The following is a 114,616-nucleotide window of genomic DNA, read 5'->3' as shown; positions in this document are numbered from 1 at the left end:
CTCAAGGCGGCGGACGGCGCCACTATGCCGCCATACGCACAGGCCGGGCAATAAATAAAAGGTATGGGGCGAGCCGTCTATTGCATTACAACGCCGCGGCGCCTGGTGACATGCTTTTCGCACTCTAAGAGGAGCCACTCACCATGTCGCAACAACAAAAAACCGCCCTCGTCGTCAGCGCACATTCGGCCGATTTCGTCTGGCGTGCCGGCGGCGCCATCGCCAAGCACGTCCAGCAAGGCTATGCCATGCACATCGTTTGCCTGTCCTTCGGCGAGCGGGGCGAATCCGCCAAGCTGTGGCGCAAGGGCGAGATGACCGAAGAGAAGGTCAAGACGGCCCGTCGCCAGGAAGCCCAAGCCGCTGCTGACATTCTGGGTGCCAGCGTTGAGTTCTTCGACATCGGCGACTACCCGATGCGCGCCGACACCGACGTGCTGTTCCGCCTGGCCGATGTGTTCCGCCGCGTACAGCCGGAATTCGTCCTCAGCCACTCGATGAAGGACCCCTACAACTACGACCATCCGCTGGCCATGAACCTGACGCAGGAGGCCCGCATCATCGCCCAAGCCGAAGGCTACAAGCCGGGCGAGAAGATCGTCGCCGCGCCGCCGGTCTATGCATTCGAGCCGCATCAGCCCGAGCAGTGCGAGTGGCGCCCGGACACCTTCCTCGACATCACCGACGTCTGGGACAAGAAGTACGCCGCCATCCAGTGCATGGCCGGCCAGGAGCACCTCTGGGAGTACTACACCCGCGTCGCCCTGCAGCGCGGCGTGCAGGCCAAGCGCAACATCGGCATCACCGCCAGCAAGAACATCATCTATGCGGAAGGCTTCCAGAGCGTCTTCCCACGCGTCACGGAGAACCTGGCATGAGCGGGCTGATCGGCAAAACCGGCGTGGTGGTACGCAACATCGAGCGCGCCGAGCGTAATCTGATCGACGAGCTGGGGCGCTACGGCGTCGCCACCGTACACGAGGCTCAAGGCCGCAAGGGTCTGCTCGCGTCGAACATCCGCCCGATCCAGCAGAGCGTCTCGCTGGCCGGCTCGGCCATCACCGTGCTGGTTGCGCCCGGCGACAACTGGATGTTCCACGTCGCGGTCGAACAGTGCCGCCCCGGCGATCTGCTGGTCGTTGCGCCGAGCTCGCCTTGCACTGACGGCTATTTCGGCGACTTGCTCGCCACCTCGCTCAAGGCCCGTGCCGTTCGCGCGCTGGTGATCGATGCGGGCGTGCGCGACACCCACACGCTGCGTGAGATGGGCTTCCCGGTGTGGTCCGCGGCGGTCAATGCCCAAGGCACCGTGAAGGAAACCCTCGGCTCGGTGAACCTGCCGCTGATCTGCGGTGGGCAATTGATTAACCCGGGCGATGTGGTCGTTGCCGACGATGATGGCGTGGTCGTGGTACGCCGTGGCGAAGTCGCCCAGGTGGTTGACGCCACGCGCAAGCGCGCCGACGCCGAGGAAGCCAAGCGCATTCGCCTGTCCAAGGGTGAACTGGGCCTGGACATCTACAACATGCGCCCGCGCTTGGCGGAAAAGGGCCTGCGCTACGTCGACCACCTCGACGAGCTGGAAAGCTGATATGCGCCAGACCCGCATCCCCTGTTTGCAGATGCGGGGAGGCACCTCCAAGGGTGCCTATTTCCTCGCATCGGATCTGCCGGACGACCCGGTCCAGCGTGATGCCGTGCTGCTCGCCGTCATGGGCTCGCCCGATGCGCGGCAGATTGACGGCATTGGCGGTGCCGACTCGCTGACCAGCAAGGTCGCCATCATCCGCCCGTCCAGGCGTGACGATGCCGACGTCGACTACCTGTTCGCCCAGGTGGTAGTCGCCGAGCCGCGCGTGGACTACGGCCAGAACTGCGGCAATATCCTCGCCGGTGTCGGCCCCTTTGCCATCGAGCGCGGCTTGGTGGCGGTGCGCGGCGACGAGACGCCCGTGCGCATTTTCATGGAAAACACCGGCCAGATCGCCGTGGCGCACGTGCCGACACCGAATGGTGCCGTCCGCTATGACGGCGACACCCTCATCGACGGCGTACCGGGCGGCGCCGCACCGCTGGTGATCGAGTTCGAGGACGTCGCCGGCTCCAGCTGCGGCGCCCTGCTGCCGACTGGCAATCCGTCCGACACCTTCGATGGCGTCGAGGTGACCTGCATCGATAACGGCATGCCGGTAGTACTGCTGCGCGCTGAGGATCTCGGCATCAGCGGCTATGAGGCGCCCGACGCGCTGAACGCGAACGCCGAGCTCAAGGCACGCGTGGAATCGATCCGCCTGCAGGCCGGCCCACGGATGAACCTGGGCGACGTCAGCACGCGCACTGTACCGAAGATGTGCCTGGTCGCGCCGCCGCGTGAGGGCGGCGCCATCAGTACCCGCACCTTCATCCCGCACCGCTGCCACGCGTCGATCGGCGTGTTCGGCGCGGTGAGTGCGGCCAGCGCTTGCCTGGTCGAAGGGTCAGTAGCCGCCGCGATTGCCCAGGCCGGCTCAGGCAGCCGCAGGCGGCTGTCTGTCGAACACCCCACCGGGGAATTCACTGTCGAGCTGCGTCTGCTGAATGGTCAATTGGCTGGCTGCGGCTTGGTGCGCACGGCGCGACTGTTATTCGACGGCGTAGTCTGCGTCCCTGGCAGGGTGTGGTCGGGCCACGTTCGGTCAAGCAGTGAACCGTCGGACCGCGACCAAACGAACTGAGGAGGTCATCGCATGAAGCTCAACGCCATCGGGCTGATCGGTTTCGGCGAAGCCGGCGGCATTCTCGCGCAGGATCTAGCCAAGCTAGGCCTTGCAGTTCAGGTCTACGACCGTCTTCTGGACGATCCGTCCGCCCGAGACGAACTGGTCGCCAAGGCCGAACGGCTCGGCGTCAGATTGTGTGATAGCGCCGCCGAGGCAGTGAGCGGCGTGCCGCTGGTGATCAGCGCAGTCACCGCCGGCAATGCGCTGGCCGTGGCGACAACCGCTGCAGCGGCACTGCAGCCAGGCCAGCTTTTCATGGACATCAATTCGGTCGCGCCGGCCACCAAGCAGGCTGCCGCTGAAGGCATTGAGGCCGGCGGCGCCGGGTACATTGACGCCGCGGTCATGGCGCCCGTGCCGCCGCAACGGTTGAAAACACCCATCCTGCTTGGTGGCGCCGCGGCGGTCGAACTCTCGGCTGAACTCAACGCGCTCGGTTTCGCTACCCGCGTGGTGTCTGAGCAGGTCGGCGTCGCCTCGGCGATCAAGATGTGCCGCAGTGTGATGATCAAGGGTCTCGAGGCCCTGACCACCGAAAGCCTGCGCACCGCTCGCCACTACGGCGCGGAGTCCGAAGTCCTGGCCTCGCTGCACAAGAGCTTTCCCTCGATGGGCTGGGACGGCGACCTGCCGCACTATCTCATTAGCCGGGTTGCCGAACACGGCCGCCGGCGCGCCGAGGAAATGGAGGAAGTTGCCGAGACCGTGCGTGCCGCCGGGCTCGAACCTCACATGAGCGAGGCCATCGTGCAGACCCAGCGCGGACTGGTCGAGGCGATCGCCGCGCTAGGGTTGCGCTACGCAGACCTCGAACCGTTCGACTGGACCGAGCTCGACGCCAGGCTGCATGACGGCTAAAGCAGCCTGCCGACGTGCATAAACAGAAAGCATGGCCGCTCCGCTGTTATGAATTGTTCGACGATAAAGGCTGCGTGACACCATCGGAACCGAACACTTAGCGGTACTGCAGGGCTGCGCATCGCGCCGTCCCGCAGGGCCGGGTCTGAACGACGGGCGAGGCCCGCATCGGGAAGATTCAAAAACAACAACAAAAGGAAATCGCAATGTCCAACTGGTCCAAGAGATTGCTTGCGCTCGTCGTTGCCACCACCATCGGCCAAGCCGCCCAGGCGGCCGACCCGGAAGTGACGCTGAAGATCCATCACCAACTGCCCGCCCACTCCGTCACCCAGGCGAACCTGCTGGAACCGTGGGCAAAGAAGATCACCGAGGAGTCGGACGGTCGAATCCAGTTCCAGTTCTATCCGTCGATGCAGCTCGGCGGGACCCCACCGCAACTGGTCGACCAGGTGCGTGACGGCGTCGCCGACATCATCTGGGCGCTGCCTGGCTACAACAGTGGCCGCTTCCCGCTGATTTCCGCCTTCGAACAGCCGTTCATGAGCCGCTCCGCCGAAGCCAGCAGCCAGGCGATGTGGGAGTTCGTGCAGAAGCACGGGCAGAAGGAATTCGAGGGCATGCACCTGCTGGCCACGCACGTGACCGATGGCGCGCTGATCCACACCACCAGCAAGCCGATCAAGAAGATGGCGGACTTCCGCGGCAAGAAGATCCGCGCCGCCAACCGCACCTCGACCAAGCTGATCGCGTTGCTCGGCGGCACCCCGGTGGCCATGCCGGTGCCACAGATTCCTGAAGCCCTGTCAAAGGGCGTGGTCGATGGCGCCATCGTGCCGTGGGACGTAGTCCCCGCACTCAAGTTACACGAGCTGGTGAACTACCACACCGAGATGGCCGCTGATCAGCCGGCGCTGATGTACACCACCATCATTATTGCGATGAACCCAGCGGTGTACGACAAGCTTCCTGACGACCTGAAAAAGATCATCGACGACAACAGCGGGCTGGCCTTGTCCCGCCAGGCGGGTCGCCTGTTCGACACCCAGGTGGTCGAGACCGGCCATGCCCTGGCCAAGAAGCAAGGCAACGAAATCTACGTGCTGCCCGCTGACGAGCAGCAAAAGTGGATGAAGGTTGCCGAGCGACTGGACAAGGACTGGATCGAGGAAGTCGAGGGCAAGGGCTACGACAACGGTGCCGCCCTGCTCCAGGACGCCCGCGACTTGGTCAAGAAGTACAGCCAGTAATCTATCGAGGCCGCGCCGGGTTCTCCGGCGCGCAGCCCTGCGGAGATCCCCATGAGTGAACCCGTACTCCAGGCGCCTGCCTTGCCTGAAGGTGCGTTCGGCCGCCTGCTCGACCTGTTGTCGCGCCTGTTGGCCTTCGTCGGTGGCCTGTTGCTGGTTGCCATGACGCTAATGGCCACCTACAGCATCGCCATGCGCGCCTTGTTCGATGAGCCGCTGCTTGGCGATGTCGAGCTGGTGCAGATGGGCTGCGGCATCGCCATCGTCTTCTTCCTGCCGCTGTGCCAGTTGCGCCGCGGCAACGTCATTGTCGATGTCTTCACCCTGCATGCGCCCGAGGGCGTGCGCCGGGGTCTGGATGCGCTCGGCGGGGTGCTGATGGCACTGGCCGCCGCGCTCTTGGCTTGGCGCTCGGTGATCGGCACGCTCGATGCCTACGGCACCGGCGAGGAGTCGATCATCATGGGCTTGCCGATCTGGTGGTCGATGACCGCCTTTGCGCCGGGCTTTGCGTTGTTGGCGGTGGTGGCGTTGTACACCGCCTGGCAGGATTTTCGTGGTGAGGGCAAGCCCGCATGAGCAGTGTTGAAATCGGCGGGCTGTTTCTCGCCATCCTTCTGGTTCTCCTGGTGGTGCGCATCCCGATCGCCATCGCCATGCTGCTGACGGGTGTCGGTGGCTACGTCGCGATCAGCGGCTGGGCGCCGCTGTTGAGCTACCTGAAAACGGTTGCCTACGCGCGCTTCACGGTCTACGACCTGTCGGTGATTCCGCTGTTTCTGCTGATGGGCCAGTTCGCCTCGCGCGGCGGCCTTGCCAGCGGCCTGTTCCGCGCGGCGGCGGCGATGATAGGTCACTGGCGCGGCGGCCTCGCCATGTCGGCGGTCGGCTCCTGCGCGGCGTTCGGCGCGGTCTGCGGCTCGTCGATCGCCACCGCGGCGACCATGGGCCAAGTCGCCCTTCCGGAGCTGAAGAAGTACAACTACTCCGGCTCGCTGGCCGTCGGCTGCCTGGCCGCCGGCGGCACTCTGGGCATCCTCATCCCGCCGTCGGTGGTATTGGTGATCTACGCCATCCTCGCGCAGGAGAACATCTCGGCGCTGTTCATGGCCGCGTTCATTCCGGGGGTTCTCGCCGCCATCGGCTACATGATCGCCATCGCCGTCTACGTGCGGATGAACCCCGACGCCGGCCCCGCTCAACCCCGGATGACCTGGCGCCAGCGCCTGGCCGCGCAGCGCGGCGTGTGGCCGGTGTTCCTGATCTTCGTGCTGGTGCTCGGTGGTATCTACAGCGGCTGGTTCACCCCCACCGAGGCGGCGGCGATCGGCACTGTGGGCACCGGCTTCTTTGCCGTGGTGCTCGGCGGCATGCGCTGGGGCCAGTTCAAGGAGGTGCTCTACGGTACGGCGGTGACCACCGCGATGATCTTCATGATCCTGCTCGGCGCCGACATCATGAACGCCTTCCTCGCCCTCTCGCAGTTGCCGGTGGCGCTGGCCGAGGCCATTACCAACAGCGGCGTCGGGCCCTTCGTGGTGCTTGCCGGGATCCTGATCCTGTACCTGATCCTCGGCTGCGTGATGGACACCATGTCGATGATCCTGCTGACCATCCCGATCTTCTTCCCGCTGATCATGGGCCTGGATTTCTACGGCCTGGATCAGACCGAGAAGGCCATCTGGTTTGGCATCCTCGCCTTGATGGTGGTGGAGATCGGCATGATCACTCCGCCGGTGGGCATGAACGTCTACGTGATCAGCAGCATGGCCCGCGACGTGAGCCTGCGCGACGCCTTCCGCGGCGTGGTGCCCTTCCTGATCTCCGACGTGGTGCGCGTGGTGATCCTGGTGCTCTTCCCGTCTATCACGCTGTGCCTGGTGCGCTGGCTGAATTGATTACCGCACCCGCGGCTGCAACACGCCCGGCCATGGCACCGAACCGCGGCCGGGCACCTTCGACACCTTCACCAACAAAAAGGGAAACAACAACAATGAAGCGTCCAACCCTCCAGCAACTGACCGCCCCGAGCCTGCTCGCCCTTGCCGTCGCCGCCAGCAGCGCGCCGCTGGCCCACGCCGAAGGCTTTATCAACGACACCAAGGCAAGCGTCACCGCGCGCAACTTCTACATCGGCCGCGAGTTCCGCGACGACGCGATCGACGACCGCTCCAAGGCCGAAGAATGGACCCAGAGTTTCATCCTCAACGTTCAGTCCGGCTACACCCCGGGCCCGGTCGGCTTCGGTGTCGACGTGCTGGCGGGGCTTTCCGTCAAGCTCGACGGCGGCCGCGGCACCTACGGCACCGCCCTGCTGCCGCGCCATACTGACGGCCGCCCGGCCGATGACTACGGCCGCTTCGGTGTCGCCGCCAAGGCCAAGTTCTCCAACACCGAGCTGAAGGTCGGCGAGATGATGCCGGTGCTGCCGATCCTGCGCTCGGACGACGGCCGCTCGCTGCCGCAGACCTTCCGGGGCGGCATGGTCACCTCCAAGGAAATCGACGGCCTGACGCTCTACGGCGGCCAGTTCCGCCAGAACAGCCCGCGCGACGACGCCAGCATGGAAGACATGAGCTTCGCCGGTGGCACCTCCGATCGCTTCAATTTCGTCGGCGGCGAGTACGCCTTCAACGACAAGCGCACCACCGTCGGCCTCTGGACCGCGGAGCTGAAGGACGTCTACGAGCAGCAATACGTACAGTTGCTGCACGTGCAGCCGCTGGGCGACGACCTGGCCCTGACCGCCAACATTGGCTATTTCCAGGGCGAGGACGACGGCAGCGCGCGTGCCGGCAACCTGGACAACAAGACCTACTCCGGCCTGTTCGGCCTCAGGACCGGCGGCAACACCTTCTACGTCGGCCTGCAGAAGATCAGCGGCGACACCTGGATGCGCGTCAATGGCACCAGCGGCGGCACCCTCGCCAACGACAGCTTCAACAACAGTTACGAGTATGCCGAAGAGCGCTCCTGGCAGCTGCGCCACGACTACAACTTCGCCGCCGTCGGCATCCCCGGCCTGACCCTGATGAACCGTTACATCAGCGGCGACAACATCCGCACTGCCACCACAGACGACGCCGAAGAGTGGGGCCGCGAAACCGAACTGGCGTACACCATCCAGAGCGGCCCGGCAAAGAACCTCAACCTCAAGTGGCGTAACTCGAGCTACCGCTCCGAGGTCAACACCCGAGACCTGGACGAGAACCGCCTCATCATCCAGTACCCGTTGTCGATCCTGTAAAACCGCGTCACCGCTGCTCCCTTCATACGCGCCCTCTCCTGCGCGTGATGCTCGTTTGGCCCGTCGATGACGGGCCTTTTTTTATTTATGCCTGCGCGCTAAAGCCCAACTGCAAGGCCGTCGCCGTAAACATTCGGTGGCGCGGTCATCTAATGTCACGCCCATCACAAAGTCCGAGCACCGCCGGCAGATGAGGGAACCTGGCGCCTCTGCGCGAATCGTCTAAGTAATAACGCGACAGCCTCGCAAGCCAGTACGGAGCTGATGATGCCTACCACCTACAACATGGCCTTGGTGAGCCTGTCCATTCTCATCGCCATCGCTGGCTCCTTCACGGCGCTCGACCTGGCCAGCCGCGCACGCGCCTCGACCGGCTGGATTCACAATGCCTGGCTGTGCTCGGCGGCCGTCTCGATGGGCGGCAGCATCTGGTCGATGCACTTCGTCGGGATGCTCGCGTTCGGCATGCCTGGCATGGAAATCCGATACGACCTGGCGCTGACACTATGGTCGCTAGTGGTGCCAATCGCCGTAACGGCCATCAGCTTCTTCGCCGTGAGCCATCAGGGCGTGAATCGCCGGACGCTAAGCGTGGGAGGGCTGTTCATGGGGCTGGGGATCGGTTCGATGCATTACATGGGCATGGCCGCCATGACGATGCATGCCGAACTGTCCTACGACCGGCTGTGGGTGGCCATTTCCTTTCTGATCGCCATCGGTGCAGCCACCGTTGCACTCTGGCTGTCCGCCCAGGGCCGGCGGCTGATGCTGCAAGCGGTATCGGCTGTGGCGATGGGGTTCGCCGTGTCCGGCATGCACTACACGGCGATGGCCGGCGCACGCTTTACACCGCTGCACGACGCCATGCCCGCACCGCCCGGTAGCGGCCTCGACCTATTGACGCTGGCCCTGTCGGTTGCGGGGTTGACCTTCATCGTGCTGTTCTTCGGACTGGCCGCTTCGATGCATGACAGGCGCATGGCCGCGATTAGCGAGCGAGAGGCCGCAGCCTTGCGTCAGAGCGAGGCGCGTTTTCGCGAGCTCTACAGCAAGACGCCCCTACCCCTGCATGCGCTGGACCAGGAAGGGCGTCTGGAGTCGGTCAGCGATGCCTGGCTCGCCCTCTTGGGGTATCGACGAGAGGACGTCCTTGGCCGCCCGCTGATCAACTTCATGACCGAGCGTTCCGCTCGCCAATTGCTCACTCAGGATTGGCCTCAATTGCTCGAACGCGGCGAGTGCCTCGATGCCGAGTACCGTCTCGTGGCCCGCGCCGGCGCGTTCATCGACGTACTCGCCTCCACCCGGCTCGAGCACACTACCGGTGGCCCGATCATCATCGGCGGGCTAGTGAACATCACCGAGCGCCGGCACGCCGAAGCGGCCCTTCGCCAAGCCCAAAAGCTCGAGGCGATCGGCAAGCTCACCGGGGGCATCGCGCATGATTTCAACAATCTGCTCGCCGTAATTGGCGGCAACCTCGAACTGCTGCGCAAACGCTTGCCGAGCGACACGGGTCCGCGTGCCGGTAGCCTGATCGAAAACGCCCTGCTCGCCACGCAGCGAGGCGCTGGCCTGGTGCAACGGATGCTGGCGTTCGCCCGCAAGCAGGACCTCAACCCCAGCTCCGTCCTGCTGCATGACGTGGTGCTGAACATGCGTGAATTGCTGCAGCGCTCGGTCACGGCCAATATCAGCATCGATACGCGATTCCCGCTCGGTTTGCCGCCAGCCTATGTCGACGCGAATCAGCTGGAGATGGTGCTGATCAACCTGGTGGTCAATGCCCGCGATGCGATGCCGAATGGCGGCAGCATCTGCATCGAAGGGCAGATGCGTACCGGTGAGCGGCCGACCCAGGAATTCGTCGCCCTGATCGTGCATGACACCGGTACGGGCATGAGCCCTGAAACAGCGAGCCGGGCGACCGAGCCGTTTTACACGACCAAAGGCCCCGGCGCGGGGACAGGCCTCGGCCTGTCGATGGCGCACGGGTTGGCTGAACAATCCGGTGGTCGCCTGGTAATCGACAGCACGCTGGGTGAGGGCACGACGATCGAGCTGTGGCTACCGATGGGTGTCGCTCAGGCCCCGGCTACTGCCGCCCCCGAACCGGCCGAGGTCTCACCGGCGCCCATCCCGGCCCTCGCCGTGCTCGTGGTGGACGATGACCCGCTGGTGCTCGCCAACACCACCGCACTGCTCGAGGATCTTGGGCATCGCGTCATGGCAGTGGACAGCGGCGAGGCGGCACTGGAACGGCTTCGCCAACCGCGAGCATTCGACCTGCTGATCACCGATCAAATGATGCCCGGCATGACCGGCACGCAGCTCGCAAGAATCGTCCAGGCCGAGCGGCCGAACCTGCCAATCTTGCTGGTCAGCGGCTTCGCCGAGCTGACGGAGGAAGGTCGCCGGCTGCATACGCTGGCAAAGCCCTTCACTCAACAGTCACTCACTGCCGCGCTGTATGAAACGCTTGGCCGCTCGAATGCGAACGTCGTGGTGCCGCTGCACACACGCCGCTGACGTAATTGAACGGGGGGATGAACCAGGGATGGGCCAGGTGAATACGCCGGCAAGGCACGGAGCCGATACGACCTCAGTCGCATCGGCTCCGTGTGACCTTACGTAAGGCTTAGCCCTTCTTTAGCGCCTCGCCAGAGCCGAGATCGGCACCGGTCATGGGGTCGGCGGAAATGTCGGACTGGGTCCGCACCGCCATTTGCTGCACGATCTTTTCCTGTTCCTTGGGCAGCTTCACGGTTGGCTTGCCGTCGCCACCGTCCACTGCCGGCTGTGGTGTCTCGACGAACTCCCATTCCGGGCCCTGGTTCCACGGCCCGCGCAGGTCGCCTTCACCCTGGGAAAGGTTGTAGTAGACGTTGGCGTATTGCGGCTCGCCCGGCAGCTTGCCTTGCGGAAAGTTGGGCTGAATGGAGTGCAGCGCCTTCTCGAAGGACTTCTGGTGAGCGATCTCCCGGGTCATCAAGAACTTCAGCGCATCCTTGATGCCTGGATCGTCGGTCACGTTGATCAGCCGTTCGTAGACGATCTTGGCGCGCGCCTCGGCAGCGATGTTCGAGCGCAGGTCCGCGGTGGGCTCGCCGATGGTGTCGACGTAGGCCGCAGTCCAAGGCACCCCACCTGAGTTGATCAACGGCACGCCGCCACCGTACAGCAGGGAGGTGATATGCGAGTCATTGCCGTTGCCGGTCAGCGAGCGATAAAGCTCGGCCTCCTCTTCGACCCCCTCTGCCATCTGGCCCTTGGCGCCCTTGTTGAGCATGCCGACGATGGAGCCGATCACTTCGAGGTGGCTGAGCTCCTCGGTGGCGATGTCCATCAACATGTCCTTACGACCTGGGTCATCCTCGGCGACGCCCTGGGTAAAATAGCGCATGGCTGCGGCGAGCTCGCCTTGCGGGCCGCCGAATTGCTCCAGCATCAGGTTGGCCAGGCCCGGGTTGGGCCCAGCCACTCGCACGGTGTATTGAAGCCGTTTGTTATGGACGAACATAGTTCACCTCTTAACGTGTGGACTTCCCTAAGTGAATGCCTCCTTGAACTTCTGCGCGGGCTGCTGCCTGCCTCTCGGCAAGCCGCCCGCCCTGTAAGGTGGATCGTCGAACTGGATGGCTGTCCGATTGAATTTGCCTATGCACGGCATCGTGCATGGCAATGGAATGTTTGCTCCGAGCCTGGGTCTGCACCGCCCGTCCACTCCACGAGTACGCGGTTAGGCTTAGCAAAGGTGAGCGAGCGGAACGTCTGCCAGTTGTGGGCATCTACTGTCAATTCCGACCGTTCAGGTGCCACCATGCCCCGTTTGATCTCGCCCCGCCTGCCCTGTCTCGCCGCCTTGTTGCTTGCCTCCATTGGCGCCATGTCTGCGCTGGCCGACACCCGTGAGACGCTGGGCTGGATTGAAGAAGGCCTAGTCATGCCGGAAAAAACTCGCGTCAAATTCAAGCTCGACACCGGGGCGCTCACCTCGTCCATGCACGCCGAGAACATCGAGCGCTTCGAACGGGACGGCGACGACTGGGTGCGCTTCACCCTGGAGCTCGAGGACATCGAGCGCGACAAGGAAGTCGAGACACGGCTGGAGCGCAAGGTCGTGCGGACAATCAAAGTCCGCGGTGCGGGCGGCGCTGAAGAACGGCCCGTCGTGATGATGAAGGTGTGCTTGGGCAACCGCATCCATGAAGCGCAGTTCTCGCTGAACGACCGCGACAAGATGAACTACCCGGTGCTCATCGGCCGCCGCCTGCTTGAAAACGTCGGGCCCGTCGACGCCGCGCGGACCTTTACCCGCGAGCCAAGCTGCAAGGCGGGCTGAGCCCGGGTCATCCATCGTCGGATTGCACCCCATCGGGAACCAGAACGGCGGTGAGGCAGCTCTGATGCGAAACATACCCTTCGCCAGGAGCTTGCCATGCACGACCGCCAACCGACCGCCGTCATCTGTGGAGCCACCGCGGGCGTAGGCCGAGCGACCGCCCTCCTCTTCGCCCGCAACGGTTATCGCGTTGCCCTGATCGCGCGCGGCACGGCGGGCTTGGCCGATACGGAAGCCGAACTGCACGCCCTGGGCGCAACGACCCTGGCGATTGCTGCGGACGTGGCCGACGCCGAGGCAATCGACCACGCCGCTGATCGGATCGAGACCGAACTGGGGCCGATCGAGGTATGGGTGAACGCCGCGATGGCCACCGTATTCGGCCCCGTGCAGAAGATAAGCGCCGCGGAATACAAACGGGTCACCGAGGTCACCTACCTGGGCTTCGTCCACGGCACCCTGGCCGCATTACGGCACATGCGCCCTCGCGATCGCGGCACCATCGTGCAAGTCGGCTCGGCCCTGTCCTACCGGGCCATCCCGCTGCAATCGGCCTATTGCGCGGCAAAATTCGCCATCCGCGGCTTCACCGATTCGCTGCGCTGCGAGCTGCTCCATGACCGGAGCCAGGTGCGCCTGACCATGGTGCAGCTGCCGGCGCACAACACGCCGCAATTCGACTGGTCACGCAACAAGATGAGCCGGCGCCCGCAGCCGGTCCCGCCGATCCATACGCCGGAAGTCGCCGCGCGCGCCATCCTGCGTGCCGCTAGGGAGGCGCCCCGAGAACTTTGGCTGGGGGGCGCCTCGTTCAAGGCGATCATCGGCAATCTGTTCATGCCTGGCCTGCTCGACCGGATGATGGCCAAGCAGGCCTGGGACGGGCAGATGACGGACGAGCCGGCTCATCGCGATCAGCCAGACAACCTCTTCGAGCCGGTCGAGGGTCTGCATCGCGTCGACGGACGTTTCGATGACGGGGTCAAGCACCACGCCACGGCGCTCAGCAGCGAGACAGTGGGCAAGCTGGCCGTTGCCGGCCTGGCTGCGGTGACGGCCGGGGCGGTGGCGCTTGTCGCCTCGATCGCACGGCGCGATCGGTACTAGGCCGTGCGCAACTCCTGACGCGCTTGACGGATCACCGCATAGCCTGCGGACAACGCGAGCCCAGCCATCACCAGCGCCACGGCAAGGTCCGGCCAGCTGGAGCCCGTACCGAACACGCCGGCCGCCGCGCCCATCACCGCGAGGTTACCCAGCGCGTCGTTTCGGCTGCACAGCCAGACGGAGCGCATATTCGCATCACCCTCGCGAAAGGCATACAGCATCAGCGCTACGGCCACGTTGGCCAGCAACGCCAGCGTGCCGATCACGCCCATGGTCAGGGGTTCGGGCAGCACGCCGGCGTGCAGCGACCATCCCGCGCGCGCCAGCACGAACACGCCGAATCCGAGCATGGTCACGCCCTTGAGCAACGCCGCGCGCGCACGCCAGACCAGCCCCATCGACAGCACTACGAGGGAGATGGCGTAGTTGGCTGCGTCGCCAGCGAAATCGATGGCATCGGCCAGCAGCGAGACCGACCCCGAGCGCAGGCCGCTAACGATTTCGACGCCGAACATCGCCAAGTTGATCACCAGTGCCACCCACAGCGCCTTGCGGAACGCAGGCCCGACAGCTGGCGTGGCGCACCCCGAATCACAGCATTTGGACGACATGAAGCACCCTCCTCGACTATAGTCCGCCAGATTGCACACCCTGGAGTCGCTCCAGGGTCAAGCCCCGGATCGGAGAAATCGTGATGCGCATCGGCGAGCTGAGTACCGCAGCGGACGTGGACGTCGAAACCATCCGCTACTACGAAAAGATCGGCCTGATGCCGCCACCGCAACGTGGCGCCAATGGCTACCGCGCCTACGACGATAGGCAGCTGGCGCAGCTGACGTTCATCCGCCACTGCAGGGCATTGGACATCGGCCTGGCCGACATCCGCCGCTTGCTGGAATTCTCCACGCACCCCGGCGCCAGTTGCGGCGACATCAACCTGCTGATCGACGAACAACTCGAACGCGTTCGCGCCCGGCTCGAAAGCCTACACGCCCTGGAGCGTCAGTTGCAGACGCTGCGCAACGCCTGCAGCGGAGAGCACGCGATACAAGGCTGCGGCATCCTCAACGAACTGAGCGCCGGCCAACCACCCGGCTAGACAGGCGACAAACCGGCCAGAGTTCAGGCGTGCCGCGCAGGGTGTGCTTGGCTGGCAGCGCATCGCTTGGCTACCCTGCGCCTCCCGCTTCTGCGCGAGCCGCCCCAATGCCTCTGTTCGACATGTTGTTGCTTATCCTCGCCGGGTTTGCCGCCGGTGGCATGAATGCCCTCGCCGGCGGCGGCACCTTCTTTTCGTTTCCTGCACTACTCGCCACGGGCTTGCCGCCAGTCACGGCCAATGCCACCAACGCCGTCGCGCTCTGGCCGGCGAGCCTGGCAGCCGCCTGGGCAGCTCGCTCGGCGCTGCGCCCGCTTGGGCGCTATCTGATTCCCTTACTGCTGGCCGGCCTCGCAGGCGGGCTGCTGGGCGGCCTCCTGCTTCTCGCTGGTGGTGATGCGGTCTTCAGCATGCTGATTCCCTGGCTCTTGCTGCTTGCCACCGCACTGTTCGCCGCGAGCCCCTGGCTGAGCCGCTGGCTCGCGGCGCGGCGCAAGGAAGGCAACAGTGTGCCGCCGCATGCCCCGGCGTCACTGGCTGCGCATGGGCTGGTCTCGATCTACGGTGGCTACTTTGGCGCAGGGATGGGCATCCTCCAGCTGGCCGCCTTTTCCATCGAGGGTCACCAGCTCGTTCGCGCCAACGCGCTGAAAAACCTGATCTCAGCGGTGATCTACAGCGTGGCTACGGCCACTTTCGTCATTGCCGGCCGGGTGAGCGGCCATGAACTGGCCATCCTTCTGATCGGGACCACCCTGGGCGGCTATGCCGGCGGTGCGCTGAGCAAAAGGCTGCCAGCGGTCTGGCTTCGCCGATTCGTGATCCTGGTCGGTTCAGGCATGACGCTCTATTACTTTCAGGCGCTCTATTGGCCGCTACCGCTTGGGCAGTGAACGCCCAAGCTGCCCGTGTGGCTTATGGCGTATGCGGCTGAGCTCTGCTAGTGTCGCGACCGTTCCAGAGCAGCCCAGAGACCCGCTTCCGCCATGGCCCGCAAGAAAGTCGCCCTCGATTTCGAACAATCCCTCGCCGAGCTGCAACAGCTTGTCGAGCGTCTAGAAAGCGGCGAACTCTCGCTGGAGGACTCGCTGACCTGCTTCGAACAGGGCATCGGCCTGACCCGCGAATGCCAGGCGGCGCTCAGCCAGGCCGAGCAAAAGGTCCAGATGCTGCTCGAGCGTGACGGCAAGCTGCAGGAAGTCCCCTTCGAGGCGGACCCAGACGCATGATTGCCGACTACCAAAAACGCTGCCAGCAACGCGTCGACCGCTGCCTCGATACGCTTTTCGTCCCGCCGCATCCCCAACTCGAACGCCTGTACCAGGCCATGCGCTACAGCGTCATGAACGGCGGCAAGCGCGTGCGCCCGCTGCTGGTGTATGCCGCCTGCGAAGCGCTGGAAGGCAATCTGGACGAGGCGGATGGCGCCGCCTGTGCGGTCGAGCTCATCCACGCCTACTCGCTGGTTCACGATGACTTGCCAGCGATGGATGACGACGACCTGCGCCGCGGCCAGCCCACTACCCATAAGGCATTCGACGAAGCCTGCGCGATTCTGGCCGGCGATGGTTTGCAAAGTCTGGCTTTCGAAGCGCTCGCCGCCGCTGCGCACAACCCCCAGGATTCAGCCCTGCGCCTGGACATGTTCACCAGCCTCGCCCGCGCTGCAGGCCCGGCCGGCATGGTCGGCGGCCAGGCCATCGACCTGGGCTCGGTCGGCCTGAAACTCGACCGCGCCGCACTTGAACGGATGCACCGTCACAAGACCGGCGCGCTCATCGAAGCGAGCGTCCGACTTGGCGCACTCGCCAGCGGCCGCGCCGACTCCAAAACGCTCGCCGCGCTGCAACAGTACGCGCAAGCCGTCGGCCTGGCCTTCCAGGTGCAGGACGATATCCTCGACGTGGAAAGTGATACCGCGACGCTCGGCAAGCACCAGGGTGCCGATATCGCCCGCGACAAACCCACCTATCCCTCGCTGTTGGGCATGGGCGATGCCAAACGCTACGCACTCGAGTTGCGCAACCTGGCCATTGACGCCGTTGAGCCGTTTCAGGCCAGCGCCGAGCCGTTGCGTGCCCTCGCCCAGTTCATTGTCGAACGGCGTAGCTGAGCGGCCGGGCGTCACCGTTGGCATATGGGTCGTTCTTCTCGCTGTAACCATCAGTTAAACTGCGGCTCTTTTTCCAATTAAAACGATTCGCCTGATGCCCAAGACGTTCCATGAGATTCCTCGGGTGCGCCCTGCGACGCCCGTTCTAGACCGTGCAGCCACACCAGAGCGGTTGCGCCGGCTGGGCGAGGCGGAACTTGAAGCACTCGCCGATGAATTGCGCCAGGACCTGCTCTACAGCGTGGGGCGTACGGGTGGCCACTTCGGTGCCGGGCTTGGCGTGATCGAGCTGACCATCGCGCTGCACTACGTTTACGACACGCCGAAGGACCGTCTGGTCTGGGACGTGGGCCACCAGGCGTACCCGCACAAAATTCTCACCGGGCGCCGTGAGCGCATGGAAAGTCTGCGTCAGAAGGACGGCCTCGCCGCCTTCCCGCGACGCAGCGAAAGCGAGTACGACACCTTTGGCGTTGGGCATTCCAGCACCTCCATCAGCGCCGCACTGGGCATGGCGATCGCGGCGCGCCTGCAGGGTAAGAAGCGCAAGTCGATCGCTGTGATCGGTGACGGCGCGCTCACCGCCGGCATGGCCTTCGAGGCGCTGAACCATGCCCCGGAAGTCGGGGCGGACATGCTCGTGGTGCTGAACGACAACGACATGTCGATCTCGCGCAATGTGGGCGGGCTGTCGAACTACTTGGCGAAGATCCTTTCCAGCCGCACCTATTCGAGCATGCGCGAGGGCAGCAAGAAGGTGCTGTCGCGCCTACCCGGCGCCTGGGAGATCGCACGGCGAACCGAGGAGTATGCCAAGGGCATGCTGGTCCCCGGCACGCTGTTCGAGGAGCTTGGCTGGAACTACATCGGCCCGATCGACGGCCACGACCTGCCGACTTTGATCGCGACGCTGCGCAACATGCGCGACCTATCCGGCCCGCAGTTCTTGCATGTGGTGACAAAGAAGGGCAAGGGCTTCGCCCCGGCAGAGATCGATCCCATCACCTGGCACGCGATCAGCAAACTCGAACCGGCGGGCGCCCCGGTCGCGCCAAAGAAGCCCAGCGGCCCGAAATACTCCAACGTTTTTGGCCAATGGCTGTGCGACATGGCCGAGGCGGACCCGCGTCTCACCGGCATCACGCCGGCGATGAAGGAAGGCTCGGACCTGGTCGCCTTCAGCGAACGCTACCCCGACCGCTACTTCGATGTCGCGATAGCCGAGCAGCACGCCGTGACGCTTGCGGCCGGCATGGCTTGTGAAGGCGCCAAGCCCGTCGTGGCGATCTACTCGACCTTCCTGCAGCGCGCCTACGACCAACTGATCCATGACGTCGCGGTGCAGAATCTCGACGTGTTGTTCGCCATCGACCGCGCCGGGCTGGTCGGCGAAGACGGCCCGACCCACGCTGGCAGCTTCGACCTCTCCTACCTGCGTTGCATCCCAGGCATGCTGGTGATGACGCCGAGCGATGAGAACGAGATGCGCCGGATGCTTACCACGGGCTACCACTACGAAGGCCCCGCCGCGGTGCGCTATCCGCGCGGCAACGGCCCGAACGCAGCGATTGAGCCCGGTCTCGAACCGCTGGAAATTGGCAAGGGCGTAGTGCGTCGCGAAGGCCAGGAGGTCGCGCTGCTGGTCTTCGGCGTGCAACTGGCCGAAGCACTCAAGGTGGGGGATGCGCTGGACGCCACCGTTGTCGACATGCGCTTCGTTAAACCGCTGGACGAGGCGCTGGTGCGCGACCTGGCCACCCGCCATCGGCTGCTGGTTACCGTCGAGGAAAACAGCATCATGGGAGGCGCCGGCAGCGCAGTGAGCGAACAGCTTGCGGCCGATGGCCTGCTCACACCGACCTTGCACCTAGGCCTGCCGGACTATTACGTCGAGCACGCCAAGCCCAGCGAAATGCTACGCGAATGCGGCCTGGACGCCGGCGGTATCGAAGCGGCCGTCCGCACGCGCCTCGCCATCCTCGATCCGGCCCGAATCGCCTAAGCTTCGGCGCCGGCCATCACCTGGCAGAGCTTCTCGATTGCCCCCAGCATCTGGAAGCTCGGACGCTCCAGCCCCTTGTCAGGCACCTCCCAGAGCTGCCCCTTGCGTACTGCAGCCAGCTGGGGCCAGGCGTGCCACTCGGCCAGCTGGGCACCACTGCCCGCGAGGATCACCTCAGGATCGCGCGACAGGACCGACTCCACACTCACCTGTGGGGCTGGCAGACTCAGGTCATCGAATACGTTCCGGCCGCCGCACACGCCGATCGCATCACTGACGATCTGCGTACCGCCGAGCGTGTACAGCGGGCGATTCCACACCTGGTAAAACACCGAAACCGGCCGCGCCCGCCCGTAGCGCTCGCGCAGGTCAGCCAAGCCGGCATTGAATCGCTGCTTGAGCTCGCGCCCTTTTTCGACGCGCCCGATACGCTGGCCGATCCGTGCGAACTGCCGAGCCAATTCGTCCAGCGAGGCGGGGTCGGCGACGAGTACAGGAATGCGGAATTGTGCCAACTGCTCGCGCTGCGCCCGGCTGATGCTGTCCGGCCATAACAGCACCAGCGTCGGTTGCAGGGCCAACAGCCTTTCCATTTCCAGCTGGCCGATGCGGCCAACCGAAGGCACTTTCGCTAACGCTGCAGGCCGCTCGCCGCCATCCAGCACGCCAACGAGCAAGTCCGCGGCGCCAAGCTCCAGCATGATTTCGCTGAGCGACGGCGCCAGGCTCACCACCCGCTCGACGGCGAGCGCAGGCCCGGCAAGACAGAACAGCAATCCGAGCCAGAGGCGAATCACGCCAGTTGCCTCGGCACCCGATAGAGCACCAGCAGAGCCAGGCTGCCCGCCACCAACAAGGTGCGTGGGACTTCGTCGAGGCCGAACAGCGCCCCGATCGCCGCAACCCAGGCGGGCAACGAGGCGACCATGAGCGCGCGCCGGCGAACCCGACGCAGCGCGTCCCAGCCACCGGGCTCGGCATCGCTGCCCATGACCGATTCGAGATGGATCAGACCATGCTTGTAAGCGCGAAAGCGCGCCAGACTGGGAAAGAGAGTAAAAAGCCCGACAAAGAACAATGGCAGGCCGAAACGCTCGTCCAGTGGTTCGAGCCGCCCCAGGACCAACGCCGGCACGATCATCGCCATCGCCTGCAGCCAGCCATCACGCGCCAGCTGCCGGCGCCGCGCTTCGCGGGTCACGACTGTTCGGCTTCGCCCTGGTGGATCTCGCCAAGCATGTGGCCCAGCTTGCCGGCCTTGGTTGCCAGATATTTGCGGTTGTAGGGGTTGTGTGCGATCTCGAGCGGCCGGCGCTCGGCGACGCGAATACCAAAGCCTTGCAACGCCTTGACCTTGCGCGGGTTGTTGGTCATCAGCTTGATTTCGGCGATGCCCAGATGTTCGAGCATTGGCAGGCAGATGCCGTAGTCACGCATGTCTGGCGCGAACCCCAGACGCTCATTGGCCTCGACAGTATCAGCGCCAGCATCCTGCAATTCGTAGGCGCGGATCTTGTTCAGCAACCCGATCCCGCGACCCTCCTGGCGCAGGTAGAGCAAGGCACCGCGGCCTTCATCGGCAATCGCGCGCAACGCCGCTTCCAGCTGGAAGCCGCAATCGCAGCGCAGGCTGAACAGCGCATCGCCGGTCAGGCACTCCGAATGCAACCGCCCAAGCACTGGCTTGCCATCGGCCACATCGCCCATCGTCAGAACGACATGCTCCTTGCCAGTGTCCTGGTCAAGAAAGCCATGCATGGTAAACACACCGAACGGTGTCGGCAGTTTGGAAGCAGCGACGAACACGACAGACACCGGAGAGACTCCAGAAGCGGAAAAGCGGATATTGTAACAGCAGCGTCCCCCGACCGGTGAGCCCACGTTGAGCGCACGAATGGACGCTGGTGAGAAGCCCGGCTGCCGTGCGCCCGTAACCTCCGAGTGACCTTGACGCCTCGGCTAGATTTTCGACTCGATCTTCAACACGCCCTGCTCTTCCCGCCAACTGACGCGATTCAGAAAGCTCATGCCAAGCAGGGCATCGGTCGGAGCAGCGCCTTCGATGACAACGGCTTCGACACCCAGGACGTCGATCGCGCCGAGCTTCACGCTGTTGAGGTTCACCCGCCAGGCCTTGGCCGTGCCGCTCGCCGTGCCGACCACGATGGGCCGGCCGTTGACGCGGTAGTCGATGCCCAAGCGGCGTGCCTGGATCTCGTTGATCGCGACCGACGTCGCGCCCGTGTCCACGAGGAACTGCACCGATTGCCCGTTGATCGAGCCCGCCACCCAATAGTGGCCGCCCTGCCCCTTGGCCACGCTCATCTGCGCACGGCTCGGTTCAGCGAAGCCCGTGCTCAGTTCGCGCGACAGGCCATAGCGCCGCTCGTCACCGTCGAGCCGCAGCACCGCGCCCGTCGCGTCGGCGCTGACAACCATGACTCCGCCAGGGCCGACCTGGCCAACCCGCACCAATTTGCGTTGCCCATCGACGTTGAGTACTACCGCGCCAGGAAAGAGCCCCACCACTTGGACACGCGGCGCGGCGTGGGGGGCGCCGGACAGCAGCATAAGCACGACAGCGCAAACGAGGGAGAGCGGGCGCATGGGTAGGTTCCTTAAACGGCAGGCCGATATTTTTCCATGGACGGCGACCACTACGCAGCGACCCGACGCACAGCCCAGCCTCTCAGCCCAGCAGCCACACGGCCAGGTGCATCAGGCCGCAGGCGGCAAAGCCGGCAAGGATATCGTCGAGCATGATGCCCAGCCCGCCGTGGACCTGTCGGTCGGCCCAACCGATGGGCCAGGGTTTGGCAATGTCCAGCACCCTGAACACGACGAACCCGAGCACCAGCCAAGGCCAACCGGCCGGGACCAGCCAAAAGGTGATCCAGATGCCCGCGAACTCATCCCAAACGATGCCTTCATGATCGTGCACGCCGAGATCCTGCGCGACCCGGCCGCAGAGCCATATTCCGAACAGCATGCTTGCCAGCACGACCAGCCCGTACCCCCAGCCCGGCAGCATCTGCCACAGCGGCACGAACGCCAGCGCCACCAGCGAACCCCAGGTGCCCGGCGCCTTCGGCAGCGTGCCGGAACCAAAGCCAAAGGCCAGGTTGTGCCAGGGATTGCGCCACACCGACATGGGCATGGCTTCTGCGGCAGGCTGCAGGGGATCGGTCAAACGAGGTTCCTCTTGTTCTTCTCGAGCGAACGCGTCGCTCAATCGCGGAAATGGTTATAACCCGGGTCACCGGTGCTCATGGCGTTACCATCCGCATCGAGCAGCTGAACACCCACGCCGGCAACGGCACGGCCGATCACATGGACAGGCCAGCCTTCTTCGCGCAGCGACGGCAAATGTTCGGCAGGCAGCGTGAAAGCCAGCAGGTAATCGTCGCCACCTGCCAGGGCGCATTGCAGCGCGCCTTCGCCGGCGACAGCCCGAAGCGCGTCGGACAAAGGCAGCCGGGACCGCTCGATCTGCAGCGAAACGTTTGAAGCGTCGGCAATATGCGCGCAATCAGCCAGCAAGCCATCGGAGATATCCAGCGCCGCTGTCGCCCTGCCACGCAGTGCCTGACCCAGCGAGAGCTGAGGCTGCGGCGACCAGTAGCGCCGCAGCAGAGCCGCCGCCTCAGGCGAATAGCCCGGCTGTTGGCCGAGCACGATGGGCAACGCACCGGCCGCATCGCCCAGCGCACCACCGACACAAAGCAGATCTCCAGCCCTGGCACCGCTGCGAAGCAACGCTGCGCCGGCCGGAACGTGACCGAAGACCGTGAGCGTCATGCTCAGCGGGCCACGCGTGGTGTCGCCGCCGATCAGGCGCATATCGCAACCCGCCGCCATCGCGTCGAGGCCACGGGCAAATTCACTTAACCAGTCGGGATCAGCGGTAGGAATCGTCAGCGCCAGCGTGAAACCGATGGGCGTCGCGCCCATGCCGGCAAGGTCACTGGTCGATACGGCCAACGCACGTTGACCCAGCAGATAGGGGTCGCAGGGGTCAGGGAAGTGCACCCCAGCGACCAGCGTGTCGGTGGATACCGCTAGCTGCTCACCGAGCGGAACGGTCAGCAACGCGCAATCATCGCCGATGCCCAACGCGACTTCGCCGCCAGCCCTGGCGCAAGCGGCGGCGGCGAAGTAGTGGCGGATCAGCTCGAACTCACCCATCAGGCCGGTCAGGCTCAGCGCTTGTGTGCGCTGACCTCGGCACTGCGCAGGCTAGGTGCCAGCTTGTCCAGCACGCCGTTGACGAACTTGTGCCCGTCAGTGGCGCCGAACACCTTGGCCAGCTCGATGCCTTCGTTGATCACCACCCGATACGGCACATCAATGCGATGCATCAGCTCGAAGGTGGAAAGGCGCAGGACCGCCAGTTCGACCGGATCGAGCTCGTCGAGCGGACGGTCGAGATGCGGCAGGATGGCGCCGTCGATCTCGGTTTTGGCGCGAGCGACACCGGTTAGCAGCTCATGGAAGTAGGTACCGTCAACGCCGGAGAAATCGTTATCGACGCGGAACTGCGCCTCGATTTCGTTGAGGCTCTGGCCCGCCATGTGCCACTGATACAACGCCTGCATCGCCAGGCTGCGTGCCACGCGACGCGTCGCGATCTTACCCTTGGCCTTGGGCTGCGGGGCATCCTGGCTGTCGTCGTGATTCAGGCTCACTTGGCCTCCAGCTGCGCCAGCAGACTCACCATTTCCAGGGCGGACAATGCGGCTTCGGCGCCTTTGTTACCGGCTTTGGTGCCGGAGCGCTCGATGGCCTGTTCGATGGAGTCGACCGTCAGTACGCCAAAGGCAACCGGCACGCCGAATTCCATGGAAACCTGGGCCAGGCCCTTGGTGCATTCACCGGCTACGTATTCGAAGTGCGGCGTGCCGCCACGAATCACTGCGCCCAGCGCGACGATGGCGTCGTATACGCCCTGCTGGGCGACTTTCTGAGTGACCAGCGGAATCTCGAAGGCACCCGGTGCGCGGATGATGGTGATGTCGTCTTCGCTGACGCCGTGGCGAACCAGCGCGTCGACGGCGCCACTGACCAGGCTTTCGACGACGAAGCTATTGAAGCGGCCTACGACCAGGGCGTATTTGCCCTGCGGGGCGATGAAGGTTCCTTCGATGGTCTTCAGGGGCATGGGTGCTTTCTCATCTCTTTAAAGAACGAAGGCGCCGCGAGCTGTGCGGCGCCTCTGATTATTCGGCGGGCAAGTATTCTACAACTTCCAGGTCAAAGCCGGATATCGCGTTGAACTTCATAGGCGAGCTCATCAGTCGCATCTTGCGTACGCCCAGGTCGCGCAGGATCTGCGACCCCGCACCGACGGTGCTGTAGGTCGCGGGTGTCGGTGATTGCTGGCGATTGAGCTGGGCCAGCAATTGCGGGCCGGTCAGCGGGTTGCCGAGCAGCAGCACCACACCGCTGCCGGCCTTGGCCACCTCGCTCATCGCTGCGCGCAGGCTCCAGCGCCCGGGCACGGTGACCATCAGCAGGTCACGCAGCGGCTCCATGTTGTGCACGCGGACCAAGGTCGGCGTTTCCGGCGAGATGTCGCCGCGGGTCAGGGCCATGTGCACGGTGTCCTCGACGCTGTCGCGGTAGGTCACCAGCGAGAACTGGCCCAACTCGGTTTCCAGCGGCTGCTCGGAGACACGCTCAACGGTGCGCTCGTGGATCATCCGGTAGTGGATCAGGTCGGCGATGGTGCCGATCTTGAGCCCATGCTGCTCGGCGAATAACTCGAGCTCCGGGCGGCGCGCCATGGTGCCGTCGTCGTTCATGATTTCGCAGATGACGCCGGATGGCTCGAACCCTGCCATGCGGGCGAGATCGCACGCGGCTTCGGTGTGGCCGGCACGCGCCAGCACGCCGCCGGGCTGGGCCATCAGCGGAAAGATGTGGCCAGGGCTGACGATGTCCTCTGCAACCGCTTGCTTCGCCACCGCGGCCTGAACGGTACGGGCGCGATCGGCGGCGGAGATGCCGGTGGTTACGCCGACAGCAGCCTCGATGGAAACGGTAAATTTGGTACCGAAACCGGAGCCGTTGCGTGGCGCCATCAGCGGCAGCTGCAGGGTTTCGCAGCGCTCGCGGGTCATCGGCATGCAGATCAGGCCGCGGGCGAAACGGGCCATGAAATTGATGTGCTCGGCGGTCACGCATTCGGAGGCGACGATGATGTCGCCCTCGTTCTCGCGGTCCTCGTCATCCATGAGGATGACCATCTTGCCGGCGCGGATGTCTTCAATCAGTTCTTCAGCGGTGTTGAGCGCCATCGGGCGTCTCCTCAATTCTTCAGGTAGCCGTGCTCGGCAAGAAAACTTTCCGTAAGACCCGAGGCATTTGGCTCGGCGGCTTTCTCGCCGAGCAGCAAGCGCTCCAGGTAACGCGCCAGCAGGTCGACCTCCAGGTTCACCTGCCGCCCGGGGCGGTAGTCGACCATGATGGTTTCGGCGAGGGTGTGGGGCACGATGGTCAGTTCGAATTCGGCGCCGTTCACTGCGTTGACCGTCAGGCTGGTGCCGTCGACCGTGATCGATCCCTTCAGCGCGATGTACTTGGCCAACTCGCGCGGCGCACGGATACGGAACTGCACGGCCCGCGCGTTCTCCTCGCGAGACACCACTTCACCCACGCCATCGACATGGCCGCTGACCAGATGGCCACCGAGCCGGCTGGTGGGCATCAGCGCCTTCTCAAGATTGACCCGGCTGCCGGGCTTGAGGCCGACGAAGGCAGTGCGGGCCAGGGTTTCACGGCTAACGTCAGCCCAGAAACCATTGCCGGGCAGCTCGACGGCCGTCAGGCAAACGCCATTGACGGCAATGCTGTCGCCGAGCTTGACGTCGGTCAGGTCCAGCTTGCCGGTGGCGACCAGCACGCGCACGTCGCCGCCCTTGGGCGTCATCGCACCAATGGTGCCGATGGCTTCGATTATTCCTGTGAACATGCCACCTCCCGAAGAAGGCTGGTACATGGATGCATATGACAACTCCTGTTTTTGGAAAAACAGGGCGCTACGGATCGATAGGGAGTAGACGCGCGCACGAACGGCGCCCGTCGAGGCATCCCGCTCTCTCTCATCCGGACTGTAACCGTCGGCCCCGGAATCGCACCGGGTCTGCTGACCTTGCCTTGGCAAGCGCTCGCGGGCTAGACGCGATCGAAAGCTACTGCGCGCAGAGCATGCTGCTTGTGGTCCTCCTCGAAGTGCTCATTTACCAGAGTCTTGTTGACCTTAGTAGAGCCCGCCTTCTCGTCGAATCACGCCTTGCCTGCTCAGCGATCGCTACGCTTTCATCCTAATAACTGCGTCATTACCGCCGGTGGGGAATTTCACCCCGCCCTGAGAACGTGGGCCTGGTTGGCCCGGCGCCGTTTTTATCACAGATCAACCGGTACTGCAGCCGGCAAACGCCGGTTCGAGCCCGCCGGCTGCTGCCCGAAACATTTTTTTACGGGACCGAAACTACCGCTACGCTTGTCTGTCCATACGCATCGCATCGGTCCTCGGTGCTTGCAAGACGATCAGGATGGAACGTCATTCCCCGCAGCACTTCGTACCGTACGCGAGCAGGATCGAGCTCGTTCTGGCGATCCTCCCGGCGCAGACCGCACGAAAAAAAGGAAGAAACGCTCCGGCCCTAACGAGACGCCACGAGGGATGGGTATGTCAGGGGTTACGGTTATGCAAACGGAGGCTGCCCGCTACGCAGCCGAGATCGACCAGAACGGCTACGCGGTTCTCGAGCGCTACATCGCTCCCGAAATCTTGCAGCAGGGGCGCAGCTTCATCGAACAGCAGGTCGTCGCGCATGCTGGCGAATACTTCGCCATTCATGGCATCGAGGCGCTGGGCGGCAGCATCGTCGCAGCTTTGGCGTTGTCGGCGCCGTTCAAGGAGATGATGCGCGAGCTGTATCGGCTCCAGGCCGGACGAGAACCGGCGGCAACCGAACAGATCTTCCCGGTCATCCGCTGCTTGCAGGGCCGGACAGGGCTGAAGCAGTCGCACTTCTACCATTTCGATGCCACGGCAGTGACGGCTTTGCTGCCCCTGTACATTCCGACCGAGGGCAAGCACTGCGGGGACCTGATCCTGTTCCCCAACGTGCGCGGGGTTCGGTTCAACGCGTTGCGCAACGTGATCGAGAAGGCCGTGCTGCACAACACGCTCAGCCAGAAGCTGGTCGCCTTCGCGGTCCGTCGCGGCTGGCTGAAACCTATCCGTCTCAAGCTGGTACCGGGCAACCTCTATCTGTTTTCCGGGTACCGGAGCCTGCACGCCAACGACGAATGCGATCCGTCGCTCTTGCGCGCCACAGCCCTGTTCCACTTCGGCAACCCGCACCACGATAGTCTGCTGGCGCGAATGCTGCTAGGCGCCAACAAGCGCAAGGCCAAACTGGATCACAACGGGCTGCGCCCCACTGGACCGCAGCCCGCTCCAGAGGCGACCGGGTCAGCCTTGCGGGACGGCGGTGATCTTCCAGTCATCGCCCACGGCGCGGATATCGACGATCCGCAACTCGCGGGCCTCGCGCATGCGCTCGAGCGGCAGGTCTAGCAAGGGACGCGCCGAGGAACCGAGAAATTTCGCCGCGACGAACAGCAGGTATTCATCGACCAGGCCGTGGGCGGCAAAGGCACCGACCAACCGCGGCCCAGCTTCGAGCAGCACGTCGTTAGCGCCGCGACGGGCCAGTTCGCGCAATAGCTGGGCGAGGTCGACCCGGCCGTCTGCCGCAGGCAGTGGCAGCAGCTCGTGCCCCTCAGCCTGGTAGCGGGCAGCCTGTTCGTCGCTGGTGCTCGCGACCAGCGCCGGGCCAACCTGGAAGAATGGCGCCGTGAGCGGCACGCGCAGGCGGCCGTCGACCAGGACGCGCAACGGCGGCCGCTGCATCGCCAGTGCGGTCGTCGACGCGCCCAAGCCGAGCTCCGCAGCCCGCACGGTCAGCCGTGCGTTATCCATCAACACCGTATCGGCCCCCGTGAGCACTACACTCGCCTGCGCCCGTAACCGCTGCACCTCGGCGCGCGCTGCCGGCCCGGTAATCCACTGGCTTTCGCCGCTTGCCATCGCCGTGCGGCCATCCAAACTCATCGCCAACTTGGCCCGCACATAGGGCACCCCGTGCTCCATGCGCTTGATGAAGCCAGCGTTCAACGCCCGCGCCTCACTTTCCAGCACCCCGCAGCTGACCTCGATGCCCACCGCGCGCAGGCGTTCGAGCCCACGCCCGGCAACTTGTGGATTAGGGTCCTGCATGGCAGCGACGACACGCCCTACTCCCGCGTTGACCAGCGCCGCGGCGCACGGTGGCGTTCGTCCGTGATGACTACAGGGTTCGAGGGTGACGTAGGCGGTGGCGCCACGCGCCGCCTCGCCGGCCTGCCGCAGCGCATGGACTTCAGCATGCGGCTCGCCCGCGCGGACGTGCCAGCCTTCGCCGACAGGCACGCCATCCTTGACGATGACGCAACCGACGCGCGGATTGGGATGAGTGCTGTAGAGGCCTTTGCGTGCCAGTTGCAGCGCGCGGGCCATCCAGGCGTGATCAAGCTCGCTCATTCGCTTTTGACAGGCTCGCGGGATAGGCGCTCGATTTCCTCGCGGAATTCGTTCAAGTCCTGGAAACGACGGTAGACAGAGGCGAAACGGATATAGGCGACCTCGTCGAGCTTCTGCAGCTCGACCATCACCAGTTCGCCCAGCACGCGTGACTTGATTTCTCGCTCGCCAGTGGCACGCAGCTTGTGCTTGATGTGGGCAATCGCCTCTTCCAGCCGCTCGACGCTCACCGGACGCTTCTCCAGCGCACGCTGCATACCGGCGCGAAGCTTCTCCTCATCGAAAGGCTGGCGACTGCCGTCCTGCTTGATCAGCCGGGGCATTACGAGTTCAGCGGTTTCGAAGGTGGTGAAGCGCTCGCCACAGGCGAGGCATTCGCGGCGGCGACGCACCTGGTCGCCCTCGGCCACGAGGCGCGAATCGATGACTTTGGTGTCATGTGCACCACAGAAGGGACAATGCATGGTCTAGAGCTGTCAGACAGGGGGACAGCCATGGTAGCGCATCCCCCCGGCAAGACAAATCGACGGGCTTGCTGCTATACAGGCGCGCATTCAACTCGTTCGAGGAGGCCGTCCGTGCCGTTACGCCCCTTTGCGCTGCCCGCCCTGCTGATGATGCTGGCCGCCTGTTCCAGCCAGGAAACCCAGCGTCCATCAGCACCCGTCACCTTCGAGGAACCACCGCAGGCGGCAACCTTGATGCACGAGCTGCACGGCAGCCTGCTCGGCGTGCCTGCCGACAGCGAAGTCGAGCTGGCCTTGCTCGAAGTCAACCGTCGCGACCAACCCGACCGCTTGCTCAGCAACGTGCGGCTCAAGGGTCGCGGCACCGAGCTGCCGTTCATCCTGAAATTCAATGCCGACGAATTCCCCAAGGACCAGCCGGTCGAGCTACGGGGCCGGGTGACCCGCTCCGGCCAGTTGATCATGCGGCTGCCAGCCGTGCCGGTCACCAGCGCGGCCAACCAGTCGCTTGGCCCGCTGCGACTGGTTCCGGCGCCGTGACGCCACCGCCCGGGCTGCAGGGCGCACTGTCCGAACTGTTAGGCGACGCGAGGCTCACCGCCACGCGGCTCCCCGGCACCGATGTCCGCCTCTGGCTTATCGACCCGGACAACATGACCCGCGCCTTCAGCCCGGAAGAAACACAGCGAATACTGGAGGAGCCGCCCTACTGGTCCTTCTGCTGGGCCAGCGGGCTGGTGCTTGCGCAATGGCTTGCCGCACGCCCGGAATGGGTGCTCGGCAAGCGTGTATTGGATTTCGGCGCCGGTTCGGGGGTTGCCGCCATCGCCGCGGCGCAGGCCGGCGCTGCGGAGGTGGTTGCGTGCGACCTCGACCCGGTCGCATTGGCCTCCTGTCGGGCCAATGCCGAACTCAATGGGGTCGAGCTAGGCTTCAGTGAGGACTTCTTTTCCGAGGCCGACCGCTACGACCTGATCATCGTTGCCGACGTGCTCTATGACCGGGCCAACCTGCCGCTGCTGGACCACTTCCTCGATCGCGGCCGCGACGTGCTGGTCGCCGATTCGCGCATTCGCGACTTCCAGCATCCGCGCTATCAACGGCTCGAGGTGCTCGACGGCTGCACCTGGCCCGATCTGGCCGAGCCTGCGGAATTTCGCCGCGTCAGCCTTTACCACGCGGCACGGTAGGCCGCAGCGAGAGCAAAGCCCCACGGCAACGATGGAGCCGATCATGACCACAGATGCGCCCTTGCGCTTGTTCTTCGCACTACCCTGTCCGGCGACACTCGCCAGGTCGATCTGCCAGTGGCGTGACGAGCAGCCGCTGGGCGGTCGCCCCGTGACCGAAGCGAACCTCCACCTGACCCTGGCCTTTCTTGGCAACCAGCCGGAACGCTCGATCCCAGCACTCGAACAACTGGCCGCCCGCCTGCGAGCCGATGCGTTCCCCTTGCGTCTGGATCATCTACGCATCCTCGGGCGTGGCTTCGCCTGCCTTGTGCCGAGCCAGATTCCGCCACCGCTGAGCCAGCTGGTCGAACAGTTGCATGCCAGCCTCTGCGCACATGGCGTTGCGCTCGATTCGCGCCCCTTTCTTCCGCACGTGACCTTGTCGCGCGAGACGCAACCCGGGTCTCTACCGAGGCCACCGACCTTCGAGTGGCACGTTGAGCGGTTCGGGCTTTACCTGTCCGAAACCACCGGGCGCGGCGTGCAATACCGCCAGCTGTCGAGCTGGACATTGGCCGCTCCGGCGGGTTGAGCACCTTGCTTCCGCTTCGTCACGTCGCGCCTTAACATGCACGCCTTAATTCGCAGCGCTATTCGAGAGTGCCGATGAGCCAGACTCCCTACATCTTCGACGTCACCAGCGCCAATTTCGAACAACTGGTGCTGGAGAACTCCTTCCACAAACCGGTACTGGTCGACTTCTGGGCCGAATGGTGCGCACCGTGCAAGGCGCTGATGCCGTTGCTCGCGAAAATCACCGAGGAATACGGCGGCGAGCTGCTGCTGGCGAAGGTCAACTGTGACATCGAGCAGGACGTCGTTGCCCGATTCGGTGTGCGCAGCCTGCCTACGGTTGTCCTGTTCAAGGATGGCCAGCCGCTGGACGGCTTCGCCGGTGCGCAACCGGAGTCGGCCATCCGCGCGATGCTGCAACCGCATGTTCAAGCGCCCGCTGCGCCAGAAGCCGACCTGCTGGAAACGGCCCAAGCACTATTCGCCGAGGGCCGCATCGGCGATGCCGAATCCCTGCTCAAGCAGGCCTTGGCAGACGATAACGAAAACGCAGCAGCCCTCATTCTCTATGCGCGTTGCCTGGCTGAGCGCGGCGAGCTGGGCGAGGCCGAAACCGTACTCGACGCGGTCAAGGGTGACGAGCACAAGCAGGCGCTCGCAGGCGCCCGCGCTCAGCTGACCTTCCTGCGCCAGGCGAACGCCCTTCCAGAGGTTGCCGACCTCAAGAGCCGCCTGGCGCAGAACGTCGAGGATGACGAGGCGGCCTATCAGTTGGCCGTTCAGCAGCTGGCGCGCCAGCAGCATGAAGCCGCGCTGGACGGCCTGCTCAAGCTGTTCATGCGCAACCGTAGCTACGCCGACGGCCTGCCCCACAAGACCCTGCTGCAAGTATTCGACCTGCTGGGCAGCGACCATCCGCTGGTCACAACCTACCGCCGCAAGCTGTACCAGGCGCTGTACTGAGGCCGCGGAAAGCGCGCGACGCTTCGCCCCGGGCCGGGGTTCCTACAAAAGCCGCGCGCATCAGGTCCGCACCGACCCGCATTGTTTTGTGGAAGCCGCGATCCACGGCGAAAGGGTGTTCCGACCCGTTCAGAAGCGTCGGTTTCGCCCTGGGTCGGGGCTCTCTGACGCAGCCATGCAGAGCGAGGCCCACCGTTTGGCGTTAACCCAGCATGTCGCGCAATTGCAGGCAATCGCGGGCATGCAGATCGGTCAGTTCGGGCCAGGGATTATCCAGCAGGTTGACCAGCACACCTCGCGCGCCAGCCGCCTTCGCGCATTCAAGATCGAAGCGGAAATCGCCGACCATCACCATGTCCTTCGGCGCCACGCCCCAGCGTTCGGCCAGGTGCAGCAGGCCGCCCGGATGGGGCTTGGGTGGTGCTTCGTCGCGCCCGAGGATATCCGCCGAGGCGAAGCAATCGCCCATGCCGACGGCCTCAAGCGTAACCAGCGCCAGCTCATGCGCATTGCGCGTAAGCACCCCGAGCCGGCAGCCGCGGTCGCGCAGGTGATGAAGCAACTCCCGCGCGCCGGTGGCCGGGCGGGCGGCATAGGCCAGTTCACGTTCATGCTCCAGCAGCCAGGCCCGCTTGCGTGCCGCTTCCTCGTCGGGTAACGCCGCGAGGTGATGCAGGATGTCGTCTTCCGGGGGAATGTCGAGCGCCCGCTTGATCGCCAGGAAATCATGCACGGCGATGGTCAGGGTGCCGTCCATGTCGAAGACCCAATGCCGGGCGTCCGCCAGTTTCACTTCCAGTCCTCACGTACGCGGATCAGGCCTTCCTGCGCGACCGAAGCCACCAATTCCCCGGCGCGATTGAAGATATTCCCGCGGGCGAAGCCGCGGGCATTGCCGGCCCAGGGGCTGTCGATGCTGTACAGCAGCCACTCGTCGGCGCGCACCTCGCGATGGAACCACAGCGAGTGGTCGAGGCTCGCCAATTGGATGAACTTGCTCCAGGAACTGACGCCGTGCGGCTGCAACGCCGTGCCAATGAAGCTGAAGTCCGAGGCGTAGGCCATGAGGTATTTGTGCAGCGCCGGGTTATTCGGCAGGGTGCCATCGGCACGGAACCACAGGTGGCGGATCGGCTCGATCGGCTGGGGATTGATCGGGTCCTGCAGCGTGACCGGGCGGATCTCGATGGGCTTGGGTCGCCGTAGCTTTTCGGCCACGCGTGGCGGTACAAGCGGGGTCAACTTGTGCAGCAATTCCCACTCGCTGAGCAGGTTTTCCGGGCCCTCGACTTCCGGCATCTGGACCTGGTGTTCATAACCGGTCTCATCCGCCTGGAAGGAGGCGATGCAGGTGAAGATGGTCTGCCCTTTCTGAATGGCACTGACGCGGCGAGTGGTGAAGCTGCCCCCGTCGCGCACGCGATCGACATCGTAGACCACCGGCTGGTGCGAGTCGCCGGGACGCAAGAAGTAACCGTGCATGGAATGCACATGACGTTCAGGCACCACGGTCTGGCTGGCCGCGGAAAGCGCCTGACCGACCACCTGGCCACCGAACAATTGCGGGAAGCCTAAGTCTTGGCTGGCGCCACGGAAAAGGTTTTCCTCGATGCGTTCGAGCGAGAGCAGATTGACCAGGGTATCGAGCGTGTCGGTCATGTTTTCAGCATCCTTCAGGCGGGCACGGGGCAAGCGGGCAATGTTACGCATTGGCCCGGATTCGCTCCACCGATTGCATTCATCCTCGCCGATCGTTCCAGTGCGCACGGGTGATGCGATAGAGCAGGTGACGGCGCAGAGGATGGCCTTCCGGCCAGCACGGATGGTCAAAGCTGGCCAACTCGTCGGGCTGCATCCCAACGGCCTCCATCAACCGTCGGGAACGCTCGTTGAGCGGTGAGGTGTAGCTCACGACCTGTTCCAACTTGCGCTGTTCGAAGGCGAAGGCCAGTGCCGCTTCTGCCGCTTCCTTGGCCAGCCCCTGCCCCCACTGGTCGGCCGCCAGCCGCCAACCGATTTCCACGGCGGGGCAGAACGGCAGTTTCAGCCGGCTCCACGCCAAACCGGCTACGCCGATGAAGCGTGCCTCGTCCCTGCGCTCGACCACCCAATAGCCGAAACCGTGGCGAATGAAATGAACGCGGCAGCGCGCCAACGCCGCCGCGCACTCGTCGCGGGTCAAGGTGGCGGGGAAATAGCGCATCACGCGGGGATCGGCGCACATCTCGGCCAGGGGGTCCAGATCGGCGTCGTGCCAGCCGCGCAAGCGCAGGCGCGGTGTTTCCAGCTCTATCGGCTGCATGGGTGTCCTTGTCTGTTGAGGCTCCGGTGGCGCGGGCGGCATACTGCCGGCTGGTCTCAATTGCCGGTCGACCGATGCCGCTTCCCTTGGTGTTCCATGACGACTACAGCCCGCCGCTACCACCCGGGCATCGCTTTCCGATGGAGAAGTTCCGGTTGCTGCGCGATCACCTGGTCGCCAGCGGTTTGACCACGGACGAGGCATTGTTGCGCCCCGAGCTGTGCGATCTTGCCAGCCTCTCACTCGCACATGACCGCCAATATGTCGAACGGTATTGCAGCGGGGACATGAGCCACCAGGAACTGCGCCGGCTCGGCCTGCCTTGGAGCCCGGCGCTGGCGCAGCGTACGGTGCGGGCAGTGGGCGGCTCCCTCTTGGCGGCCGATCTCGCCCTGCAGCACGGCCTGGCCTGCCACCTGGCCGGCGGCACGCACCATGCCCACCACGATCACGCGTCGGGCTTCTGCATCTTCAACGACCTGGCAATCATCGCGCTGTCGCTGCTCGAACGCGGGCGTGTCGGCCGTGTGCTGATCTTCGATTGCGATGTGCACCAGGGCGACGGTACGGCGCGGATACTCGAGGACGTAACCGATGCCATCACCGTCTCGCTGCACTGCGAAACGAACTTTCCGGTGCGCAAGGCACGCAGCGACTGGGATATCGGCCTCGCGCCCGGGCTGGGTGATGACGATTATCTGAAGGTGGTCGACGACACCCTCGCCTACCTGTTGCCCCTGTACCAGCCCGATCTGGTGATCTACGACGCCGGGGTCGACGTGCACCGCGACGACGCCTTGGGCCTGCTCAACCTCAGCGACGAGGGCCTTGCCCGGCGTGACACCGCGGTGATCGAGCACTGCCTGGGCCGCGACATCCCGGTCGTTGGCGTGATCGGCGGTGGCTATGACAAAGATCGCGCGCTGCTCGCCCGCCGCCACGCACAGCTGCATTTCAGTGCAGCCGAGGCCTGGACGCGCCACGGGCTAGGCTGATTCGACGCAACGCTGCGATCGGAACCGCATCCGCTACAATGCCCGCCCCGCCACTGACGACCCTGTTCATGACTGCTGCCCCTTCCCGCATCGCCATCATCGGTGGCGGCCCTGCCGGCCTGATGGCCGCCGATGTACTCAGCCAGGCTGGCGTTGCGGTCGATGTCTACGACGCCATGCCCTCGGTGGGCCGCAAGTTTCTGCTGGCCGGTGTCGGAGGCATGAACATCACCCACTCTGAGCCCTTCGAACGTTTTGTCTCGCGCTACCGGGAACGCGCTGCCGCGCTCCGCCCGCTGCTGGAGGCCTTTGATGCAACGCAATTGCGTGAGTGGATCCACGCGCTGGGCATCGACACCTTCGTCGGCACCTCGGGCCGGGTGTTTCCCACCGACATGAAGGCCGCGCCGCTGCTGCGTGCCTGGCTGCGGCGCCTGCGCGAGGCCGGCGTGCACATCCATACGCGGCACCGCTGGCTGAGGTGGGGCGACGACGGCACCCTTCGCGTGCGTGGACCGGAAGGCGAGCGTACAGTCGCCGCCGACGCCGTGCTGCTCGCTCTCGGTGGCGGCAGCTGGGCTCGCCTGGGATCGGATGGCGCCTGGGTGCCGTTGCTGGAGGCGCGCGGCATCCCGGTGCGCGCCTTGCGCCCGGCCAATTGCGGCTTCGATGTCACCGGATGGAGCGCGCATCTGCGGGAGCGCTTCGCCGGCGCGCCGCTGAAGACGGTCAGCCTTTCGCTGGCGGGCGGCGAACCGCGCAAGGGCGAGTTCGTCATTACGGCTACTGGCATTGAGGGCAGCCTGGTGTATGCGCTGTCTGCGGGGATTCGTGAGCGGATCGAGCGCGACGGCCATGCGCAGGTCACGCTCGACCTACTACCGGATCATTCGTTGGAGAAGATCGTTCGCGCCCTGACCAAGCCACGCGGCTCGCAGAGCATGGCCAAGCACCTCAAGCGTCAGCTCGGCCTGGATGGCGTAAAGGCCGCCCTTTTGCGGGAATTGACAGCGCCCTCGGCCTTCGACGATCCGCCGTGCCTGGCGCAGGCCATCAAAGCGCTGCCCATCATCCTGCTGCACCCGCGCCCGCTGGATGAGGCCATCAGCAGTGCGGGCGGCGTGCCCTTCGAATCGCTGGATGACAACCTGATGCTGCGCCAACTCCCCGGCGTGTTCTGTGCCGGCGAAATGCTTGACTGGGAAGCGCCTACTGGCGGGTACCTGCTGACTGGCTGCTTCGCCAGCGGCCGAGCGGCGGCGCAGGGCATGCTGCGCTGGCTCGGCCGCTGACTCGGCACTACATCGTCATGACGATGCGGCCTTCAATGCGGCCGTTGCGCATGTCGTCAAATATCTGGTTGATGTTGTCTAGGCTGCCCTTGTGAATGGTGGCGCGAACCTGGCCTTCAGCGGCGAAGTCCAGCGCTTCCTGCAGGTCCGCACGCGTTCCGACGATCGAGCCGGTGATGCTGATGGCCTTGAGCACCACGTCGAAGATTGGCGTCGGGAAGTCTCCTGGCGGCAGGCCAACCAACGCGACAGTCCCATGGCGCCGTGCCATGCCAATCGCCTGGCCGAATGCGCTGTTCGATACCGCCGTGACCAGCACCCCGTGAGCGCCGCCAATGTCGCGCTGAACCACCGCGACCGGATCCTCGGTGCGCGCATTGATGGTCAGGTTGGCGCCGAGGCGCTTGACCAGCTCGAGCTTGGCATCGTCCACATCGACGGCCACCACGTGCAGTCCCATCGCCTTGGCGTACTGCACCGCCACATGGCCCAGCCCGCCGATTCCGGAAATCACGACCCACTGGCCGGGCCGTGCACGAGTCTCCTTCAGTCCTTTGTAGACCGTGACGCCGGCACAGAGAATGGGCGCGATTTCCTCGAAGCCGACATTGTCGGGAAGGAGGCCAACGTAGTTCGGATCGGCCAGCACATACTCGGCGTAACCACCGTTTACCGAATAACCGGTGTTCTGCTGGCTTTCGCAAAGCGTTTCCCAGCCGGTCAGGCAGTGCTCGCAGCAGCCGCAGGCGGTATACAACCAGGGCACGCCGACGCGATCGCCCTCCTTCACCCGCGTTACGCCAGCGCCGACCGCGGCGACATGGCCGACGCCTTCATGGCCGGGGATGAAGGGCAGCGCGGGCTTGACCGGCCAATCGCCCTCGGCGGCGTGCAGGTCGGTATGGCAGACGCCTGAGGCGGCGATCTTCACCAGGATCTGACCGGGGCCGGGCATCGGCACCTTTACTTCCTCGAGGCGCAGTGGCTCGCCGAAGGCGTGGACGACTGCCGCTTTCATGGTCTGGGTCATGGGCATCACTCCAAGAAGTCCGTGGGAAGCCCAGTCTGCTGCAGGCAGAACCGGGCGCACCTAGACCCAGATCAGTGTTACCGCGCGTTGAACGACCGTTGATCGGCCGCGCACCGCTCAGCGCTTCTTGGGTTTGTTGCCGCCGAGGCTGGGCACCTGGCGGATCGGCTTGGCGTTGGGCTTCTCGTTGTCGTCGAACCAGTTGCCCAAGTGGATGCGCCCCTTGCCGGGCACCTGCTTCTGCTTGGGCTTCTTCGGCTTCTTGACGATTTGCCCACCGGGCTGAGTGACGGGCACACGGTGGTCGGGGATGAAGTCCGGCTCGTCATGGCGCGGCAGCACCTGGCCGATCAGCGTCTCAATGGCGGCCAGCTGGTCCACCTCGTCGGCGGCCACCAGCGAGACCGCTTCACCGGTCGCCCCGGCTCGCCCGGTGCGACCGATGCGGTGCACATAATCCTCGGCAACGGTTGGCAGGTCGAAGTTGACGACGTGCGGCAGATCATGGATGTCCAGACCGCGCGCCGCCACGTCGGTCGCCACGAGGATCTGTACCTCGCCGGCCTTGAAGCGTTCCAGCGCACGTAAACGCGACGCCTGCGGCTTGTCGCCGTGAATCGCATCGCTGGAAATGCCCTGTGCCAGCAACTCCTCCACCAGCTGGTCGACGCCCTTGCGCGTCTTGACGAAGACCAGCACCTGGTTCCAGCGCCGCGCTGCCAGCAGGTGCAGGAACAGCTCGGATTTGCGCTTCTTGTCCACAGGTACCAGCCACTGTTTGACCGTCTTCGCAGCGGTGTTGCGCGGACTGACCTCGATCGACAGCGGATCACGCAACAGCTCGCGCGCCATCTGCCGGATCGCATCGGAGAACGTAGCGGAGAAAAGCAGCGTCTGGCGTCTGGATGGCAGCGCGGCGAACACCTCATCAAGCTCCTCGGCGAAGCCGAGATCGAGCATGCGGTCGGCTTCGTCCAGCACCAACGCTTGAAGTTGACCGAACTTGACGGCGTTCTGCCGGTAAAGATCGAGCAAGCGGCCAGGCGTGGCGACGAGCACATCGACACCCTTGCGCAGTGCCATCATCTGCGGGTTGAGGCTGACGCCGCCATACACCGCGTAGGTGCGTAACGGTAGATGCTGGCCGTAGGTCCTGAAGCTCTCATGCACCTGCTCGGCGAGCTCGCGCGTCGGCACCAGCACCAGCGCGCGTGTCGAATTGCTGGCTACCGCCGGCCCTTCCTGCAATAGGCGCTGCAACAGCGGCAAGGCAAAGCCGGCGGTCTTACCCGTGCCGGTCTGCGCTGCGGCCAGCAGGTCGCGCCCTTTGAGCACGGCGGGAATGGCCTTGGCCTGGACGGGGGTCGGTTTGCGGTAGTCGAGCGCCTCGAGCGTGCGCAACAAGGGGTCGATCAGGCCCAGGGAGGCGAAGGTCATGAGCAGCAACCAGAGGATGAAAACGAGGCGCGCAGTTTACGCGTAAACGCGGCGCGACGCTGGAGCGCCCCATCCTCGGCGCACCCGCTGCGGGGCACCGACGGCCGATGCGACGCGTCAGGACTTGAGCAACAGCCGCCCCTCGATCGGCACATAGCGCGTCGCCGCCCGGATCAGCGATTGGGCGGTCAGGCCGGGCGCGCCATAGGCGGTCGCTTCGGCACCACCGGCACGCACCCGCTCGAGCAGCCGGTCGAAATCGCCGTCACCAGATGCCAGAACAATCTCGTCGGCGTGGCCGATGGCGTCCAGCACATCGATGGTGATGCCAACGTCCCAGTCGCCCTTGGCCGATCCGTCGCTGCGCTGGATATAAGGTTTGAGCTTTACCGTGAAACCGAGGTTACGCAGGATTTGCTGGAACTGCTGCTGCCGGGCGTCGCCGCGGTCGATGGCGTAGGCCTGGGCGATGACGATGTCCCCGCGCGCGCTCAGCTCGGCCCAGAGTGCGGCATAGTTGAAGTGGCAGCCATGCACCTGGCGCACCGTGTAGTAGAGATTCTGCACATCGGCAAACAAGGCGATCTTCTTCACGAGCCGGTCCGGGATGAGGGGCTGCCCAGTATGGAGGGCGACGGCCTACCTGTCGCCGACGATTGTCGGTTGGGCTACAGTGCGCGCCTGTTTTCGCCGCCATCCGACCGCCCATGAACGTCCTGTCGATCTTCCGTGACGCCTGCTTTTTCTACAGCCGCAACCTGCCGGCGATCCTTCGCCTCTGTCTGCCCTGGATCGCGCTGGAGAGCGGAACGCGGCTGGCCGTCGACCATCTGCTCGGCCAGGGCGCGATGCCAGCACAAGAACTGCTGGTCGGGCTGGTCTTCTACCCGTTCTACGTCGGTGCGTTGATCCTCTATCTCGACGCCCGCAGCCGAGGCTTCGACCCGGCGATTCGCGACGTATGGGTCAGGGCATTGCCTTTGTGGCCGGCGCTGGCCGTGCTGGCGGGCCTGACGACGCTGTTGATCATGCTCGGCGCCTCGCTGTTCGTGCTGCCGGGCATCTGGATTCTGGTGCGCCTGGCATTCGCCGAATACCTGCTGGTGCTGCGTGGGCTGACGCCCCTGGCGGCGCTGAAGGGCAGTTTCGCACTGACCCGTGGCCGCTTCCTGCTGGTGCTTGGCTGCACCCTGATCGTGCTGGTGCCGGTGTGGCTGCTCGAGGCCGGGCTGGCGGCCAGCCTCTGGCACGGCGACACCCCGCCCGGCGCCCTGGCGGTGCTGGTCGACAGCGCATTGGGCGTGTTACAGCTGCTGGCCACCGTGGTGCTGTTCCGCTGCTACATGCTGTGTAGCGCGCCCATGGCCGTCACCGACGATGCCTGATCGCGCGCAGGTGCATCGCCGCGCGGTGGTCTAGGCTTGCCGCCACCGCACGGAGGACGATCATCATGGCCACTGAAAACCCCAGCATCCTGTCGCACATCTCTCTCGGCACCAACCACTTCGACCAGGCCTGCCGCTTCTACGACGAGACCCTCGCCGCCTTGGGGTGCACACGCATCATGGCGCACCCCGGCGCTGTAGCCTGGGGCCGCGAATACCCGGAGTTCTGGCTGCAGACGCCTATCGACGGCCAGCCCGCAAGCGCTGGCAACGGTACGCATATCGGTTTTTTTGCCGCAGACAAGGCTTCGGTCGACGCCTTCTACCGCGCGGCACTCGCAGCCGGCGCGGTGGATGACGGCGCACCCGGACCCCGCGCCGAATACGGCGAGCCTTACTACGGCTGCTTCGTGCGCGACCTGGACGGCCACAAGATCGAAGCCGCGTACTGGGACATGGCCTTGGCACAATCGCCCCACGGCGGCGACCAACCCGCCTAGCTCGCGCCCTGCGAAGCCCTGGCGCCAGCCAGCCGGGGCAGCAAGAGCCGTTCGAACAGTCCCGGAAACAGCCGCGCCACCAGCCGTGCCTGCCAGCCGATGTTGGACAGTACCAGCAAACGCCGTCGCTTCGAGGCGCCCAGGTAGATGGCCTCAGCGACATCCTTCGCCGACGCCACACGCCCGGCCGTCAGCGCGGGCTGCGGCGAGGTGGAGCCGTCCCCGACGAGCACGTTCTTGCGCAGATCGGTGGCGGTGTAACCCGGGCACACCAGCATGACATGCACATCGCGGTCGTCCAGCTCGCAGCGCAGCGTGTCGAACAACCCGTGCAGCGCATGCTTGCTGGCGTTGTAGGCCGCGCGCTCTGGCACCGGCGCATACTGCGACAGGGAGCTGAGCACGATGATCTGCCCGCAGCGCGCCTGCAGGCTGGACAGCGCCGCCTGCGTACAGTGCAGCGCGCCGTAGAAATTGACCGCCATCACCCGTTCGAACACCCCGGGCTGGGTGTCGACGACTCGGCTGCGATGAGTGATGCCTGCGTTGTTCACCAGCACATCGATGCCACCGAAGCGCTCGATCACCAGCGCCACTGCATGCATCACGGCATCGCGGTTCGACACATCGCAGCGCACCCCCAGCATCTCGGCGTTGTGGTGGTCGAGCACATGCTGAGCCAGGCCGTCGAGCGCGTTCTGGTCGAGGTCGAAGACGGCCAGCCGCGCGCCGGCCTGGGCCATCCGTTCGACCAATGCGCGGCCGATGCCAGCGCAGCCGCCGGTGATCAGCACGACCTTGCGGTCGAATACCTTGCTGGTGAATACCTTGCGCCGCATGCACCACTCCCCATCGTCGGTTCGCACCCGCTTCGTCCATGCCTGCTAGGCTGAAGCCTCTCTCGCTACAGCATAGTCAGCCTCCATGACGCGCCGCCGTGTGATCGCCCTTAGCCTCGCCAGCAGCCTGCTCCTGTTGCTAGTGCTCGCAGCGCCCTGGCTGTTGGCCTGGCGTCCCGCTGCGCGCGAAGCCGCGCCCACCGCCTGCATCGGCCGCGCGCCGGCACTGCTCGCCGGCCAGGCGCTGAAGATCATGAGCTGGAACGTCGGTCACCTCGCCGGGCAGACGCCCAGCAACGAGCAGGTCGAGCCTGAGCATCTCGAACGCAACCTGCAGGCCGTGATCGAGGCGATTCGTGAGCAGGAACCCGACATCGTGCTGCTGCAAGCCGTAGACGTTGGGGATACACGAACCGACCGGATGGATCAGCTCGCCGCACTGCAAGCCGGCCTGAGCGATCGCTACCCGTGCAGCAGCAGTGCGTTCTATCGCCAAGCCCGCTGGTTGCCGCTCCCCACGCTGTTCGACAGTGCCGGGGCCCGGCTGGGGATTCTCAGCCGCTATCGCCTGGCGGACGGCGAGCGCCTGCAACTGCCACTCGCTGAACCGAGCGGCTGGCGTTCGGCCTTCGAAGACAAGCAGGCACTGCTATGGGTACGGCTGCCGATCCGCCGCGGCGGTGAGATCACCCTGGGCACGCTGCTGCTCGATGAGCATTCCGCCGAGCAAGCCCAACGCCAGGGCGAACAGGTGCAGCGCTGGGCTGACGGATGGCTGGCCGAGGGCCGAACGCTGCTGCTGGGTGGTGACTTCAGCCATTGGGAGCGGCCGCAGGCGCTGGCCGACATGCGATTGGCGGAGATCCCTGCCCCATACGCGCCCATGCCCGAAGACCGTTCGCCGATACCGTCACCCGGGGGTGCGCCACCGCGTACCCGAATCATTCACAGCGGCAATATCAAACGCCTCGATGCCATGCAGCCGCCGCTCAGGACGGCGGCCTCCCCCTCTGCACCGTTGATTGCACGCCTGCTTCTGCCCGTCGGCAGCTAGACAGCGTGACGGACGCCGACCATCCTTGCCCAGAGCACGCCACAAGGAGCCGTGATTTCCCTTGAACGCCTCGTTCCGGATTCTGCTGGTCATGGCCAGCCTGCTGCTGGTTGGCCCAGGCCTCGTGATGGCCGCGCCCGAGCCGAAACGCTCGCTGACCGTGGGCTACTACGATTTTCCGCCCGCCATCTACAGCGATACCGCTGGCCAGGCCCAGGGCCCGCTGGTTGACCTGACCCGTGCGGTGATCGAGAGGGCCGGCTACACAGCGACCTTTCGCGCGCTGCCGAGCGCACGCCTGTATGCCGGCCTGCGAGACGGCAGCATTGACCTATGGCCGGGCGCACCGGGCAAACCCGAGCTGGCTGCCGACACGCTCGAAGGCAAGGAAACGCTGACCGCCATCAGCCTCAACCTCTACCACCGCGCCGACACCCCGCCACCCGTGTTGCCACAGAGCCTGGCCGGGCGCGGCGTCATCGTCATCAATGGGTACAACTACTGGCCGGGCGTCAACCAGATGCTGAACGACCCGAACCTGGATATCCGCTTGCATCGCACCAGCACGCATACCTCGGCACTGCAGATGTTGGTGCACCGGCGTGCCGACTTCCTCCTCGACTATCAGGTTCCGGTCAAGCAGGCACAGCAGCAACTGGGCATGGCACCGCTGCCCTACCAAACGTTGCACCGCGTACCGATCCGCTTCATTGCCTCACGCCGTGCGCCAGATACCGAGGCCGTGCTCCAAGCGCTCGACCGCGCCTATGCCGAACTCGTCGCGGCGGGCGTGGACACGAGCCTGCCAGGCGAGTGACGGCTCAGGTGCCGCGCGGCTTGGCCCGTGCGGTGGGCTCGGCGACCAGTGGGTCGTCCGGCCAGTAATGCTTGGGGTAGCGGCCTTTTAGATCCTTTTTCACGTCGGCATAGGTGTTAGCCCAAAAGCTCGCCAGATCCTGGGTCACCTGCACAGGCCGGCGCGCCGGTGACAACAGGTGCAGCTTGACCACTTGCCGTCCGCCAGCGATGCGCGGTGTATCAGCCAGGCCGAAGAGTTCTTGCAACCTCACCGCCAGCACCGGCGGTGATTCGTCGTAATCGAGGCGGATGCGTGAGCCAGAAGGCACCTCGATGGCCACCGGCGCGAGCTCGTCGAGACGCTGGGGCAGCGGCCAAGTCAGCAGTGTGGCGAGCATGCCGCGCAAGTCCAGTGCGGCGAAATGCGCCAGGCGGGACACCTTCCCGAGGTAAGGCAACAACCAATCTTCGAGCCGATCGAGCAGCGCCCTGTCGCTGACGTCCGGCCATTCGCTGCTGCCGCTTGCGTTCAGATCGAGCTGCCGCAACAGGCCGATACGCGCCTGCCACTGACGCAGCTCCGGCGTCCAGGGCAGCAGCTCCAGCCCTTTGCGGCGGACCAGCCCAAGCAGGGCGCGGCCGCGTGCCTCGTCACCCAGCCCGGGCAACGGCTCGCGGCTGAGCACCAGCTCGCCGACGCATCGCTGCCGCTCGGCCCTTAGCACACCTTCACGCTCGTCCCACTCCAGCTCGTCGCGCATGCTGACCTGCTCGGCCAGCACGTTATCGAACAGCGCCGGGTCGAGCGCCGCCGCCCGGTAGATCCGCTCCTCACGCTGGCCCTGGCGGCTGCCAAGTTCGGCAATCACCAGCCATGGCGACTTCATCAGCGCATCCGGCTCGGCAAACACTGCCGCACGCCCATTGGCCAGCCGGTACTCGCCACCGCCCTCGCGACGCTGGCGGGCGATGCGGTCCGGGTAGGCGAATGCGAGCAAGGCGCCATGCCAGCGGTGGTCCTCGGCATCCACCGGCGCGGCGGGTGACGGCGCGCGCAACAGGTGGCGAAACTGCCGTGACAGTTGCCGCACACGCCCGGCCCCGGCATGCCGGCCTGCGCGACCATCGAGCAGGCCCAGCCGAGTCGCAATATCGGCGCCGGCGCTGCGCTGGCCGCCCGGCTGTATGTCGCGTTCGACCAGCAGCGCGGCGAGATCCGCCGCCAAGGCCGCAAGCCCAAGTGCCTGCCCACGCAACAGCAGATGCGCAATGCGCGGATGGGCCGGCAACTCGGCCATCGCCTGGCCGTGGGGCGTCAGTTGCCAGCCGCCATGGGTTGTCCGGCTCAGCGCGCCAAGGCGTTGAAGCAGGTCCTGCGCCTGGGCATAGGCGGCCGTGGGCGGTGCGTCCAGCCAGGCCAGTTCATCCGGCTCGGCTCCCCAGCGCGCCAGCTGCAGCGCGACGCCGGCCAGATCGGCCTGGAGAATCTCCGCCTCGCTGTATGCAGCCAATTGCGCATGCTGATCCTCCGACCACAGCCGATAGCAGACCCCAGGCTCCAGGCGCCCCGCCCGCCCGGCGCGCTGAGTCGCCGAAGCACGTGAGATGCGCCGCGTGTCCAGACGCGTCATACCGCTGCCCGGGTCGAAGCGCGGCACACGCGCCAGCCCGGCGTCGACCACCACGCGAACGCCCTCGATGGTCAGGCTGGTCTCGGCGATGTTAGTCGCCAGCACGACCTTGCGTTGGCCGGCCGGCGGCGGCTCGATCGCGGCGCGCTGTGCATCGAGCGCCAACTCCCCGTGCAGCGGACAAAGCATTACGCCCCGCGCAGCCAGGGGCTCCGACAGCTCGTCGTTGACGCGCCGGATCTCGGCCTGCCCCGGCAGGAAGACCAGCACACTGCCCGGTTGTTCATCGAGCGCCTGTAGCACGGTCTGCACCACCCGCGGCTCGATGCGTTCGCCCGCCTGGAACGGCCGGCCCCAGCGTTCGGCCACCGGATGCATGCGCCCCTCGCTGCGAACCACGGGCGCATCGCCAAGCAGCGCCGAGAGCCGGTCCCCCTCCAGCGTGGCGGACATCAACAGCAACTTGAGCGGCTCGTCACGCAGCAGGGTGCGGGCATTGAGCGTCAGCGCCAGGGCCAGGTCGGCATCCAGGCTGCGCTCATGAATTTTGCCTTCCGCTTGCTTTTGTCAAACCCCGCCTATACTCAGTAAAACCGCGCCATAGGCAGCTTAGGAACAATGGACAATAATCTGACAATTATCAAATACCCCAGAAGCCTAGGCATCTATCCCTACAAGGTGCTGCCACACGCCTTGGTCGACCAGATTTCTAGGGGGTTGGCCGGTGTACCTGGACGCAATGCCCTATGCACTCCAACTGTCCTAAAACTCTTCGAGGCCTACTGCGACATAGCAGGCCACAAAATTACGTACAAATCGCCATCGTCACCACGCTTCCTGCGCATTGCAAAAGGGTTTCTAGGCGCTTTATCTGACCGTTCCTTCGTGGCAGCGTCTGGATCGGCCAGATACGCATACATTGCAGGGTTTTTATTGATCCTCGATGAACTGAGGAAAGTAGCTCCTAACACTCCCACCTTCAGCAGCGAAGAAAGACTAAGCATTGAGAATATGCAGATATGGGAAGATGAAAGATCAACACTGTCCCCAGGCGCAATTCTTTACTGGAGTGGATGGATTGTTAATGGGCGACTTGGCAAAACCAGCTATGCGCCAATCCCGTTGATATGGAACTCTCACGGAGCCACCTTTGCCGAAGAGACTTACCAAGCTTACCAGCAATATTCGAAAACAAAGCTCGCACCCAATCACAGCGAATTTTACCTTTTTCTGACCTATTTAAGTCAGAACGCCAAACTCTGGCCCTGCAGCACGTTTCGTAATCCAGTAAAACTCAAGCAACTATTCATTGAATTTATGCTTTACAGCTTCAAAAAGACTCATGACTCAGGCTCAGATATCAATATCAAAACAAGAAGCTATTCTAAATTCGCATACACGATGGATGAAGCTTTCATTCAGTCAGGATTATGGGTCACTCCTTTTTCCGGAAGCATTCCCCGCCCAGTTTCGAAAGCGCCACCCGGCACGCACACGCATATAAGGAAAAAATCGGACGGCTCGTTGGAAAAAGTGAAACTTGTCACTACAGTACCGCTAAGCCTAACGGAGACAGAAGCAATTGAGATACTCTTCAAAAACATCAAAAGTGATATCCGTCTAGTCTTGTCATGGGCAAAGGAAAAGCTTCATACAATCAGAATATTGGAGCTTAAAAGAAATCGTCTTGCCCGCGAAGGCCGACCGATCACCTCAGGTAACTCTTGTAAAAACAGCCTCAGCGAGATTGGAGAGCACAACGTATGCGCGACCTTTGCCGAGAGCGGGCTATCCTATATCAGAAAGAACCCTGAACGAGTAATCGGAACGGCATCTAGAGCCAGTGTTTCTAACCTCCTAGCCCTACCTACCACAGAGCACTTCCTAGCACTTCAACTACTCTTAGTCCACGAGCACCCCTGCTTTAACGAATCATCGCTTAAATACCTCGAACTGTATGATAAGCGAGGAAATGAAACTGGATTTAAAAGCACAGACGCAGGCTACCAGCTAACTGCATATAAGGATCGTAAGGGGGGAAGGCTTAGCGAGATTACCGTGATACTTAGCCCGAGGCTGGCAGCTTATGTTCGCAGGGTCATCTCGCTGACCCAAGCTCTACGGGAAGAGTTGCGCAAGGCTGGAGATGACAACTGGAGAAAACTTTTTCTGCACTGCACGGGTTACATCGGCCTTCCCAAGCAAGCTGAGCCCATGAAAATAAACAGAACAACCATCCGATACTTACAAGAAACAGTGAACGAATTTTCTGCTCTCAGCGGTAAAGATAGCGAAAGCACAGAAGACTTTCTGTGTCGCCTTTCTGTTACAGCATTTCGCGCATCTAGTGCCGTCGAGGTATATCTAGACACACACAGTGCCGAGGAGATGGCTAAAGCCTTGGGCCATACCGCATACAATGCAGGACTTCTTCGCAGTTACTTACCCGAGCCAATCCTTGATTTTATTCAGACCAGGTGGATCCGTGTCTTTCAGCGAGGACTCATATGTGAGGCTATGAAAGGTAGCCCTCGCCTGCTTGACGCGACAAAATTCGAGAGCATGGCGGAATTCCATTTATTTATGGAAAATCACGCGTTGCGCTCCATTCCGGAGCACCTTCAGAACCCAGACCAGCTCATCCAGCCCGGCAAAGGGCGGAACACCGTGCATCGGTATACTCAAACGGCCGATAGGCTAATAGTCCCGATTGAACAAGGTGTTCTTATCGCTTTAGTTTCTCTAAAAGAAGCAGTTTCTTTGGCGAAAGAAAAATCAAGAATCAATGCGAAATCAATATATTGGTCGAAGTTCACAGAGTTAGTTATCAACGAAATTGAAAGCGGCTACAACAACGAGCTCCATCAGTACCTTAACATAGCCCGGCAAAGCATTGACGCAGCGAGCATGGAGAATCTGATCTATGAAGTTACCGAATGAATTAGAATTTCTATCGCCGTTTTTGCATAGCCCGCGCGAGGCATACCGCTCGGCCTCTTGGCTACTTAGCGGTTTCGACGAACCCGTATGGCTTATAAGCTTTGGTTACAAACAGACGAAACAATTGAAATGGAGTGTTTTTCTTGATAATGGTACTAGGCTGACCGATTTAGAAAACAGTGAGCTACTGGAGGGGCTTAAATACTTTCTCACTTCTTGTACCAGAGACCTTCACGGGTATCTAGGCGAGACCAATGATATTCAGGGCAGCCAAGCTGCTTGCTTTCAGCGAGCGTGCCACCTTATCGACTACCTTTTGATCAACGGCGAAAGATATCAATTAGCCACATACGGTTTAGCGGGTCTTACGGGTGGTAATTTAGCGGAAATACTAGATGCTATCGCCAGCAAAACCACAATCCATGACTCGGTATACAATTGGACAGGGCGCCTGAAAGCTTACTGTCTTAGCCTTGTATCTGCAGATGGCGATGAACGCGTCCAAACATTTCTCAAAGCGAACCCACAGGTTGCCGAGATAACTCACGAACAACGACGTGATGATGAGCTAGGCATTGATCATGCGCTTATCCCTTCGATACGGGCCGCACTTTACCTCAAGGGCCTATATCATAAGCAGATGCGAAATGGAAACCAGCCCAACACTATCGCGATGTCCAATTTACTCTATCCGGAGACGATATGGGGACGATCTCAAAATAAGCCAACTCACCCCATCCTATGCTACAACAGTGGCAGCAGCTTATTTTCTAGGGAGTACCCAGGAGCGCCTGTTACAAGCGGCACGAAGGAGCTAATGCGCGACACCTCCTTCTCCCGGTACAGCTCATCACTCTATAACTTGGGCGTTCTGCATGAGCTAAACGTTCCCTGCCCCTCAGTTGACGCGCTTACCCAGTTATTAGAATTCACCCCAGCCCCAGCCTTAGCCAAAACAGGGAGATTCAAATCCTTACCATCAGCAGCGGTTTTTGAATCACTTCGATGCGCGATAGAATTTCATCTCGATTATGGCGAAGCGCTAATACGGGACTTCTGCCGAATAGCTTTAAAGTGCCGGAAGCTCGGAATTAGCCCATGCCAACTGCCGCAAGATGAATTCGCTAATCTATTGGGATGTCGGCTTCGCGAATTGGGAGTTAAACGGCTATTCCGATCGTTAAAAGAAAAGAGCACTTCGCTGCAGATGACAGGGCGAAAAGGTAACAAGCAAACCTATTTCGCTAGTCTACGTGAGAGCTGCTACCTATACGACTCGATGGTTGTTTATGTAGGGGCAATCCAGTTCACTGTAGGGGTTCTCATGGCAAGGCGCTCAAGTGAGCTGTACAAACTAAAAGCAGATAGCTGCCTGGACGAGGCTGCGCAATGGCTAGTTTTCGACAACGCAAAAAGTACTCGTCACCTATTTGGATTTCGCCGTAAAGAAGCTCGCCCAATCGAGCCAATCGCCGCAGACATGGTCAAAAATCTAATAAGAATGCAGAAAATCTTAAAGAGGGTTGGCTTCATAAAACAAACGCAAACCCTTTTTTCAACTCCCTGCATGCGCGGCTCAGCCACTCTCACCCAATGCAGCATATATTCATACAATCGTAACCTAGATTTTTTTTGTGACTATATTCAAACTCCAATAAATATGAACGGCGAACGCTATTATTTCAGACAGCATCAACTCCGCCGTTTTTTTGCCATGCTATTTTTCTACTGCGGCAGCTTTTCCAAGCTTGACACGTTGCAATGGATGTTAGGCCATACCGATCCTAAACACGTTTATCGATACATTACGGAATCAACCGATGGCGCCGTGCTTGTTGGCGCGAAATCCCAATACATCGCGGAGCAGCTACACCAAGGCAAGAATGAAAACTATGGCGACCTTACTAAGCTACTTTATGAAAAATATGGAACTAAAGATTTTGAGCTTATAGATACAGATGTATTGGAAGATCAAGTTGCAGAGCTAGTGCAAGAAGGCTGGATCGAAATTGAGCCCGATTTTTTTGTCGATCATCAAGAACACAGATTTAAGATAGTTGTGCGCTTAGTGCGCAAATCGGAGCTTGTATGAGCAAAGTTACTACCCGAACCAACTTAGCCATCGAAGGGGTCGAAACATTGCAGTCGCTCTTGATTAGCATCATACAGAAGCCACAGCTGTATAAGTTGGATAGTGAACTGCGGATGGCATTAAAAACCCAGGCTGGCATATCACACTTGAAAAAAACTTTTTCCGTGGACGGCCTGGGCTCCAGAAGTACATCCCCGATGAGCCTAAACACCCTGAAGACACACGCCAACCATAATTTAGCTGGAGGTTTTAAATCAATTAACTCCTTGAGGCTTAAGGCCATTGAAGCTCTTAATTTATGCGACCAGACTCAGATAAAAGCCACCAAAAGAACCAAGTCGGGTCTTTCGGCAAAGCTAGAGCAAGTCCAGCATGAACTGGAAATGCATCGCCAGACTAATGTACTGCTATTGCGCGCAGTATCTGAGGCCATGTTTCAGTTTACGAGCATCGGAGATGCTACCGACAAAAAAGTACGTGATAAACGGACTCAAGATGCACTTCAAACGCTTCGGGCTATTTTAAGCTTAACCCCTCCTCCCTTCAGTCTGAGCCGACCGTCAGGTGAGGTAACGCCGCCTTCGCTTGATGTTATTAATCTTGGCGACTACAGAAGGATCTAGCTAGATGCTATCAGAGCCCGGAGGGAAGCTATACTCGCTTCTAAGCGAATTTCAAATCTTTAGTCACTTCTCAGTAGACAAAATCAGCACTCATGACGCCACCAATATGCCATTTATGGTTTGGCCAAATGGGTCACCATGCCTGATCGGCAATCTCTATATGCAATCCCTTCTAAACCGCAAAGGCCGTGGGCGGCGAGGATTGTCGCGTAGAGGGCATAAAGGTGGGTCAATGGGCGAATATGCTGCCAAAGTCAGCCAAATATTGCGCCGTTGCTATCGAGATGGGACTGACCCTATAGCTTTGAGCGATGCGCAATTTACGGCATACATCGAAGAGATACGCTGTGAATCAGCGAGCTACAACCCTGCACAGCGTAGGAAATCTGACACAACTGTAATAGCCACAGGACGCGTGTGGCTCGATTTCCTTTCGTTCGTTGGAAGGATCTATGGGGAAGATAGATTCGTTTCCCCGGATGGCACCATTAGAGCTAGGGAGGAGACTCTTAGAGCTATTACCAGCAATGGGCGGAAAATCGCTCGCAGCTATCTAACCCATCACTCCTTTGGTTCTAAACACCGAGAGCGCCGGCGCAGCCCAGTGACCTCTGAGCAAATTGAGCTTTTGAAGTGTGCCTTACGAAGGCTCGACGCGCCCACTTCCGTTAAGGTGAGGCGGGGTTGCCTCATTGATCTCCTGATCGACACGGGGGCTAGACGCGATGAAATCGCTAGTCTAAAGGTTGACGCTGTCCTTGCGGCTCTTGCAATGGAGCATCCTCTCCTCGAGTTCGAGACTTTGAAGCGCGAAGAAGGAGCAGTACGCTTCGTTCCTATTTTCGTCACGACATTAAGAAAGCTTCGCCAGTACATGGAGGTTGAACGCCGACGGATCATGAGGCATGTGTACAAGGGCAAAAGGGATCATGGTTTCTTCTTCGTTTCCTCCACCACCGGTATGCCGCTTACTGGGCCCGTACTCTCTAACGAGATTAGAGAGCTTCGCAAGTTAGCAGGCATCAAAGCACAGGTTACGCCTCATACATTCCGCCACGCGTTTATCACTAACCTTTTCGTACGATTCATTCAACGCCACAAGCTCACGAATGACGATGAATTTTGCAGGGCTTTGCTTGATAGCACGACATTTAAAGCGGAGGTTATCAGCTGGACAGGCCACCTCAATCCAGACTCGGTCGACCGCTACATCCACCTTGCCTTCCGCGAGCTGTCAGACTACACCGAGACAGTGAATTCAGTGCATCTGGTTATGGCAATGGACAAGTACTTTGCCGAGGAAAATGAGCTCCTAGCCATGTTGGAAGAAGGGATGCCGGTAGACGCTTACAAAAAGGAGCTCATAGCTCTTAGGCAGATGGCACAAAAGGACTTCGACATTGCCAAACAGCGTGAATCGGTATTGCTTAGACAGTAAGGCTTGCTCACACAAGGTGCCCTAAAACCCCTATCGTTCAGCCTCCTCTCGGTTTCGTCCGAGCTGTAGGCTCTGCTTCAATCGGATCATCCGGCCACCAGTGTTTCGGGTATCGGCCCTTCAGATCTTTCTTCACCTCTATGTAGGTGCTGCGCCAGAAGTTAGCCAGATCCTGGGTCACCTGGACGGGTCGCCGAGCCGGCGAAAGGAGGTGCAGCTTGATCGGCAGCTTGCCGCCCGCAATGCGAGGTGTATCCCCCAGCCCGAACATCTCCTGGAGCCGCACAGCCAGCACTGGCGGAGACTCGCTGTAGTCCAGCTTAATAGAGGATCCTGACGGCACCTTTATGTGGGTTGGAGCCAACTCATCCAGCTCCTGCGGAAGCGGCCAGGGAAGCGCACCGCGCAGAATGGAACTGAGGTCTAACAGGCTGAAGTGACTCAGCCGGCTGACGTTACTCAGGTACGGAAGCAGCCACTCGTCCAAAGTCGCGAGCAACGTGGCATCACGAACACACGGCCACTTACTTTGTCCCTGCTGCGCAAGATCCAACTCACGCAGGAGCGTCACACGCGCTTGCCACTGGCGCAGCTCTGGCGTCCAAGGCAAAAGCTCCAACCCCTTCTTCCAAACAACCCCCAGAAGCGCCCGGCTACGCGCATCCGCATCGAGCGCCTTCAGTGGCTGGCAGCTCAACACCAACTCTCCCACCTTGCGCTGACGCTCGGCAACCAGGGCCCCAGCACGCTCATCCCAATCGAGCTCGTCGACGAGCACCACGTGCTGCGCAAGCACGCTTTCGAACAATGCAGGATCAAGGTCAGCCGCGAGGTAAATGCGCTCTTCACGCTGTCCTTGTCGGCTACCCAGCTCAGCAACTACCAACCAGGAGTGCTTCATGAGCGCGTCAGGTTCGGTGAACATCGCAGCGCGACCATTGGCGAGCCGATACTCGCCGCCGCCTGCACGGCGCTGCTGAGCCACGCGGTCTGGATAGGCCAACGCCAATAGGCAACCGAGCCAACGAGAATGCTCTGGATCAGCCACGGCCTCTGTGACGCTCCCACGTTGGTAGCTGCGGTACTGACGAGAAAGCTGCTTGATTCGCTGAGCAGCACCGTGGGCGTGTCGCGGCCTGCGCTGACTGCCCTCTAGCATCGCAAGCCTGCTGTGCAGATCAGCCCCTCCACCAGGTAGCACATCACGCTCGCCCAGCAGCGCCGCCAGATCACAGGCGAGTGAGCCCAAGCCCAGTGCGTGACCACGCAATAGCAAGTGAGAAATTCGGGGATGTGCCGGCACCTCAGCCATCGCTTGGCCATGGACAGTCAGGCGGCCGTCGGCTTCCAAAGCCCCCAGGCGATCCAGAAGGTCTCGCGCTTGAGCGAAGGCGGCGGCTGGAGGCACGTCGAGCCACCTGAGCTGATCCGGCGTAACGCCCCAGCGCGCAAGTTGCAGCGCCAAGCTAGCCAGGTCGGCCTGATCAATCTCCGGCGCACTGAAAGCCGCAGACTGCTCGTGCTGAGATTGAGAAAAAAGGCGATAGCACACACCCGGCTCCAGGCGCCCAGCTCGACCCGCGCGCTGAACAGCACTGGCCTGGGATATGCGTTGTGTCGCGAGGCGGGTCATTCCGCTTGCCGGGTCAAACCGTGGCACCCGCTCCAGACCGGAGTCGATCACCACGCGCACGCCCTCAATGGTCAGGCTCGTTTCGGCGATGTTGGTCGCCAGCACGATCTTGCGCTTGCCCAGTGGAGCAGGCTCGATAGCCGCGCGCTGCGCACCAAGATCCAGTTCGCCATGCAGGGCACACAACAGAAAATCACCACGCCCAACAAGCTTATCGCTGAGCTCCTGATGCACGCGTCGGATTTCGGCCTGGCCGGGCAGGAAGACCAGGATGCTTCCTTGCTGATCCCGGACAGCATCGAGGCATGCCCGGACTACCTTGGGCTCAATGTATTCGCCAGCCTGATAGGGCTGACCCCATAACGTGCTCACGGGGAACATCCGCCCCTCACCAATCACAATCGGGGCCTCCCCCAGGAGGCTCGAAAGGCGAGCACCTTCCAGAGTGGCCGACATCACAAGAAGCTTCAGTGGCTGTTCAGCACGGAATAACTCACGGCCATTCAGGCATAGCGCGAGAGCCAAGTCAGAGTCCAAACTCCGAAGATGAAATTCATCGAATATGACGAGACCGACACCTTCCAGCGAAGGGTCATCCTGGAGCCTGCGCGATAGGATGCCTTCGGTGACCACCTCAATCCGCGTGCGCGGGCCGACCCTACTTTCCAGGCGAATACGGTAACCAACGGTCTCACCCACCTTCTCGCCCAGCTCAATGGCCATGCGCTCGGCAGCTGCGCGAGCAGCCACTCGACGGGGCTGGAGCATCAGAATGCTTTGCCCGTTCAACCAGGCTTCGTTGAGCAGCGCCAAGGGAACGCGTGTCGTCTTACCGGCACCAGGCAGCGCCTGTAATACGACAGAGTCGTGGCCAGTCAGGGCCTGGCGCAGAGAGGGGATGGCGGCATCGATGGGCAGCTGGATCATGTTGGCTCCATGTCAAGCTGCACAGTATATCGCTGAGACAGACGCCCCCTTTACCGATTAACGCTGTCGTAAAACTTATACCGTCAAGGTGATGGGCTAATTGCGGCCCCAAGCACCGGATCACCACTGACATCCACCCCGCGCCCCTTGAAGATCTAAGCCCTCTTGCGCCAAGGGATCAGCCAAAGGAGGCAGGCGTTGGATTCAACACCAGAGCGTCCCTACACATCCTTGCCACTAGTGCCGGCAAGTTGCCATTGCCTCTAATTGACCACGCAGGTTATAAGGCTTCACCTCGCCGATACGGATATCGCCATGCAATTCCCCGAATCCCTGAAATCCCTTGGACTAATAGTCACTGGCTTTACGGCGGGCATCGCGGCCTTTCAAAGCATTCTTTCCATAGCCGGTCTAGAGGTTGGCCCCCTCCACTCCTCGTGCCCCAATGGCCAGGTCGCGCTGCGGGTTGAGGCCTATCCATTTGACGCCAAGGTCGACATCAGTGAGCTCGACAAGCCCTTCTATAATGGAATGTGCCTCAACCAAGGCCGCTACGGCGTCATAGTCAAGGCCGATCGATATCAACCAGAACACCGCGTTGTTCAGCTTGGGGCATCAGATCAGATCTCTCTGTTCTCCCTGAAGCCCAAGATCATTGTCCACTTGGACAGGGAAAATATCGTTGCTGATAGAAAATTCACTGGCGAGGCGATATCAATCAGATTGCTGGATATTGACGTGCGATCTGCCGTCCAGTTGATCGCCGACTTCGCAGGCAAGAACTTCGTCGTTTCAAATGAAGTTGAAGGAACAATAAGTCTAGCGCTGGAGGATATCCCTTGGGACTTGGCGCTGGATTCAATATTGATCTCCACCGGAAATCAGCTTGTGGAAAGGAACGGGCTATTTTATGTATCCAAGAGATACTAATGCCCTGTCCCGAAGGGGCTCGACATGATTGAGAGCGAAATCCCTCCGCCAAAGCCAGCTGATTTTTCAGCAACGTCCCTGGATTTCCAAATGGGGGCGCCCGTTGCCGTCCTGGAAAGACTGTTAATAACGTCCTCTGACGACTGGGAGGACTTCACGCTTGAACTGGTGCACTACCTCAAGAAGCAGTACCTGAAAGTCACCAAATGTGGCGGCGTTGATCGCTGGCAAGAGAAGACCTCACTTCGAAAAGGGTTATCGCGCTATCGGCTTTTCGTCGTTTGTCATTGGGCTCATGCAGCACCTTGCGCCATTGGGCCGACACCCTGGCCTTGTAGTTCTTGACTCGCCTCTTACGATGTACAAACAGGCCGACCAAGACCGTGGCGAAGAGCAAAGCGAAGCTGACAAGATTGCGGGAGACATGGTGTATTCATTCTATAGCGATGTTGCCGAGAACTACAAAGATCGGCAGATCATCATCTTCGACAACCAAGAGCCTGACGTATCCCTGATCCCTAGCGTGACCTATTACCATTCCTCGAAAAATAGGAATATGGGAAGATTTGGTTTCTTCTCACCTGTTGATGGGAAGAACTGCTCTCAAGCCAAAAGGGAACCGCGCTAGAGAAACCTGCGGGCATTGCTTGGCGCCTGCTAAAGCGGTAAAAAACTGATCTGTAGAACTAGGACTGACTATGTCTATCATTGCCGAATACAAAGCCCTCGAAGCCCAAATCGCCGAGCAAACAGCTCGTCTCGAAGCGCTCAAAAACGACGAAAAACTGAAAAAAGAAATCGAGTTTGAAACCAAACTCCGTGCCTTGCTCGCTGAGTACGGCTACTCGCTGCGCAACGTAATCGCAGTCCTCGACCCAAAAGCTGGGAAAACTGCGGAAGCGCCTGTTAAAGGCACCCGCCGAGAGCGCACCCTTAAACGCTACAAAAACCCGAATACTGGGGAGGTCGTCGAAACCAAAGGCGGCAACCATAAGACACTCAAGGCGTGGAAGCAGGAGCACGGTTCTCAAGAAGTTGAGGGCTGGCTGCAATAAGCCGTTTTTGCTCTATCAGCGAGGGCCGCGAAAAGCGGCCTATTTCGTTTGCAGAATCGGCATGACGCTTAATGAAGAGCGCGGACTCTGGGCGATTGAGCTGGAGGAATACGCTGCTGATGCTCTTGGTAGCAATGTGCGCGGCTACCTAGAGAGATTTGCATCCAGCGATCTAGCGAAGGAGTTGCCCAGCCATGAAAGTGCCGAAGGCTTGGCGCAGTTGGGCGGGATCCTGCTCCGCAGCATCGAAAGCGGTAGACCACCATTATTGGGTGGGCTACGCCCCCTTCCCTTTATCAGCAAAATTTTTTTGTGTGCTGAGGCATCTCTATAGCGGACTGACGCTTTCCCCTCTTGACCGTCCTCCCCGCAACCGTCGTTCCTAGGTGGTGTCCGCTTCTGTCGGACTTCTGCCTGTTGCGACAGGCTCGAAACGGCCAATAGCCGTCACTCCGTTATATAGGAGGTCACGTCGATTCAAGCTATAAATTCACGAATGCGTGAGCAATTTTGGAAAAGGTCAGGCAATCCCATTCTTTCCCATTCCCCGGCATCGGCTTTGCACCGGTTGGTGCACGTGCGGGGGTATGTATGCACGCAACGTACTGATCTATGGCATTATGATGTCATCCGCGAGGGCATCACTGACGCGTACATTACCAGCATCGGATTTCAATCAAGTCGGTTCTAATCGTTACAGCGTGGATCAGGGAATGGATGGCTATCACGGCAACTACAAGTATAAAATAATTGAGAGAATCGGCGAAGGTGGCTTTGGATTTGTAGACAAAATTGAGCTATTCAATACTGCTGATTATCGATGCGGTGAATATGCCCGCAAATCCTTGAGTGTTCTTGACCCAGAACTTCGCGATGAGTTTCGAAGACGTTTCGCCCGTGAGGTGTCATATCAAGCCTCCTGTGTGCACACTCATGTAGCTAACATCTACCTTTGCGATCTAAAATCAGACCAGCCATGGTTTATTATGGATCTCGCGGATGGCGATCTGCAAAAGGATATCGAGAAAGGGATTCTAACGCCAGCTCAGAAAATCGATGTACTACTGATGGTTGCGGATGGCCTTATATATTTGCACTCTTTGGATTACCTCCATCGCGATATAAAGCCTTCCAATATTCTCCGATTTAAGAATGGCATTTACAAGTTGTCAGATTTTGGGCTGGTCAAAAATCTAGACAAAAGCACCGAGTCTGAAGTTATTACAAAGATTGCAACAGCAATGGGCACCGCTAAATATATGGCTCCTGAAATATCTATTGCGGGCGATTACAGTAAAAGGACTGATATCTTTGCGCTCGGTGTGCTATTGGAGGATCTGGAAATGTTGGAAAATCCAGGCGTTCATAAAGTCTATATGAAAAGCACTGCCCGGCGCCCCCCCTGATCGTTACGCAGAAGTTCAAGAAATGCGAAATGAGCTTGTTGCCGCCATCTCAGGAGAGCTCAAATGATTAAGTTATTAAGCTCAAGTGTTTTCTCATTTCCAAAAGAACTAGCGCGAAAAAATGAAGATTCTGTTCTGCCGCCACGCAAGGTAGGAACCGGGTTCCTGATGGCGATTGCAGATGGTGTTGGTTCTTATGCTGGGGCAAGCAACGCATCCGAGTCGGCCATCGAATATTTAATAGGCTTGCAACCGGCAGCATTAGAAAGCGCTGATGCGGTTGAGAAGATATTTGACCAGATTAAAATTCGCGTCTCAAATCTTACTCAGGAAGACCCTAGTTACTATGAGGCCGCGACTACTTTAACCTTCTGCTATGCGGGAGAAAAGGGTATAAGAATAGGTCATGTTGGAGATTGTCGGGTTTATTTGAAAAGTGATCGAAAGCTTATTCAAATTACCAAAGACCATACCCAGCATCAGATGCTTATAGACGAAGGTTTATACAGACCTTCTGAGCTAAAAGAAGCAGGCGGGAAAAATACGCTGTTTTCAGCAATATCAAAGAAAATTAATCTACGCTTCCAAGAGATTTTCTTGAGGTATGACCAAATTTGTGCCAATGATGGTAGTGTAAGCTTGTTCATTATGTCCGATGGCGCCTACCATTCGTGGGAGTTGAGGCCGCGCTTTCTGGAAAGCACTCTTGAAGATCCGAACCGGTTCGCTGCAAACCTACGTAGACGTATCGCACGGCTGGTGCCTACGGATGATTGTTCGCTTGTAGCTGTAAAGTTGACAGTTAAACCACAGTTTGAACTTTTTGATTAGACTCGCTTGCAAATCTGGCTGCATTAGGTGCAAAGTTTAGTGTGGCCGGCTTATTCCTCTTAATAGCACAGTAACCTTACGGCAACATAGTCAGCCTGGCTCCACGTTTAGGCTGATTTAATGCATATTCCGCGCGATGGAAGCTGATCTGTTTAAACTCTATCCGTCCGTGGGAGAAGTGAACGGCGACAGGGCCAATTTCAACTACGGCGTGGCGAGCGGCGTGGCGCACCAGTACGGTCAGTGTGCTACGAAGATCGACTTCACCAGCAGGACGGCTGAGCCCCGAGATGAAGTGAAGGGGCTTGGTGCACGGGCAACCTTCTACATGTTCGATAGGTACAACCTGAAACATGTCGCGTCGGCAGCAGGTGTTGATGGCTTGGAGCAAGCAACACCCGGTAACTACATGGGAGCGTGAGCGTAATAATCGGATTGCCAAACTTGTCGGGCATTCCAACCCATTCGTTACGGGGCAAAGCACCTGGTCAATAGCTACAGGCCACGCGGCGAAGGAGTCATGAAGCCTGATCGGAAGGATCGCCAAGCACAGAGCGCAGCACGACCCAATGTCGCTATTTCTCAAGGCAGCGTGATCGGCAACAAGAACAGTCTCGTCTACCACATTCCAGTCGGCTGCCCAAGCTACAACCAGGTTTCCGAACTGAACCGCATTCAATTTGAAACGGAAGCAGAGGCAGTTGATGCTGGGTTCAGAAAGGCTGGGAATTGCAAGTAGGGCAAAGCATTGAAAGATGACCAGCAGTCAGCCCGGCCATAACGGCGACGTCTCCGCTGGCATCGACGTCATGTATGAATTGATCTCACTTAGCCAGCCTAGGTGCTGAACGAAGCTGTTGCGGCAGGCACTCAAAACCATTTTAAAATTCGCGCATCCAGGCGAAATCTACATACGCTAACGTGCCGTTAATTTTCACATTTTCACGTAACGCGCAAACTTCAAATTGGGAGGCGTTTTTGCACACTCTGGGCCGGTTGCTGCCCTTGGCGACAGCAACCAGTCAAAGGCGGATGGCTACTGTAGCGGTCGCTCAAGGAAGGAATGCCGCTGGCGTTACACCGTTCCCAGCGCGCGCCTGATGAAGCTCAGGTCGACAGCTCCCATAATTTCCCAGGCCCGCTCGCTCTGCCGAAGATAATCTGCCATCTCATCCACCCCAGCTCCCTCTGGGAAGTCTAGAAGCTCAGACATACGGTGCAGCGTCTGAATGGGGATGCCTATTTCCTCCAGCGCATTCACTCCTGAAGGGAGATGGAGGTTTTCAAAGGTCATTCTGACATGACTATAGTCAATTTTGGTGCGAACGCCCTTCTTGATAGCGTGCAAGCGAACTACGTCTTCCAACAGCCCCAATACCTTAGGGATGGTATAGCCGAAGGTGTTGCTCACAAGCTTCAGATCATTGTTGAGCGTCGCGGAAAAGTTCACCTCTTCACCGTCCTTAATCCGCTGCTTGGTGTAATCAATCTGATCTTTCAAATAAGCCGAGTAACTCTCTGCTTTCTGATAGCTTGTCAGCTTGGCCAGAATTTTATCTGGGTATTTGGTCTGCAGTCCATTAGCAGTGAATGCCTTGGGCACTAGCTTGCTGCTGATACTGGCCAGCGTTTTCAAAAAACCAGGTGCTGGTGACCAGTGGAAAACAAGCGACTCAAACTCGTTCTCAGTGAGCATCTCGACCATGCTGTACAACTGCTCGAACTGCTCCATCCGAAAGTATGAGTGCTTCTTGACCAAGTCTAGAGTAAACCGATCTCGGGAAAACGCAGTTTCGAACCTGCCCTGTGAATACTCAGTCAAGTGATCAGGCTGGGCACTCGCGAGCAAGTTCAGGGGGGTATCTGCATCCTGTATTCCCAGGGGCACATCGACCTCCTGATTCAGGCTGTCTTGAGGCACGTCTTCCAGACAAAACACCTTGCCTACGAAATGGACTCCCATTCGGCCCGCACGGCCTTTGATATTGCCATGAGTGAACTTGTCGATTGCACGTGTTCCATTTCGGTTGTCGTAGATAACGACATTTCTGGCAATCGTGTTCACTCCCTCAATGATGGTGGATGTGCACAGTAAAAAGCGCAGGTCGCCGGCATTGAAGCGGTCAGCAGTGTACTGCTGGAGAGCACGAGGCAGGCCACCGAAATGCAGGCCAATCCCGTTTCTGAGGGCATAGGTATAGTCCCATTCGGGGTCAAATTCCTCGGCAACCCAGTCAATATGCTCACTCTGAAATGGCTGGCCATACCCAAGCCGAACGAGCTCGCGGGCAACCTTCCCAGCTGTTTTGGATGACCTGCAGTAGATGATCGTGGCTCCTTTGCACCGGGGCGCAATAGTCGCCAGCATTTTCAGCTTGCCCTCATCGTCATCGGGACTTACACCGAACGTCTGTACATCGACGGCCACGGTGTTGAAATCTGCGGAGATGAACGTGTGGTCGTGGCCTAGCTCTGTCAAGCCCCGAATACTGTTTACGAAGGGCCCGGTGAGGTAGAACTGTTTAGACACCTTCAGCAGCTTGCTAAGAGCGATATTCAATTCAATGACCCGCTCGTCCGTGAAGTCCGTGCGGCCACTTTTGAGCTGTTGAAAAGCCAGTTTGTAAAACTCGTCGATGACAAAAAGATCGATGGCCTTGATGTCCTCTCGCTCGTTGACACGCTCTTGGGTCAAGACGTACACGACCCACTCACTACGGCACTGTTGCGAGCTGTGGTGGATAATCTGATAGACCTCACCAAAGCGTTCTTGAAGACGCCTGCGCGTCTCGTCAGCTAACGCAACGGTAGGTACCACTAGAACGACACGTTTGAGGCGCCCGAGCCCAAGCAGCGAGTCGACGATAGCGCTCTTACCCATGCTCGTTGGAGCACTGAGCACGACGTTGCGGCCATCCTTGAGTAAGTCGAAAATTCGAAACTGCATCGAGTGGAAGACGTAGTCTTCAGAGAACGGCGTTCGGTACACATCCAGAGCGATCCGATCTCCATGAGAAAGGTCAGAAAACTCTTTTTTCAGGTAAGGAAACAGACCAGCTTTCCTGACCATGTTGCGCAAAATTGCAGCATGGTCGGTGAATTTTTCACGGGCATCGAGCGCTCTTATCGCCAAGTCTCTGCCGAGCGAGGTGGAGACTGGGTTAGACAATAGGGAGTTAACCGTAGACAGGTACCGGAACGCTGAGAAGCCATCCCCATCCAAGCTCTGTTTGGCTACATCGTAAACGTCTTTCATACGGCCTTCCTGACCTGCTCGTCCAGCAAATTGGTCAACGTATCCAAACTTGGCGCGGGGTAGATGAACACATCGATAGTGAGTTTTGCGAACGCCGGGTTGTGTTTAAGATCGTCAGCAAACGCTTCAAACAGAGCTGCCGTTTCTTGCTCCAAATGATCTTCGTGCCCAGGAGTTTCGGGTTCGGTCAGCAGCGAAGAGTCGTATCCGACGAACACCACAAATCTGAATCGATCCAGGTGTGCATCGAACGAGTGGCTCTCGTCGAGGATGACGTCGATGTCATGCCGCAGCAGGTAGCTATCATCCTTGATATCGAGAATCTTGCCCCGAGCGTTACTGAAACAACCGCTAATCTCCTCATAGAGTTCCTCGCGGATCTCAGTCAGGCGGGTGGTTATATTGGCGGCAGTCACGAGCTCACTGAAGCCAACCCACAGCTGATCGCCCTCCGGGTCTCGCCGAACAATATGGACGTTTTCAAGGATCTTTGCTTCGTCTTGCCCTTCGAGATAGAGCAAGCACGGAATGGGCTGACTCGCATGCATCTGCCGTATCGTGGCATGAAGAAGCACTCGCCCCAGGAATGAACGAACGTCTGCCAGGGAGGCGAACACAGTGCTCCTCAAACGTTGGCTCTGCTCGACAAGCGACAACTTATTGATGTCTGCGAGCTCATTAGGACGAAGGAACACCTCATCCAGCCATTTGCACACGTTGTCGACGATGTGTTTGTAGCGGTAGCGCGTAAGGCTGTACTGCTGGTGCAGGACAAGACCATTGCGCTTGGCGCACGAAGTGGCCAGCGGATTGCGAAAAGGAACCAGGATGTGAGGTAGCTGGCGTTTGATGTAGACCTTACGACCCGCCCGCTTCTGATCCTCTTCGACCAGCCCTCGGAACCACTTATTCAAATCTGAGCGAAGGTACGATTTGCTGTCGACGGAGTGGATTCTGCGCGACAAAGCTCCTTTGCGGGTAACCGTGTCCAGAATGTCTCGCCAGATATCCTCTGCCGAGGCCTCGCTGCTCAATATCACCCCATGAAGGTCATCCGCCGCTCTTCGAATATTGCTAATGCCTAGCAATTCGATCTCGCGCATGGTTCGGAATACTTCCCAGAACGCAGCGTCTACCCAACTCGCTACACTGACGCCACTGGGTGCAACATAGTTATTGGTCTTTTCGTTCAAATAGTCGATAAGATCTTCACGCCCTGTCTTTCCGGCACGCTCATCAAGGTTGATGTGCAGGTACTCAAGTGTGACGTTGACCGGATGTTCCGTGACGATCCTGAATCGCCTAGGCACGGTAAGTAAGGGTTCGCTCTGCATGGACTTATGCATGATCGAGCTGCCTGGAATTTTCTTTTTGTCGGCGCCTCTGCTGAGGACTAAAAGATCGCTTCTTGCCCAGTGAGCCTTCGTGGTGGTTTTAACCTGGACGAATTCGACGTAGTCATCACAAACGACATCAATGTCGTCTGTGACTTCACATCGAACACGTTGGATTTTTTTGTCACGCAGCATCTGAGTGACGTAATAGGCGGCGACACAATCCTGGTAAATGAAGCCGTGCTTGGCAGCGACTCCGCCAGAGTCATTAGGTTCCATCTCGACATCCATGGCAGCTTTGGCCACGGAATTTATGGCAAACGCCTCTCTGCGTCCAGATAGACCTGGCACATTGCCCAATCCAAGGATACTCAATCCAGACTGTAAAGGCTTCCTCCTAATACTACCTGCTAGATTTAGCCATGGTGATTAAAACCAAATTGCTTAGTGTCAGCATTTGCGATTGATGCATATTCGGCAGCAACGACGCGTTCAGCGTTCTAGTCCAGGTGTTGATATTGCCGTCAGGTTGCACCGCTGCAGCGCATGTACTGTCGCTAGCGTTGCCTCCACTTCCTGATTCTCGACCATCGCCTATGCACCACTTCACATTGGTTTAGCCGGAACGGCGAGCCATACGCTACCGTAAGGGCAATTTTGGGAAAGCGCTCGATAAAGTATTTAACGATGCGCGGATCCGCTCGGGATTTGCGCGCTATGCGTTCAAAAGCTCAGCGCGTTGCGCTTATGCCAATTGAGAATGGTGAAGCTACTATCAACCGGCGGGCGACCTCTTCTGGCCGGAAACTTCTATTTCGGGGCGGTCTTTGATGAATTTTAGCTCCCGCCGCCACGACTGTGCGTGGTTGAGGTCGGCACGTTAAAGGTTCCCTTTCCATCTGAAGCCTTGCGAAATGGCGGCGCAATCGATCTGGCAAGTAGTCAATCTAGGCTGAGGAGCGGCCGATCCTTTGGCAAGCAAAAACACAATCAATATAAATCGCGAACCTGCGGCATTCCCTACTTGCATCGATCTCCATACTACTTAGACCGAGGACGCAGGAACGCCATGTCAATAATTGCAGAATACAAGGCCCTTCAAGCTCAAATCGCTGAGCAGCAAAAACGCCTCGAAGCGCTCAAGGGCGACGAAAAACTGAAGCGGGAAATTGAGTTTGAAACCAAGCTTCGAAATCTTCTTGCTGACTACGGCTACTCTCTACGTAACGTAATCGCCCTACTCGATCCTAATGCCAGCAAAGGTGCTGCGGCACCCGTGAAAGGCCCACGTCGTGAGCGCATGCTGAAACGCTACAAAAACCCGGATACTGGCGAGGTTGTCGAGACTAAGGGAGGCAACCACAAGGTGCTGAAGGCTTGGAAAGAGCAATACGGTTCCGAGAAAGTCGAAAGCTGGCTGCAATAACTGCCCAGGTTACGTGGGAGGGTCGCCTTAGCGGCCCTTTTCTTTCTACGTGTTGAAAAAAGACATTCGCACAAACACTGAAACGATCAAATACTGCGCGGACGCGGCGCGCATCATATTGGCGTTTGCCAGCAAGCACCCCGGACATGACTGACTGGGTAGCGACCTCTGGTAGATCTCCCTGACCCAGGCCATGCTCCCTCATCAGGTAACGCAGCACTTCTGCCCCGCTCATTTCCGGCAATGGCCGATGGATCCTGGTCGTAGGCCTCAATCATGTCCCCGACGCGTGATGCAAGGTCAGCCAAGAGCTGATCTTCATCGTCGCCTCCAATCCCAGCAACTTATCCAAGCCCTGGATCAGAGCATCATATTCGTCTTCGCTCGTTGGCTGGCTTAGCTATGGAGCCACGTAGCGCCAGTGCTCGCAGGCCTGCTTGATCAGTTCAGACATGGCTAAGATCCCAGCATTTCCATCTGACAATACAGCGCAAACGATAGCTAGCGAGATAGCACAACTCAGCGGATGGTATCGCGTATCATGCTGCCAGCACCCTAAGGAGCCTGCAGTGTAGCGACGCTATGGACACCATCGTCATTCGGTATTTTGAGCGAACCAAAGACCTTGAGTCTGGCTCAGTTACGCAAGCTCTCATCGGAACAGAGACGTTCAACTCTATTTCCGAGGCGCTGCTGCCCAGCAAAGGCGAACATAGCGTTTACCTTATTAAGAAGTTTTCCAACGACTCTCACTACCGATGGTTCGTGGAAGACGTTGCGTTAGCGTCAGAGAGGGACGCTACCCCGGCGATCTATACCGTCGTACTCAGCAAGCCTTTCAGCTCCGGCATACGCGAAGAGTACCTTCGCCATACCTTGGCAAAAACAGGCCAGAGCCTGGAGCGAGTCATCCGCATGGGCACCCTAGTCGACGTTGATTACGGCTTCATCCAAAACGTAGCACGTGAGGATGGTGAGATGAGGACTAACAAACGCTACTGCGATACTCTCCAAAAAGGCGAGATGCACAAGCGCCGGCTCGCGGTGGTGATCAGCGCAAAGCGTGGAAAGGTACAGGTTGTGCCAGTGACGTCGCAGGCACCTAACGGCGATCGAACGTGCTTTCAGCTTTCTCGGCAAACGCTGGAAAAGCTGGCGGCTTGGGGAACCAGCGGCAAGGAGAGCTGGGTTCTGACTGGCATGATTGAATCCATTTCTCCCTGCAGGATACTTCCGCCAATCACCTTCTTCCAGCGTGGCAATGAGCGCCCTCGCCGAGGGCGTGATCCCAAGTATCAAACCTGGCTGACTAATGCAGAAATCGGAGAAATGAAGACGTGCCTGGCCCATAGCGTTGGGCTTAGCGACTACCAACAGACGAAAGATCGTGCAGCAGATCTAACAAAAGAGCTTGCTGCCGCAGCTGCTGCTAATAACGAGCTCGTAGCCGAGCTAGCTAGGCTGGGGGCAGTCCTAGCGACTACTGAAGCAAGCCTAGCCGCTGCCAAGGCGGACAATAGGGAGCTAGAGCTGGTGAAGGAAGTAGCAGTAGGCTGGGGAAAAGGCTTAGGAGATGGCGTCTTGGAAACAGAGGTATCAGCGTTACGCGACCTGTACCAGGAAATGGATTCACTCCCTGCAGCAGCAAATGACGCGCAAGCTTAGTGCCCACGCATAGCGGACGCACTGCGCCCAGCGTAGCGTCCGCTATTGACAAACCCACCATTTTTGCAGTAGCATCTGTATCACTGGTGGGGAATGCTGGAGCAGTACCGGAGCCTCACGACGGCCTTAGGGCACTTACTGCAGAAGAAAACTCAAGGAACCGCCTACATGGCGGTTTTTTGTTGCCCAGAATTTAGTCTACCCCATTTCGCCCTGCCGGTTGGTAGCTCCGTGCCCTGAGGATCCCATGCCTCAGCCGCTCAAAGCGGGCCCTGAGCAGACCACTCCTAGCTGTAGGCTAAGCACCTTCTTCACCATGTCCTGGTTGTAAGCAGTACCGCCGGTTCCCCACAAATAGGGCACCGCCTAGACGCTGCCAGGATCGTTGCGCTCACGATGCCTGAGGACGGCAGGATCGATGTTCGGATAGTTCGGCAGCAGCGAGCGATCCAGCGGGGCGAACGCTCCTGCTGTGATCAGGCGCGCAAGGTAGTAATTACTCGGCCCAACCACGTCATACCCGGAGCTCCAATCAGCAACTTGGCGTCCAGCATCTCGTTGGTATCGAAAAGGTGGTACACCGAGTGAATACCGGTCGCTCTCTGGAAAATCCAGCCAGCGTCGTCTCGCCGATGTAGTCCGTCCAGTTCCAGTCATAGATGGCATGTAGCGGTCGGCAGGGCTTCAGGGGGTTCGTCCATTCCAGCAACTACCCCCTTACAACGACTCAAGCTCTCGATGTGCGATCGCGAAGAGACAGCGCTCCGCCCACATTGCATGGGCGGAGCTCAGCGGATCAGCCGATAGTCATCAGGTTCGCATTGCCACCTGCAGCAGCGGTGTTGACGCTCAAGGCATGCTCAATCAACAGTCGTTCCAGCGGAATGTCAGTGTCACCGATCCCCACCCCCTGAACGCCAACAATTGGCCCCTTACGCGCGGCGGCGAGGCGCGCAATGTTCGCCCGCTGTTCACAATCGCCATGATGCAGAATTGCATCAATCGGAACGTCGGCCTTCGTCCAGTCAGCCACTTCAATCACCCGACGCATGACCGCATCTGGCAGATCAGCAATGAGTGACGCCTGCTGCTTTGGCACAACGGCCTTGCTACCCACCGCAAGCGTTGCTGCGAGCTCTACGAGCAAATCGGATTTTCCCTTCGCTAGGCATAGGACAAACTCGCGGGGCTTGAGCGTATAGGTGTTTCGCTCTCCTGTCGGCCCAACCAGGCAATGAGTGCGGTAGCTAGGTGACCGGCTTACGAATCCTTCAAGCGCTTGGGCGACAGCTTGATCATTTGTATTCGCCCACTGACGCAGAGCGTCAATCGCCAAGATCTCCTCGGCAGGACGCTCGACTGCCACACACTCGCCTCCCGCCAAGCGATCAACCACTGCATCCTGTGGTCGGCTAGATAGCAGCCTGTACATGTACAGCGGGCCGCCTGCTTTGGGGCCAGTACCTGACAGCCCCTCACCCCCGAATGGCTGTACGCCAACAACCGCGCCTACAATGTTGCGGTTGACGTACATGTTGCCGACATTTGCAGAATCGACGACCTGGTCGACCGTCTCATCGATACGCGTGTGAACGCCAAGCGTGAGGCCATAGCCGGACGCGTTTATCTGATCCAACAGGCCGCTCAAGTTTGAGCGCTTGAAGCGAACCAAGTGCAGAACCGGCCCAAAAACCTCTTTCTTCAGCTCATCGAAGCTATCGAGTTCGATAATCGTCGGTACAACGAACGTACCTTTGTCGATATCGCTCGCTTGGAAACGTGCAGCCTGGAAGACGTTACGACCTCGTTGACGCATCTCATTGATGTGCTGTTCGATGATCCCCTTGGCTTCGCTGTCGATGACCGGGCCGATGTCAGTCGCTAGGTGCTCTGGCGAGCCGAGACGGTACTCCGCCATCGCCCCCTTGAGCATCTGAATCAGGCGGTCAGCTGCATCTTCCTGAACACAGAGCACGCGCAATGCGGAGCATCGCTGGCCCGCACTATCGAACGCTGAGCTAATGACGTCCAATACCACCTGCTCAACCAGAGCGGAGGAATCGACAATCATCGCATTCATACCGCCTGTCTCAGCGATGAGCGGAACGATACCTCCACGGGAATCGAGGCGCCCGGCGATAGTTCGCTGGAGGATGCCTGCCACCTCAGTGGATCCGGTGAACATAACACCGCTCACGCGAGAATCGCCTACCAGGGCCGCACCGACAGTTTCACCCCTGCCAGGGAGCAACTGCAGAACCCCTTGCGGGACTCCCGCTTCCACGAGAATTCGAACTCCCTGCGCAGCGATTAGCGGCGTCTGCTCGGCAGGCTTGGCGAGTACGGTGTTCCCTGCGGCCAACGCGGCAGCGATCTGGCCGGTGAAAATGGCTAGAGGAAAGTTCCATGGGCTGATGCATACCACTGTGCCCAAAGGGTTATGGCTATCGTTTTTGAACGTACGGGCCTGGTTAGCGTAATAGCGTAGGAAATCCACCGCCTCACGCACCTCGGCAATTGCATTGGCGAAGGTTTTGCCGGACTCACGGGCCAACAGCCCCATCAATGGCTGCAGCTCGCCTTCCATGATATCGGCGGCACGCTCCAGAATTAGTGCGCGCTCAACCGCAGGTGTGGCCTGCCAACCCGATACGTTTGACTGGGCAACATCTAGCGCCCGGCTAACGTCTGGGATGCTGGCCTCGATTACCTGTCCAACCACATCGCGATGATTAGCAGGATTGGTGACAGATATAACTGTCGACCCCTCCGGCTCATGACCTCCGATGACAGGCTTGGCTACGTAGTCCCGGTGGGCGCTGGTCAATAGTGCCGAGGACAGTGACGCCAGGCGTTGCTCGTTCGACAAATCCAGGCCGCTGGAATTGACACGTGCGGCACCGTACAAATCGCGAGGTAGAGGGATGCGGGGGTGCGGATTTCCAAGCGCCCCTTCCTGCGCAGCAAGCTTCTCAACCTGGCGCACCGGATCTTCGACGAGATCATTCAGCGAGATGGTCTGGTCAGCGATACGATTAACAAACGAGGTGTTGGCACCGTTTTCCAGCAGGCGGCGTACTAGATAAGCCAGCAGCGTCTCGTGGCTGCCTACCGGCGCATAAATGCGGCATGGCCGGTTGAACTTGCCGTCAGCAATCTTGCCAACTACCTGCTCGTACAGTGGCTCACCCATACCATGCAGGCACTGGAATTCATACTGACCCGGGTAATAATTCTGCCCAGCGATCTGGTAGATCGCCGACAGCGAATGGGCGTTGTGAGTCGCGAACTGAGGATAAATATGCTGAGGCGCTGCAAGCAGTTTGCGTGCGCAGGCGATGTATGAGAGATCCGTATACGGCTTGCGGGTGTAGACCGGATAGCCTTCCAGCCCGTTGATCTGAGCAACCTTGATCTCGCTGTCCCAGTAGGCGCCTTTCACCAGACGGATCATAAGACGATGCCGGCTGCGCTTGGCCAGATCGATCACGTAGTCGATCACATACGGGCAGCGCTTCTGATAAGCCTGGATCACGAAACCGATCCCGTTCCAGCCGGTCAGCGACGGATCGAAGCAGAGGCGCTCAAGCAGGTCGAGCGAGATCTCCAAACGATCAGCTTCTTCGGCGTCAATGTTGATGCCGATGTCATATTTTTTTGCGAGCTGGGTCAGCCCCAAAAGCGTAGGGAACAGCTCATCCATCACGCGATCGTACTGCGCCCTGCTGTAACGTGGGTGCAGCGCGGAGAGCTTGATCGATATCCCAGGGCCTTCGTAGATACCCTGTCCTTGCGATGCCTTGCCAATGGAGTGGATTGCTTGTTCGTAGGAGGCCAGGTAGCGGCGGGCATCCTCGTCGGTCAACGCCGCCTCGCCGAGCATGTCGTATGAATAGCGGAACCCCTGGTTCTGCATCTTCACCGAGTTGGCCAGAGCCTTGCCGATCGTTTCGCCGGTCACGAATTGCTCGCCCATCAGGCGCATCGCCATGTCGACTGCTTTTCGGATGAGCGGCTCGCCACTCTTGCCGATCACCCGGTTGAGGGCGGAAGACATTCCGGCCTCATTGTGAGTGCTTACTAGCTTGCCCGTGATGAGTAGGCCCCACGACGCGGCATTGACGAACATCGAGGGACTTTGGCCCAAGTGCTGGCCCCATTTCCCGTGACTGATTTTGTCGCGAATCAAGGCGTCCCGGGTGGCTTTGTCGGGAATGCGCAGCAGAGCTTCGGCGAGGCACATCAGCGCAACGCCTTCCAAGGACGAGAGGGAGAATTCTTGGAGCAGCCCCTGTACAAGACCCTGGCGACCGCCAGCGCTTTTCTGATTACGAAGCTTCTCAGCAATACCCAGCGCCATCTTATTGGCCGCGCTTGCCTGCTCATCGTCGAGACGGGCCATCTCCAGAAGCATCGGAACAGCTTCACTTTCAGGGCGGCGGTAGGCGGCAGTAATGGCAGCACGCATGACAGTCTGAGGAAGAATACTCTCGGCGAACTCCAGGAAGACGTGCTCGGCGCCATGAGGAATTGCTTCGAGGATCTCCTGCTCGTTTAATGTCCGCTCTTCGGAAAGATTGACCAAATGGCCAACAGCGGCACCTTGCTCAGTTCGTTCGATGAAACCCACCACGAGCTGCTTGATGACCCACTGAGGCGTGCGCTCAATGGCCTGTGCAGCCGTTCTGAGCCGATCGCAAAAATCAGAATCTAAGTTAACCGCGACGGTTGTTGTTGTTTTCATAGCTGATCACCTAAGCCCTAGCGGACACTGAAAGTTACGGTTACTGCCGGGTGATTTCGGGCGGAGACTTCGCAGCTGATGATGCGCATGGCACCCCAGCCCGCGCCCAATCGTGACCCTGAACCTCGATAAACAGGACATCGACCGCCTCCAGAGGGCAGCCAAGGATGTCTACTGCCAGCTCGGTTACTCTCTTCGCATATTGGGCCTTTTGCTCAGGCGAGCGGCCTGGCAGCAGCTCTACACGTACGATCGGCATGTTCTTTTACCCCGAGTGATACGCTCCAACTGCGTTGACTAGAGCGCGCTGAACGACAACCAATCAGCAGGCTGATATCTGCACGCGTAATGCTCAGTGACGTGCAGACACCAAAAGGTTAGCCATTGGTTCGCTTTAAAACCAAATCGACCATAAACGGCCGTCTTTATGAGCTGAAAGCAAAGCCATTCTGGTCTTTTTTAAACCAGCTACTGGTTATTCTATGCCCACTTTCGCAGATTCGTAAACCATTTTCCGCTGACATTTCGTTTTTGGTAATCTCAAATGACCATTTTCTCCATTAACCGCAACAGCGCTTTTTTCAACGAGGCACCCGGATAGTTCAGCCTCTATCTTGTTCAAGTGGTAAGATCATGACCATTAATGGATAAGCGGCGATCTGGCTGCCTCCTCTCTCACTCTCCTAGCGCGAGAAGCTTCGTATGAATTCTGAATTTCGCCCAAAACAGATATATGAGCAGGTGGCTGACCAGATCAGGGCGGGAATCGAAGGCGGCCTGTACGCCGAGGGCTCACGCCTACCTTCTGAAAGGGATTTGGCGCAGCGACTAAGGGTTAGCAGACCCGCTGTGCGCGAGGCGATCGGCGCTTTGCAGAACGAGGGGATGGTGGTCACACGCCACGGCTCGGGCACCTACGTCGCCGATACCGTAATTCGAGCGCAGCGGGGCTCCGAACTTGCTACGAACGAGTTGCTGGCCGAGGCGGATTTCAGCCCCGTCAGCACCCTGGAAGTGCGAAAGCTAATCGAGCCTGCCATCGCTCGGCTAGCAGCACGCCGTGCGCAACGAGATGAACTGGCTGAGCGATATCTGGAAAGCATGGCGAGCATCAAGGACATCACAGACCCTGCGCAGCAAGCGTTGTGGAGCGAGTGTGATCGCTTATTCCATCGCCAACTCGCTGCCATGTCTGGCGACATCCTCATTTCAAAGATCGCCGAAGAGGTGAACAAGACCATGACCCAACCGCTATGGAATCGTCTGAGAGATGACGGGATCTACGATCCTGAACGCATACAGCTCTATGCAGCGGAGCATCGGTTGATTTACGAGGCAATCATTACCGGTGATGAAGACGCTGCGGCGTTCTATGTCGAAGGCCACCTCAAGCGCGTGCATCGCGATATTACAGCTTCCGAATAATATCCCTCCCGAGCTAACCGCTGCACATCACCCAACCAACCGCACTAGTCGCCAGCACGCTGCAGGCGCAGATCACCTTGATCATCCAGGCCGAAGGTGCGCGACGGTCAGTATGTTGAAGCTCGAGCATGCGCCTTCGACCAATCAGCAGCACCCCAACAGCGGCCGACGTCAATGCAGCAGCTGCAATGATCGACAGCGGCCTTTCGCTAAGGAAAGCCTCCCTGATCTGAAACAGTGCGCACGCCCCCATGGCCAAGGCAGTCCTGTTCCAGGCCAGGCTCGTACGCTCAGGTTGCAGTCCGGGGTCTCTTGCCAGTGACATCACTGAACCCCGAGAATCACCGCGACGATCATCGCCAGCGCGGTCGCTGATCCCGCCATGAAGGGAAGCAAGATCGAGCGAGGCAACGCTCTTGCATGACGCATGGCGATCTCGTTCGCTCGCCACTTTCGATAGGCGCCCCAAGAAAGAATTGCCGATATCGCGACTAGTGAGATGCTCAGCGTTAGCAATGCCCGAGGAGGCTGCAACTCGGTCGAGAACTGGTGCAAAAGCATGGCCCCCGCCAACATCGCGAGCGCCGTCCGAATCCAGGCTAAGAACGTGCGCTCGTTAGCCAATGAGAAGCGGTAGTCCGGCTCAGCACCATCCTGCTGCCAGTTCTCCCGGGGCCCGCCCTTCACTTCCATACGTCCACTACACTGCTGATCACGCTGCCATCGGGTTGCTCGCCCAGCTCAGGAATCGTGATGTTCAAACCGCCGCCAGAGCCAGCTTCGGCATACCCATCTTTTATTGAACCAGCATCGCCCACGTACAACGCCTTCAGGTAATCATGGAAGCAATGAAACTCAGCAGACACAACGTTTGATCTAGCCGCAGAAAAGTGAAGCGTTGCGGCTTGGGCCACGACAGTCGAGAAGCACTGAGGAGTAGTTTGAATTCCGCCCGAAAGCGCCCACTCATCCAGCCGCAAGGCGCCGGTGAAGCCTCTTACCAGCGGAATACAGAATTGTAGATGGGAGACAGCCTTGCGGCGGATCAGCCGATTGAATACGTCGAAGCTGTGCTCCGCCTCCGACGCGATGACGGGAAAGCTGCCTTGATTCAGCTGGCACATACCCTCCATGTCTGACGGCGGTAAAGGTGACTGGACGGCTTTGACGTCAAAGCCTTTGATCGCCTGCCAGAAGCTCTTCGCAGACTCCACGGACAGCTGATTTACGGCGTCGACCCAAATCGTGGCATCCGGGCCAAGCCCAGCTCGAACTGAGCCAATGCGCTTGAGATCTTCCTCCAAGCTGACGCCGCAGACCTTCATCTTCATCGCCTTAAAACCTTCACGGCGATACGAGCGAGCTTCATCTCGCAGGTCATCCAGGGAGTAGTCGTCTCGGTAAAGGCCAGCGCTCGCGTATACGGGCGCTTTCGATACTGAACCCCCCAGAAGCTGCCACACGGGCTTTGCGAGGTGATGCCCACAGGCATCCCACAAAGCGATGTCAGCGGCGCTCCATGCCGCTGCGCGCTCTCTGGAGCCGAGGTCATTAGCCAGAGATGGAACAGCGCCCGCGATGTCCTCCTGATCATTGATCGAAATGCCGATCAAGGCCGGCGCGACGGTTTGGCAAAGCTCGCGCAGGACATCCTCCACGCCTCGATACCCTGACCACGCCTCACCGATTCCACGTACACCATTATCAAACTCGATCACAAGTAACGGGGCACGGCGCTCCGTCCAGCGAAAGGCAGGATTCCATGCCTTGCCGTCCAACCTGCGAGAAAAAGACAAAACGGACGCTCGTTGAATTTTCATGCAGTGGTACGACTCCGGTTGTCCGCTTTTCGCTGGCGGGCGATCGCGATTACACGCCGCAAGCGCCAATTCGGATTGGCGCCGTCAGGAGGTGTTCAGTTCTGGATCGGAGCGATCTTGAACTCTCGTGTCATGTCGTACATTGTTTCGGCACCCAGCCACTTATCGAAGATCTGCTGAGCCTCGCCCGAGGCCTCCATCTTCCGCAGCGCGTCGTTGACTGCAGCGAGCAAAGCACCCTCGCCTTTGCGCACCCCGAGACCCCACTTCTCGCTGCCAACCGCAGGTTCGAGAATCGTGTACTCAGAAGCAGAAGCACCAGTCTTGCTAATCAGGCGGCGAGCGACGATTTCCGCCACGCTGAATCCAACAACTTTGTTTTGAGCTAGGGCCGTGAAGGCGGTCGTGGTGTCTTCAAATCCAGTCAACTTGGCACCCTGCACTGCGCTGCGTACGAAGCCTTCAGTAATGCCTCCTTTGGTGAAGCTCACGCGCTTGCCTTCCAGATCGCTGGGCTGCGAGTAGCCGCGCGATGCTTTTACAATCAGCCTATGGGGGCTGATGAAATACTGATCCGAGAAATCGACCTGTTTAGCTCGCTGAGGTGAATAGCCAAGGCCTGCAGCCAGCAGATCCATACGCCCTTGCTGAAGTTCAGGGATGCGCGCCTCGATCGATACGGGTTTAATTTCGGCTTTAACTCCGAGCTGCCTGGCCACCGCGTGGCAGACGTCGACGTCGTAGCCAACTGTGGCGCGGCTTGCGATATCGGTATAACCGAAAGGCTCGAATGTTCCAAGGACACCGCATACGAGCGTGCCCTTAGATTTGATATCGGAAAGCTGATCTGCCCAAGCAGGACACGCCACTACGCTCAACGATACTAAGAGCGCACCTAAAGATTTAAACCTACTATACATAGCATGCTCCAGGTTAGTTATATAACTGCAGCGATCCGCTCGCACCTTACATGAAACCTTAGACTTAACACACGCAAACTAATCGTTCTGGCGCGAATCTGGCCAAGAAACGTATCGAGCTTTCCAGTTAAAATGGCCTGGCTATCGCGCCTGTTACACAAGAACTATGCGAAAGGCGCGTGCCAGACAATTAACAGTAACTCGTTAGTTCATCGCCTCAACTTTGAATGAGCGATTCATTTTGTAGAGCGTGTCACTGCCGAGCCACTTGTCGAAGATGGCTTGCATCTCACCTGAGGATTCAAGCTCACGCAGCGCAGTGTTTACAGCCTCCAGCATTGCCGGCTCATCCTTGCGAATACCCAGCCCCCATACTTCGCGACCAATCGCTGGCTGAAGTACAGTGTAGTTAGATGCATTGTCGCCGAGCCGGTTTACCAGCTTTTGCACCACCTCTTCAGAGGTGCTGTATCCCACGACCTTGTTCTGCAGGAGTGCGGTAAACCCGGTCGAAACGTCCTCAAAACCTACCGGCGTTGCGCTGGGCAGCATCTCGCGGATGTAGGCTTCACTGATGCTACCCTTAACGAAGCTGATGCGCTTGCCATCCAGATCACTGCTCTGCTTGAAGCCACGACTGGTTTTGACCGCCAACACGTTATTGCTCACGTAGTAGGCATCAGAGAACGCCACTTGTTGTGCTCGCTGCGGCGTATAAGCCAGACCGGCACTAAGCATATCCATATGCTTCTGCTGCAGCTCTGGGATACGTGCCTCAATGGACACAGGTTTGATCTCAGCCTCGACGCCTAGTTTTTTACTCACAGCTTTACAGACATCTACGTCGTAGCCGACCACCGAACGAGTTGCAATATCGGTGTAGCCGAACGGCTCAAATATATCCAAAACTCCACAGACGAGCTTTCCGCTCGCTTTTACATCGGCGAGTTGATCTGCCTGAGCCGAACCTGCACCCAACACGATGCAACTCGCCACAGCGGAAACCAAAAACAAGAGACGTGTTTTCATTTTTGTAACCCCAAGTTTACGTAGTGTTTTTTTGATTTAAGACGCAGCTAAAAACAGTGTTAGCGAACCAAGAACCCATTTTTATGTGGGTCGCGCTCATCGATGATCCAATTAGAGAACCCCACGATATAGGCGGTGCCGGAGACTTCTGGGATGACAGCCGGAATATCGCCGACCAGAGTTTCTTCGATAACTTTGGCGGTGAAAATTGAGCCGATCACGGATTCATTGACCAACACTTCACCCTTGCCGAGCTGTCCACGGAGGTAGAGCTGCGCCGCGCGTCCGCTAGTACCGGAGCCGGTCGGAGATCGGTCTACTTCGCGGTCAGCGAAGACGCAGCAATTGGCCTGGGTAGAGTCGGCGAAACGCGGCTCGCCGTCGATAATGGTGCCGTAGATGTGATTGATCTCCGGAATGTCCGGATGTACCACTGGGAATGCCTTATTGGCCGCCTGCTTTACCTCAGCACCGAATTTCTTAAGTTGCTCAACTGAGGATTCTCGGATTTCAAAGCCGTACGGCTTGCCGCTTGTGTAAAAGTAGAAAGCGCCGCCATAGGCGATGTCGCCGGTCACTTCGCCGAATGTTGGCGTAATGACAGTGACGTCTCGCTTGTAGAGGAAGGACGGTACGTTGATGAAGCGGACACCGTTGGCATGTTTGCCATCCCACTTCACAAACGCCTCAATGAATCCACATGGCGCATCGATGCCTACGCGGGTTTCAGGCTCGGTGCGCTTGACCCATCCGAGCTCCACCGCTGCCGTAGCCAGCGCGATGGTGCCGTGGCCACAGTGGTCGCTGTAGCCTTCGTTGTGCAGGAAGATGATGCCGAAATCTGCGGTTGGCGACACCGGCTCGGTGAGATAACCACCATACATGTCGGCATGCCCACGAGGCTCGAACATAAGCGCTTGCCTGATGTCATCCGCGTTATCCAAGAGCCAAGCGCGACGTTCAACGATGGTCTTGCCAGGCATGCGCGGAAGGCCTGAAGTCACAATACGGAACGGCTCTCCGCCAGCGTGAACTTCTACGGTGTTGATGGAGCGAGAGATTTGCATGAGGGTGCCTTTAGCGTTCGGTTGTAGTCACATTGCGTTTAACGCGGCAAGCGCTACGCGCGATGCCGCCAGATCCCATGCAGCGGTACCGACGCTCTTAAAAACAGCAGGTTTTGAAGTATCAATGCCATTCTTAAGCGCGTGAGCCAGCGACTTAACCTCTGCCCAATTCACGCCAGCACGCAGCAAATCGCCGGCCTCATGCTGCGCACCGTGGGGCTCGTCGGCGTAGATAACACTGGAATCCAGCGTTACTTTCCCTAGCTCCGCCATTTCCGGCTTGAACGCGCCGACCCCTATTACGAGACGACCAGGCTTGGCGAGCTCGTCGTAAACCGGCTCGGTACTGGTTGTCACTGTGATGACGACATCGACGTCGGGCACCCCGTCGCCCAGCGGTTCGAGGTGCGGGTGAATCGCGCTGTTGCGCTCGCAAAATTCGGTGGCCATCTGCAGACCAAGGCCACGTACGAAGATCTTCGCATTGGGATAGAGCGCGTTCACGGCCTGGACGTGATACCGCGACTGTGCTCCCGTGCCGAACAGCAAGATCTGCTGTGGCGCAGCTTTCAGGAAAGTGCGAATCGCCAACATCGTGACAGCGGCGGTGCGACGGCCAGTGACTTCGGGCCCATCGAGCAGACAGATGATCTTCCCGGTGACGGCATCACACACCGTCACAGTGCCGTTGATAGTGGGCAGTTGACGCTTCAAATTACCAGGCTGGACGTTAACCAGTTTGTGAATACCGATGTCCTTCGAAGCGGCCGGCATGCTAAGCAGAACGCCACCCTCACCGAGCGGGACTACCATTCGCTCAGGGCTCAGGATTCGTTCCTCGTCCAGTTCCATGGCCGCGCTCTCGATTGCGTCCACGATCTTGCTGAAATCCAGTAGCTCGGCTGTCCTAGCCTGATCGCAGACGATGATCTTATTGTCGGCGGTGGGTGCTTTACTCATTTGCTTGCTCCTCAGTTCAATGGCCGCAGATATCGGAAAGGAATTTTTGGGCACGTGGATGCTTGGGGGAGGTGAAGAATTCCTCGGGCGTAGCGATATCAAGCAGGCGCCCCTGATCCATGAACCAGACCACGTCCGATACTTCTCGCGCGAAGTTCATCTCATGCGTCACGCACACCATGGTCATGCCTTCAGCTGCAAGACCCTTCATTACTGAAAGCACCTCGCCGACCATTTCCGGGTCGAGAGCACTGGTCGGCTCGTCAAAAAGCATCACCGGGGGACGCATCGCGAGTGCGCGCGCGATTGCCACGCGCTGCTGCTGCCCACCCGATAGCTGATTGGGATAGGAGTCTGCCTTGTGGCTTAGGCCTACCTTTTCGAGCAGGCTTTTGGCTAGTTCGAGCGTTTCTACTTTCTTCGCCTTGGTGACCCATAGAGGGCCGCAAGTAACGTTTTCCAGCACGGACAAGTGTGGGAATAAGTTGAACTGCTGGAACACGAAACCGATGTGACTGCGCATTCTGTTGACGTCGACCTGAGTCCCATGGACGTCTTGGCCGTTGACCAAAATCCGTCCCGAACCAATCTCTTCCAAGCGATTCATCGTGCGGATAAGTGTCGATTTGCCTGAGCCAGACGGGCCACACAGAACGACCACCTCACCCTTCTTGACCTCAGCGTTGACGTCGGTTAGCACATGGTGGTCGCCGTACCATTTGTTAACGCCGTTTAGCGAAATAATCGAGTGAGGTTCTGGCGCTGCAGCGCTGTTTCTTATTTGGGCCATGATTAATTTCCTGCAGCCGGAGCGCTTAGCGCGCTTAAGGAGACTTGGGTGGTGGGTCGTTTGTTGCGGCGTTCAAGGCGAACTTCCAGCAGACGCGCCGCTTGGGTCAGAGCGAAGCAAATGATGAAGTAGGCCAGCGAGAGCACTAGGAATACGTTGAAGGGCTGAGTGATAACTGAGCTATTGACCTGATTGGCGGCGTAGGTAAGTTCGTTCACGCCGATGACATACCCAAGCGAGGTGTCTTTGATCGTCGTGACGAACTGCCCCACCATGCTTGGCAGCATGTTCGTGAGCGCCTGGGGAAGAATGATTTTCCAAGTGCGTGTCCAGTAACCCATACCGAGTGCAGCCGCCGCTTCAGCCTGACCTTTGGGCAGCGATTCGATACCCGCCCTGACAATTTCCGCCAGGTACACGGACTGGAACACCACGAGTGTGACTGCCATCGTCGTGAAACCTGCAACCGGGCGACCCAGGATGATGGGGACGATGAAGTAGGTACCGAAGATCAACATCACTAACGGAATGCTGCGCAACAGGTATCGAATCGCAGTAGCCGGGTACCGCACCCACTTGAACGGGCTCAGTTGGGCCAGAGCCAACAGGATGGATAAAGGGAACGCGAAACCGATTCCGATGATCGACAGCAGCACCGTTGCGGCGACGCCCCCTAGATGCCCGTTCGGGTAGGTTCCGACCAAGAAAAGCAGCCAGTAGTCATGAATGATGTCTAACATGATTAGCGCCCCTTTATGCGAAAACGCTTACCAAACCAAGCGCCAATGAGCAGCAAGCTGAGCGCCAATAAGACGTACAGCGCGGTGCTGATGCTGTAGGTTTCGAAAATGCGGAATGTTTTGCTGGCTATCTCTTTGGTCGCATAAGTCAGTTCCATGACACCGATGACCATCGCGAGGCTCGTGGTCTTCACTAGCATCACCGTGTTGCTCAGCAGCGGTGGAATGGACACTCGCAGTGCTTGCGGCAAGATCACCCGACGCATAGTGGCGGCGTAGCCGAGGCCGATGGCGCGCGCAGCCTCCTGCTGACCCGATGGAATACTGCGCAGCCCGCTTCGTATGTCCTCCGCGAAATAAGCTCCGTAGTAAAGGCCGACAGCAATGACCGCGAAAACGAATTCCCCGTGGTACTCGTTAACAAAATCCTGGAGGTTTACCGGCAGCAGACTGCTGACGCCGAAGTACCAAAGGAAGATGTGTACAAGCGGGGGAACGTTGCGTTGATACTCAACGAAGGCGAGGACAACGATCTCGACCGCTTTAATCTTGGTCATTCGAACCAGGGTTAAGAGCAACCCGACGGAAAAGGCCAAAACCCAACTGGCGATAGAAAGCGCCACAGTGATTAGCAAACCGTCCAAGAGCACTGGCCCATACTCAGCTAGGAACTGCATGCGAGACCCCCCATGCAGCTCGCCCCAAGCTGGACGCTGTTAGTGGGAATCTCAATGGACGACGGTGAATGAGCGCTCAAATAACGCCCCCGCTCTCTTGGATCGTGAACAACGCTCGTCATCAGGTTGAGCCACGCGAGGTACAGCTTCTTCTTCTTATTCATCTTTACTCTCCTGCCTGCCCTAAGGGCTTAACTGGTCTATCGCCTGAACCACTCACGGCTCATCGCTCTGCCCTCCTTAGCCACAACCGTGCCAGAACCCCACGAGTGGTTGGTAAGCGATCCAGTTAGTGGTCGATACTATGCCCAGCCAATGGGTTGCGCAACGACCAATTTGAGCCTTTTAGATTTTTTGAGCGCTCGAATAGCTCATTTTTATCGCGAGCGCACCATAATTGGTCATTTTATCTTCCCACGCAGCTGCTCTGATCGAGCAAAGGCGCACCTTTTCGAACTGGTAAAGGAAGGAGACCAAAGTGGCGGCAGCTCATGCGTCAAAAACGTATTTATGATCCGGATCAGATACGGCAGGAATCACCGATGGGGTCTTCCAGACCGGGAGCAGGCTGCCTGCCAAAAAGGGAGCTTGCCGTGCGACTGAGGGTCAGCAGGCCGGCAGCGCGCAAGGCCAATGGCGCGCCCTAAAAAGCCTGGTCAGTACGATCAAAGTGGGGATGCTCGGGAATGCTCATAAAGCCTGCGGTTGGGCGCCTGACTGATCGACAAGCAAAGCGCAGCGGGCTGGCGGAGTACTGCCTAGCTCAGATGGCGAGCGTGTGAGAGCGACAGAAAATCCACCATCAGCTCGCCCTGATGACCGAGACGGCATTTACGTTTCCGAGCGCATCCAGCTCTGTGTGGCAGAGCACCGACTAATCTACGAGGCGATTGTTTCGTGAAACGAAGACTCCGCAGCGATCTACGTCGCAGGGCAATTGAAGCGTCTACTCACTCCATGGCTAAGGCGACATGCGCCTGCTGCGCGCCTGCAGATGTCATGCGAGTCCTGGTTTGACGTGTTCGATGACTGCCGAGTTGAGATGGAAGCTCAGATTCTTGCTGCGCACCGTATATAAGCCGATAGCGCTACCGACCACGACCGGGGTAGCGCCGACAGCGTTGTTACCACTCTGCTAGCAGAAGCGCTGAAACCCTAACCACCTTCACGCCCGACCGATGGGTAAAAACCTTTATCCGACACAGCTTCGACATGCGTGCTTTGAAGCAAAAGCAGCGAAGTCGATTCAGTCGAAGCTGCGCGGATTCTATGAGGCAAGGCGCTCCTCTAGGGTTGTGGCTAATCGCTCGCTGGTACGGCTTTTTTTAATCCAGACCAGTCAACCGGAGCCGTAATGATGACAAGACATGCCACGACGAGCCCCATCCCAACCCACCCTAGAGACGTGAGCTTTTCACCCACTACAACCATAGCCAACCCGGCCGCAACGATAGGTTCGAAAAGCGTAATGGTAGTGGCGGTGCTGGCTGGCACTCGAGCCAGGCCATGGCCAAAGCAGAGATAACCTAAAAGCATTGGAACGACAGCCATATACAAGCCCACGGCCGCGTTGCCCCAAGATGCCAACAGCGGAGCGCCAGTGACAAAAAGTACAGGCATGAGTAACAGCCCGCCGATGCCAAAGGTAGCGCCCATAGAAACACGAGAGGCGATGCCGTGCTGCATCAGCCGCCGCGCCGTCCAAGAGTACAAGGCATAGGTCAGCCCAGCTACAAGCCCCAACAGAACACCCTGAAACACCTGCCCATCCCCACCACCCGCGACGTGGCCAGCGTTCTCGGTCAAACACAGCAATATCATTCCTGCCAACCCAAGCGCTGCCCCCGCAACCCAACGCGCGGTGAGCTTCAGTCCCTCCAAACGATACTCAATGAGTGCAGATAACAACGGGGCCGAGCCGATCGATACGACTGTCCCGATTGCAACTCCGGCGAGTCGCATAGAGGCATAAAATGCAAGCGGATAGATCGCCACTGCGACAGCACCCAACAAGAGCAACGGCCATTGTCTAAACAATTGCGCCTGGGATTGGCGAATGCCCTTCGCAGCCAGTAATGCTTGCAGCAACCCACCTCCCCCCATAGCGACTGCTCCTATCGCTATCGCACTCACTTCGGGAGCAAAGGTTGCTGCGGTACCTGTGGTGCCCCACAGAATCGCGGCGATTAGCACCGCCACACTTCCGATCAAACGCTCTCTAACGCTAACGTTCACAGGCCCTCCAACATTGCAGCAGCAATTGATCTAGCTTGGCGTAGACACTCGCTACTACGCTCGAGCCCGGCCCTGACCATCGCACCCTCAAGCAGAAAGGCTAAGTGCTTTGCCACTTCGGCAGCGCGCACCTCATCATCTCCCCTGCATTCAGCGACGTGTTTGGCCAGAAGCGCTTCGACCTCTTCCTTGTGTTGCCTTACAACTTCGCGCCCGGGGTCATCAGCCCCGAGTTCCGCAGCCGCATTCAACAGGCCACAACCACGAAATCCACGCTCATAGGCATGCTCCGCGTGATCTTCATAGGCTAGAAAAATTGCTAAGACTCTCTGCTTAGGAGTCTTCGCCTCACTTACACGTTCGGCATATAGCCCAAGCCATTCTTTGTGTCTGGCTTCGAGATAAGCGGCTACAAGCTCGGCTTTTGACGCGAAATTGTTGTAGAGACTCTTCTTGGCGACATCCGCCCTTTTTACGATAGCGTCAATGCCTGTACCTGCGATTCCATCGTTGTAGAAGAGAACAGACGCTGCGTTAAGCAAGCGCTGGCGGGCGCTTTGCTGAGCTTCTGGTTTAGCCATAGCGATTGACACTCTCGGTGTAGGTAGCCCAGTCTACCTACCTCGAAGTGAGCATTCAACGCTTCGACCGAACTGTGGCGACCCCGCACACGTGTCAGCGCGACGCTACGATTCGAGCAATGCCGACAACGGGAGCTCACTTAACGCAAGATGGCGGTAGGCAGACCGCCTCACGTCATTAGAGGTTGCACCGCATGCGTTGCAGCTGCGTTTGGCTTAGTTGTTTTGCACTAACCTTGCGCCAGACAAGCCCAAAACAGCCTGCCAAATCAGCTTAACAAGGGTGTCATCCGGCACAGCTTCTTGCTTTGCATAGACACACATAGACATCATGACCATGACAATTAATCGAGATGTGACATAGGCATCTTGAATAGCAAACGAACCCTGCCGCTGCCCTGCATCCAATAGCTTTGAAAGCTCAGATCTATATTCTTCCAAGAGCGCCGCAGAACGCCTGTACTCTCCCGGGTGTAGCGACCGCATGTCCCATAACAGAACTCGCTGCTCATCGGATCGCATCGATTGAAACGCCACGTAATTCTCAACGAATAGCAACAGCCGTTTAGATGGCGACACTGGCTTACGTTTATAGTCTCGCCAAGAAGTCAATAATGTCTCTAGATACTCCTCAACGATCTCTGCCAAAATTGATTGCTTTGATTTGTAGTGGCAATATATTGAACCGGGTTTCAAATTGCACTCAGCTGCAAGATCTCTTAGGGACATGCCCTCGAATCCAGCATTCGCAATCATGCGCACCGCGTTTAATTTTATGCTCTCAAGTTTCGACATAATGAGATCTTATTGCAGTGCGAAGGTGCGACTGACACGCCGACAAAAACCAAGCCCATCCTACCAGGCTCTTACGAAGGCGCCGGATCCTGGAGCACTAACTGGCCATGGTGAAAGAACATCATATGGCGCGGGTACGTCACGGTAGATCATTTCACGGGAGTCGCTGAAATACCCTTTTCCACCCGACATCGCCAGATCGCAACCACGCACTCGCCGCACTCTAAACTGAGTAGCGACGAGCGCAGCGACGAGGGATGTTATGAAGCGCTCTAACCGAGCGCTTTATATTCAGCGGCTGAGCGAGCATTACTGCAGCTTTGGTATTCATCCCTTAGTAGCCTTTTCATTAACTTTCCAGTCGGCTCACGAGGCAACTCAGCTCTAAAATCGAATTGTTGGGGGCATTTGACTCCACCAAGCGCTTCCCTTACATATAGACGAAGCGTTTCTTCGAGACAGTCATCGCCTGAAACATCCGGTTTAGGCTGGACTATGGCAACGACCCGCTCGCCCATTTCTTCGTCTGGTGCGCCTATTACCGCCACATCCTCCACATCGGGATGGGCGATCAATACATTTTCGATTTCCTGAGGGTAAATATTCACGCCTCCTGAAATGATCATGAAACTTTTACGGTCAGTTAAATAAAGGTAACCATCCCCGTCAACCCAACCCACATCTCCTAACGTAGCCCAACCTTTAGCATTGTAAGCCTGTCGTGTTTTCTCCGGATCGTTGTGATATTCGAAGGCTGGGCCATCAGCGAAATAAACATCACCTTGCATGCCGACTGGGACTTCCTCGCCATCAGCACCTACTATTTTTATAGTACCTAGCACGGCACGGCCGACGGAGCCGGGCTTCTGTAGCCACTGATCAGAGTCGAGCGCGGTAATGCCGCAACACTCTGTGCCAGAATAAAACTCATAGATTATAGGGCCCCACCATTCAATCATGGCACGTTTTACCGGCACGGGGCATGGCGCAGCAGCATGAATTACTGCTTTCAACGAACTGGAGTCATAGCTTAGGCGCTGTGCCTCCGGAAGCTTTAGCATGCGAACGAAGTGTGTCGGGACGAAAGTTGAATGAGTAACCTTATATTCTTCGATTAGCTTCAGGCAATTTTCAGCATCAAACTTCTCCATTATAACCACCACACCACCAACCCGATGGATGGTCATCGCCCAGCGCAACGGCGCAGCGTGGTATAAAGGTGAAGTAGAAAGGTACACACTGGACTCGCTCATCCCATAGAGCGATATCCCCATATTCATTAAAGGGGTAGGAGCATCTATCGGCCCCTCCGGCAGATTCGGTTTTACTCCTTTCGGCCTACCCGTCATCCCCGAAGAATAAAGCATATCGGCACCAGGGCTAGGATCGTCAATAACGGTGCAAGGATATCCGGCGCAGGCTTGAGCAAACGTTCTCCGTCCGACCGAACAGCTTAAGACGTAAATATCGGATGTAGGCAGTTTGGCAATAGCGTCTTCTGCAACCTCTGCGTATTCATCACCGACAATAACAAGCCTTGCTCCAGAGTTATCTAGGACATAAGCAAGATCGTTCACAGAGGTTCGTGTAGACACAGCGGTAAAATAAATGCCAGCTCTTTGAGCGGCCCATCCGGCGATAAATATATCGAAATCATTGCCAAGGACTACTGCAATGGTATCCCCTCGACGAATGCCGATACTCCGAAATAGATGTGCGGCTTGGTTTGCTCGTGCATCTAACTCGCCGTATGTTAGCACCTGCTTGGTCGAAGCTCTGATGCAAGCTGGCTTGTCTGGGAAATTGCGCGCGTGGGACATCGGGTGCATGGGGGATCCCTTCTTATCTTTGTTTTCAGGAGCAGGCTTGCTTAATGTCCGACCCAGTTCGGGGAACGTTTTTCAGCAAAAGCCTTCGGGCCTTCTATCGCGTCTTTAGAGCTCAACATTGCCTTCATCCCCGGATACTCCCATTGATCTACCAAAGCCTGCTCGACAGGGATATCCATACCTTTAAGCACCGCCTCTTTAGTTGCCCTAACCGAAAGCGGACTGCAATTAAGTATTTCAGTAGCCCAACTACGCGCTAGCTCCATAACGTCACCTTCAGTCACGTCATTGACAAAACCCAGATCGCGTCCCTCTTCAGCACTGACTCGCCTACCGGTAAGGAGCATTCCCATACTGCGTTTCAAACCGATTAAGCGTGGCAACCGTTGCATCCCACCAGCCAGCGCAGCCAAACCAACTTTTACTTCAGGTAACGCGAAGGATGCGTTTGCTGATGCAACAACGATGTCACAGGCCATAGCTATTTCGAAACCGCCACCCATAGCAACACCGTTGACTGCGGCAATGACAGGTTTATTGAGGTCAAAGCGTGCCGCGATACCACCGAAACCACTGGGAGGGGTGATTAGGCTAGCATCGGTAGCTTGCTGTTTCAGATCATGACCGGCACAGAAGGCTTTCGCACCGCTCCCGGTAAGAATCGCAACCCATTGATCTGAATCTTCGGAGAACTCGTTGAATGCACTTTGGAGTTCCATGTGCGCATCGTAGTTCAAAGCGTTATGTGCTTCAGGACGCTGAATAGTGATTACTGTCAGCCGCGCCTCTTTCTCTACGGAAATATATTGGTAGTTCATAGCTCAAATTTCCCTTTGGCTGCTAGCATTCCCACTAGCCTATGATTAATAATCTCGACGGCTTCTGACACCATACGATTCAGGAGCTGTTCGCAGGAGGGGATATCTCTAACCAGCCCCTGGACTTGGCCAGCCCAAATCAATCCTGCATCTATGTTCCCAGTTTCCAACGCTTCCTTCCCCTTCGCGCCTGAGACATAGCTTCGTATGTCTTCAAACACCGAGTCTGGCTCGTTAGAAACAGCGAGCACCTTTTCAGACACGCTATTTTTCGCCACTCGGCCAGTATTCTTGAACTTTCTGAAAATCAGATTAGTGGCTCGCTCATCGTTATTGACGATGAACCTTTTAATTTGGTCATGAATGGGCGCTTCCTGCGTGGCGCAGAAACGTGTACCCATATTCACGCCCTCTGCTCCGAGAGCCAAGGCAGCGGCCAATCCGCGACCATCGCCAATGCCTCCGCTAGCTATGATCGGAATACTTACCTGATCGTAAGTAGCAGGAATGAGTACCAAACCAGGGACATCATCTTCCCCAGGATGACCAGCGCATTCGAAACCATCGATTGAAATAACATCGACGCCCATTCGTTCAGCCGAGACAGCATGGCGCACGGCAGTACACTTGTGGATAACCGTAAGGCCGTGTGCTTTAAAGTCGTCAACATGCTCGTGGGGCTTGTTGCCGGCGGTCTCTACGATACGGACACCAGACTCAATTATTGCCTTTCGGTATTCTGCATATGGCGGCGGGCTAACCGACGGTAGAATCGTGAGATTCACTGCAAAGGGTTTGTCAGTCATGCTGCGGCAACGATCGATTTCGCGCCTGAGATCATCCGGCGTTGGCTGAGTCAAAGCTGTTAGTGTCCCAAGTCCTCCAGCGTTAGAAACCGCACTCGCTAACTCTGCCCGCCCTACCCACATCATCCCGCCTTGAACGATGGGATGGCGGATACCCAGAAGCCTTGTCACCCGATTCTCGAAGGCCATTAAAGCACCTCCAAAATCGTAACGTTGCTTACGCCACCGCCTTCACACATCGTCTGGAGGCCGTATCGCAGCCCTCTAGCTTTTAGGGCGTAGATGAGAGTCGTCATAAGCTTCGTACCTGACGAACCCAAGGGATGGCCTAGTGCAATGGCCCCACCATTAACATTCAAGCGCTCCGGGTCGGCTTCGATCGCGTCGAGCCAAGCCAAAGGCACAGGTGCGAACGCTTCATTGACCTCGTACAAGTCGATGTCGGCGATATTCATCCCTGCTTTGTTTAGGGCCTTACGCGTAGCGAAAATTGGCTCTTCCAACATGATTACCGGGTCGCCGGCCGTGACAGTCATGTCTACAATTCTCGCGATTGGCGTAAGTCCGTACTGCTTAAGCGCACGCTCGCTCACGACCAGTACGCCCGACGCACCGTCGCAGACTTGACTAGCGTTGGCTGCGGTTACGATTCCGCCATCCTGCAGAGTCTTTACGGAGCCAATAGCCTCCAGGGTTGCGTCGAATCGAATCCCTTCGTCAATAACATGTAGGCCTTCGTTGGTTTCTAGCCCGATGATTTCGTTAGAGAAGGCGCCAGTGTTAGTCGCATACGAGGCACGTTGATGGCTATTCAGCGCAAACTCATCGAGCGTAAGCCGATCGTACCCGTACTTTGCGGCAAGCATTTCCGCGCCGGCGAACTGGCTAAACGTGCTGACCTTGAATCTGTCTTGGATGCGCTTACTGAACGGGCCAATGCCTATGCCTTCTTTTTCATGAAAAGACGTGTTGGAAAACATAGGTACACGACTCATGCTTTCCGCACCTCCCGCAATAACTACGTCTTGAACGCCGGACATCACGGCTTGGGCTGCAAATTGAACAGCCTGCTGTGAGCTTCCGCACTGACGATCGATGGTTACTGCCGGAACTGACTCAGGTAGTTTTGAAGCGAGAACTACGTTTCGAGCAAAAGCAAACGCTTGCTCGCCGGCCTGAGTAACACAACCAAAGATGACATCGTCTACTACTGCAGGATCAATTCCAGATCGATCCACCAGAGCATTCAATACCTCTGCCCCCATGTCGGCAGGGTGCCAGCCGGATAACTTGCCATTACGGCGTCCTCCGGCCGTACGAACTGCTGCAACAATATATGCATCACCCATTACGTTGCTCCTTATTGTTGTTAGCGGAGCGCTGCTCAACGAAGGCAGCGACTTTGCTCCGAACATACGGTTGTACTGCTATGGAGGCGATGCTCCGGGCCTCTAGCTCCAGCTGTGTCTCCAGCTGGGAGCTCTGACTCGCCAAGAGAAGCTCCCTAACATTGCCAAGGGCGGAAACGTTCATGCTCGTGAGTGAACGGGCAAGCATCTCCCCTTCGGCCTGAAGCGCTCCTTCTTCCACGACGCGGGTAATCAACCCGAACTCAAACGCTTGCAGTGCGGAAAGACGCTTATTAAGGAGAAGTATTTCCTGGGCGCGGCGCAAGCCGACGAGACGAGGAAGAATCCAAGTCAGCCCACCATCAGGGCTGATCCCGATTGCTCCATAAGCAGCAGTAAAGAAAGCACCTCGCTCTGCCAAAACGATGTCGCCAATCAGCGAAAGGCTCATGCCAGCACCCGCAGCAGATCCGTTAACCAATACAACTAGTGGCTTTTTCATTCTCATGAGCCGGGAAATAGCTAGGTGAAAAGTTCCGGCTAACTCGCTTAGAAACTTGGCGATGTCATCTCCAGCAGAAACAAAAGATCCGAGATCGCCCCCGGCGCAGAAAAGCTTTCCGTTGGCCGTAAGCACGACTGCACGTACGTTCTCGTCTTGGTCGCACGCTATTGCGGCATGTAACAAAGCCCTGGCCATCAACAGGTCGATCGCGTTGCCCTGTTCCGGGCGATTCATAACGATGCTGGCAACTCCGTCACGAACACTAAGTAATACTGGCGGATCTGAGGTTTCCATCAGCAATCCTCCAATGCGCTATGTGCGAGCTTGGCGAGTACAGGAAAACTTTGTGCGCGCTCGTGTGCATGCGCGGAAGCTGCAGTGCCTCTGATCACACGGCCCTTAATTCCATGGAAAATTGCTGCCATACGGAAGAAATTAAAAGCTATGTAAAACTCCCAAGATGGGATTGAGTCCCGCTCGGTTCTCGCGCAATAAGCGTTTACATATTCTGCTTGGGAGGGAATGTTCAAGGATTTGAGATCCGCTCCCGCCACACCAGCAACTATCTCTGGCGGCATTTGGTACATCATTGCGTGGTTTGCGAAGTCTGCGAGAGGATGTCCTAAGGTCGATAACTCCCAATCTAAGACCGCTATCACCTTCGGCTCGGAAGGGTGGAAAATCATGTTGTCGCAACGGAAGTCACCGTGCACGATGCTAGTTTCGTCGCCCGGCGGTATGTGTTTGGGCAACCACTCGACCAGCATGTCCATATTTGGATCGCGGCCTGCAGCCTCATCGTCCAGATACTGGCGACTCCAGCGGCTTATCTGCCTAGCGAAGTAGTTACCAGTACGCCCATAGTCAGCTAATCCCACCGCTGCTGGATCGATACGGTGCAACTTAGCTATGGTTGCGTTCATCGCATCAAAATATAAAGGCCGGGTCTCGTCCGGAACCCCGGGAAATTTGGCGTCCCAGAAAATACGCCCCTCTACCTTCTCCATGACATAGAAGGGAGTGCCAAGAACACTCTCATCAATGCACAGGCCGTAGACGCGAGGTACGCTAAACCCCGCGCCTCCAAGAGCCCGCTGGACGCGCGCCTCACGCTCAACGGAATGAGCGCCCTTTAGTATTTTGCCTGCGGGTTTTTTCCTTAGTACGTACTCTCTACCACGAGTCGTGACCAGGTAGGTTGGTATCGACTGACCACCCTTGAATCGCTGAACCTTCATGGGGCCATGAAAGCCCTCAATATGTGCCTCCATCCATCTGCACAGCGCTTGCTCATCTAGCCCCATGTCTGGCCGGACGTCGCCCGTCCCTGTGTTAGCCGTCTGTTCGAGTACGCTCATCCTTGCGCCCTCTTCCAGTCTCGTTTGATCTTCTTAGCCAACGCCCACTTGTGCACTTCAGTAGGGCCATCATAAATTCGGAAGGCACGAATCTCTCTGAATACTTGCTCAACAATCGTATCTTCAGTGAGTCCGCTGCCGCCCATGACTTGTACACACCTGTCAGCAACCTTCATGAGCAGTTCGCTGACAGCGACTTTAGTCATCGAACTCTCGCTACCGCCTTGACCGCCGCTATCGAGCACACCAGCGCACCAGTCGATCATCAACTCAACCTGCTTAAGATCGATTAGGTTCTCGGCTAGGCTGAATCCAACACCCTCATGATCAATAAGTAACTTTCCGAACGCGCTGCGACGATTCGCATAGTCGGTTGCGATTTCGTGCGCTCGGAGGCATGCCCCGTACCAGCGCATACAATGAGATAAACGAGCGGGTGCCAAACGCACTTGCGCCAGTGTGAAGCCCTCACCGGCCCCGCCAAGCATCTGCTCGGCGGGCACTTTGAGGTCGTTCAGGCTGACGATCGCATGCCCGCCTGGCATCGACGTATCGATCGTTCTAGGGATGCGCTCGATTTGTATAGCCGGGTCGGGAAGCGTCACGAGGAACATGCATGCTCCCTCTTCCGCTTTCGCCATGACGATGCCAATTTGAGCGCCGTCTGCACCGGTAATAAATGCTTTACGCCCGTTAATAACCCAGCTATCGCCTTCTCGACGACACCGGGTTTGCATCATTGACGGGTCTGACCCAGCGCCGCCTTCCTCGGCGGGTTCAGTCATAAAAAAAGCAGATCTAGCCTCTCCTGCTAGCAGAGGTGCAAGGAACCGCTCCCTCTGTAGTTCACTTCCGACTTTGCCCAACAGGTACATATTGCCCTCGTCGGGCGCACACGTATTGCAGGCGAGAGGGCCGAGCGGAGAAAGCCCAGTGCGTGCCAGCACCAAAGCTGTTCCACGCTGGCTCAAATGCGACCCGTCAGGAAGGATATGTGGAGTGAGAACCCCGGCAAGCCGTGCCTTATGGCGGAGCTCCCGGACAAGCTCATCTGTCGGGCATCCATGATGGTCGCGACGCTCATCTCGCTCATGCGCGATGATTTCGTCTCGCACGAAACGCTCGACTCGATCGGCAATCGTGGACGCTAGCTCAAAATCGTCATATGTCATCGGGCGGCCATCCTGATCGCCCCATCCAACCGGATCACTTCGCCGTTCAGCATCGGGTTTTCGACAATTGACTGAACCAGCTGGGCGAACTCATCTGGCTGTCCCAGGCGGCTGGGGAACGGTACCTGCTGCCCAAGCGACCGCTGCGCTTCTTCTGGCAAAGTTGCTAGCAACGGCGTCAAAAAGAGGCCCGGCGCGACCGTCATGACTCGAATTCCGTATCGTGAAAATTCACGGGCCAACGGAAGTGTCATACCTACAATGCCAGCCTTCGAAGCGGCATATGCAGGCTGGCCAATCTGGCCATCGAAAGCAGCGACACTTGCAGTGTTGACAATCACGCCCCGTTCTTCGGCTTCCTGCGGCATCGCATGCAAGCGGGCTGCGAACTTGGACAAAACGTTGAATGTGCCATTGAGATTGATACTGATAATTCGAGCGAAGTCAGACAACGGCAGCGCTTGACCTTCACGATCGATGGCTTTGGCGGGCGGGCCGATACCTGCGCAATTCACTAGGATGCGAGCCTTACCGTGAACCCCTTCCGCAGTCTCTAAGGCGTGCTCAATCGACTCCCCGTCGGCTACATCGGCCTTAACAAAAAAGGCCCCGATTTCTTCAGCGTACTGCCGACCTAGCTCTTCGTTGAGGTCAATGATGGTGACCTTTGCACCCGCACTGGCTAAACGGGCGGCCGTTGCACCTCCTAGACCTGAAGCGCCGCCGGTTACAACTGCTGCTACGTCGCGGATTCTCATCGCGTGTAATCCTCTTTTTCGTTGCTGTAATGACCGAGCTCGCTCCGCCCAATAAGGAAACCTACTGGCGGGTAGACACCCTACTCGTCAGTAGGCTAGGATTCCGATCTATAGGTTGTCAAGAGCGAGCTCTGGATTTTTGGCACTAACAAAACGGGGCGTCGACATACCGTAAAATGTGAGCTAGGCGTCGAAGCCAGGCTGAAACCGATAGGACGGCTAACGTGACCGAAATCTCACCATTCCAGACAGCGAATCAGAAACAGAAAGACCGCGAGGCCAAGCGCCAAGCGGTACTACGTGCGGCAGTGCAGATCTTTAACGAGCGTGGGTTTCACGCAACTTTGCTAGAAGACGTAGCGATTAGCCTTGGCATCTCCAAACCTACGATTTATCACTACCTGGGAAACAAAGAGCAGGTTTTGCTTCAGTGCGTAATCCACGGACTGGAGCAGCTGCTAGAAGCAGCCGACTCAGCTAAACAGCAGCCAGGCCTCGGTATTGATCGGCTTAGGAACTATCTCCAGCGTTACGCCGAAATAAATATGGACGACTTTGGTCGGTGCGTTATACGCACCGGCGACGAAGCGCTTTCTGACGAAGGTCGCGAGAAATTCCGAGCCCTAAAAAGGCAGATTGACTTATCGATGAGGGCACTCATCGACGAAGGGATTGCGGACGGGTCAATCGCTCCTTGCGACTCAAAACTTCTCGCGTTCACGCTAGCTGGTGCGCTCAACTGGCCAGCAAGATGGTTTTCGCCCAGCGGCAGGCAGTCCAAGGAGGAAGTTGCAGCGCAAATGGTCGACCTTTTAACGGCCGGCTTTGCCCCTCGGTAGATCGATTGCGTCGGGATGACAGTGTGACGAGGTGAGGAACTATCTGAATGTTGAAGCTCAGCCAGTCAGCATCGAAGGCGCAAGGACATGTAGCCGCGAAAGTACAACTCAAGCGCGCTAACCTGGTCGCTAAACTCACCGAAGCTAACGGGTTGCTTACGATCCTTAGCGCACCCGCAGGATTTGGCAAAACAACTGTCCTGACGCAAGCGTTCCGTCAATTAGAAGATAAAGGTCTTCGAGTCGCTTGGCTCGATGCGAGCACCACAGATAATGACCTCTCACGATTTCTCAATCGCCTAGATGGCATAGTGCAACAGCTAGGACTGGGTCGGACAGGTATAGACTCGATCACAGCTCTCACGCAAACCGACCAACCTTATGCGCTTTTCTTCGATGAGCTCGAGAACATTAAAGAACGGTCAGTTTTAGCACTAATCCAAGAGGTCTCGAGCTATTTACCGAGCTGTTGTTACATCTTTATAGCGACCCGCAGGATCCCTGCACTTGGCTTACCTTCGTTAAGAGCACGAGGTCGACTACTCGAGATCGGTACATCTGAGCTCCGCTTTGAACCGTGCGAGGCCGAGGAGATGTTCGCTCCGACTTTAGCTGCCGGGCTGCTCAATACTGATGACGTTCAGCAGCTACACTTCAAAAGCGAAGGGTGGCCTGCAGTGCTATCACTTGCCTCGCTCGCGATGAAACAAGGAAAACCACAAGATTTCATAGCACGTTTCTCCGGCACCACAGACACTATCGCCCAATATTTGGCAGATGCTGTTTTTGATGATCAGCCTGAAGCGGTACAAAGTTTCTTGCTCAACATCAGCATCTTAACCAAATTCGATATCCCGGCTTGCAACGCGCTAACCTCGGAAACAGATACGGAGCAGATGATTCAATATCTTCTCGCCCAAAATTTAATCATTCCGGTTGAGCCTAGGGAAGCAATCTGGCGCTTCCATAGCCTGTTTGCAGAATATTTACGCCACCAACTAAGAACCAGATTTCCAGATAAATATTTCGACGCGCATGCAGCGGCATCACAATGGCATGAGCAACAATCACAATACGTTCTGGCGATCGAACATGCTCTTGAAGGCCAGTACTTTGAGCGCGTCGTGCTGCTCCTAAATAAGCATGCAGAAGCACTGTTACAGCAAGGTCGAATACGTCTTCTTAGCCGGTGGTTTTCTGCCATCCCACAGTTCTTGGTAGCAGCACATCCGCTTTTGTATATGTTGTCGATCTGGGCAACAGCTTTTACGCAAGGGGCTCATCAGGCTGCCTTCAAGCTCGAAGCAATCGACTGGGAAAACAGTTCAGACGTTCAAGTGCGTAACCATGGTTCTGCACTGCATCCCACCCTTCTAGGCATGCAAGACCGCTGCGAAGAAGCTCTTAATGTGGGCATGGCTGCCTTGGAGAAAATGGATACAGGTAATGATTTTGCCAGCGCTACTTTGTTAAACGCCATTGCACATCAAATCCTGATAATCGGAAATCCCCGGGACGCCCAGCGAATGATTGATGCAGCGAGAAGGCTGCATGGTGGCGAGAGCAGTTTCAACAAAATGTACTCGGAAACCACCGAGGGCTTAATTGATATGCTACACGGACGGCTTCGCCATGCGTCCGCGCGTTTTCGTCTAGCCTTGGACGTTACCGATTCCATTGGTAAGAAGCACATATATGGCAACGCTTGGGCGGGCGTACTCTACACCGCGACGACCTATGAATCTAATGACCTACACCAGACCCGTCGGCTTCTGAATGTTTATCTTCCGTTAGCTCGCGAAGTCGGTATCCCAGACCATCTAATTCTAATCTACCTTTTGAAATGTAGATTAGCCTTTATCGAACGAGATTTAGTAACCGCACTGCGAGCAGTAACCGATCTAGAATATCTGGGACATAGCCGAAAAATCCCTAGGGCGGTTGCGGCTGCGCAGCTTGAGCGAGCAAAGATATATTTAATTCAGGGCAATGCACTTGCCTCTCAAGATGAGCTGTTCCGTGCTGAAGATCCAGAAATTTGGGCTAGAGAGTGCCGTCAAAGGCTCCTTGCACATGACATCCACTACCTTCGCCTTGCCAAGCTCCGGTGGGAGATCCATTTTGGCGACCCCGTAGCAGCACTTCACGAACTCAACCGTGATCTACAGGTAGCGCGCTCATCGGCACGGCTGCACCGCGCACTTGTGCTGCAGCTTCTCCGAGTACTTGCGCTACATAGAACTAACAATGCTATGGCTGCGAAACTAGAGCTTGAAGATTGCCTCAAATTTGCCGCCCAAGAGGGCTATGTTCGCACCGTCTTGGACGAAGGCCCGAGTCTTGGTAAAGCAGTGTGGCACCTAAAACAAGAGTACGACACGCGAGATGATCAGGATCCGCATCTCGCTGACTATCTAAATAAACTGCTGCAGCTTTACGGGCCTCTTCGCCATGATAAAGGCGAGACAGTCACGCCGGCGCTTTCAGGTATCGCTCTTACCCGCAAGGAGATCGAAGTGATAAGGCTACTCACCGAAGGCTGCTCCAACCTCGACTTGGCCGCCAGGCTCCATGTCTCAAATAGCACAGTGCGAACCCACCTCCGCAACATCAATACAAAGCTTGGAACAAACAGCCGTACCCAAGCGATAGCCGCTGCGCGCCGGCTTTGTCTCCTCCACTGAACCAGCACCAAAAATCGTCTTTAAAGACGATTTCTCTCCTCCGTTTCAGCTCGTAGCCTTCACTGAAGCTCGCGTACCTGATTGACCCGTAACCGGAGCGTTTAAGTTTCTCGAGCCGTTCACTCACTGACCACTGTTTCAAACAGACAGATGCTTTGAGCCTAAAAAAATAACAAGAGGTGCATTATGAACGAACACAGCGCATCACTCGAGTACCCAGTTAGCAAAGCGCATTCTTGGCGTTGGTACGCCGTGGGTTGCATGATTATCTTCTATGCCATCTCAATGGTGGATCGTTTCATTCTTTCCGCAGTTGCACAGCCTGTAACTCAGTCTTTAGGATTGAGCAATACCGAAATGGGTTTGCTCTTGGGAGCAGGTTTCGCAATCTTATATTCAGTAGCAGGCGTGCCCATTGCGTATCTTATTGATAGGGGAAACCGCACCAAAATAGTATTCCTTGGAGTTTTTGTTTGGTCGCTAATGACAGCCGCATCTGCATTCACGATTGATTTCACGACATTGTTAATATGTCGAGCGGGAGTTGCAATCGGTGAGGCTGTTCTCACTCCTGCGGCAATGTCGCTTATAGGGGATATGTTCGCACGAAAGGAACGGGCTACTCCTACAAGCGTTTATATGGCTAGCGGAAACTTGATGGCAACCGGAGCCTTCCTTATTGGAGGAGCCGTTTATCAATATGCAGGGGGTCAGCAGCTGTTACCAGGCATGGAGCCTTGGCGTTTTACACTCTTAGCAGTAAGCCTCCCGGGATTCGTTATGGCCCTCCTGTTTGTGCTTACGGTAAAAGAGCCTCCGCGAGTCACTGCGAACCTAGCAGATCAAAACGAGCCGTCATCGGCTTCGCTATACTCTTTCCTTAAAAAGAATCAAGCCACTTTTATACCATTTTATATCAGTACAGGCCTAATCTCTTCTCTCACTCTCGGAATAATCTCCTGGGGCCCAACTCTTCTTATTAGGCTTCACGAGCTGAGCGCCTCACATGCGAGCTACATATTTGGGACGATAGGACTACCAGCCTCAATCATCGGGACATTGAGCCTTCCTTGGATTGCAAACAAACTACAAAAAAATGGAAGAGCTGACGCAATCATTCTCATACTTCTTGTTTCGGTTGCGCTGCCCGTAGTTTGTATTGTTGCCGGACTTCTGTCTGACTCCTACTGGATGTTAGTAGCTGCTTTCGCTGTCTGCATGATGTTCCTACCTAGCATCTCAGTACTTACATGCCTAAGTATGCAGATGATCAGCCCATCAAAACTACGAGCAAGAACCGTCGCGACGAACCTCCTTGTTATCAACTTGTTTGGCTATACCGTGGGCCCTTTCTTGAGCGGCTACTTAGCTGACAACGTGTTCGAAGGCCAGACGGCAATTGCTGATGCCCTTGCCACAATGGCGGTCGTTATCGGCCCCTTAGCGATTATTGGCTTCGCTCTAGCTCGTAACACGTTTGGCGTGATGATGAATAGTCAAAAAGACTAAACGTTTATCGTCTGAATAGTTAAATCTAATCCAATAAAAATAACATTAGAGCGCAAATAATGAAACTCATTACAAAAATTACCCTTTTATCCTTACCTCTATCAATGGGAGCAGAGGCCGCTAGCGACTTTATTACTGACAGCTCGGCCACTGTGCTGCTTCACAACTACTACATGGATCGAGACTACAAAGACAGCGAGAACGCCGCGCTCAAAAGCGAATTAAGGGAGTGGGCGCAGGGCATTACGCTTGATTTTAAGTCTGGCTATACAGAAGGGCCTATAGGATTTGGGATCGACCTACACAGTATGAACGGGATAAAGCTGGACTCTTCTCCCGATCGAGCCGGCACACAGTTAATACCAGTCAACTCAGAAGGACGCTCTGAAGACGCATTCAGCATCTTAGGCGGCAGCGCCAAAGTGCGATATAAAGAAACCAAGATTAACGCTGGTCGTATGGTACTGAATACGCCTATCGCATATTCGAGTCCAGGCCGACTTCTTCCTCAAACATTTCAAGGCGCAACGATTCAATCTGACGACATCCAAAATCTATCATTAATGGGTGGGTATCTGGATAAAATCAGATACCGCAACTCAACAAATTATGATGAGCTATTAGTCACAAGCGTAAACGGCCGATTTAACACTGCGTCTTCAAGCGCATTGTCCTATGCCGGTGCTAAATACAAGGTAACGCCTGAGTTTACCGCGAGCTATTACCACGCAACATTAAATGACATCTATCAGCAAGACTATGTTTGGCTTGTACACCAAACTCCCGTTGGCCCTGGAAATTTGAAGACTGACTTCCGCTGGGTAAGGTCAAGTGAGGATGGAGCGGCACGGGGCGGAAAGGTCGACAATGATAATTACGGAGTGGTTTTTAGGTACAGCTTAGGTGGCCATATGTTTAGCACTGGCTACATGGGGCTCTACGGAGACACCGCTCAACCATACATAAGCGGTAGCGAGCCTTCCCCAACGGTTGAAGGTGCAATTGCCACCGATTTCTTAAACGCGAAAGAACAAACCTGGCAGGTACGTTGGGACTACGACTTCGCAGCGCAAGGAATCCCTGGTTTGACAGCAATGGTCTGGCATTTGCGTGGCAATAACATTGAGCTTCCCCAGCGCATGGGCGGTAGCGATTTGTACGAACGTGAGAGTCAGGTACAAGTTGCCTATGCCGTTCAATCCGGCCCACTTAAAGGACTGGGCGTCAAGGTGCGTCATGCCTGGTATAGAAATAACTTTACCCAAGCAGCGACTTTCCGCGACAACAACGATCTGCGGGTGAATATTTTTTACACATTGAAGCTTTGGTAGTCACCAAACCGACCTGGAGTCACTGATGCGCCCCGCAGACCGACTATTTGAACATCAACTCTTCCGAGAAAATTATCGATCCTTTCTACAGAAGGAAGTACTACCAAACCGGGCTGCGTGGCGCCAGAGCGGAATCGTGCCTCGTGAGATGTTCAAAAAAATGGGCGATCTTGGTCTTCTTCTAATTTGGGCACCAGAGATATACGGAGGTCTTGGTCTTAAAGACTTCCGCTATCAGCAAATTATGATTGAAGAAGATTATCGATTTGGGGAAGTGGGCTTCTACCATACTCTGCACAGTCGATTAGCTGCCCCCTATATTATTTATTTCGGCAGTCAAGACCAGCAAGAGCGGTTCCTACCGAAATGCGCTGCAGGTGAAACCATCTTAGCAATTGCAATGACAGAACCAGATGCCGGCAGCGACCTTGCTGGTATGAAAACTCGCGCAGTGGAGCAAAGCGATCATTGGGTACTAAACGGCGCTAAAACATATATATCTAATGGGATCAACGCTGACCTAGTAATTGTTGCCGCAAAAACAAATCCATCTAATTCACGCGAGATTGGTCTATTTTTGGTCGAACGTGGCATGCTTGGTTTCGAACGTGGAACCAAGCTAAAAAAAATGGGTTTGCACGCTCAGGATACCGCCGAGCTATTCTTTCACGATGTTCGAGTGCCTAATGCGAACGTTCTCGGCGACGCATCGCTTGGTTTGGCTTATTTGAAAATATCGCTGGTTGAAGAACGCCTAATATCTGCCGTCGGTTCGCTAGCAAATGCTCAGTGTGGTTTCGATATAACCAGAGATTACGTTTCCGAGCGGCAGGCTTTTGGCAGGAAGATTGCCGATTTTCAGAACACCCGGTTTACCCTAGCCGACCTAGCGGCAGAACTCGAGATTGCTCGGGTTTACGTAGATGATTGCGTAACTCGCCTCAATGATGGTGAGCTCAGCCCTGCTTCTGCTGCTAAGGCAAAGCTCTTTACTAGCGAATTGGAGTCGCGGGTCATGGACGTTGGAGTACAACTTCATGGCGGCGCAGGTTACATGCAAGAATACGAAATTTGCCAGCGCTTCTTAGATGCACGTGTATCGAGGATATTCGCTGGCAGCTCGGAAATAATGAAGGAGATAATAGCTCGATCTGTTTTAGGGTGATCATCTGCGGAATCGGAGATACTATGGGCGATCTTTAGGGATTAAAGCCGTGGAGTTTGCCGGGATAGGGCCCGCCCGATTCTGCGCTATGGTGCTAGGATTTTGGGGCAGAGGTTATCCGTGTTGTAGCGGGTCTTGAGGGTCATGCTTCCGGCTATGCGGGGAACTCATGTTTTTTTCCAATATCGATCAACAGTTCGACTGGATAATCCGAGCTTACGGGATACATCCGCCTTTCTGTCCCCTCTCGCCTGAGCGTCTTGTACGGCCCGCCTCGTCTGATCAGCCTGCATACCTTTGATGCCCCGACCAACATCACCGGCATTCATCGGCTCTAGTCGCCCGTCCTGGATCGCTGAGCTGAGTGCTGCCGCGCTTGTAGTGGAATGCTCTGCGACGGATCGGCCGGCGATCCGTGCTTCCACTATCAGCAAAACATTACTTGGCGACAAGCCGAGAACCTCGCACAACTGTACCAGCGTGTAGAGACGAACCTGCGCTTGCCCGCTTTCCAACCGGTGAAGGTTAGCTCTACTCAAAGCGCTAGAAAACGCGTCGCCGGATAGCCCAGCCCTCAAGCGCAAGTCCCGAACCACCTCTCCCAACGTCACGCTAAACGTATCAAGCCCAATTTTTTGGCTTCCAGTCACTGAATTCGCCGCAAAAGCAAGGATAAGGCCACATTTGACCCGCCACGTCTTTATCGCTTACGATACTCACGCTTCGCTAATCTGAGCGCTTGTCAATATAGAGATAATTCGGGCACGGCGCATTGCCCAGCGAAGCGTAACTTCCGAAAACGCCCGATGCGCTTAGCGCTTAGGGTCTTGCTTGCCCAACAAGTACTAAAGGGCCCTACGCGCTGAACCAATCGTCGCACTCGAAGTTGGCATCTCTTCACCAGGCTTGCCCTCTTGTGCGTTCAAGTACCCGGGCTACGGGTGGGCGCTGTGGCCTGCTTGCCGCCTTAACGTGCCCTAGCGATGAAGACTAGGCTTAACAATGTTCAAGACAAACGAAACCATGGAAATAGGGCTGATGCGTGTTTTCAGCAGCAGCGATTATTATTGGAAAATGGTTGAACGCGATGCAGGCACGCCCTGGTTCCACGTTACGATTCAATACTGCGCAGAGGGCGACGTTCGTGAGAGGTCGTTCATGCCTGACGACTTCTTACTAGTGGAGCAGATCCTTAGCCAACAAAAGGAAGGAGTGAGAGTTGTCGACCTGCAAGCAATGACTCCAGGAATGATTAATAAACAGGGCAGATGGCTAATGGAGTCACTTGCCAAGCTGGAGTTGGCAAAGACGGCGTACGGCGAGACAGTAGAAATATATACAACAATATCTGGCAGCGTATATTTCTGCCCTACGCTGAAAACGTCGGCTGTCAAAGGTCTGCGCTCTCGGAGGTTGCTTTATAAACGGACGGAAGAAAAAGTAGAGCATCCAGAATGCTAACGCAATAATCCAACCTGCGCAGTTTCCAGAGACTTAGGCGCGCAACGACCTCTGAAGCCTTTAGCTAAGTCGCGGCTGAGCCAAATCAAAAAAGTAGCCGCACGCTGAACTTGTATGGCACCGAAGAGCATCTATATGGATCAACTAAACACGGTACACGCCCTATTGTACGGGCCGGGCGCACCTATGCTCGGTCACGAAGCAACCGAAGTGGAAATTATCGCGAGGGTTCGCGAACTCTTTCCCGGTCTGTCTTACTGTCTTGTACGGCACTGGATCTGGATCGATCTGGATATATCTGACGCTGCTCGCGAAGAGCTCAAAAAGGCGCAGCGACAGCCCGTTATGCTTTACGCCCATGAGGTCGTGTTTGACAGTCTGGGCAGATTTAACAAAGGCGATTGGGTGCGCAGCACACCGCTTCTACGCTTTACCGAGGGGGGATTTTTTCAGACGCAGAATACTGTTTACGTATTGCTTGGTCACGGTAAGCGCGAGCGCGCTGAGCCCAGCACTGTCGCTAGCATCTATTAACGAAAGAGCGCTAGCGTGGACTCCGCGCATCGCATAAGCCCACTACCGAAACTTTTTCATTCCGTAGGACAAGAAAAGAGCGATGAACAAGCCACTTGATCGAAACGCTGGGGTTATATGTGCGGTGTGTGGCGACGCTAACGATACTGCGGGCTACCGGCCACAGTTCGGGGTTTTGCACGCCCCTTTGGGCTGCGGTTCATCTGATAGCGAAGTGCATTACGAATTATACCTATGTAAGGCCTGTTTTACCGCAGCACTGTTATATTTACGCCATCAGCGGCGTATCAACACAATGTTCGATGAAGACCAACCGAGTGATGACCAAAACTTTGGCCGCGTCACCCGAGATGGAAATTCGGTAAGTCGTAGCCCACCGCCAACGTTAGGATCGTGACGATGCGAATCCATCTGCTGTCCGATTTGCACAATGAGTTCGAACAGTTCGTACCGCAGGTGAGCGATGTCGATGTAGTCATCCTGGCGGGCGATATCGACGTCAGGTTGCGAGGTGTCGAATGGGCTCGGCAGGCATTTTCAGCGCCTATCTTGTATGTTCCCGGTAATCATGAGTTCTACGGCGGCCATCTAGCTTACACCCTCGAAAAGATGCGCTTGCGGCGGGATGATCGTGTATGGGTAATGGATCGGGACGAAGTAATCATCGATGGCGTCCGGTTCCTCGGTGCGACCATGTGGACGGACTTCTCAGCTACCGGAAACCCGGTATTGGCGTCACTGACCGCTCAAAACAACATGAACGATTACCGAAAAATTCGCACAGGAAACTATCGGCGGATTAGGCCGGCTGACTTGGTAAATCAAGCGACCAAAACTCGCGATTGGCTGCGCATTAAGCTAGATGAACATCATGATGGGCCTACGGTGGTTATCACCCATCATGCTCCGACCATGAGATCCCTAGTGGACAGCCCTCATGCAGGTAGCCATCTGGACGCCGCATATGCAAACAGTTGGGAAGACCTTATGGGGATTAACCAGGTGATGCTTTGGGTGCACGGGCATTCACACACGGCGATTGACTATGAAATAGCGGGTACGCGGGTAGTGTGCAACCCGAGAGGCTATCCGGGCGAGAAAACTGGGTTCGATCCCGCACTAGTGCTCGAAATTTAGCGATGGAGCGTAAACGAGATGCGTGCATCTAGCTTGCTAAACCTTACAAGCATCAACTAGCGCCTAACCGTCTGTAACTGCGTTGGCGGTCGCTTAAGTTAGTCGATTCCACCTTAGCGTATACGGCGTCTTGGGCTCGCATCCACTGGGGTGTAGGGCGCTAGTCGAGCCGCTTAGCGGGGAAGCGGCGACGAGTTAGGGCTGAATGCTGACTAGGCCTTCAGACATTCAAATTCAACCCAGGGAGCAGGAGAAGCAATTTATGACCCTTCCTCACGAGAGAACCCGCGCTGTAATCGAATGTGAGGCGTTCCTCCGACAGCTCGCCTTTGATATTGCATTACCTCGAGACATCCGTAGCTATGCACATCACATTCTCAGGCACTACCCGTCGGCATCTCAGATTCTTGCGATAGGTCGCCTCGAAGAGCTCTTACAATGCGATGCGCTGGATTGTGAATCCCTGCGGCTAATTACGGCGCGCAGTCAGCGGCTATTCAGCTCCACCGTCAATTTTGCGGGATAGTTTACAAACTAAACTTTAATGATTCACTAATAAAGCCAGACCTAACGCGGTTCGAACAGCGCATAGGTTTTTGTGTTGTGGATATTCCAGCGGCACTTCAGTAGGCCAAGCGCTGACGGTGCTTACAGAAGCCCAGAGATTTTCTGCGGCCAAGATGAACGGCACAGTGCGGAGTGCGCTTGGAACCATTCACCTAATGACACACCAAAGTCAGCCCATGATGAGTTGTTATATATCTACGTAACGCAGGAAACAAAGAACTACCACGCCCTTTCACGGATGCGCTGAAATCTTGAGTTGGAGAAACAGCACTCTGTGTATTACATAAAACTAAACTGACACAGTGCCTTATGTTGAACTCCATTCTGATTCCAGAGACCAGCCGATCAATTTCGCCTTATGCAAAGCAACAGCTTGCTCAAGCACTAAAGGTCACCTATTCAGTTCCCGTAACGGGGTTTCTCGTAAACGCGTACGTCATTGCAAACGCTGCCGTCGGGATTGTTTATCGGGACGTCCGTAGCGATGCTACGGGTCGCTTTAATGACGGCCATCTCATACGAACATCAGACATCGTAGAACTCCGCCAGATTGATGGCCGCTGGCTCATAAAGACCGTTAACTCCCTTTACGTTGTGGCTACCTTCAAGCGGCACGTCGGAAGGCCATCGCTAATGACGCTTCAACGCCTCATGAAGACGAGGATTTTCTTGGCGTCCAGAAAGCTTCATTAGATGTCGCGCAGCCATAAGCTGGGCGACCAAGATCAGATGTTGATCTCAAGGCTTATAACAGAGTAGATCACGCCGAGAACGCTCATGAAATCTCAATTGTTAGACATTCTCAAAAATCAAAAAGCACGCGAAATTACAGATTTTCTATATGGAAAGGCCCCTGCCATAAACGGCACCGACTTGAGTCGAGGCGAAATTCTTCAAGAGCTACACCGGCGCAATCCCTGTAAGCAGTACTGCCTGGTAAAAAATTGGACTCTAGTCGAGCTAGACATCTCAGATGAAGCGTGTCGGCAGGTTGAGACTGATGGTTTCAAGGCTCGGCTTATCCATGCTAATGAGGTGGTCGAAGACTCAGCTGGCCGTTTTCAACCGGGCTGTTGGGTGAGAAGCTCGCTAGAGCAAAAGTATGAAAACGATGGCTTTTTCGAAACTAGAAGCACTATTTATGTGCTGCTAGGAATCGGACGCCTCAAAAAAGTGCGCGAAAACATCGTCTACAGCATCCGCCCAGTAAATCGGCGCATGACCGACATGAGTTAGAGATATAGCTTCCTTTCGTGTAGTTTTACGTAAGCTATTCAGGAAGCGAATTAACCACAGCAGATGATGGTGCACCTAGTCGATTGTTTCATACAAAAGTTGGTTCCATACTTCCGCTTGCGGCTGCATCGAACAGGAGCTTTGGGAAAGCGCTCAATGGAGTATTGAGAGATGCGCGGATCCGCTCAGGACTTGCGCGCCATGCGTTCTAAAGCTAATCCGCGCTTCTCACCTATGCCAAATTGAGAATGGTGAAGCTGCTATCAATATCGACACGCTTGTTGCACCCGGTAGTGCTATAAGCGTTCCTGTGGGCAGTTACTCTTAGTCGCTGAGGCGCGCCAAGCGGGCCTACTGGTCGAAGGGCTCCTTGCGGCAAACACCAAGCTATGCCTTTCGCTCATTGCCGAAGGATTTACGATTCCCCCACACAGAATGCAGCCGCCCGGGCTACGAGGCCAGAGAGCCGATGCAACTCGTAAGACAACAGAGTGATTGCAGAAAGAGGGGCTATGCGAATCAGAAATAGCCAGCCGGCTAGGGGTTACTGTTAGGAGTTTGAACGTTACTGCTGAAGGAGCAGAAAATATCGCTGGCACCGAACGAGTGAACGTGAGGGCTTTGGGACGGCATAGTTTGACTAAATAATCGATGATCCCTAGGCCCAGCACAGATAGAGGCAGTACATCGGTTTTCCAGAGGCACCAGGGGCCCCGCATCAAAGAATACTGCTGCTTCGATGACCAAGCTCGCACGACGTTGAGGTAGTCCTTGGGCAGGGTAGGATTCGAATCCGCTATCAATGCGAGCATCCATCAGCCTGTTCGAGGACTGCTTCTCTTACGTGGAGGGCAGAACCGCAAAATGCGATAGATATCTCAATTTGACAAAAGAAGCCCTAGTCATGCGCAAATGGCAAAACATGGAACTCGTCGAAGATCACCAGCCCTACGCCATCGAGGGCAGGGTCGTCCTGCAACCGCCGAGCGAGAATGCCCTCGGTGACCACTTCGATGCGCATAGCCGGGCCGACCTTGCTGTCCAGGCGGATGCGGTAACCGACAGTCTCGCCAACCGCCTCGCCCAGCTCGCTGGCCAGCCGTTCGGCCGCGGCGCGAGCCGCCAGGCGCCGCGGTTCGAGCATCAGGATCGTTTGCCCGGCCAGCCAGCGCTCGTCGAGCAATGCCAACGGAACACGGGTCGTCTTGCCCGCGCCGGGCGGTGCCTCGAGCACCGCTTCGTCACGGTCGTTGAGGGCTTGGCGCAAGGCCGGCAATGCTTGATCAATGGGCAGCGAAATCATGGACACTCGGGATAGGTACGGCGTCGGGACGATGACCGCAACGCCCGCAAACAAGGAAGCGCAGTGTACGGCCAGCAAACCCGCCGCTTCAGCCTGTTTTTTGCCGCCTGACCGAGCGCCGCAGCACCCGCTGCACGCAACGGTCTCGGCTCAGTTCACGCTATAGCCCCGCCCGGTGAGGCAGGCGCTGAGCGCGCGCCGGTAGGTGTCGGCCGTGGCCGCCGGAGGCGCGGCCTGTGCAGTCGCCGGATCGAAGCCACTCTGGCTGACGGCCCATGTATGGCACTCGTAGCGGTCGCGGCTCTGCTGCTCGGCGCTCTGCGCCTTGGCCGGGTAAGCGATGACATCGTATCGCCCGGGCTCGCTGGCCGGCACCACCGGGGGCGGGCTGGCGGGCTCGTACTGGTTGCGGTCGGCGTTCCACAGGTAGTACGTCCCGGCGGCGACGAAGTAAAGCATGCTGCCGATCCATAATTCCCGGGCGCCCGAGGGCAGCCCATGGCCATGCCGCGGGCCTGGCTGAGCATGACGAAAATCGGGACCACCCGGGCGGTCATGGCCATCCGGGCCGTGTCCGGGCGCGGCGAAAGCGGGAACACTGAGAACGAAAGCAAGTGATGCGGCGATGCAAGCGCGCGAAAGGGACCAGGGCATGATGCGCCTCCAGAAAACGACGGGATTGTTGCGTTGCCGATTATCCGCGGGCGGGCACGAGCCGACCGTCAACCAAAGGTAAGGTGTTGGTAAAAACGCAGGCCTACCCCAGCCGTGAACACCGGGGCGCGCGGAGCGGTCTGATATCGCGAAAACATCACGCAGCCCTTGTATAGTTGCGCCACTTTTTCAGGAGGTCCCTATGCGTACTCGTTCCCGTGTCATCGGCGGCGTGCTGGCCGTCTCCCTGTTCACCCAGCTGACCGCCTGCGGCACGCTGTTCTACCCCGACCGCCGTGGGCAGATCGAAGGCAAGATCGACCCAGCCATTGCCGTAGCCAACGCCATCGGCCTGTTGTTCTACGTGATCCCCGGCCTGATCGCCTTCGGCATCGACTTCGCCACCGGCGCGATCTACCTCCCCGATGACAGCTACTCCATGGCTCCGGAAAAACTTCAGGAAGCCATCGGCGCCGATGGCGTCATCGACCAGGCCAAGCTCAAGGCCATCATCGAGGCGGAAACCGGGCGCAGCCTGCCGCTGGATGATCCGCGCCTGATTCAGCACAACGGCAGCGTCGAGCAACTGGCCGCCTTCGGACCGCGTCCGGCCGCCTGATGCCACAACCAGCAGGCGAACGGCGCAAAGGGGTCAGCGCCGAGCATGCGCGGCTGATGCGCCGGGCCACGCGCCTGGCGCTCGGCGTGGCCCTGACCCTGGCCGGCTGCAAGGCGCTGGCCTGGTGGCTGAGCGGCTCGGTGAGCTTGCTTGCCGGCCTCACCGACTCACTGCTCGACGGCGCCGCCTCGCTGCTCAATCTGCTGGCGGTGCACTATTCGCTGCGCCCGGCCGATGACGACCATCGCTACGGCCACGGCAAGGCCGAAGCGTTGGCCGGGCTGGGCCAGGGCGCCTTCATTTCGGTCAGCGCCATCTTGGTCAGCGTCCAGGGCATCGACCGTATGCTGAACCCCGAACCGCTCGGCGCGCCTGCGCTGGGCATTGCGGTGATGCTGCTGTCACTGGCGCTGACCGTGGCGCTGCTCATCTACCAGCGTCACGTGGTGCGTGAAACCGGCTCGACCGCCATCCGCGCCGACTCGCTGCATTACCGTTCCGATCTGCTGCTCAACAGCAGCATCCTGGTGGCGCTGGTGCTTGCCGGCTACGGCTGGGAGCGCCTCGACGCCGTGTTCGGTATCGCCATCGCGCTGTACATCGTCTGGAGCGCGCTGAGCATCGTGCGCGAAGCCGGCGCGGTGCTGATGGATACCGAGCTGCCACCGGAGATCAGCGAAGACATGGGCCGGCTAGCCTGCGACGTGCCCGGCGTGGTCGGCTGTCACGACCTGCGGACCCGCGTGTCAGGTACCCGCTGGTTCGTGCAGATGCACCTGGAGCTGCCTGGCGAGCTGCCGCTGATCGAAGCGCATGCACTGTGTGATCAGGTTGAGGCGGCGATTCATGCCAGGTATCCGCGGGCCGAAGTGCTGGTTCATGCCGATCCGCTTGAGGTGGTTAGGCCGAAGGGGTGACCCGGCGGAAAGCACGCAGGCGTTCTGACAGTGCTGGTTTCGCCCAGCAGGGCGAAACCAATGCCTCAGCCAGCTCGGCAATTGAAATCGCCCCACCTTTTAGCCACCAAACAAAACCCCAAAACGAAAAAGACCACGCCTGGGCGTGGTCTCTTCGATTCGTCTGGCCGATGGTGACGGCGTCTTCTCGCAGCGCCTCGTGAGCGCCGGGGGCCCGGACCGTCGACCTCGGTAAGGTTCTCGGTAAGCACGGCGGGGATCCTTGCCATGCCTGTTCTGCCGGGGGCTGAAGTTGGATAAAGCTTACGCGCCCCACATTGGCAGAGGATTGCGAACATTGCTCGAATACCACGTCGTTGCGCAATCTGCTCACGCAAGTGCATAGTTCTGCGCAACAACCTCACGCAAGCGAAGAGAAATGAGCAAACTTGACCGCTACGACCTGCGCATTCTGGCCGAATTGCAACGCGACGCGCGTATCTCCAACCAAGACTTGGCCGAGCGCATCGGCCTGTCGCCCTCCCCCTGCTCCCGACGCGTCAAGCAGCTCGAAGACGACGGCTACATCGCCCGCCAGGTCGCGCTGCTCGATCGCAAGAAGCTCGGCCTGACACTCACCGCCTACGTGCTGATTGGCATGGATCGTCATACCCCAGACCGTTTCGAGCACTTCGAGGGTGTAATCGGCAATTGCCCAGAAGTGCTCGAATGCAGCCTCGTGACGGGCATGGATGCCGACTATCAGCTCAAGGTCGTGGTGCCGGACATGGAGCATTATCAGGCGTTCCTACTCGGCACACTGACGCGTATCGATGGGGTATCGAGCGTGCGCTCCAGCTTCGTGCTGCGGCAGGTGGCATCGAGCACCGAGTTGCCGCTCGGGCACTTACGCAGCTGAGACGGGTTTCTCGCCGTAACCCTTACAGCTGATGTGGTTACTGCCTATAATTCCCGCCCTCACGCCGGCCCGCCTATGCTGCGGGCCCGCGCCGCTCAGCCCGTTTGCAAAGGAATGCGTATGAAAGAGACCGACCGCGTCATGCAAAGCTACGGTCGTTGCTGTGCCAGCGACGGCTTCTTCGACGACTTCTACGCAACCTTCCTCGCCAGCTCAGCCGCTGTACGTGCCAAGTTCGCGGACACAGACATGTCCGCGCAGAAACGCCTGTTGCGGGCCGGCATCATGAACCTGGTGCTGTTCGCCCGCGGCATGCCGGACACCAAGCTCAAGGCACTCGGCATGAGCCATTCCCGTGCGCAGCTCGACATCGGCCCCGAACTCTACGACCTGTGGCTGGCTGCGCTACTCCAGACCATAGACCAGCACGATACCAAGCTGACACAGCCGGACCGGCAGGCCTGGCGCAGCGTGCTCGGCAAGGGCATCGAGGTGATCCGCTCGCACTATTGAGGGGCCTGCGACAACCCGCCCCACCTGCCGCCCGCAGCGCGGGCCACAGAACGCTTCAGTTCCGGCGCCGTCCAATCTGGCGAGCACTTGCACGCCCGGCGCGCGCGTATACTGCGCCGCTCGCACCGGTTGGCCGGTGCCCTCCAAATCGACGTCAGCTGGAGACCTACGTGGAACCCGAAGTATTCGAAAAGTGGATGATGATTGCCCTGGTTGGCGGCCTGATGGCGTTTATGGCCTTCATCATTTGGGATCTGGCCAAGAAGTCGAGAGCTGGCCGGCTCGGCACCGCGATCCTCTTCTTGGGTCTGGGGCTGTGTCTGTTCGCCTTTCTCGCCAAGCCGATCATCGGCTACATCATCGAAGTCACCCAGGGCATCCCGCACTGACGCCCTGCTGGTCGGCTACAGTCTCGCCGGCGCGTCCCGCCACTCGCCCGGCTGAAGGCCATCCAGGCTCCAGGGGCCGATCCGCACGCGCACCAGCCGCAACGTTGGTAGCCCTACGGCTGCGGTCATGCGCCGGACCTGCCGGTTTCGGCCTTCACGAATGATCAGTTCCAGCCAGCAGGTCGGCACCGACTTGCGAAAACGCACCGGTGGGGTGCGCTCCCACAAGGCGGGTTCCTCAAGCTGACGCGCTTCGGCCGGCAACGTCGGCCCATCGTTGAGCATGACGCCATCACGCAGTTGTTGCAGTTGCGCCTCGCTGGCCTCGCCTTCTACTTGCACCCAGTAAGTTTTCGGCAGCTTGTGCTTGGGATCGGCGATACGCGCCTGCAACCGACCGTCGTTAGTGAGCAGCAACAGCCCCTCGCTATCACGATCCAGCCGCCCGGCCGGGTAAACGCCCGGCACCGGTACGAAATCTTTGAGCGTGGCGCGCCCGTCGGCGTCGGCGAATTGGGTAAGCACGTCGAACGGCTTGTTCAAGAGGAGAAGGCGCGGCTCGGCGGGCGGCGCCTTGGCGACGCGGCGGGGCTGAGGGCGAACGCCGGAGCGCGGCGGACGAGGGCGATCGGTGCGGGGCATGGCAGGGCCTAAACGAGCAGGCCGCCATGCTAGGGCCCGGTAGGGTGGCCGGCAAGCGGTAGGGCGAGGTAGCACCGCCTGTTCGGCCCAAGCCTGGGCACCACAACGGTGCAGGGCCTGCGCCATCATCAAGCCGAGCGCCCTTTTATCGAACGGCACCCTACCTCGCGCCCTCTCGCCGCGCATTCCAAAAAATCCCGCTAAGCGGCGGCGCAGAGGGCTCGCCATGAAATTGGCACGGATGCTGCGATGCAGGGTTCAGTCCTAAAGGACCCACCCAACAGTTGCGCACGGACAGCCAAGGAGCCGCCCACAATGAAACGCCGTCCTCTGATCAAGTCCACCCTCGCCGCCAGCGCCCTGATGCTCAGCGGCCTGTTCCCGTTCACCCTGCAGGCTGCCGAAACCATCAAGGTCGGCATCCTGCATTCGCTGTCCGGCACCATGGCCATCTCCGAGACCTCGCTCAAGGACATGGCGCTGATGACCATCGACGAGATCAACGCCAAGGGCGGCGTGCTCGGCAAGCAGCTCGAGCCGGTCGTGGTTGACCCGGCGTCGAACTGGCCGCTGTTTGCCGAAAAGGGCCGGCAGCTGCTGACACAGGACAAGGTCGCCGTGACCTTTGGATGCTGGACCAGCGTGTCGCGCAAGTCCGTACTGCCCGTCTACGAAGAACTCGACGGTCTGCTGTTCTACCCCGTGCAATACGAAGGCGAAGAGCTGTCGCCGAACGTGTTCTACACCGGCGCGGCGCCAAACCAGCAGGCCATCCCAGCGGTTGAATACCTGATGAGCGAAGACGGCGGCGGCGCCGAGCGCTTCTTCCTGCTCGGCACCGACTACGTCTACCCGCGCACCACCAACAAGATCCTGCGCGCCTTCCTGCTCAGCAAGGGCGTGCCGGAGTCCAGCATCGAAGAGGTCTACACCCCCTTCGGTCACAGCGATTACCAGACCATCGTCGCCAACATCAAGAAGTTCTCCGCCGGCGGCAAGACCGCTGTGGTGTCGACCATCAATGGCGACTCCAACGTGCCCTTCTACAAGGAACTGGCCAACCAGGGCCTGGAAGCCACCGACGTCCCGGTCGTGGCGTTCTCGGTTGGTGAAGAAGAACTGCGCGGCATCGACACCAAACCGCTGGTAGGCCATCTGGCTGCGTGGAACTACTTCCAGTCGGTGGACAATCCGGTCAACGAAGCCTTTGTTAGCAAATGGAAAACCTATGCCAAGGAAAAAGGCCTGCCGGGCGCCGACAAGGCCGTGACCAACGATCCGATGGAAGCCACCTACGTCGGCATCCACATGTGGGCGCAGGCCGTCGAGAAGGCAGGCACTACCGACGTCGCCAAGGTGCGTGAGGCGCTGGCCGGTCAGAGTTTCGAGGCACCGAGCGGTTACACCCTCACCATGGACGAGAAGAATCACCACCTGCACAAGCCGGTGATGATCGGCGAGGTCCAGGAGGACGGCCAGTTCTCCGTGGTCTGGGAAACCGAAAGCCCGGTCCGCGCTCAGCCGTGGAGCCCCTACATCCCCGGCAACGACAAGAAACCGGATTACGCGGTGAAGTCGAACTAACCGCTGCGGTCGTGCGGTGGATGAACGAAGCGCATCCACCCACCACCGCCCGGCTTTCGTCGGGTGGATCGGGACGCGGAGTCGAGGCGTTCTCATTCACCTGCCCCCGCCGCCAGCTCCGCCAAGAGAGCACACGGCGACCCCTGGGAATTGCATGAATGAACACTGCCCTGCATCGATTACTGCTGCTGCTCTTGCTTGCCCTGCCCTGGGCCGCGCACGCCGGAGACGCAGCCGATTACGCCAAGGCCAGCCCAGCCAAACAGGCCAAGCTGCTCGAACAATGGGCCGCCGCGCCAGATCCGGATCGACTGCCCCTGATCGAAGCACTTCGCGCAAACCGCGTGGTGATCGACCAGAACAAGACGCCTTTTATCGAGGAAAACGGCAGTTTCCGTGCCCTGGAGGGCACCGCCGACCCCGTTGGCACACCCAAGAAGCTGCGCCTGAACAATCGCCTGCGCGGCCTGCTTAACACCGCACTGGCGAGCCATCAGCTGTTCGCCGAAGACCCGGCACAACGCCTCGCTGCGGCCAAGCGCCTGCAGCGCAGCGGCCAACCGGAACAGCTCGAGCTGCTTCAGCAGCGCCTGGACGCCGAGGACGATGCCGCCGTCAGCGAAGCGCTGACCCTGGCGCTGGCCAACTTGCAGCTGACCGCGAACGATCCGGCAGTACGCCTCGCCGCGGTGCGCCTGCTCGGTGAAACCGGCGCGCCCATGGCTCGAGTAAGGCTGGAAAACCTGCTGGCCGACGAGGCGGAAACCGACGCCACCGTACGCAAGGCGGCGGAAACCAGCCTCGCCCAGGTCAAGCGCAAGCTGCTGATCGGCGAACTGCTCGGCCAGGCCTTCAGTGGCTTGTCGCTGGGTTCGATCCTGTTGCTGGCCGCCCTCGGTCTGGCGATCACCTTCGGCCTGCTCGGCGTGATCAACATGGCGCACGGCGAAATGCTGATGCTCGGCGCCTACACCACCTACATGGTGCAGGTGCTAATGGCGCGCCTCGCGCCCGACGCCCTCGCCCTGTATCCGCTCGTGGCGCTGCCGGTAGCCTTTGTCGTGACGGCGGCGATCGGCATGGCGCTGGAGCGCACGGTGATCCGCCACCTTTACGGCCGCCCGCTGGAAACCCTGCTGGCGACCTGGGGCATCAGCCTGATCCTGATACAGCTCGTGCGCGTCTTGTTCGGCGCGCAGAACGTCGAAGTCGCCAACCCCGGCTGGCTGTCCGGCGGCCTGCAGGTGTTGCCGAACCTGGTACTGCCCTACAACCGCATGATCATCATCGGCTTCGCGCTTTTCGTGGTGCTGCTGACCTGGCTCCTGCTGAACAAGACGCGCCTGGGTTTGAACGTCCGCGCGGTTACGCAGAACCGCAACATGGCAGCTTGCTGCGGCGTCGCAACCGGCCGTGTCGACATGATGGCCTTCGGCCTGGGTTCCGGCATCGCCGGCCTCGGCGGCGTCGCCCTGAGCCAGATCGGCAACGTCGGCCCGGACCTAGGCCAGAGCTACATCATCGACTCCTTCCTGGTTGTCGTGCTCGGCGGTGTCGGTCAGCTGGCTGGCAGCATCTTCGCCGCCTTCGGCCTCGGCATCGCCAACAAGATTCTCGAACCGCAGATCGGCGCCGTGCTGGGCAAGATCCTCATCCTTGCGCTGATCATCCTGTTCATCCAGAAGCGTCCGCAGGGGCTGTTTGCGCTGAAAGGGAGGGTGATCGATTGAAGACCTATTTCGCCTCCCGTGTAGGAACGATTAGAGACGCCCGGTGCTCGCTCGCGGTCAGGCTGCAATCCAGCGACCTCGCAGGGTCGCCAGCAAGCTGGCTCCTACGGGGCAGCCCACGAATCGGCATCCCTGTCATCAACCTGCGGCAGGAGCGTCACTC

108 protein-coding genes and 4 pseudogenes are annotated in these 114,616 nt (G+C 58.5%); 59 read left to right on the top strand and 53 right to left on the bottom strand.

Features of this window, described 5'->3' with window-relative positions:
• Positions 1–143: 143 nt before the first annotated feature.
• The 9 genes from galB (at position 144) to M1D78_RS03320 (ending at position 10,643) form a co-directional block, all read left to right on the top strand.
• Positions 144–878, top strand: coding sequence for a 4-oxalmesaconate hydratase (gene galB, locus M1D78_RS03360; protein WP_437422530.1), 735 nt, complete (start codon positions 144–146; stop codon positions 876–878).
• The gene (locus M1D78_RS03355) at positions 875–1,591 is read left to right on the top strand and encodes a 4-carboxy-4-hydroxy-2-oxoadipate aldolase/oxaloacetate decarboxylase (protein WP_437422529.1); all 717 of its coding nucleotides are present in this window, start codon (positions 875–877) and stop codon (positions 1,589–1,591) included. Before galB ends, M1D78_RS03355 begins: the two co-directional genes overlap by 4 nt.
• Before the next feature lies 1 nt (position 1,592).
• Positions 1,593–2,714 carry a 4-oxalomesaconate tautomerase gene (locus M1D78_RS03350; RefSeq protein ID WP_437422528.1) on the top strand — a complete coding sequence of 374 codons (1,122 nt, stop codon included), beginning with the start codon at positions 1,593–1,595 and terminating at the stop codon, positions 2,712–2,714.
• A 12-nt stretch (positions 2,715–2,726) separates the two neighbouring features.
• The gene (locus tag M1D78_RS03345; RefSeq protein WP_437422527.1) at positions 2,727–3,617 is read left to right on the top strand and encodes an NAD(P)-dependent oxidoreductase; all 891 of its coding nucleotides are present in this window, start codon (positions 2,727–2,729) and stop codon (positions 3,615–3,617) included.
• A 206-nt stretch (positions 3,618–3,823) separates the two neighbouring features.
• Positions 3,824–4,867, top strand: coding sequence for a TRAP transporter substrate-binding protein (locus M1D78_RS03340; RefSeq protein ID WP_437422526.1), 1,044 nt, complete (start codon positions 3,824–3,826; stop codon positions 4,865–4,867).
• A gap of 51 nt (positions 4,868–4,918) precedes the next feature.
• On the top strand, positions 4,919–5,446 hold the full coding sequence (locus tag M1D78_RS03335) for a TRAP transporter small permease (RefSeq protein ID WP_437422525.1): 528 nt from the start codon (positions 4,919–4,921) through the stop codon (positions 5,444–5,446).
• Entirely contained in the window at positions 5,443–6,765 is a 1,323-nt protein-coding gene (locus tag M1D78_RS03330) for a TRAP transporter large permease (protein ID WP_457932860.1), read from the top strand. Before M1D78_RS03335 ends, M1D78_RS03330 begins: the two co-directional genes overlap by 4 nt.
• A 95-nt stretch (positions 6,766–6,860) precedes the next feature.
• Positions 6,861–8,114 (top strand): OprD family porin, encoded by a 1,254-nt coding sequence (locus M1D78_RS03325; protein ID WP_437421991.1) that lies wholly within the window; start codon positions 6,861–6,863, stop codon positions 8,112–8,114.
• Between the two features lie 267 nt (positions 8,115–8,381).
• Positions 8,382–10,643 (top strand): MHYT domain-containing protein, encoded by a 2,262-nt coding sequence (locus tag M1D78_RS03320; protein WP_437421992.1) that lies wholly within the window; start codon positions 8,382–8,384, stop codon positions 10,641–10,643.
• A 109-nt stretch (positions 10,644–10,752) separates the two neighbouring features.
• Here the strand turns inward: M1D78_RS03320 and M1D78_RS03315 are convergent, their stop codons facing one another.
• On the bottom strand, positions 10,753–11,634 hold the full coding sequence (locus M1D78_RS03315) for a manganese catalase family protein (protein ID WP_437421993.1): 882 nt from the start codon (positions 11,632–11,634) through the stop codon (positions 10,753–10,755).
• A gap of 300 nt (positions 11,635–11,934) precedes the next feature.
• Here M1D78_RS03315 and rloA3 point away from each other — a divergent pair, with 300 nt between their 5' ends.
• Together rloA3 and M1D78_RS03305 are read left to right on the top strand one after the other, a co-directional pair.
• Complete coding sequence (gene rloA3, locus M1D78_RS03310; RefSeq protein WP_437421994.1) at positions 11,935–12,456, top strand: retropepsin-like aspartic peptidase RloA3; 522 nt, start codon at positions 11,935–11,937, stop codon at positions 12,454–12,456.
• A 96-nt stretch (positions 12,457–12,552) separates the two neighbouring features.
• Positions 12,553–13,563 carry an SDR family oxidoreductase gene (locus M1D78_RS03305; protein ID WP_437421995.1) on the top strand — a complete coding sequence of 337 codons (1,011 nt, stop codon included), beginning with the start codon at positions 12,553–12,555 and terminating at the stop codon, positions 13,561–13,563.
• On the opposite strand, the gene M1D78_RS03300 is transcribed toward M1D78_RS03305, so the two are convergent.
• On the bottom strand, positions 13,560–14,174 hold the full coding sequence (locus tag M1D78_RS03300; protein WP_437421996.1) for a cation transporter: 615 nt from the start codon (positions 14,172–14,174) through the stop codon (positions 13,560–13,562). The genes M1D78_RS03305 and M1D78_RS03300 overlap by 4 nt on opposite strands.
• 83 nt (positions 14,175–14,257) lie before the next feature.
• Between M1D78_RS03300 and cadR the strand changes: the two genes are divergently transcribed.
• From cadR to dxs, 5 genes are all read left to right on the top strand, one after another.
• A complete protein-coding gene (cadR, locus tag M1D78_RS03295; protein WP_437422499.1) occupies positions 14,258–14,662 on the top strand; it encodes a Cd(II)/Pb(II)-responsive transcriptional regulator in 405 nt (134 codons plus the stop codon).
• Positions 14,663–14,769: 107 nt separating this feature from the next.
• A complete protein-coding gene (locus M1D78_RS03290) occupies positions 14,770–15,555 on the top strand; it encodes a sulfite exporter TauE/SafE family protein (RefSeq protein WP_437421997.1) in 786 nt (261 codons plus the stop codon).
• Positions 15,556–15,648: 93 nt separating this feature from the next.
• Positions 15,649–15,891 (top strand): exodeoxyribonuclease VII small subunit, encoded by a 243-nt coding sequence (locus M1D78_RS03285; RefSeq protein ID WP_437421998.1) that lies wholly within the window; start codon positions 15,649–15,651, stop codon positions 15,889–15,891.
• The gene (locus M1D78_RS03280; protein WP_437421999.1) at positions 15,888–16,775 is read left to right on the top strand and encodes a polyprenyl synthetase family protein; all 888 of its coding nucleotides are present in this window, start codon (positions 15,888–15,890) and stop codon (positions 16,773–16,775) included. The genes M1D78_RS03285 and M1D78_RS03280 overlap by 4 nt, the downstream gene beginning before the upstream one ends.
• 94 nt (positions 16,776–16,869) lie before the next feature.
• Positions 16,870–18,777 (top strand): 1-deoxy-D-xylulose-5-phosphate synthase, encoded by a 1,908-nt coding sequence (gene dxs / locus M1D78_RS03275; RefSeq protein ID WP_437422000.1) that lies wholly within the window; start codon positions 16,870–16,872, stop codon positions 18,775–18,777.
• On the opposite strand, the gene M1D78_RS03270 is transcribed toward dxs, so the two are convergent.
• The 10 genes from M1D78_RS03270 to M1D78_RS03225 form a co-directional block, all read right to left on the bottom strand.
• Positions 18,774–19,574, bottom strand: coding sequence for a cobalamin-binding protein (locus tag M1D78_RS03270; RefSeq protein ID WP_437422001.1), 801 nt, complete (start codon positions 19,572–19,574; stop codon positions 18,774–18,776). The two genes, dxs and M1D78_RS03270, sit on opposite strands and share 4 nt — an antisense overlap.
• Positions 19,571–19,978, bottom strand: a complete 408-nt coding sequence (locus tag M1D78_RS03265; protein WP_437422002.1) for a hypothetical protein — start codon at positions 19,976–19,978, stop codon at positions 19,571–19,573. Before M1D78_RS03265 ends, M1D78_RS03270 begins: the two co-directional genes overlap by 4 nt.
• Positions 19,975–20,592 (bottom strand): GTP cyclohydrolase II, encoded by a 618-nt coding sequence (ribA, locus tag M1D78_RS03260; protein WP_437422003.1) that lies wholly within the window; start codon positions 20,590–20,592, stop codon positions 19,975–19,977. Before ribA ends, M1D78_RS03265 begins: the two co-directional genes overlap by 4 nt.
• A 144-nt stretch (positions 20,593–20,736) precedes the next feature.
• The gene (locus tag M1D78_RS03255) at positions 20,737–21,384 is read right to left on the bottom strand and encodes a retropepsin-like aspartic protease family protein (protein ID WP_437422004.1); all 648 of its coding nucleotides are present in this window, start codon (positions 21,382–21,384) and stop codon (positions 20,737–20,739) included.
• A gap of 82 nt (positions 21,385–21,466) precedes the next feature.
• Complete coding sequence (locus tag M1D78_RS03250) at positions 21,467–21,967, bottom strand: phosphatidylglycerophosphatase A family protein (RefSeq protein ID WP_437422005.1); 501 nt, start codon at positions 21,965–21,967, stop codon at positions 21,467–21,469.
• 38 nt (positions 21,968–22,005) lie between these two features.
• Positions 22,006–22,962: a thiamine-phosphate kinase gene (gene thiL / locus M1D78_RS03245; RefSeq protein ID WP_437422006.1), complete on the bottom strand. Its 957-nt coding sequence runs from the start codon at positions 22,960–22,962 to the stop codon at positions 22,006–22,008.
• Between the two features lie 14 nt (positions 22,963–22,976).
• Positions 22,977–23,462 carry a transcription antitermination factor NusB gene (nusB, locus tag M1D78_RS03240; protein WP_437422007.1) on the bottom strand — a complete coding sequence of 162 codons (486 nt, stop codon included), beginning with the start codon at positions 23,460–23,462 and terminating at the stop codon, positions 22,977–22,979.
• Entirely contained in the window at positions 23,459–23,935 is a 477-nt protein-coding gene (gene ribH, locus M1D78_RS03235) for a 6,7-dimethyl-8-ribityllumazine synthase (RefSeq protein ID WP_437422008.1), read from the bottom strand. The genes nusB and ribH overlap by 4 nt, the downstream gene beginning before the upstream one ends.
• A gap of 58 nt (positions 23,936–23,993) precedes the next feature.
• Positions 23,994–25,073 (bottom strand): bifunctional 3,4-dihydroxy-2-butanone-4-phosphate synthase/GTP cyclohydrolase II, encoded by a 1,080-nt coding sequence (gene ribBA, locus M1D78_RS03230; RefSeq protein WP_437422009.1) that lies wholly within the window; start codon positions 25,071–25,073, stop codon positions 23,994–23,996.
• Positions 25,074–25,084: 11 nt separating this feature from the next.
• A complete protein-coding gene (locus M1D78_RS03225) occupies positions 25,085–25,747 on the bottom strand; it encodes a riboflavin synthase (RefSeq protein WP_437422010.1) in 663 nt (220 codons plus the stop codon).
• A 738-nt stretch (positions 25,748–26,485) separates the two neighbouring features.
• Here M1D78_RS03225 and M1D78_RS03220 point away from each other — a divergent pair.
• Positions 26,486–27,364, top strand: a complete 879-nt coding sequence (locus M1D78_RS03220; RefSeq protein WP_437422011.1) for a hypothetical protein — start codon at positions 26,486–26,488, stop codon at positions 27,362–27,364.
• Here M1D78_RS03220 and ribD read toward each other — a convergent pair.
• Both ribD and nrdR read right to left on the bottom strand, forming a co-directional pair.
• Positions 27,260–28,369 carry a bifunctional diaminohydroxyphosphoribosylaminopyrimidine deaminase/5-amino-6-(5-phosphoribosylamino)uracil reductase RibD gene (gene ribD / locus M1D78_RS03215; RefSeq protein ID WP_437422012.1) on the bottom strand — a complete coding sequence of 370 codons (1,110 nt, stop codon included), beginning with the start codon at positions 28,367–28,369 and terminating at the stop codon, positions 27,260–27,262. The genes M1D78_RS03220 and ribD overlap by 105 nt on opposite strands.
• Positions 28,366–28,833, bottom strand: coding sequence for a transcriptional regulator NrdR (gene nrdR / locus M1D78_RS03210; RefSeq protein WP_437422013.1), 468 nt, complete (start codon positions 28,831–28,833; stop codon positions 28,366–28,368). Before nrdR ends, ribD begins: the two co-directional genes overlap by 4 nt.
• 114 nt (positions 28,834–28,947) lie before the next feature.
• Between nrdR and M1D78_RS03205 the strand changes: the two genes are divergently transcribed.
• The 4 genes from M1D78_RS03205 (at position 28,948) to trxA (ending at position 31,544) form a co-directional block, all read left to right on the top strand.
• On the top strand, positions 28,948–29,376 hold the full coding sequence (locus M1D78_RS03205) for a YbaY family lipoprotein (RefSeq protein ID WP_437422014.1): 429 nt from the start codon (positions 28,948–28,950) through the stop codon (positions 29,374–29,376).
• Positions 29,373–30,026 carry a class I SAM-dependent methyltransferase gene (locus M1D78_RS03200; protein ID WP_437422015.1) on the top strand — a complete coding sequence of 218 codons (654 nt, stop codon included), beginning with the start codon at positions 29,373–29,375 and terminating at the stop codon, positions 30,024–30,026. The genes M1D78_RS03205 and M1D78_RS03200 overlap by 4 nt, the downstream gene beginning before the upstream one ends.
• Before the next feature lie 43 nt (positions 30,027–30,069).
• Positions 30,070–30,600, top strand: a complete 531-nt coding sequence (gene thpR / locus M1D78_RS03195) for an RNA 2',3'-cyclic phosphodiesterase (protein WP_437422016.1) — start codon at positions 30,070–30,072, stop codon at positions 30,598–30,600.
• 74 nt (positions 30,601–30,674) lie between these two features.
• On the top strand, positions 30,675–31,544 hold the full coding sequence (gene trxA / locus M1D78_RS03190; RefSeq protein ID WP_437422017.1) for a thioredoxin: 870 nt from the start codon (positions 30,675–30,677) through the stop codon (positions 31,542–31,544).
• 202 nt (positions 31,545–31,746) lie between these two features.
• On the opposite strand, the gene M1D78_RS03185 is transcribed toward trxA, so the two are convergent.
• The 3 genes from M1D78_RS03185 to M1D78_RS03175 form a co-directional block, all read right to left on the bottom strand.
• Positions 31,747–32,337 (bottom strand): HAD family hydrolase, encoded by a 591-nt coding sequence (locus M1D78_RS03185; protein ID WP_437422018.1) that lies wholly within the window; start codon positions 32,335–32,337, stop codon positions 31,747–31,749.
• Complete coding sequence (gene tesB / locus M1D78_RS03180; protein WP_437422019.1) at positions 32,334–33,203, bottom strand: acyl-CoA thioesterase II; 870 nt, start codon at positions 33,201–33,203, stop codon at positions 32,334–32,336. The genes M1D78_RS03185 and tesB overlap by 4 nt, the downstream gene beginning before the upstream one ends.
• Positions 33,204–33,282: 79 nt before the next feature.
• The gene (locus M1D78_RS03175) at positions 33,283–33,846 is read right to left on the bottom strand and encodes a GNAT family N-acetyltransferase (protein WP_437422020.1); all 564 of its coding nucleotides are present in this window, start codon (positions 33,844–33,846) and stop codon (positions 33,283–33,285) included.
• Between the two features lie 74 nt (positions 33,847–33,920).
• Here M1D78_RS03175 and M1D78_RS03170 point away from each other — a divergent pair, with 74 nt between their 5' ends.
• A complete protein-coding gene (locus tag M1D78_RS03170) occupies positions 33,921–34,841 on the top strand; it encodes a histone deacetylase family protein (RefSeq protein WP_437422021.1) in 921 nt (306 codons plus the stop codon).
• 38 nt (positions 34,842–34,879) lie between these two features.
• Positions 34,880–36,133, top strand: coding sequence for a TIGR03862 family flavoprotein (locus tag M1D78_RS03165; protein WP_437422022.1), 1,254 nt, complete (start codon positions 34,880–34,882; stop codon positions 36,131–36,133).
• A gap of 7 nt (positions 36,134–36,140) precedes the next feature.
• Here the strand turns inward: M1D78_RS03165 and adhP are convergent, their stop codons facing one another.
• From adhP to M1D78_RS03150, 3 genes are all read right to left on the bottom strand, one after another.
• Positions 36,141–37,169 (bottom strand): alcohol dehydrogenase AdhP, encoded by a 1,029-nt coding sequence (gene adhP / locus M1D78_RS03160; protein WP_437422023.1) that lies wholly within the window; start codon positions 37,167–37,169, stop codon positions 36,141–36,143.
• Between the two features lie 111 nt (positions 37,170–37,280).
• Entirely contained in the window at positions 37,281–38,600 is a 1,320-nt protein-coding gene (locus tag M1D78_RS03155) for a DEAD/DEAH box helicase (RefSeq protein WP_437422024.1), read from the bottom strand.
• A gap of 117 nt (positions 38,601–38,717) precedes the next feature.
• Positions 38,718–39,194: an NYN domain-containing protein gene (locus M1D78_RS03150; protein ID WP_437422025.1), complete on the bottom strand. Its 477-nt coding sequence runs from the start codon at positions 39,192–39,194 to the stop codon at positions 38,718–38,720.
• 113 nt (positions 39,195–39,307) lie between these two features.
• Between M1D78_RS03150 and M1D78_RS03145 the strand changes: the two genes are divergently transcribed.
• A complete protein-coding gene (locus tag M1D78_RS03145) occupies positions 39,308–39,985 on the top strand; it encodes a YciC family protein (RefSeq protein ID WP_437422026.1) in 678 nt (225 codons plus the stop codon).
• A 65-nt stretch (positions 39,986–40,050) separates the two neighbouring features.
• The gene (locus M1D78_RS03140) at positions 40,051–40,485 is read left to right on the top strand and encodes a VOC family protein (protein ID WP_437422027.1); all 435 of its coding nucleotides are present in this window, start codon (positions 40,051–40,053) and stop codon (positions 40,483–40,485) included.
• Here M1D78_RS03140 and M1D78_RS03135 read toward each other — a convergent pair.
• The gene (locus tag M1D78_RS03135; RefSeq protein WP_437422028.1) at positions 40,482–41,324 is read right to left on the bottom strand and encodes an SDR family oxidoreductase; all 843 of its coding nucleotides are present in this window, start codon (positions 41,322–41,324) and stop codon (positions 40,482–40,484) included. The genes M1D78_RS03140 and M1D78_RS03135 overlap by 4 nt on opposite strands.
• Positions 41,325–41,409: 85 nt before the next feature.
• Here M1D78_RS03135 and M1D78_RS03130 point away from each other — a divergent pair, with 85 nt between their 5' ends.
• Positions 41,410–42,378, top strand: coding sequence for an endonuclease/exonuclease/phosphatase family protein (locus tag M1D78_RS03130; RefSeq protein WP_437422029.1), 969 nt, complete (start codon positions 41,410–41,412; stop codon positions 42,376–42,378).
• A gap of 91 nt (positions 42,379–42,469) precedes the next feature.
• Positions 42,470–43,195: a substrate-binding periplasmic protein gene (locus tag M1D78_RS03125; RefSeq protein ID WP_437422500.1), complete on the top strand. Its 726-nt coding sequence runs from the start codon at positions 42,470–42,472 to the stop codon at positions 43,193–43,195.
• 4 nt (positions 43,196–43,199) lie between these two features.
• On the opposite strand, the pseudogene hrpB (M1D78_RS03120) reads toward M1D78_RS03125, so the two are convergent.
• Positions 43,200–45,356 (bottom strand): annotated as a pseudogene (hrpB, locus tag M1D78_RS03120) (ATP-dependent helicase HrpB); the annotation flags it as partial.
• Positions 45,357–45,425: 69 nt separating this feature from the next.
• On the opposite strand from hrpB (M1D78_RS03120), the gene M1D78_RS03115 reads away from it, so the two are divergent.
• From M1D78_RS03115 to M1D78_RS03100, 4 genes are all read left to right on the top strand, one after another.
• Positions 45,426–47,747, top strand: coding sequence for a hypothetical protein (locus M1D78_RS03115; protein ID WP_437422030.1), 2,322 nt, complete (start codon positions 45,426–45,428; stop codon positions 47,745–47,747).
• Positions 47,731–49,839, top strand: a complete 2,109-nt coding sequence (locus M1D78_RS03110; protein ID WP_437422031.1) for an integrase — start codon at positions 47,731–47,733, stop codon at positions 49,837–49,839. Before M1D78_RS03115 ends, M1D78_RS03110 begins: the two co-directional genes overlap by 17 nt.
• Positions 49,836–50,462, top strand: coding sequence for a hypothetical protein (locus M1D78_RS03105; RefSeq protein ID WP_437422032.1), 627 nt, complete (start codon positions 49,836–49,838; stop codon positions 50,460–50,462). The genes M1D78_RS03110 and M1D78_RS03105 overlap by 4 nt, the downstream gene beginning before the upstream one ends.
• 232 nt (positions 50,463–50,694) lie before the next feature.
• Positions 50,695–51,900: a tyrosine-type recombinase/integrase gene (locus M1D78_RS03100; RefSeq protein ID WP_437422033.1), complete on the top strand. Its 1,206-nt coding sequence runs from the start codon at positions 50,695–50,697 to the stop codon at positions 51,898–51,900.
• Positions 51,901–51,937: 37 nt separating this feature from the next.
• On the opposite strand, the gene hrpB (M1D78_RS03095) is transcribed toward M1D78_RS03100, so the two are convergent.
• Entirely contained in the window at positions 51,938–54,460 is a 2,523-nt protein-coding gene (hrpB, locus tag M1D78_RS03095) for an ATP-dependent helicase HrpB (protein WP_437422034.1), read from the bottom strand.
• Between the two features lie 315 nt (positions 54,461–54,775).
• Here hrpB (M1D78_RS03095) and M1D78_RS03090 point away from each other — a divergent pair, with 315 nt between their 5' ends.
• From M1D78_RS03090 to M1D78_RS03055, 8 genes and pseudogenes are all read left to right on the top strand, one after another.
• Positions 54,776–55,390 carry a hypothetical protein gene (locus M1D78_RS03090; protein ID WP_437422035.1) on the top strand — a complete coding sequence of 205 codons (615 nt, stop codon included), beginning with the start codon at positions 54,776–54,778 and terminating at the stop codon, positions 55,388–55,390.
• A 24-nt stretch (positions 55,391–55,414) separates the two neighbouring features.
• Complete coding sequence (locus tag M1D78_RS03085; RefSeq protein WP_437422036.1) at positions 55,415–55,735, top strand: hypothetical protein; 321 nt, start codon at positions 55,415–55,417, stop codon at positions 55,733–55,735.
• 13 nt (positions 55,736–55,748) lie between these two features.
• Positions 55,749–56,018, top strand: coding sequence for a hypothetical protein (locus M1D78_RS03080; RefSeq protein WP_437422037.1), 270 nt, complete (start codon positions 55,749–55,751; stop codon positions 56,016–56,018).
• 70 nt (positions 56,019–56,088) lie between these two features.
• Positions 56,089–56,445, top strand: a complete 357-nt coding sequence (locus tag M1D78_RS03075; protein WP_437422038.1) for a histone-like nucleoid-structuring protein, MvaT/MvaU family — start codon at positions 56,089–56,091, stop codon at positions 56,443–56,445.
• A 61-nt stretch (positions 56,446–56,506) separates the two neighbouring features.
• Positions 56,507–56,779: a hypothetical protein gene (locus tag M1D78_RS03070; protein WP_437422039.1), complete on the top strand. Its 273-nt coding sequence runs from the start codon at positions 56,507–56,509 to the stop codon at positions 56,777–56,779.
• 253 nt (positions 56,780–57,032) lie between these two features.
• Entirely contained in the window at positions 57,033–57,851 is an 819-nt protein-coding gene (locus M1D78_RS03065) for a serine/threonine-protein kinase (protein ID WP_437422040.1), read from the top strand.
• 63 nt (positions 57,852–57,914) lie between these two features.
• A complete protein-coding gene (locus M1D78_RS03060; protein WP_437422041.1) occupies positions 57,915–58,682 on the top strand; it encodes a PP2C family protein-serine/threonine phosphatase in 768 nt (255 codons plus the stop codon).
• A gap of 124 nt (positions 58,683–58,806) precedes the next feature.
• Positions 58,807–59,421 (top strand): annotated as a pseudogene (locus M1D78_RS03055) (endonuclease I family protein); the annotation flags it as partial.
• A 336-nt stretch (positions 59,422–59,757) separates the two neighbouring features.
• Here M1D78_RS03055 and M1D78_RS03050 read toward each other — a convergent pair.
• Together M1D78_RS03050 and M1D78_RS03045 are read right to left on the bottom strand one after the other, a co-directional pair.
• The gene (locus tag M1D78_RS03050) at positions 59,758–61,938 is read right to left on the bottom strand and encodes a DEAD/DEAH box helicase (protein WP_437422042.1); all 2,181 of its coding nucleotides are present in this window, start codon (positions 61,936–61,938) and stop codon (positions 59,758–59,760) included.
• Positions 61,935–63,551, bottom strand: coding sequence for a HamA C-terminal domain-containing protein (locus M1D78_RS03045; protein ID WP_437422043.1), 1,617 nt, complete (start codon positions 63,549–63,551; stop codon positions 61,935–61,937). The genes M1D78_RS03050 and M1D78_RS03045 overlap by 4 nt, the downstream gene beginning before the upstream one ends.
• Positions 63,552–64,341: 790 nt before the next feature.
• On the opposite strand from M1D78_RS03045, the gene M1D78_RS03040 reads away from it, so the two are divergent.
• Both M1D78_RS03040 and M1D78_RS03035 read left to right on the top strand, forming a co-directional pair.
• On the top strand, positions 64,342–64,698 hold the full coding sequence (locus M1D78_RS03040) for a histone-like nucleoid-structuring protein, MvaT/MvaU family (RefSeq protein WP_437422044.1): 357 nt from the start codon (positions 64,342–64,344) through the stop codon (positions 64,696–64,698).
• A gap of 582 nt (positions 64,699–65,280) precedes the next feature.
• Positions 65,281–66,363: a hypothetical protein gene (locus tag M1D78_RS03035; RefSeq protein WP_437422045.1), complete on the top strand. Its 1,083-nt coding sequence runs from the start codon at positions 65,281–65,283 to the stop codon at positions 66,361–66,363.
• Positions 66,364–66,657: 294 nt separating this feature from the next.
• Here the strand turns inward: M1D78_RS03035 and M1D78_RS03030 are convergent.
• The 3 genes and pseudogenes from M1D78_RS03030 to M1D78_RS03020 all read right to left on the bottom strand — a co-directional run.
• Positions 66,658–67,012 (bottom strand): annotated as a pseudogene (locus M1D78_RS03030) (polyamine ABC transporter substrate-binding protein); the annotation flags it as partial.
• Between the two features lie 147 nt (positions 67,013–67,159).
• Complete coding sequence (gene putA, locus M1D78_RS03025; RefSeq protein ID WP_437422046.1) at positions 67,160–71,107, bottom strand: trifunctional transcriptional regulator/proline dehydrogenase/L-glutamate gamma-semialdehyde dehydrogenase; 3,948 nt, start codon at positions 71,105–71,107, stop codon at positions 67,160–67,162.
• Between the two features lie 40 nt (positions 71,108–71,147).
• Positions 71,148–71,366, bottom strand: a complete 219-nt coding sequence (locus tag M1D78_RS03020) for a tautomerase family protein (protein WP_437422047.1) — start codon at positions 71,364–71,366, stop codon at positions 71,148–71,150.
• 482 nt (positions 71,367–71,848) lie between these two features.
• Here M1D78_RS03020 and M1D78_RS03015 point away from each other — a divergent pair, with 482 nt between their 5' ends.
• On the top strand, positions 71,849–72,532 hold the full coding sequence (locus tag M1D78_RS03015) for a FadR/GntR family transcriptional regulator (RefSeq protein WP_437422048.1): 684 nt from the start codon (positions 71,849–71,851) through the stop codon (positions 72,530–72,532).
• 13 nt (positions 72,533–72,545) lie between these two features.
• On the opposite strand, the gene M1D78_RS03010 is transcribed toward M1D78_RS03015, so the two are convergent.
• The 21 genes from M1D78_RS03010 to M1D78_RS02910 form a co-directional block, all read right to left on the bottom strand.
• Positions 72,546–72,785, bottom strand: coding sequence for a hypothetical protein (locus M1D78_RS03010; RefSeq protein WP_457933573.1), 240 nt, complete (start codon positions 72,783–72,785; stop codon positions 72,546–72,548).
• 71 nt (positions 72,786–72,856) lie between these two features.
• Positions 72,857–73,225 (bottom strand): YidH family protein, encoded by a 369-nt coding sequence (locus tag M1D78_RS03005; protein ID WP_437422050.1) that lies wholly within the window; start codon positions 73,223–73,225, stop codon positions 72,857–72,859.
• Positions 73,216–74,352, bottom strand: a complete 1,137-nt coding sequence (locus M1D78_RS03000; RefSeq protein WP_437422051.1) for a mandelate racemase/muconate lactonizing enzyme family protein — start codon at positions 74,350–74,352, stop codon at positions 73,216–73,218. Before M1D78_RS03000 ends, M1D78_RS03005 begins: the two co-directional genes overlap by 10 nt.
• 95 nt (positions 74,353–74,447) lie before the next feature.
• Entirely contained in the window at positions 74,448–75,272 is an 825-nt protein-coding gene (locus M1D78_RS02995; RefSeq protein WP_437422052.1) for an ABC transporter substrate-binding protein, read from the bottom strand.
• Between the two features lie 204 nt (positions 75,273–75,476).
• Complete coding sequence (locus tag M1D78_RS02990; RefSeq protein WP_437422053.1) at positions 75,477–76,301, bottom strand: transporter substrate-binding domain-containing protein; 825 nt, start codon at positions 76,299–76,301, stop codon at positions 75,477–75,479.
• Positions 76,302–76,360: 59 nt separating this feature from the next.
• Positions 76,361–77,368, bottom strand: coding sequence for a trans-3-hydroxy-L-proline dehydratase (gene lhpH, locus M1D78_RS02985; protein ID WP_437422054.1), 1,008 nt, complete (start codon positions 77,366–77,368; stop codon positions 76,361–76,363).
• Positions 77,369–77,395: 27 nt separating this feature from the next.
• Positions 77,396–78,328, bottom strand: coding sequence for a bifunctional Delta(1)-pyrroline-2-carboxylate/Delta(1)-piperideine-2-carboxylate reductase (lhpI, locus tag M1D78_RS02980; protein ID WP_437422055.1), 933 nt, complete (start codon positions 78,326–78,328; stop codon positions 77,396–77,398).
• Positions 78,329–78,344: 16 nt separating this feature from the next.
• Positions 78,345–79,073: an amino acid ABC transporter ATP-binding protein gene (locus M1D78_RS02975; RefSeq protein WP_437422501.1), complete on the bottom strand. Its 729-nt coding sequence runs from the start codon at positions 79,071–79,073 to the stop codon at positions 78,345–78,347.
• 47 nt (positions 79,074–79,120) lie between these two features.
• Positions 79,121–79,858, bottom strand: coding sequence for an amino acid ABC transporter permease (locus M1D78_RS02970; RefSeq protein WP_437422056.1), 738 nt, complete (start codon positions 79,856–79,858; stop codon positions 79,121–79,123).
• Between the two features lie 2 nt (positions 79,859–79,860).
• Positions 79,861–80,535, bottom strand: a complete 675-nt coding sequence (locus tag M1D78_RS02965; RefSeq protein ID WP_437422057.1) for an amino acid ABC transporter permease — start codon at positions 80,533–80,535, stop codon at positions 79,861–79,863.
• 1,299 nt (positions 80,536–81,834) lie between these two features.
• On the bottom strand, positions 81,835–82,770 hold the full coding sequence (locus tag M1D78_RS02960) for a DMT family transporter (RefSeq protein ID WP_437422058.1): 936 nt from the start codon (positions 82,768–82,770) through the stop codon (positions 81,835–81,837).
• Positions 82,767–83,351, bottom strand: coding sequence for a TetR/AcrR family transcriptional regulator (locus M1D78_RS02955; RefSeq protein ID WP_437422059.1), 585 nt, complete (start codon positions 83,349–83,351; stop codon positions 82,767–82,769). The genes M1D78_RS02960 and M1D78_RS02955 overlap by 4 nt, the downstream gene beginning before the upstream one ends.
• A 216-nt stretch (positions 83,352–83,567) precedes the next feature.
• Complete coding sequence (locus tag M1D78_RS02950) at positions 83,568–84,146, bottom strand: TetR/AcrR family transcriptional regulator (RefSeq protein ID WP_437422060.1); 579 nt, start codon at positions 84,144–84,146, stop codon at positions 83,568–83,570.
• 272 nt (positions 84,147–84,418) lie between these two features.
• Entirely contained in the window at positions 84,419–85,975 is a 1,557-nt protein-coding gene (locus M1D78_RS02945; RefSeq protein WP_437422061.1) for an acyl-CoA synthetase, read from the bottom strand.
• A gap of 41 nt (positions 85,976–86,016) precedes the next feature.
• On the bottom strand, positions 86,017–86,793 hold the full coding sequence (locus M1D78_RS02940; protein WP_437422062.1) for an enoyl-CoA hydratase-related protein: 777 nt from the start codon (positions 86,791–86,793) through the stop codon (positions 86,017–86,019).
• Positions 86,790–87,788: an NAD(P)H-dependent flavin oxidoreductase gene (locus M1D78_RS02935; RefSeq protein ID WP_437422063.1), complete on the bottom strand. Its 999-nt coding sequence runs from the start codon at positions 87,786–87,788 to the stop codon at positions 86,790–86,792. The genes M1D78_RS02940 and M1D78_RS02935 overlap by 4 nt, the downstream gene beginning before the upstream one ends.
• A complete protein-coding gene (locus M1D78_RS02930) occupies positions 87,788–88,948 on the bottom strand; it encodes an acetyl-CoA C-acetyltransferase (protein WP_437422064.1) in 1,161 nt (386 codons plus the stop codon). The genes M1D78_RS02935 and M1D78_RS02930 overlap by 1 nt, the downstream gene beginning before the upstream one ends.
• Positions 88,941–89,747 (bottom strand): enoyl-CoA hydratase/isomerase family protein, encoded by an 807-nt coding sequence (locus M1D78_RS02925; RefSeq protein WP_437422065.1) that lies wholly within the window; start codon positions 89,745–89,747, stop codon positions 88,941–88,943. The genes M1D78_RS02930 and M1D78_RS02925 overlap by 8 nt, the downstream gene beginning before the upstream one ends.
• Positions 89,747–90,811 (bottom strand): phosphotransferase, encoded by a 1,065-nt coding sequence (locus M1D78_RS02920; RefSeq protein ID WP_437422066.1) that lies wholly within the window; start codon positions 90,809–90,811, stop codon positions 89,747–89,749. The genes M1D78_RS02925 and M1D78_RS02920 overlap by 1 nt, the downstream gene beginning before the upstream one ends.
• Positions 90,808–91,983 carry an acyl-CoA dehydrogenase family protein gene (locus tag M1D78_RS02915; protein WP_437422067.1) on the bottom strand — a complete coding sequence of 392 codons (1,176 nt, stop codon included), beginning with the start codon at positions 91,981–91,983 and terminating at the stop codon, positions 90,808–90,810. Before M1D78_RS02915 ends, M1D78_RS02920 begins: the two co-directional genes overlap by 4 nt.
• Complete coding sequence (locus M1D78_RS02910) at positions 91,980–92,741, bottom strand: SDR family NAD(P)-dependent oxidoreductase (protein ID WP_437422068.1); 762 nt, start codon at positions 92,739–92,741, stop codon at positions 91,980–91,982. Before M1D78_RS02910 ends, M1D78_RS02915 begins: the two co-directional genes overlap by 4 nt.
• Positions 92,742–92,965: 224 nt before the next feature.
• Here M1D78_RS02910 and M1D78_RS02905 point away from each other — a divergent pair, with 224 nt between their 5' ends.
• The 5 genes from M1D78_RS02905 (at position 92,966) to M1D78_RS02885 (ending at position 100,269) form a co-directional block, all read left to right on the top strand.
• Positions 92,966–93,580: a TetR/AcrR family transcriptional regulator gene (locus M1D78_RS02905; RefSeq protein ID WP_437422069.1), complete on the top strand. Its 615-nt coding sequence runs from the start codon at positions 92,966–92,968 to the stop codon at positions 93,578–93,580.
• Positions 93,581–93,627: 47 nt separating this feature from the next.
• On the top strand, positions 93,628–96,264 hold the full coding sequence (locus M1D78_RS02900; protein WP_437422070.1) for a LuxR C-terminal-related transcriptional regulator: 2,637 nt from the start codon (positions 93,628–93,630) through the stop codon (positions 96,262–96,264).
• A gap of 261 nt (positions 96,265–96,525) precedes the next feature.
• Entirely contained in the window at positions 96,526–97,773 is a 1,248-nt protein-coding gene (locus M1D78_RS02895; protein WP_437422071.1) for an MFS transporter, read from the top strand.
• A 59-nt stretch (positions 97,774–97,832) separates the two neighbouring features.
• Positions 97,833–99,104 carry an OprD family porin gene (locus M1D78_RS02890; protein ID WP_437422072.1) on the top strand — a complete coding sequence of 424 codons (1,272 nt, stop codon included), beginning with the start codon at positions 97,833–97,835 and terminating at the stop codon, positions 99,102–99,104.
• A gap of 25 nt (positions 99,105–99,129) precedes the next feature.
• Positions 99,130–100,269 (top strand): acyl-CoA dehydrogenase family protein, encoded by a 1,140-nt coding sequence (locus M1D78_RS02885; RefSeq protein ID WP_437422073.1) that lies wholly within the window; start codon positions 99,130–99,132, stop codon positions 100,267–100,269.
• A gap of 167 nt (positions 100,270–100,436) precedes the next feature.
• Here M1D78_RS02885 and M1D78_RS02880 read toward each other — a convergent pair whose 3' ends face one another.
• Entirely contained in the window at positions 100,437–100,865 is a 429-nt protein-coding gene (locus tag M1D78_RS02880; RefSeq protein ID WP_457933572.1) for a helix-turn-helix domain-containing protein, read from the bottom strand.
• Positions 100,866–101,271: 406 nt separating this feature from the next.
• Here M1D78_RS02880 and M1D78_RS02875 point away from each other — a divergent pair, with 406 nt between their 5' ends.
• The 5 genes from M1D78_RS02875 (at position 101,272) to M1D78_RS02855 (ending at position 105,204) form a co-directional block, all read left to right on the top strand.
• Positions 101,272–101,730, top strand: coding sequence for a hypothetical protein (locus tag M1D78_RS02875; protein ID WP_437422075.1), 459 nt, complete (start codon positions 101,272–101,274; stop codon positions 101,728–101,730).
• 135 nt (positions 101,731–101,865) lie between these two features.
• The gene (locus M1D78_RS02870; protein ID WP_437422076.1) at positions 101,866–102,264 is read left to right on the top strand and encodes a DUF6957 family protein; all 399 of its coding nucleotides are present in this window, start codon (positions 101,866–101,868) and stop codon (positions 102,262–102,264) included.
• Between the two features lie 399 nt (positions 102,265–102,663).
• Positions 102,664–103,401 carry a metallophosphoesterase gene (locus M1D78_RS02865; RefSeq protein ID WP_437422077.1) on the top strand — a complete coding sequence of 246 codons (738 nt, stop codon included), beginning with the start codon at positions 102,664–102,666 and terminating at the stop codon, positions 103,399–103,401.
• 205 nt (positions 103,402–103,606) lie between these two features.
• Positions 103,607–103,927 (top strand): BPSL0761 family protein, encoded by a 321-nt coding sequence (locus M1D78_RS02860; protein WP_457933386.1) that lies wholly within the window; start codon positions 103,607–103,609, stop codon positions 103,925–103,927.
• 818 nt (positions 103,928–104,745) lie between these two features.
• Positions 104,746–105,204: a DUF6957 family protein gene (locus M1D78_RS02855; protein WP_437422079.1), complete on the top strand. Its 459-nt coding sequence runs from the start codon at positions 104,746–104,748 to the stop codon at positions 105,202–105,204.
• A gap of 922 nt (positions 105,205–106,126) precedes the next feature.
• Here the strand turns inward: M1D78_RS02855 and M1D78_RS02850 are convergent.
• Both M1D78_RS02850 and M1D78_RS02845 read right to left on the bottom strand, forming a co-directional pair.
• Positions 106,127–106,507: pseudogene (locus tag M1D78_RS02850) on the bottom strand (DEAD/DEAH box helicase); the annotation flags it as partial.
• A gap of 150 nt (positions 106,508–106,657) precedes the next feature.
• Complete coding sequence (locus M1D78_RS02845; protein WP_437422081.1) at positions 106,658–106,966, bottom strand: hypothetical protein; 309 nt, start codon at positions 106,964–106,966, stop codon at positions 106,658–106,660.
• Between the two features lie 397 nt (positions 106,967–107,363).
• Here M1D78_RS02845 and M1D78_RS02840 point away from each other — a divergent pair, with 397 nt between their 5' ends.
• The 5 genes from M1D78_RS02840 (at position 107,364) to M1D78_RS02820 (ending at position 110,497) form a co-directional block, all read left to right on the top strand.
• Positions 107,364–107,780: a polyribonucleotide nucleotidyltransferase gene (locus tag M1D78_RS02840; protein WP_437422082.1), complete on the top strand. Its 417-nt coding sequence runs from the start codon at positions 107,364–107,366 to the stop codon at positions 107,778–107,780.
• Positions 107,780–108,697 (top strand): cation diffusion facilitator family transporter, encoded by a 918-nt coding sequence (locus tag M1D78_RS02835; protein ID WP_437422083.1) that lies wholly within the window; start codon positions 107,780–107,782, stop codon positions 108,695–108,697. Before M1D78_RS02840 ends, M1D78_RS02835 begins: the two co-directional genes overlap by 1 nt.
• A 418-nt stretch (positions 108,698–109,115) precedes the next feature.
• Positions 109,116–109,595 (top strand): Lrp/AsnC family transcriptional regulator, encoded by a 480-nt coding sequence (locus M1D78_RS02830; RefSeq protein WP_437422084.1) that lies wholly within the window; start codon positions 109,116–109,118, stop codon positions 109,593–109,595.
• A gap of 120 nt (positions 109,596–109,715) precedes the next feature.
• Positions 109,716–110,108, top strand: a complete 393-nt coding sequence (locus M1D78_RS02825; protein ID WP_437422085.1) for a globin — start codon at positions 109,716–109,718, stop codon at positions 110,106–110,108.
• Between the two features lie 170 nt (positions 110,109–110,278).
• Entirely contained in the window at positions 110,279–110,497 is a 219-nt protein-coding gene (locus M1D78_RS02820; protein WP_437422086.1) for a DUF2788 domain-containing protein, read from the top strand.
• Positions 110,498–110,512: 15 nt separating this feature from the next.
• On the opposite strand, the gene M1D78_RS02815 is transcribed toward M1D78_RS02820, so the two are convergent.
• Positions 110,513–111,139 carry a pseudouridine synthase gene (locus tag M1D78_RS02815; RefSeq protein WP_437422087.1) on the bottom strand — a complete coding sequence of 209 codons (627 nt, stop codon included), beginning with the start codon at positions 111,137–111,139 and terminating at the stop codon, positions 110,513–110,515.
• Positions 111,140–111,454: 315 nt separating this feature from the next.
• Here M1D78_RS02815 and urtA point away from each other — a divergent pair, with 315 nt between their 5' ends.
• Both urtA and urtB read left to right on the top strand, forming a co-directional pair.
• Positions 111,455–112,723 (top strand): urea ABC transporter substrate-binding protein, encoded by a 1,269-nt coding sequence (urtA, locus tag M1D78_RS02810; RefSeq protein ID WP_437422088.1) that lies wholly within the window; start codon positions 111,455–111,457, stop codon positions 112,721–112,723.
• 158 nt (positions 112,724–112,881) lie between these two features.
• The gene (urtB, locus tag M1D78_RS02805) at positions 112,882–114,453 is read left to right on the top strand and encodes an urea ABC transporter permease subunit UrtB (protein WP_437422089.1); all 1,572 of its coding nucleotides are present in this window, start codon (positions 112,882–112,884) and stop codon (positions 114,451–114,453) included.
• The last annotated feature ends 163 nt before the right edge of the window (positions 114,454–114,616 follow it).

It is taken from the genome of Pseudomonas sp. SA195 (assembly GCF_054131565.1).
This window is presented reverse-complemented; position numbering and strand designations above follow the sequence as displayed.

Bases quoted from the DNA above. Each gene is read 5' to 3' on its own strand.
- galB (WP_437422530.1), top strand. From the start codon at position 144: ATGTCGCAACAACAAAAAACCGCCCTCGTCGTCAGCGCACATTCGGCC.
- M1D78_RS03355 (WP_437422529.1), top strand. From the start codon at position 875: ATGAGCGGGCTGATCGGCAAAACCGGCGTGGTGGTACGCAACATCGAG.
- M1D78_RS03350 (WP_437422528.1), top strand. From the start codon at position 1,593: ATGCGCCAGACCCGCATCCCCTGTTTGCAGATGCGGGGAGGCACCTCC.
- M1D78_RS03345 (WP_437422527.1), top strand. From the start codon at position 2,727: ATGAAGCTCAACGCCATCGGGCTGATCGGTTTCGGCGAAGCCGGCGGC.
- M1D78_RS03340 (WP_437422526.1), top strand. From the start codon at position 3,824: ATGTCCAACTGGTCCAAGAGATTGCTTGCGCTCGTCGTTGCCACCACC.
- M1D78_RS03335 (WP_437422525.1), top strand. From the start codon at position 4,919: ATGAGTGAACCCGTACTCCAGGCGCCTGCCTTGCCTGAAGGTGCGTTC.
- M1D78_RS03330 (WP_457932860.1), top strand. From the start codon at position 5,443: ATGAGCAGTGTTGAAATCGGCGGGCTGTTTCTCGCCATCCTTCTGGTT.
- M1D78_RS03325 (WP_437421991.1), top strand. From the start codon at position 6,861: ATGAAGCGTCCAACCCTCCAGCAACTGACCGCCCCGAGCCTGCTCGCC.
- M1D78_RS03320 (WP_437421992.1), top strand. From the start codon at position 8,382: ATGCCTACCACCTACAACATGGCCTTGGTGAGCCTGTCCATTCTCATC.
- M1D78_RS03315 (WP_437421993.1), bottom strand. From the start codon at position 11,634: ATGTTCGTCCATAACAAACGGCTTCAATACACCGTGCGAGTGGCTGGG.
- rloA3 (WP_437421994.1), top strand. From the start codon at position 11,935: ATGCCCCGTTTGATCTCGCCCCGCCTGCCCTGTCTCGCCGCCTTGTTG.
- M1D78_RS03305 (WP_437421995.1), top strand. From the start codon at position 12,553: ATGCACGACCGCCAACCGACCGCCGTCATCTGTGGAGCCACCGCGGGC.
- M1D78_RS03300 (WP_437421996.1), bottom strand. From the start codon at position 14,174: ATGTCGTCCAAATGCTGTGATTCGGGGTGCGCCACGCCAGCTGTCGGG.
- cadR (WP_437422499.1), top strand. From the start codon at position 14,258: ATGCGCATCGGCGAGCTGAGTACCGCAGCGGACGTGGACGTCGAAACC.
- M1D78_RS03290 (WP_437421997.1), top strand. From the start codon at position 14,770: ATGCCTCTGTTCGACATGTTGTTGCTTATCCTCGCCGGGTTTGCCGCC.
- M1D78_RS03285 (WP_437421998.1), top strand. From the start codon at position 15,649: ATGGCCCGCAAGAAAGTCGCCCTCGATTTCGAACAATCCCTCGCCGAG.
- M1D78_RS03280 (WP_437421999.1), top strand. From the start codon at position 15,888: ATGATTGCCGACTACCAAAAACGCTGCCAGCAACGCGTCGACCGCTGC.
- dxs (WP_437422000.1), top strand. From the start codon at position 16,870: ATGCCCAAGACGTTCCATGAGATTCCTCGGGTGCGCCCTGCGACGCCC.
- M1D78_RS03255 (WP_437422004.1), bottom strand. From the start codon at position 21,384: ATGCGCCCGCTCTCCCTCGTTTGCGCTGTCGTGCTTATGCTGCTGTCC.
- thiL (WP_437422006.1), bottom strand. From the start codon at position 22,962: ATGGGTGAGTTCGAGCTGATCCGCCACTACTTCGCCGCCGCCGCTTGC.
- ribH (WP_437422008.1), bottom strand. From the start codon at position 23,935: ATGCCCCTGAAGACCATCGAAGGAACCTTCATCGCCCCGCAGGGCAAA.
- ribBA (WP_437422009.1), bottom strand. From the start codon at position 25,073: ATGGCGCTCAACACCGCTGAAGAACTGATTGAAGACATCCGCGCCGGC.
- M1D78_RS03225 (WP_437422010.1), bottom strand. From the start codon at position 25,747: ATGTTCACAGGAATAATCGAAGCCATCGGCACCATTGGTGCGATGACG.
- M1D78_RS03220 (WP_437422011.1), top strand. From the start codon at position 26,486: ATGCAAACGGAGGCTGCCCGCTACGCAGCCGAGATCGACCAGAACGGC.
- ribD (WP_437422012.1), bottom strand. From the start codon at position 28,369: ATGAGCGAGCTTGATCACGCCTGGATGGCCCGCGCGCTGCAACTGGCA.
- nrdR (WP_437422013.1), bottom strand. From the start codon at position 28,833: ATGCATTGTCCCTTCTGTGGTGCACATGACACCAAAGTCATCGATTCG.
- thpR (WP_437422016.1), top strand. From the start codon at position 30,070: ATGACCACAGATGCGCCCTTGCGCTTGTTCTTCGCACTACCCTGTCCG.
- trxA (WP_437422017.1), top strand. From the start codon at position 30,675: ATGAGCCAGACTCCCTACATCTTCGACGTCACCAGCGCCAATTTCGAA.
- tesB (WP_437422019.1), bottom strand. From the start codon at position 33,203: ATGACCGACACGCTCGATACCCTGGTCAATCTGCTCTCGCTCGAACGC.
- M1D78_RS03175 (WP_437422020.1), bottom strand. From the start codon at position 33,846: ATGCAGCCGATAGAGCTGGAAACACCGCGCCTGCGCTTGCGCGGCTGG.
- M1D78_RS03170 (WP_437422021.1), top strand. From the start codon at position 33,921: ATGCCGCTTCCCTTGGTGTTCCATGACGACTACAGCCCGCCGCTACCA.
- M1D78_RS03165 (WP_437422022.1), top strand. From the start codon at position 34,880: ATGCCCGCCCCGCCACTGACGACCCTGTTCATGACTGCTGCCCCTTCC.
- adhP (WP_437422023.1), bottom strand. From the start codon at position 37,169: ATGCCCATGACCCAGACCATGAAAGCGGCAGTCGTCCACGCCTTCGGC.
- M1D78_RS03155 (WP_437422024.1), bottom strand. From the start codon at position 38,600: ATGACCTTCGCCTCCCTGGGCCTGATCGACCCCTTGTTGCGCACGCTC.
- M1D78_RS03145 (WP_437422026.1), top strand. From the start codon at position 39,308: ATGAACGTCCTGTCGATCTTCCGTGACGCCTGCTTTTTCTACAGCCGC.
- M1D78_RS03140 (WP_437422027.1), top strand. From the start codon at position 40,051: ATGGCCACTGAAAACCCCAGCATCCTGTCGCACATCTCTCTCGGCACC.
- M1D78_RS03135 (WP_437422028.1), bottom strand. From the start codon at position 41,324: ATGCGGCGCAAGGTATTCACCAGCAAGGTATTCGACCGCAAGGTCGTG.
- M1D78_RS03130 (WP_437422029.1), top strand. From the start codon at position 41,410: ATGACGCGCCGCCGTGTGATCGCCCTTAGCCTCGCCAGCAGCCTGCTC.
- M1D78_RS03125 (WP_437422500.1), top strand. From the start codon at position 42,470: ATGGCCAGCCTGCTGCTGGTTGGCCCAGGCCTCGTGATGGCCGCGCCC.
- M1D78_RS03115 (WP_437422030.1), top strand. From the start codon at position 45,426: ATGGACAATAATCTGACAATTATCAAATACCCCAGAAGCCTAGGCATC.
- M1D78_RS03110 (WP_437422031.1), top strand. From the start codon at position 47,731: ATGAAGTTACCGAATGAATTAGAATTTCTATCGCCGTTTTTGCATAGC.
- M1D78_RS03105 (WP_437422032.1), top strand. From the start codon at position 49,836: ATGAGCAAAGTTACTACCCGAACCAACTTAGCCATCGAAGGGGTCGAA.
- M1D78_RS03100 (WP_437422033.1), top strand. From the start codon at position 50,695: ATGGGCGAATATGCTGCCAAAGTCAGCCAAATATTGCGCCGTTGCTAT.
- hrpB (WP_437422034.1), bottom strand. From the start codon at position 54,460: ATGATCCAGCTGCCCATCGATGCCGCCATCCCCTCTCTGCGCCAGGCC.
- M1D78_RS03090 (WP_437422035.1), top strand. From the start codon at position 54,776: ATGCAATTCCCCGAATCCCTGAAATCCCTTGGACTAATAGTCACTGGC.
- M1D78_RS03085 (WP_437422036.1), top strand. From the start codon at position 55,415: ATGATTGAGAGCGAAATCCCTCCGCCAAAGCCAGCTGATTTTTCAGCA.
- M1D78_RS03080 (WP_437422037.1), top strand. From the start codon at position 55,749: ATGTACAAACAGGCCGACCAAGACCGTGGCGAAGAGCAAAGCGAAGCT.
- M1D78_RS03075 (WP_437422038.1), top strand. From the start codon at position 56,089: ATGTCTATCATTGCCGAATACAAAGCCCTCGAAGCCCAAATCGCCGAG.
- M1D78_RS03070 (WP_437422039.1), top strand. From the start codon at position 56,507: ATGACGCTTAATGAAGAGCGCGGACTCTGGGCGATTGAGCTGGAGGAA.
- M1D78_RS03065 (WP_437422040.1), top strand. From the start codon at position 57,033: ATGTATGCACGCAACGTACTGATCTATGGCATTATGATGTCATCCGCG.
- M1D78_RS03060 (WP_437422041.1), top strand. From the start codon at position 57,915: ATGATTAAGTTATTAAGCTCAAGTGTTTTCTCATTTCCAAAAGAACTA.
- M1D78_RS03050 (WP_437422042.1), bottom strand. From the start codon at position 61,938: ATGAAAGACGTTTACGATGTAGCCAAACAGAGCTTGGATGGGGATGGC.
- M1D78_RS03045 (WP_437422043.1), bottom strand. From the start codon at position 63,551: ATGGAACCTAATGACTCTGGCGGAGTCGCTGCCAAGCACGGCTTCATT.
- M1D78_RS03040 (WP_437422044.1), top strand. From the start codon at position 64,342: ATGTCAATAATTGCAGAATACAAGGCCCTTCAAGCTCAAATCGCTGAG.
- M1D78_RS03035 (WP_437422045.1), top strand. From the start codon at position 65,281: ATGGACACCATCGTCATTCGGTATTTTGAGCGAACCAAAGACCTTGAG.
- putA (WP_437422046.1), bottom strand. From the start codon at position 71,107: ATGAAAACAACAACAACCGTCGCGGTTAACTTAGATTCTGATTTTTGC.
- M1D78_RS03020 (WP_437422047.1), bottom strand. From the start codon at position 71,366: ATGCCGATCGTACGTGTAGAGCTGCTGCCAGGCCGCTCGCCTGAGCAA.
- M1D78_RS03010 (WP_457933573.1), bottom strand. From the start codon at position 72,785: ATGGGGGCGTGCGCACTGTTTCAGATCAGGGAGGCTTTCCTTAGCGAA.
- M1D78_RS03005 (WP_437422050.1), bottom strand. From the start codon at position 73,225: ATGGAAGTGAAGGGCGGGCCCCGGGAGAACTGGCAGCAGGATGGTGCT.
- M1D78_RS03000 (WP_437422051.1), bottom strand. From the start codon at position 74,352: ATGAAAATTCAACGAGCGTCCGTTTTGTCTTTTTCTCGCAGGTTGGAC.
- M1D78_RS02995 (WP_437422052.1), bottom strand. From the start codon at position 75,272: ATGTATAGTAGGTTTAAATCTTTAGGTGCGCTCTTAGTATCGTTGAGC.
- M1D78_RS02990 (WP_437422053.1), bottom strand. From the start codon at position 76,301: ATGAAAACACGTCTCTTGTTTTTGGTTTCCGCTGTGGCGAGTTGCATC.
- lhpH (WP_437422054.1), bottom strand. From the start codon at position 77,368: ATGCAAATCTCTCGCTCCATCAACACCGTAGAAGTTCACGCTGGCGGA.
- lhpI (WP_437422055.1), bottom strand. From the start codon at position 78,328: ATGAGTAAAGCACCCACCGCCGACAATAAGATCATCGTCTGCGATCAG.
- M1D78_RS02970 (WP_437422056.1), bottom strand. From the start codon at position 79,858: ATGTTAGACATCATTCATGACTACTGGCTGCTTTTCTTGGTCGGAACC.
- M1D78_RS02965 (WP_437422057.1), bottom strand. From the start codon at position 80,535: ATGCAGTTCCTAGCTGAGTATGGGCCAGTGCTCTTGGACGGTTTGCTA.
- M1D78_RS02955 (WP_437422059.1), bottom strand. From the start codon at position 83,351: ATGGCTAAACCAGAAGCTCAGCAAAGCGCCCGCCAGCGCTTGCTTAAC.
- M1D78_RS02950 (WP_437422060.1), bottom strand. From the start codon at position 84,146: ATGTCGAAACTTGAGAGCATAAAATTAAACGCGGTGCGCATGATTGCG.
- M1D78_RS02945 (WP_437422061.1), bottom strand. From the start codon at position 85,975: ATGCACCCGATGTCCCACGCGCGCAATTTCCCAGACAAGCCAGCTTGC.
- M1D78_RS02940 (WP_437422062.1), bottom strand. From the start codon at position 86,793: ATGAACTACCAATATATTTCCGTAGAGAAAGAGGCGCGGCTGACAGTA.
- M1D78_RS02935 (WP_437422063.1), bottom strand. From the start codon at position 87,788: ATGGCCTTCGAGAATCGGGTGACAAGGCTTCTGGGTATCCGCCATCCC.
- M1D78_RS02930 (WP_437422064.1), bottom strand. From the start codon at position 88,948: ATGGGTGATGCATATATTGTTGCAGCAGTTCGTACGGCCGGAGGACGC.
- M1D78_RS02925 (WP_437422065.1), bottom strand. From the start codon at position 89,747: ATGGAAACCTCAGATCCGCCAGTATTACTTAGTGTTCGTGACGGAGTT.
- M1D78_RS02920 (WP_437422066.1), bottom strand. From the start codon at position 90,811: ATGAGCGTACTCGAACAGACGGCTAACACAGGGACGGGCGACGTCCGG.
- M1D78_RS02915 (WP_437422067.1), bottom strand. From the start codon at position 91,983: ATGACATATGACGATTTTGAGCTAGCGTCCACGATTGCCGATCGAGTC.
- M1D78_RS02910 (WP_437422068.1), bottom strand. From the start codon at position 92,741: ATGAGAATCCGCGACGTAGCAGCAGTTGTAACCGGCGGCGCTTCAGGT.
- M1D78_RS02900 (WP_437422070.1), top strand. From the start codon at position 93,628: ATGTTGAAGCTCAGCCAGTCAGCATCGAAGGCGCAAGGACATGTAGCC.
- M1D78_RS02895 (WP_437422071.1), top strand. From the start codon at position 96,526: ATGATTATCTTCTATGCCATCTCAATGGTGGATCGTTTCATTCTTTCC.
- M1D78_RS02890 (WP_437422072.1), top strand. From the start codon at position 97,833: ATGAAACTCATTACAAAAATTACCCTTTTATCCTTACCTCTATCAATG.
- M1D78_RS02885 (WP_437422073.1), top strand. From the start codon at position 99,130: ATGCGCCCCGCAGACCGACTATTTGAACATCAACTCTTCCGAGAAAAT.
- M1D78_RS02875 (WP_437422075.1), top strand. From the start codon at position 101,272: ATGTTCAAGACAAACGAAACCATGGAAATAGGGCTGATGCGTGTTTTC.
- M1D78_RS02870 (WP_437422076.1), top strand. From the start codon at position 101,866: ATGGATCAACTAAACACGGTACACGCCCTATTGTACGGGCCGGGCGCA.
- M1D78_RS02865 (WP_437422077.1), top strand. From the start codon at position 102,664: ATGCGAATCCATCTGCTGTCCGATTTGCACAATGAGTTCGAACAGTTC.
- M1D78_RS02860 (WP_457933386.1), top strand. From the start codon at position 103,607: ATGCTGACTAGGCCTTCAGACATTCAAATTCAACCCAGGGAGCAGGAG.
- M1D78_RS02855 (WP_437422079.1), top strand. From the start codon at position 104,746: ATGAAATCTCAATTGTTAGACATTCTCAAAAATCAAAAAGCACGCGAA.
- M1D78_RS02845 (WP_437422081.1), bottom strand. From the start codon at position 106,966: ATGCTTTACTTCGTCGCCGCCGGGACGTACTACCTGTGGAACGCCGAC.
- M1D78_RS02840 (WP_437422082.1), top strand. From the start codon at position 107,364: ATGCGTACTCGTTCCCGTGTCATCGGCGGCGTGCTGGCCGTCTCCCTG.
- M1D78_RS02835 (WP_437422083.1), top strand. From the start codon at position 107,780: ATGCCACAACCAGCAGGCGAACGGCGCAAAGGGGTCAGCGCCGAGCAT.
- M1D78_RS02830 (WP_437422084.1), top strand. From the start codon at position 109,116: ATGAGCAAACTTGACCGCTACGACCTGCGCATTCTGGCCGAATTGCAA.
- M1D78_RS02825 (WP_437422085.1), top strand. From the start codon at position 109,716: ATGAAAGAGACCGACCGCGTCATGCAAAGCTACGGTCGTTGCTGTGCC.
- M1D78_RS02815 (WP_437422087.1), bottom strand. From the start codon at position 111,139: ATGCCCCGCACCGATCGCCCTCGTCCGCCGCGCTCCGGCGTTCGCCCT.
- urtA (WP_437422088.1), top strand. From the start codon at position 111,455: ATGAAACGCCGTCCTCTGATCAAGTCCACCCTCGCCGCCAGCGCCCTG.
- urtB (WP_437422089.1), top strand. From the start codon at position 112,882: ATGAACACTGCCCTGCATCGATTACTGCTGCTGCTCTTGCTTGCCCTG.